Below are 111,983 nucleotides of genomic sequence, written 5' to 3' on the forward strand. Positions count from 1 at the left end.
GCCGCCGCGACCGGCGAGGAGCCCACGATGGAGGTCACGGTGGCGCAGACGCTCGCCGACCTGCAGGCCTCCACCAGCGGCTCCGTCACCGCGTCGATGCTCAAGCGCACGATGGTCCGCAAGGACCCCACGTTCAGCGAGTCCGACTACGGGTTCCGCACCTTCGGCGAGTTCCTGCGCTTCCTCGCCGACCGCGGCTTCGTGGTGCTGTCGCCCGGCCCGTCGACCGGCGACCCGGAGGTGGAGCTGCCCGCGCAGCAGGACACCGAGGGCGCGTTCGGCCTGCTGCGCCAGGTGGTGCAGGACGCGGGCGGGTCCGCGCCGCTGTCCGGGCTGAAGAACGAGGTGCGCAAGCGCCGCCCCGACTTCTCGGAGAAGGCGCTCGGCTACCGCGGCTTCCTGCAGTTCGCGAAGGGCGCGGCGGCCGCCGGCGCCGTCGCCCTCGCGTGGGACGACGACGCCGACGACTACCTGCTGACCACCAGCTGAGCGCTCAGCGCCCGACGAACGCGAGCAGCGCCGCGTTGACCTCGGCGGCGTGCGTCCACAGCAGGCCGTGGGGCGCGCCCTCGACCTCGACGTACTCCGCGTCGGGCACGGCCGCGTGGAAGCGGCGGCCGGAGGCGTCGATCGGCAGGATGTTGTCCTTCGTGCCGTGCAGGATCAGCGTCGGCTTGCCCGCCGCGCGGACCGCTTCGACGTCGGGCCGGAAGTCCTCGATCCACGTGGGGACGACGGCGTACGCGGCGACGGGGGCCGAGCCCACGGCGGTGCTCCAGTTGGCGCGCACGACCTCCTCGGAGATCCGCGTGCCGAGGTTCTCGTCGAGGTTGTAGAAGTCCTTGTAGAACTGCGTGAACCAGGCGTACCGGTCGCTCCGGGCGGCGTCGACGATCCCGTCGAAGACCGCCTGGGGCACGCCCTCGGGGTTGTCGTCGCGCTGCACGAGGAACGGCTCCAGCGAGGCGAGGAACGCCAGCTTGGCGACGCGCTCGTGGCCGTGGTTGCGCACGTACCGCGCGAGCTCGCCAGTGCCCATGGAGAAGCCGACGAGGATCACGTCGCGCAGGTCGAGCGTCGTCAGGACGGTGTCGAGGTCGCGGGCGAACGTGTCGTAGTCGTACCCGGACCCGACCTTGCTGGAGGCGCCGAAGCCGCGGCGGTCGTACGTGACGACGCGGTACCCGGCGGCGAGCAGCTCGCGGGTCTGGAGCTCCCAGCTGTGCCCGTCGAGCGGGTACCCGTGGACGAGGACGACCGGCTGCCCGGAGCCCTGGTCCTCGTAGTAGAGCTCGACGTCCGTGCTGTTCTCCTGACCGACGGTGATGTAACCCATGGTCGTGCTCCTTCTCGCCAAGGGGAGAACGATCGTTCTCCCGCTGGTCGCTACACTAGAGAACGATGGTTCTCCACGCAAGGGGAGCCGGCCGACGAAAGGGTGAACGATGCTCGACGACGAAGCGGCACGCGACGCCGTGGTCGCGGCCGCGGACCGGCTGTTCTACGCCCGCGGCGTCCAAGCCGTGGGGATGGACGCCGTGCGCGCCGAGGCGGGCGTCTCGCTCAAGCGGATCTACGGGCTCTTCCAGTCCAAGGAGGACCTCGTCGTCGCCGTGCTCGCGCTGCGCACCACGCAGTGGACCGACGGGGTGGAGCGCGCCGCCGCGACGGCCACCACGCCCCGCGACCGCATCCTCAGCGTCTTCGACTTCCTCGACGCATGGTTCCGCGAGGACGGCTTCCGCGGCTGCGCGTTCATCAACTCCTTCGGCGAGCTCGGCGCGACGTCGCCCCGCATCGCCGACGCCGTGCGCGGCCACAAAGACGCGTTCCGGCAGCACGTGCTCGGGCTCGTGCGCGAGGCCGGCCTGCCCGACGCCGTCGCCCTGCAGGTGGTGCTGCTGGCCGAGGGCGCGCAGACCACCGCCGCGATCACGCACGACGCCGACGTCGCCCTCGAGGCGCGACGTGCCGCCGAGTCGCTCCTGGCCGCCGCCACGGTACGAACCGCCTGATCCCGCGCATGCGGGACCGGCCTCGCCGGACCCGCGCGGAGCAGGGGGCACAATGGTGCGGTGACCTATCGGTTCCTGCGCCTCGTCCTGTCGCTCCTGGTGTTCGTGCTCCTGCGACCCCAGGTGACGGGACTCCACAACATCCCGCGGCGCGGACCGGTGATCCTGGCGAGCAACCACCTGTCGTTCATCGACTCGATCATCATCCCGCTCGTCGTACCCCGGCACGTCACCTTCATCGCGAAGGCGGAGTACTGGACCGGCCGCGGCCTCAAGGGCCGCGTCTCCCGCTGGTTCTTCACCACCATGGGTCACATCCCCGTCGACCGCGAGGACCCGCGCGCCGGCCAGCGGTCGCTCGACGACGCGCTCGTCGTCCTCAAGCGTGGCGGCGCCTTCGGCATCTACCCCGAGGGGACCCGTTCCCGCGACGGCAAGCTCCACCAGGGGCACACCGGCGTCGCCTGGCTGGCGCTCGCGGGCTCGGCGCCCGTCGTGCCCGTCGCGCTGCGCGGCACCGACAAGGTGCAGCCCGTGGGCAAGCGGCTGCCCCGCCCGGTGCGCGGCATCCAGGTGAACTTCGGCGCCCCCATCGACCCGTCGCGGCAGCTCACCGCCGGCCGCCCGGCCCAGGTGCGTCGTGAGCTGACCGACCACGTCATGGACTCGATCCACAAGATGAGCGGTCAGGAGCTCGCCGCGTGACCGTCCCCTCGCCCCACGGCGAGGAGGTCCAGCGCCTCTTCGACACGGTCCCCGGCTACTACGACCGGATGAACCGCCTGATGACGCTGGGTCGCCACGCGGCCTGGTGCCGTGACGTCGCACGACGCGCGCAGGTCCCGGCCGGCGGGTCGCTGCTCGACATCGCCACCGGCACCGGCGTCATCGCCCTCGAGGCCGCGCGCCAGTACCCCGGCGCCACGATCCACGGCGTCGACTTCTCCGAGGGGATGCTCGACGGCGCCCGCGCCAAGCCCGGCGCCGACGCCGTCACCTGGGGCTTCGCCGACGCCAACGCGCTCCCCTTCGACGACGCGTCCTTCGACGCCGTCACGCACGGCTACCTGCTGCGCAACGTCGAGGACGCCGAGCGCGTGCTCGCCGAGCAGCTGCGGGTGCTCAGGCCCGGCGGCCGCCTCGCGCTGCTCGAGACCTGCCCGCCGCGCGGCCTGCTGCGCGTGCCCGTCACGCTCGGCGTGAAGGTCGTGATCCCGCTGCTCGGCCAGCTCGTCGCGCGCGACAAGACGTCGTACACCTACCTCGAGGAGACCACCCTCGGGTTCATGTCTCCCGAGCAGGTCGCCTCCATCCTCTGGCGGCTCGGGTTCGACGACGTCACCTGGCGGCGCCGCTTCCTCGGCACCCACATGATCGTGAGCGCCCGCAAGCCGACCTGACGATGGTGACGTAGCACCCGGCGACGGGTCCTCCCGCGGAAGCGTCACCAGGTGCTACGTCGCAGGGTCCTCGGCCGGGGAGGGTGGCGTCACCCCCGGGCCGCGAGCCTGCGCATTGCCGTTCCCGCGTGCGCCGATACGCTGCCGCCGTGGGATCCACGACGAAGGGTGCCTGGCCATGAAGCGCCGTCGCGTCCTCGTCGTCGGGCTGGTCTCGGGCGTCCTTTCGCTGAGCGCCTGCGCGAACGATCCGTACGCCGCCTTCCGAGACCGCGGCGATGCGGTGCAGGTGGCATCGGTGCGCGCCGACGTGCTGGGGCTGCCCGAAGCGGAGAACGAGGCCGGGCGGCTCGTCCTCGCCGCTGACGGTTCCCTGGGGTCGGAGAACAACGCCTCAGCCTCCGCGACCGAGCGGCGCCGTGCCGAGCTGGGTCGCGTCGCCGTTCAGAGGCGGGCCGAGGACGAGCTCGGGATCATCGATGCGAGCATCGCCGAGCTCGTCGCCGCTCCTCACGACGCCGAGCTCCTCGGCTACACCCACGCCCAGCTGGACCTCGAGGAGTTCCGAGGCGTCGCCGTCGACGGCGACGCTGCGACGGTCCTTTTCCGAGGAACCGAGTGCTACATCTCGCTCGACGGTGCACGGTCCTGCGGTCCGCCCTCCGACTTTCGTCTCACCCTCGTCATGCAGCAGGGGCGTTGGCTGATCAGTGAGAAGACGTCCCAGCACCTTCCCGGCGAAGGCCCCTGAGTTCTCTTTGGCATAGCGATCCCAGGGAGGTCCCCCGGCCGGGGGAGGCGCGCCGCGGGACCGGCGGGAAGACTGGTCGGCATGACCAGGCGGACGGCGACGGGTGAGGGGCGGCGCACCCTGCGGTGGGCGCTGTCGCCGCTGACCAGCGCGTCCACGGTGCGCGCGGGCGTGTACCTCGTCGTCGGGGGAGTCGTCGCGGGTGCGTACGCGCTGCTCGCCGCCGGCTTCGTGCAGATGTTCGCCGACCCGGCCACGCCCCGCGCCGCCGTCGCCGTCCTCGCCGCGGTGACTGCCGTCATCGTCGGCGCGCCGCCGTTCCTCGCGCCCGTGCGCGCGCTGGAGATCGCGGCCGCGCGGACCTTCCTCGACGTCGACGCGCGCGAGCTGCCCGACCCCTCCGGCCCGACGACGGTCGCGACACGGTGGCGCGGGGCGGCCTGGTTCGCGCTGCACCTCGCCCTGGGCGCGGTGATCACCGTCGGCCTGCTGGTCGCGGTGCCGCTCGCGACGCAGCTGGTGCTGTCGGCGTTCGGCATCGACGAGTCGTTCCTGGTGCGGATGGCGCCCACGTTCACCCGCCACGCCGCCGGGTGGGTGGCGCTCGCGGTCCTGGCGCTGCTCGCCCTCCCGTACGGCACGGCGCTGGCGCGCCGGCTGCTGCGGCAGTCGGCGGAGCCGCTGCTCGGCCCCGACCAGACGGCGCGCATCGCCGAGCTCGAGGCGCAGGCGGACCGGCTGGCCGAGCGCGGCCGCCTCGCGCGCGAGCTCCACGACTCCGTGGGCCACGCCCTGACCGTCACGACCCTCCAGGCGGCGGCCGCGTCGCGGCTCGTCGGCTCCGACCCGGACGGGGCGCGGCGCTCCCTCGCGGCGATCGAGGAGTCCGGCCGGGCCGCGATGGCCGACCTCGACCACGTGCTCGGTCTGCTGCGCGCCCCCGACCGGGCCGGTGACGTCGCGGAGGCGCGCCGCGCGCCCGCCCGGTCGCTCGCCGACCTGCCCGCCCTCGTCGACGACGCCCGGCACGCCGGCGCGGACGTGCGGCTCGACGTCGACGACGGCGTGGCGGACGCGCTGCCCCGCGCGACGTCGCACGAGGCCTACCGCGTCGCGCAGGAGGCGCTCACCAACGCCGTCCGGCACGCCCCCGGACGCCCGGTCACGGTGCGCGTGACCGTCGACGGCGCGGCGCGACGGCTCGACGTCGAGGTCGCGAATCCGCTCCACGCGGCGGCCGCCCCCGGTGGCGGTGGCGGTGGCCGAGGCCTGCGCGGCATGGCCGAGCGCGTCCGGCTGCTGCGCGGCGACCTCGACGCGGGGCCGGACGACGGCCGCTGGGTGGTGCGGGCCCGGTTCCTGCTCCCGTGAGCTGAGGCGCGACGCGACCGCGACCGCCGCGCGTACGCCGTCCGAGGAACGCCACCCCACGGGTTGACCTCAACAACGGTCGAGGTCTGAGGCTGGTCGTGTCGCCCCGGCCGGGGCGACGACCCGCGACAGATCGGCAGACGAGCATGGACGAGAACCCGACGGTCCTGGTGACCGGCGCGACGGGCAACGTCGGCGGACAGGTGGTCGCGCAGCTGCGGGAGCGCGGCGGTGTCCGCGTGCGCGCGCTGACCCGACGTCCGGAGAGCGCCGGCCTCCCGGACGACGTCGAGGTGGTCGGTGGCGACCTCTTCGACCCCGAGAGCCTGGACGCAGCCCTGGACGGGGTCGACGCCGTCTTCCTCGTGGTCCCCGCCCTGCGCCCCGACGGACGGGAGCCGGGGCTCGTCGCGCGGATCGCACGTCGGGCGCGTCGCGTGGTCTACGTGTCCGCCGACGGTGTCCCCGACGACCGCGACGCCCTGACCGGCGGCATCATCGCCGCGCACGCGACGATCGAGCACCTCCTCGAGGACGCGGGCGTCGAGTGGACGTTCCTGCGTGCCGGCGGGATGGCGACGAACACGCTCGGGTGGGCGGCGGACGTCCGGGCCACGGGCGAGGTGCGCGGGCCGTACGCCGGGTTGAGCCGGTCGCTCGTGCACGAGGCCGACGTCGCGGCGGTGGGCGTGCTGGCCCTCACGGGGCCCATGCTGGTCGGCGCACGGCCCGTGCTCACCGGCCCGGAGATCCTCACGCACGTCGAGCAGGCCGCTGCCATCGGCGACGCGATCGGGCGGACGGTCACCTACCGCGAGGTCCCGCGGGACGAGATGCGGGTCCGCATCGTCGACGAGTGGGGGTGGCCGGCCGACGCCGCGGACGCGGCCCTCGATGCCTGGGCCGCGATGGTCGGCAACCGGGAGGGTGTCACGGCCACGGTGGAGGAGCTCACGGGACGCCCGGCGCGCTCCTTCCGTGTGTGGGCCGCCGACCACGCGCCGGACTTCCGCTGACCACGGTTGCGGGCGCGGTATGCCCTCGGTGGGCGCTGGACGCAGGGTGCGGCAGGATCGACGGCGTGACCGTGCCTGCCGAGACCGACACCCGCGCCGCCGCCGTCCGCGTCGTCCTCGTCGACGACGAGCCGCTGGTGCGCGCGGGGCTGCGCGTCATCCTCGACGCGGAGCCGGACCTGGAGGTGGTCGGCGAGGCGGGCGACGGGTCCGAGGTGCCGCAGGTGGTGGCGCAGGCACGTCCGGACGTGGTGCTCATGGACGTGCGGATGCCGCGCGTGGACGGGATCGCGGCGACGCGGGCCGTCGTCGGGGCGGACCGCCCGGGCGTGCCGGCGCCGCGTGTCCTCGTGCTCACGACGTTCGAGAACGACGACCACGTGCTCGACGCCCTGCACGCCGGGGCGCAGGGCTTCCTGCTGAAGCGGGCGCGCCCGGAGGAGGTGGCGGACGCCGTGCGGCTGGTGGCGCGCGGCGACTCGCTGCTGTTCCCCGACGCGGTGCGGCGGCTCGTGGCGGCCCGGGGGAGCGACGACGCGGGCGACGCGCTGCGGGACGCGCGGCTCACCGAGCGGGAGGGTGAGGTGCTGCGGCTGATGGCGACGGGCCTGTCGAACGCGGAGATCGCCGGCGAGCTGTACCTGGGCGTCGAGACCGTGCGCACGCACGTGGGCAACGTGCTCGCCAAGCTCGGCGTGCGCGACCGCACCCAGGCGGTGGTGCGTGCCTACGAGTCCGGCTTCGTCCCGGTCCACGGCGGGCCGACCGCCACGAGGTAGAGCCTCCGGCCGCGAGGTCGTGCTCGGCGGGCGCGACCTCGCGGCCGGAGGCTCTACCTCGGCGCGAGCGGCACCCGGTAGCGCACGACGCCCGCGTGCGGGTGGTCGACCACCCGGCCGCCGAGCTTCTCGATCAGCCCCGCCGACGCGGTGTTGCCCTCCTCGCACACGAGGTCGGCGTGGTCCATCCCGTGCTGGGTCGCGGCCACCTCCAGGACCCGCGCGAGCGCCCACGCCGCGTGCCCCCGCCCGCGGGCCCCGGGACGGACGCCGTAACCGATGTGGCCGTGGCGGGCGCCGTCGGGGTGGTCGGGGTGGCGCAGAGCGATGCCGCCGACGATGTCGGGCGCGCCGTCGTCGCCCACGACGACGATCCACCAGAGCGTCGCCGCCGGGGCGGAGCGCACCCGGCCCACCCAGTCCGCGAAGCCCGTCACGGACTCGACGTCGTCGTCGGGGCCGAGCCCGAACCCGTCCTCGTGGAGGCCGGGCCCCCAGTCGTCGTGGCCGGCGTGCCACTGCCGGGCGAGGCCGGTCGTGGGCGGCACGAGGCGGCGCTCCGGCTCGGGGGGCGGCGGGCGCGCGGTCACGTCGCGTCGCCCCAGCGCCCCGCCAGCCGGTCGGCGAGCTGCGCGCCGTCGGCGCCGTGCACCAGCGGCGCTCCCGCCTCCGGCCGCCCCCGCGACGGCCGCACGCGGGCCCGGGCGACCTGTCGGACGGCGATCGCCACCACCCGCCCCGGCCAGCGCGCCGACGCCCGCACGTACACGTCCTCGTCGAGCTGGCCGGCGTCGCCCACCAGCAGCCACCGCACGTCGGGGAAGGTGGTCATGAGGCGGTCCAGGCTGTCGCCCTTGTGCTGCGGCCCGCTGCGGAACCAGCCCGTCTGCGTGGGGCCCCAGTCCGTGAGGAGCAGCGGGCCGGGCGGGAAGCCGTGCCGGTCGAGGAACCGGGACAGCGTCCCGGCGGTGTTCCAGGCGCCGTTGGAGAGGTAGACGAACGGCGCGTCGGGGCGGTCCGCGGCGATGCGCCGGTACAGCTGCGCCATCCCCGGCACGGGGCGGCGCGCGCCCGCACGGCTGAAGAACGTGTTCCACGCCGCGACCAGCGGGCGCGGGACGGCCGTGATCATCGCCGTGTCGTCGATGTCGCTCACCACCCCGAACGACGCCGTGTCCGCCACGACCACGACGGGCGCGGCCGCCGCGACCCCGGTGCGCACGGCGGTGAGCGTCGCGTCGTGGCGCCCGGGGGCCAGGGGCTCGTCGTCGGGCAGCGGCACCTCGGCGTCCACGTAGCCCGCCCGGTCCGTCTCGACGACGACGTCCGCCCCTCCCACCACGACGCGCACCGGCTCGCCCGGCGCGGGCATCGTCAGGTAGCTGCGCAGGGGGCGTCGGGCGGCGTGGTCCACCGGGGACAGCGGGCCCGACGCCCGCGACGGCGGCACCAGCAGCACGCGCGCCAGCACGCGCACGTCGCGCGGCGTGCCGAGCCCGGTGTACGTGAGCAGGCGGGGAACCCACCCGCGGCGGCGCAGGAACGCCCCCGCCACCGCGCACCACCGGTCCTCGAGCACGGCGGCCAGGTGGGGCCGCTGCGTGGGTCGGGGGGTGGCGTGCTGGGTGGCGGGGGCGGACATGCTCCCGAGTCTCGCGGCCCGGGGGTGCCTGCGCGCGGCGTGGCTCAGGACTGCTTCACCGTGTCCTGCACGTAGGCGAACCACTGGTCCACGAACTGGTCCTCGGTGAGCTTGCCGTACTGGACCTCCTCGGACAGGCGCGCCATCTCGGCCTCGATCTCCCCGTAGCCCTCGACGGGCACCGGAGCCGGCTCCGTGACGTCGTCCTTCGCCGCGTCCTCGTAGGCGATGAGGCGGGAGTCGGGCGACCCGTCCTCGAGCGCCATCGCGTCCTTCTGCGCCTGCGTCGCGGGGACGCCCTTGCTGGTGCCGAAGATCTCGCCGACCCGCGGGTCGTTCGTCATGAAGTCGATGAGCGCGGCCGCCGCGTCCGGGTGCGACGAGCTGGCGGACGCCGAGAGCATGACGCCGGAGTGCCAGTACATCTTCTTGCCGTCGTCCCCGGTCGGGATGGGCAGCAGCTGCAGGTCGTCGCTGCCGAGCTCGGCCACGTAGTTGGGCATCAGGGTGTCCCAGTTCGCCTCGGCGACCACCTCGCGCGAGTTCAGGCCGGTCTTCGGCTCGAGCTGCGCCGCGCGCTTCGCCGGGAAGAAGACCTGGGCGTCGCGCAGCGGCGCCCACAGGTCGGCCCAGGCCTGCACGTCGTCCTTCGTGAAGGCGATCTGCCCGTCGTCGGTGAACGGCGCCCTGCCCTGCTGCACCAGCCACTGCAGGAACCAGGGGCTGTTCCCCGTCATGTCGCCGATCGGGTACACCTGCGGGTCGTGCTTCGCACCCGCCTCGGCGACGTCGGCGAACCAGGAGATCAGGTCGTCCCAGCCGTAGCCCTCGGCCGGGGGCTCCACGCCGAGCTCCTCGAGGAGCTTCGCGTTGTAGATGATCGACTGGGTGTTGAGGCTGACCGGGACGGCGTACGTCGTGCCCTCGATCTGGCCCGAGGCGAGGGCGGTGTCGTCCACGCCGTCGACGTCGAGGTTGACCCCGACCTGGCCGTCGAGCTCGGCGAGCTGGCCCGTCGCGCCGTACTGGCGCACGTAGCCTGCGTCCATCTGCACGACGTCCGGCAGCGCGCTGCCCGCCGCCTCCGTCGACCGGGCCGTCCAGTAGTCGTCCCAGGCCTGGAACTGGGTCTGGACGGTGATGTTCGGGTGGTCCTCCTCGAAGAGGTCGATCGCCTTCTCGTACTTCTCGGCGCGGTCGTCGTTGCCCCACCAGGCGAACGAGAGCGTGATGTCCTCGTCGGTGGAGACCGGCGCCGCCGGTCCGGCGTCGGCGCCCCCGTTGCCGCAGGCGGCGGTGAGACCGATCGTCAGGGCCACGGCGGCGACGGCGCCGCTGAGTCGTGCGAGCTTCATGGGTTCCTTCCGTCCCGCGGCGGTGCGGGATGTGGCTGGTCCGGTCGTCGTGCGGTGGGCCGGTGCTACTGGCCGCCCATGCCGGTCGTGGCGACGCCCTGCACGATGCGCCGCTGGAAGAGCATGAACACCACGAGCAGCGGCAGGGCGGCGATCATCGCCGACGCCATGTTCTGCGCGTACTGCACGCCGTAGGCGTTCTTCACGGTCGACAGGCCCACGGGCAGGGTCATGAACTGCGGGTCGGTCGTGACGATGAACGGCCACAGGAAGTTGTTCCACGCGCCGATGAACACGAAGATCGCGACCGCCACGAGGATCGACTTCGACAGCGGCAGCACGATCGTCCAGAAGAGCCGCCACGTGCCGGCGCCGTCGATGCGGGCGGCGTCGAGGAGCTCCGTGGGGATGGCGTCGAAGAACCGCTTGAGGATGAACACCATCACCGGGGCCACGACCTGCGGCAGCACGATGCCGGCGAACGTGTCGACCAGGCCCATCGCCTGCATCTGCTTGAACAGCGGCACGATGAGGATCTGGCCGGGCATCATGATCGACGCGACGGTGAGGAACTGCAGCAGGCCCCGGCCCTTGAACACGGTCTGCGAGAACGCGAACGCGGCCATCGCGGAGATCAGCACGGTCAGCGCTGTCACGAGGACGGCGACGACGAGGCTGTTCCACATCCAGCCCAGCAGCTCGCTGTTGCCGAGCACCTGGCGGTAGGCGTCGAGGGTCCAGCCCTGGCTGGGCCACCACGACGCGGGCAGCGCGGCCTCGGCCTCGTGCTTGAAGCTGGTGACGGCGCCCCACGCGAGGGGCAGCAGCCACAGCACGGCCATGACGACGAGGGCGGCGAGCGCGGCGGCCCGCACCCACGGGGACGGCCCGATCGTCAGCTTGGTGAGGGTGCGGTTCTCGGCCCGGGTCTGCTGCGCCGCCGACCGGCGCGCGGCGACCAGCGTGGAGACGGAACCCTGGGCGGACTCGGCGATGGCCACGTCAGGCCTCCTTCTTCGACGGCAGCAGCCGGACCAGCGTGAACACGAGGATCAGGGCGAAGAACACGTACGAGATGGCCGACGCGTACCCGAGGCGGTAGTTGGTGAAGCCCGTGTCGTAGACGTACTCGAGGATGGGCCGCGTGCTGCCGTTGGGGCCGCCGGCGGTGAGCAGGTAGATCTGGTCGAACACCTTGAGCGACGCGAGCAGCTGCAGCACCACGATCACGCCGGTGATGGTCTTCAGCTGCGGCAGCGTGATGGAGAACAGCCGCCGCCAGCCGCCGGCGCCGTCGATGGTCGCGGCCTCGTACTGCTGCTGCGGGATGCCCTGCAGCGCGGCCAGGTAGAGCAGGAAGTTGAACCCGACGGTCCACCACACGGTGACCAGCGCGATGGAGAACATCGCGACGTTCTCGTCGGTGAGCCAGCCGATCGGGCCCAGCCCGAGCTTGGCGATCCAGACGTCGAGCAGGCCGATCTCGGGCTGGAACAGCCAGCTCGCGAGGGACGACACGACGGCGCTGGTCAGCAGGAACGGCGCGAAGAACGACAGGCGCCACACCCACTGGCCGGGCAGGCCGGTGTGCACCAGCAGGGCCATGAGGAGCGCGACCAGGATGAGCGGCACGGTGCTGAGCACCGTGAACCACACGGTGTGCAGCAGCGTCTGCCACACCTGGGGGTCGCTGAAGGCCTCGATGTAGTTGTCGAAGCCGATGAACGAGCTGTCCGTGGCCGTGAGGCTCTGGTCGGTGAAGCTCATCCACAGGCCGTAGATCGTCGGCCACAGCAGGAAGAGCCCGGTCGCCGCCGCGAACGGGGCGATGAACAGGTACCCGGACCGGTCGCGTTCGCGCAGCGAGCTGCGGACGGTGCCGGCGGAGCCGCGGGTGCGGGTGCTCGACGGGCGCCGGGAGGGGCGCGCGACGGGGGCGCTCAGTGACGTGCTCGAGGCGGTCATCGTCGTCCTCTCTCTCAGGCGGGGCTGGGCTGCGAGAGGAAGCGGTTCATCTCGCTGAGCATGCGGTCGACGGCGGTCTTGGGGGACGCCTTGCCGGACAGGGTGTCGGTCATGGAGTCGCCCATGCGCGTCTGGAAGTCGCTGCCGCCGCCGGTGAACCAGGCGTCGGGGTCGAAGACCGCGATCTCGGCGGCGGGCGCGTAGTCGCGCTGCGGCGTGAGGTCCTGGTACTCGGGCGTCTGCACGACGGGCTGGTACGCCGGGATGTGGCCGGCGCCCGCCCAGGTGAGGCCCTCCTTGAGGAGGCCGGCGAGGACGCGGTACGTGGCCGCGCGCTTCTCCGGGTTCGCGTGGGCCTGCTTCGGCAGCACGAACGAGTGCGAGTCGGCGTAGTTGGCCGGCGTGTCGAAGATCGTCGGGAAGGGCGTGCCGCCGACGTCGGGGATCGCGTCCCGGAACATCGGCAGGTCCCACTCGCCGGAGAACATCAGCCCGGTGCGCTTCGACATGAACCGGCCGGAGGCGGCGCCGCCGTCCTGGTTCGTGGCCGCGACCTTGCCGTCCACCATCGCCTGGAGGAACTCGAACACCTCGGCGGCGGCCTGCTCGTCGATCTCGGCGGCCTTGCCCGGGGTGAGGTCGTAGCCGCCGCCGTTCTGGTTGTACAGGCCCCAGAACATCCGCCAGCAGCCGGCGGGGTCGCGCAGGTAGCCCCACGAGACGCCCGTCTCGCCCGTGACCTCCGCCATCGCGCGGCCGGCGTCCAGGAACGAGTCGGCGCCGGGCGCGATGTCGAGCTTGCCGTCGGCGTCGAGCAGGCCGGCCTTCCCGGTGATCTCCGGGTTGTTGAAGGCGATGTACGGGTGCGTGTCGAGCGGCAGCGCGTAGAGCTGGCCGTCGAACTGCGCCTTCTCCCACACCGCGGGCGCGAAGTCCTCCTGCGTGATGCCGAGGTCGGCGAGCGCGCCCAGGTCGAACGGCTCCAGCAGCCCGCCGGGCGCGTACCCGGCGAGACGCGACATGTGCATCACCGCGGCCTCGGGCGGGCGGCCGCCCGACGACGCCATCGCGAGCTTCGTGTAGTACGGCGCGCCCCAGGCGAGGGTCGTGGAGTCCACGGAGATGTCCGGGTTCTCGTTCGCGACCGCGCCGACCATCTTCTGCATGAGGGCGCCGTCGCCGCCGGAGAACAGGTCCCAGATCATCACGGACGTGCGGCCCGAGCCCGACGCCGTCGGCGTCGCGCACCCGGAGAGCGCGCCGCCCAGCGCGATCCCGCCGGCCCCGACGAGCGCGGCCTGGAGCAGGCCGCGGCGGCTCCATCGCGGGACGTCGTCCGCGGGACCACCCGTGCCGGACCGGGTACGTCGCCCGGGTGCGTGGCCCGGCCACGCTCCTCCCGGCGACGCTGAACTGCGCTGCATGGTCTTCATCGACCCTCCTTGGTGCAACGTTGCGCTCCAACGTGGGACCACGATGGACTAGGGCGGGCGACCCGTCAAGAGATCCAGCAAGGTTCATCGCGGGCCGCCGGAGGGAGACGTGGATGTCGGGACTCGAGGACGGCAAGGAGCGCGCGGGCACCGTTGCCCGGGGCCGCGGGTCGGGCCGGGTGGGGATCAAGGACGTCGCCGCGGAGGCGGGCGTCTCGTGGAAGACGGTGTCGAACGTCGTCAACGGGACGGGGCGCGTCGGGGACGACACGCGGGCGCGCGTCGAGGAGGTCATCGCGACCCTCGGCTACCGCCCGAACCTCGCCGGGCGGCAGCTGCGCCGGGGGCGCACCAACACCCTCGCCCTCGCGGTGCCGTGGGTGCACTCGCCGTACTTCTCGCTGCTGGCGCACATCGTCATCGACGTCGCGGGGCGGCGCGGCTACCGGGTCCTCATCGAGGAGACGCGCACCGAGCGCGACGCGGAGCTGCAGGTGGCACGCGGTTTCCAGGTGCACTCGATCGACGGGATCATCTTCTCGCCCCTCGCGCTCGGCCCCGCCGAGATCGCCGAGGTGCGCGGCGAGACGCCCATGGTGCTGCTCGGCGAGCGGGACGACCCGGGGCACGACCGGCGCTGGCGCACCGACCACGTGAGCATCGACAACGTCCGCGCGGCCCGGGAGGTGACGGAGCACCTGCTCGCCACCGGCCGCCGGCTGGCGTTCGTCGGCGCGGAGTCGGTGGCGGACCGCTCGGGCACCCCGCGGCTCCAGGGCTTCCGCGAGGCGCACGCGGCGCGGGGCCTGGACGTGGACCCGCGCTGGATCCTCCCCGTGCCGCAGTTCTCCCGCCCCGCGGGCGTGGCGGCGGTGGAGTCGGTGCTGCCCCGCATCAGCGAGGTCGGCGGCCTCGTCTGTGCCAACGACGAGCTCGCCCTGGGCGTCCTGCACGCGCTGCGCCTCAACGGGGTGCGGGTGCCCGAGGACGTCGCGGTCACCGGGTGGGACAACATCGAGGACGGGCGGTTCTCCCACCCCACCCTGACCACCGTGGCGCCGGACCTCGAGTCCATCGCGGAGGCGGCCGTGGAGCGCGTGATCGCGCAGGTCGAGCGCCGTTCGGAGGGCGCGGGGAGCGGGGACGTGGACGTCGTCGTCCCGCACCGGCTCCTGGTGCGCGAGAGCAGCCGGGTGGTGCCCGTCGACGACTGAGACGCACCAAATCCTGATTCAACGTTGCATCTTTTCGCGTTCCCCTGTTGAATCGGCGGCGCACTGTCATCCACGCGCAACGGAGCTCAACGATGTCCGTCCTCGATCGACTCGATCCTCCCTCCGCCCCCACCGGCGGCGAGATCCCCCGCCCCGAGTACCCGCGCCCGCAGGTGGTGCGCGACCGCTGGCTCAACCTCAACGGCTCGTGGGGGTTCGAGATCGACCCCGGTGACTCGGGCCTCGAGCGCGGCCTGCGCGAGCGCGCGCTCGACGGCACCATCACCGTGCCGTTCGCCCCCGAGTCCGAGCTCTCGGGGGTGGAGAACACCGACTTCCTCGAGGCGGTCTGGTACCGCCGCGAGGTGACCGTCCCCGCCGACTGGGAGGACGTCGCCGGGGCCGACACCCACGTGCTGCTGCACTTCGGCGCCGTCGACCACGACGCGACCGTGTGGGTGGACGGCACCGAGGTGGTGCGCCACCGCGGCGGGTTCACGCCGTTCACGGCCGACCTGTTCGGCGTGGCGGCGCCGGGCGACACGGTGACCGTCGTCGTGCGGGCCCGCGACCACCGCGGCATCCCGCAGGCGCGCGGCAAGCAGTCCGGCCTGTACGCCAACAAGGACTGCCACTACACGCGCACCACCGGCATCTGGCAGACCGTGTGGATGGAGCCGGTGCCGGGCGCCAGCCTGCGCCGCCCCCGCATCACGCCCGACCTCGCCGCCCGTGCCCTCGACGTGCGCGTGCCGCTCACGCAGAACCGCCGCGGCCACCACGTGGTCGTGACGGTGACCGACGCGGACGGCGTCGTCGCCACCGAGACCACGCGCGCGGACCTGGACCTGGCGCCCTCGCTGCGCGTCGTGATCCCCGTGGACCGGGTGCGCCCGTGGTCCACGCAGGACCCGCACCTGTACGGCGTCGAGGTGGAGCTGCACGACAGCGCGGGCGACGTCGTCGACTCCGTGCGCTCGTACGCCGGCCTGCGGTCCGTGGCGATCGAGGGCAAGGCGATCCGCATCAACGGGGAGCCCGTCTTCCAGCGCCTCGTGCTCGACCAGGGCTACTGGCCCGAGTCGCTCATGACGGCGCCGAGCGACGCCGCCCTGCTGCGCGACGTCGAGCTGGGCCTCGAGGCCGGCTTCAACGGCGCCCGCCTGCACCAGAAGGTGTTCGAGGAGCGCTACCTGTACCACGCGGACCGCCTCGGCTACCTCGTGTGGGGCGAGTTCGGCGACTGGGGCTCCGGCGACTTCGGCCGCAAGGACGACCACCAGAAGCCGACGACGTCCTACGTCGCCGAGTGGCTGGAGGCCCTGGAGCGCGACTTCTCCCACCCGTCGATCATCGGCTGGTGCCCGCTGAACGAGACGCACCAGCTGCTGCACGACCGGATCACGCAGCTCGACGACGTCACGCGCGCCATGTTCCTGGCGACGAAGCTCGCGGACCCCTCGCGCCCCGTGCTCGACGCCAGCGGCTACTCGCACCGGGTGCTCGAGACGGACGTGTGGGACTCCCACCACTACGAGCAGGAGCCCGAGGCGTTCGCCCGCGACATGGCCGGCCTGAAGACCGACCAGCCGTACGCGAACGTCTACGACGAGGGCCCGATCTCGCTGCCCTACAAGGGCCAGCCGTACTTCTGCAGCGAGTACGGCGGCATCTGGTGGAACCCGGAGGAGGCCGCGAAGGCCGCCGGCGACGACCGCAGCGAGTCGTGGGGGTACGGCCAGCGCGTGGCCGACGAGGAGGAGTTCCACACCCGGTTCGCCGGCCTCACCGACGCCCTGCTCGACGACCCGCTGATGTTCGGCTACTGCTACACGCAGCTCACCGACGTCTTCCAGGAGCAGAACGGCGTCTACCGCTTCGACCGCTCCGAGAAGCTCGACGTCGACAGGGTGCGCGCGGTGCAGGTGCGCCCCGCCGCCTTCGAGAAGGACGCCGACTGACACCAGGCACCTCGACGTAGCGATTCGGTCGTCTCCCGCCCCGGGAGGCGACCGAATCGCTGCGTCGGCACCCTGACGACAGCCCCACCGAGGAGACCCGATGACGCACCCCACCTCGTTCGCGACGTCCTTCGAGCCCGGCGACCCCGCGCCCCTGCCGACCCCGCGGCACGCGCCGCTGGTCGTGCGCGTGGGGGACGGCCCCGCGGCCGGCGCCACCCACAAGCACCGGGCGGGCTTCACCGGCCTGCACGCGCTCGGCTTCGCGGGCCTCCGGGAGGAGGCCGGTCCGGTCACGCACGTGCTGTTCCGCGGGCTCGGGGTCGAGGTGGGGCCGCGCACGCGGCTGAGCTACGTGGTGCTGCCGGACCTGCGCGGCGACCTGCGGTACCCGTCCACGTACGTCGCGCTCGACCTGGCGTTCACCGACGGCACGTTCCTCTCCGACCTGCCCGCCACCGACACCCACGGCACCGGGGCCACCGCCCGCGCCCAGGGCGAGGGCAAGATCCTCTACGCCGACCAGTGGAACTCCGTGCGGGTGGACGTCGGCGCGGTCGCCGCCGGCCGCACCGTGGACGCCGTCCTGCTGCGCTGCGACCCGCCCGAGGGCATGACCGACGCCGCCTTCTCCGGCTGGGTGGACGACGTCGCCCTCGTCGCGGAGCCCGCCGTCGCCGGCGGCACGGGTCTCGTCGCCCTCGTCGACACCCGCCGCGGCACGATGTCGAGCGGCCAGTTCTCGCGCGGCAACAACGCGCCCGCCACGGCCGTGCCGAACGGGTTCACGCTCTGGGTTCCCATGACCGACGCCGCCTCCCAGCGCTGGCTGTACGAGTACCACCGGGCCAACGACCACCGGAACCGGCCCGTGCTGCAGGGCTTCGGCGTCTCGCACCAGCCCAGCCCGTGGATGGGGGACCGCAACCAGCTCGTCGTGCAGCCGGCCGCCGGGCCGGGGGTCCCGACGGCCGCGCTGGGCGCCCGCGGCCTGCCGTTCGACCACGCCGACGAGACGGCCCGCCCCGACCTGTACGCCGTGACCTTCGCGGACGGCCTGACCCTCGCCGCCGCGCCCACCGACCACGGCGGCGTGCTGCGCTTCGGGTTCCCCGCCGGCACCCCGGGCGCCGCCGGGCACGTGCTGCTCGACACCGTCACGACGGCCGCCGGCGCGGCGCGCCTCGACGCGCACCCCGACGGCACGGTGACCGGCTGGGTCGACGACGGCAGCCCGCTGTCCGTGGGCCGCTCGCGCATGTTCGTGGCCGGCGTCTTCGACCGGACGCCGGTCGCCGTGGGCGCCGCAGCGGGCGACCGGCAGCACGCGCGGTACGCGAGCTTCGACACCTCGGGCCACGACGGGGAGGGCCTCGTCGTCGAGCTGCGCCTCGCGACGTCGTACCTGAGCCTCGACCAGGCGCGCCGCGCCCTCGACCAGGAGCTCGCCGGCCGGTCGTTCCCCGAGGTCCAGGACGCCGCGCGGGCGCTGTGGGAGGAGCGGCTCGGCGTCGTCGAGGTCGCCGGCGCCACCGACGACCAGCGCGTCACCCTGTACTCCAACCTCTACCGCCTGCACCTCTACCCGACCTCGCACACCGAGAACGCGGGCACGGTCGACGCCCCCGTGCGCCGGCACGCCAGCCCGGTCGCCCCGCCCGTCGGGCCGAGCACCGACACGGCCACCGGGGCGGCCGTCGTGGACGGCCCGATGATGGTCAACCACGGGTTCTGGGACACCTACCGCACCGCCTGGCCGGCGCTCGCGCTGCTGGACCCCCGGCGCACGGCCGAGCTCGCCGACGGGTTCGTGCAGCAGTACCGCGACGGCGGCTGGGTCTCCCGCTGGTCGTCACCGGGCTACGCCGACCTCATGACCGGCACCAGCTCCGACGTCGCGTTCGCGGACGCGTACCTCAAGGGTGCGCTGCCCACCGCCCTCGCCCTCGACGCCTACGACGCCGCGCTGAAGAACGCGACCGTCGCGCCCCCGCACGACGCCGTCGGCCGCAAGGGCCTGGAGACGTCCGCCTTCCTCGGCTTCACCCCCGCGACCACGCACGAGTCGGTCTCGTGGGGCCTCGAGGGCTGCCTCAACGACTTCGGCATCGGCACGATGGCGGCGGCGCTCGCGGAGGACCCGGCGACGCCGGACCACCGGCGCGCGGACCTGCGCGAGGAGTCCGCCTACCTGCTGGACCGCGCCGGCCAGTACGGGGCGCTGTTCGACCCGGAGGTCGCCTTCTTCCGCGCGCGCGGGGCCGACGGCGCGTTCACGCCCGCGGCGCGGCACTTCGACCCCGACGACTGGGGCGGGCCCTTCACCGAGACGAACGCCTGGAACTTCGCCTTCCACGCGCCGCACGACCCGCGCGGCCTGGCGAACCTCTACGGCGGCCCCGCGGGCCTGGAGGCGCGGCTCGACGAGTTCTTCTCCCGGCCCGAGGACGGCACCCACGTGGGCGGGTACGGGCAGGTCATCCACGAGATGACCGAGGCGCGAGACGTGCGGCTGGGGATGTGGGGCGTGAGCAACCAGCCCTCGCACCACGTGCCCTGGCTCTACACCGCGGTGGGCGCGCCGGCCAAGGCCCACCGGATCCTGCGCGAGGCCCTGCGCCGCCTCTTCGTCGGCAGCGAGATCGGCCAGGGCTACCCCGGCGACGAGGACAACGGCGAGATGTCCGCGTGGTGGCTGCTCGCCGCGATCGGCCTCTACCCGCTGCAGGTCGGCTCCCCGCGGTACGCGGTGGGGTCGCCGCTGTTCGACGAGGTCACGATCCACCGCCCCGACGGCGACCTGGTGGTCCGGACCGTGGGGAACTCGCTGGAGAACGTCCACGTGCAGTCCCTCACCGTGGACGGCGTGCCCCGCAGCGCGGCCTGGCTGGACCACGCCGACCTCGCCGGGGGCACCACCGTCGAGCTCGCCATGGGTCCCGAGCCGTCCGCCTGGGGCACGGGCCCCGACGACGCGCCGCCGTCGCTCACCGGCGGCGACGCGCCGCCCGCCCCGCTGGCCGACGTCACGCGGGCCGGCACCCTGCGGGTGGACGACGACGCGCAGGCCGACGGCGCGGGGAGGGTCGCCGAGCTCCTCGTCGACGACACGTCGGCCACCGCGGCCGTGTTCGCCTCCCGCACGCCGGTCGTCACGTGGTCGGCGCCGGCGGGGGAGCGGCCCGAGGTGCTGCGCTACACCCTCACCTCGGGCCCGGGCGGCGCCGCCCCGGCGGCCTGGCGGCTGGAGGGCTCCGACGACGAGGGCCCGGACGGCACGTGGACCGTGCTCGATGAGCGGTCGGGCGAGGTGTTCCGCTGGGCGCGGCAGACGCGCCCGTTCACCGTCGCGCGGCCGGGTCGGTACGGCGCGCTGCGGCTGGTGGTGACCGAGACCGACGGCCAGGGGCCGCTCACGCTCGCGCAGGTGGAGCTGCTCGCCGGAGGGCGGTAGGCCGCCGCAGGCCCGGCTACTTGTCCCAGGCGGCGGTCGGGGGGAGGCCGCGCGCCGCGCGCTCCTCGTTGAGCAGCGTCTCGACGAGGTCGCGCTTGGCCGCCGTGTACTCCCGGCCGTCGGTGAGCGTGGCGGCGAGGCGCGTCTTCAGCTCGCCGTACCGGCGGCGCGCGTCCGCGTCGTGCCGCAGCCTGTCGCGGAACAGCCGCTGCGGGCAGGTGTCCCACCCGTCGAAGGCGAAGACGTGCAGGATGTGGGTGCGCGCGCCGTCCGGCGACATCCGGACGTAGACCCCGTGGTTCGCGGGCCCGGACCGGAGCTGCCCGTACTCCAGCGGGGCGACCGCCTCCGCGAGGCCGCACGGGTCGGCGCCGGGCGCCGCGCGGGCGCCGAGGTCGAGGATCGGCTTCGCCACGAGGCCCGGCACGGCCGTGCTGCCGATGTGCTCCAGGTCGACGACGCGATCGCCCAGGTGCGCGCGCAGCCGGACGGCCTCCGCGCGGAACTCCTCCGCCCACTCGGGGCGGTGCTCCACCAGCCGGATCATCGGGCCGACCCTAGCGGCCGGGCGCCGTCCCCCGGAACCCGCGTGCCGCCTATCCCAGGGCCGACAGTCCGAACGCGGTGGCGAACCCGAGCACGGTGACCAGCCCCGTCACCGGCCCGCCGAACTCCGTGGCCTCGGGGATCATCGTGTCCACGAGCATGGTGAGCAGCGCGCCCGCGGCGAAGGACTGCACGATGGCGATGGTCGCCGGGTCGGCGGTGCCGAGCGCCGCGTACCCGACGCCCGCGGCGAGCGCGGAGACCAGGGTGGTGCCGCCCCACAGCAGGGCGAGGCGGGCGGTCGACGTGCCGGCCTGGCGCAGCCCCACGGTGGCGGCCATCGCCTCCGGCAGGTTGGAGACGAACACGGCCGCGAGCACCGCGATGCTCACGCCGCCGCCGCCGACCAGCGTGGAGCCCAGCACCACCGACTCCGGGATGCCGTCCAGCACCGTGCCCAGCGCGATCGCGCCGCCCGACCCCTCCGACTGGGCGCCGGTGGACCGCTTGCGGTCGACCCCGCCGCGCCGGTCGATGAGCAGGTCGCCCACGAAGAACGTCAGCGCGCCGGCTGCGAGACCCGCGAGCAGCACCCACCCGCTCGCGGCGCGCGACGCGTCCTCCACCAGGTCGTACGCGACCGCGCTGATGAGGACGCCGGCGCCGAACGCCATGATCAGGCCCGTGAGCCGCCGGCTCGGCGTGCGCCACAGCACCAGGGCGGCACCGATCAGCAGCGACGAGCTGCCCAGCAGGCCCCACCAGAACCCCAGCACCCGACCATTCGACCAGGTCAGGCGGCGGCATGCCCGTCGACGACCGGGCACGTGGCGAGATGGTCGTCCACCAGCCCGCACGCCTGCATGGCCGCGTACGCCGTCGTCGGCCCGAAGAAGCGGAAGCCCTCCTTCTTGAGCGCCTTCGCCAGCGCGACGGACTCGGGCGTGCTCGCGGGCACCACGTCCCACGCGCCGAGCCGGTGCTCGCGGGCCGGGGGAGCGAACGACCAGAACAGCTCGTCGAGCGTGCGCCCGTCGTCGTGCAGCGCGAGCACCGCCCGCGCGTTGCCGATCGTGGCCTCGATCTTCTGGCGGTTGCGGATGATGCGCGCGTCGCCGAGGAGCCGCTCCACGTCGTCGGGGCCGAGCGCCGCCACGCGCTCGGGCTCGAAGTCGAGGAACACCTCCCGGAACGCGGGCCGCTTGCGCAGCACGGTGATCCAGGACAGGCCGGACTGGAACCCCTCCAGCGCGATCCGTTCCAGCAGCGCGGCCTCGCCGTGCACGGGCACGCCCCACTCGGTGTCGTGGTACGCCTCGTACAGGGGGTCGCCGTCGCCGAAGCACCGGGCGGCGGGGGTGGTCGTCGTCATGCCCCCAGCGTGCACGCAGGGCCCGACACCCGCGGAGATCATCCACGGGTGCCGGGCCCTGTGCGCAGCCTCGGGGGCTACGACCGGCGCGGTGCCGTCCTCAGTCCGCCGCGGGCAGGACCCGCAGGGCGGTGAGCCCGGGGTCGCCCGTGCCCCACGAGGTGGTCAGCGCGACGTACCGGGCCGTCCGGGCGACGTCGAGCGTGCCCTCGGGCCGCCCGCCCCGGATCGTGCCGACGTCCGTGAACGTCAGCCCGTCGTCGCTCACGGAGACCACCGCGGACGGCGCCCCGCCGCGCTCCCACGACGCGACGACGCGCCCGACGGCGTGCGCGGCACCGAGGTCGGTGACCATCCGGCCGCCCGGGCCGGGCACCCAGGCCGTCGTGCCGTCGCCGTCGACCGCCGCCGAGGGCGACGTCATCCCCTCCGGCAGCACCGACGCGGGGAACGTGAGGGTGCTCAGCGCCAGGTCCGCCACCGGGAACGCGGTCGCCGCGCCGAACCGCAGCGGGGTGCCGGACGGCGTCGCGCCGACCGTGCGGGCGGTGCCGGTCTCGGCGTTCGTCACCGTCACGGGCACGCCCCGCCCGACGAGGGCGAACGTCCGCGCGTCGGCGGTGCGCACGGTGACCCCGGCCGGGGTGCCGCCGTCCCGCCGGGAGACGGTGGCCCGGGGTGCCCGCACCACGGCCTCGCCGGCGCCGACCTCGACGGTCAGCGCCGACGACGTCGCGCCGACCTCCTGCGTGCCCTGGTAGACCGCGACCGTCCCGCCGGCGTGCGGCACCGTGACGGAGCTCGTGACGTCGGCGTCGGTGAGGTTGAAGGCGACGAGGTAGCCGTCGACGACGCTGACGAGCAGGCCGGGGTCGTCGGCCGTCGGGACGGCGCGGTCGGCCTGCGCGGCCGTGGCGGCCGCGTCGCCGGGCACCATCTCCACGAGCCGCGGCCCGGTCGCACCGTCGGCGAGCCGCACCACGTGGCGGGTGTCGCTCGCCCGCGACACCGTGATCGGCGCGTCCGTGCCGCGCACGACGAACCCGGCCTCGCCCTCCACGTCGATCCAGGAGCCGTCGCTCGTGAGCACCTGGTCGCCCGTGTACCGGAAGGACGCGGCGTCGTGCCAGGTCCGGCCGTCGAGCGACGTCTGCACGCGGTACTCCTGGCCGGCGGCGGCCTCCCAGCCGAGCTGCACCTGGCCGACCTCGGTCGGGGCGCCGAGGTCCACCTGGACCCACGAGTCGGGGCGGGCCCGGTCGCCGACCGCCACCGCCCAGCGGGTCGTGGCCGACCCGTCCGTGACGGCGCTCGCGGGGTTCCCGCCGGCGGCGCTCGACGCCGTCGCCGGGCGCCCGGCGGCGACGTCCGTGCCGGCGGGGGAGAACGCCCGCAGGTGGTAGAGCGAGTAGCCGTACGCCGCGTCGCCGCGCACGCCCTGCATGCGCACGTAGCGGGCGGTGACCGGCGCGGGGTGGGCGGCGCCCTCGGGCGTGAGGTCCACCGTGTCGAGGCGGGCGACGTTCACGTCCGCCGGGGCCTTGCCGTAGGCGGTCGCCGTGGTCCACGTCTCGCCGTCGGCCGACGTCTGGACCAGGTAGCGCGCGCCGGCGCCGGCCTCCCACGCGAGGCGCACGGCACCGACGGTGCGCTCCTCGCCGAGGTCGACCTGCACCCACGAGTCGGGCCGGCTGCGCTCGGGCACCGAGACGGCCCAGCGCGTGGCCGGGGAGCCGTCGGTGACGCGCGCCGCGGTGCGGCCGTTCGCGGCGTCCTCGCTGGACGCCGTCGCGGTCCTGCCGGCCGCGAGGTCGGCGCCCGAGCCGTCGGCGCCGTACGCGTGGAACGCGTACATCGAGTAGCCGTACTGCGGGTGGCCCTGCTGGCCGAGCACGCGCACGTACCGCGCGGTCACGGGCGAGAACGCGAGGTCGTCGACCCGCGCGGCCCTCTCGTCGGCCGGGTCGGCGGGCCGGGTGACCGGCAGGCTCGCCGTCGTCTCGCCCTCCGCCGTCGTGTAGGTGCGCGAGCCGTCGAGGCCCGCGTACCCGTCCATGTCGAGGTTGCGCACGGACAGGCTCGCGTCGTCCGGCCCGGCCCCGGTCGAGGCGTAGAGCGCCGCCCCGGTCGGGAGGGTGGCCTGGCCGGCGTACCCGTCGCCGACCCGGAACACCGACGTGGTGCCCTCGAAGCCGTCCCGCGGCGCGGTGTAGGTGCGCACGCGGCGCTCGCCGACCGTCGCGCCGGTGGTGGGGTAGAGGTACGGCGTGGAGCCGGAGACGTGGAAGAGCCACGAGTCGTGCTGCGGCACCCAGGGGAACTTCACGAAGCCCTTGCGGCTCGACGCGGCCGCCCAGGCGTCGGCGGACTGCTGGACCGTCAGGCCCGGCCCGGCGCCGAAGTCGCGGACCCCGGCGAGGCGGTCGAAGAACTCGTCCTGCGGTGTCGGCTCCACGGGCCCGGCGGCGGACTCGGCCGCCTCGACGTGCAGCAGGTAGGAGATGGCGATCTCGGCGCGGGCCTCCGGCTCGTACTTGGGCTCGCCCGAGAACTTCGTCAGCCGGTTCACGGGGGCGTACGCCTGGTAGTCCTCGAGCGCGGCGGCGAGGTTCGCCTCCGCGCGCGCCGCGTCGGGGTCGCGCAGCACCTGGCCGAGGAACGCCATCGGGATGGCGTCGCGGCCGTAGAGGAACTCCCGGTCGGCGACCATCGGCATGAACGGCTCGCCGGCGTCCGCCATGACGAGCTTGATCGACTCCCACAGCTCCGCCGAGTTGGGCTGCCGGGTGAGGATCTCCGGCAGCGGCTCGTCGCGCAGCAGGAAGTGGATCGCGTTGCGCCCGCCCGACCGCCAGATGTCCGACTGGTAGTGCGGGCCGAAGGAGCCGTGGTTCTCCACGAGGTACGTGTCGTGGATCGTGTGCATCGTGTTGGTCGACACGGCCTTGCCCGCGACGACGGCGGGGTTGTTCCGGTCGGCGGTCGGCTGACCGGCGGCGTTGCGGCCCCAGTCGCCGAGCTGGTCGGCCCAGGTGGCGGCGTCCGGGTCGTCCGGCGCCCACGCGAGGCCCGGCGCGAGGGCCTGCGTGTAGACGCCGACCTCCTCCTGCGCGGTGTCGCCCTCGAACTTGCCGGTCGGCCAGTCGGCGTTCCACGAGCCCGACAGGGGGTCGTGCCCGAAGTCGAGGCCCGCGGTGTAGTCGGACTGGCCCGTCGCGATCGTCGTGAGGTTCGCCCGCGTCGTCGCGTCCAGCTCGTCCCAGAGCAACGTGCCGGCCGTGAGGAAGTACGACTGGAACGTGGAGTCCCAGAAGAGCTGCTTGCCCCAGGTGCCCGCCGGGTCGACGAGCCGGTTGGTCGCGGCGTAGTGCTCGATGGTGGCGACCGTGTGCTCGCGGAGCACGTCCTTCGAGACCCCCGCGAGCCGGGCGTCGTACTCGCCCCGGGTGAGCAGGACGGCGTTGCCCAGCACGACCGCGAAGTTCATGTCCTTCGCCTGGTAGACGCCCGCGGCGGGGTCCCAGACGGTCTCCGCCCAGCGGGTGTGCCGCAGCAGCGCGCCGTAGTAGTCGGCCGCGGTGGCGTCCGGCGCCCCGTAGGCCGGCGTCGCGTCCGGGGCGGAGGCGGTCGCACCGGCGAGGGGCGTGCCGGCGGCGGCCGGTCCCACGGCCAGGGAGGTGAGGAGGGCGCCGGCCGTGGCGGCGGCGGCCCACGCGGTCGCGCGCCGGCGTCGGGGGCCGCGAGCGGGGGCAGGTCTGGTGGTCATGGGAAACTCCCGGAGGTGGAAGACAGCGCTGTCGGCAACCGGGTGGAGAATAGCGCAGCCATGCCCTCGCGTGGCCGGGACCGTGCAGGTTCTCGATAAGGTCGTCGGCACGATCGTCCGCTGCTGTCGGGAGAACAGATGACGCAGGACACCCCCACGCTCGAGCCCGGCCACCGCCGCGGCCGCCGCCCCACCCTCGCGGCGGTCGCCGAGCGGGCCGGGGTGAGCCTCAAGACGGCCTCGCGCGTGCTCAACGCGGAACCCAACGTGGCCGCGAGCACCCGGGAGCGTGTCCGGGCCGCCGCCCACGACCTCGGGTTCCGACGCAACGCCGCCGCGGCGGACCTCGCCCGGGGCGGCGCGGCCCGCCTGGTCGGGTTCGTCACCGGCGACCTCGCCAACCCGTTCTACTCCGCGCTCGCGAGCGGCATCGAGCGCGAGCTGCGGGGGCGGGGGCTGCAGCTCCTCACCGCGAGCACCGACGAGGACCCGGACCGCGAGCGGCAGCTCACCGACGAGCTGGTCGAGCGGCGGGTGGGCGCGCTGCTGCTGACCCCCACGTCGGGCGACCACGCCGCCCTGCGCGAGGAGCAGGCGGAGGGGCTGCCCGTGGTCCTGGTGGACCGCCCGGCGCCCGACGTCGAGGCCGACACGGTGGTCATCGACAACGGGGGCGGGGTGCGCGCGGCCGTGCGGCACCTGCTGGCGCACGGGCACCGCCGGATCGGCCTGGTCGGCGACGAGTCGCGGCTGTGGACGTTCCGCGAGCGTCGCGACGCGTTCGTCGCGGCCCTGGAGGCCGGCGACGTCGCCGACCCGGAGCGGTACGTGCGGGACGGCGCGCACGACGCGGCCGTCGCCGGCGCGCTCGTCGCCGAGCTGTTGTCGCTCGACGAGCCGCCCACCGCCCTCGTGACCGCGAACAACAAGATCACCGTGGGAGCGCTGCACGCCCTCCGCGCACGGTCGCGCGCGGGCGGCGCGCCGGTCGCCCTCGTCGGCTTCGACGACTTCGAGCTCGCCGACCTGCTGGGCGTGACGGTGGTCGGCTACGACGCGGTCGAGATGGGGCGGCAGGCGGCGTCCCTCGCGCTGGCGCGGGCCGCGGACCCCACGCGCGCCGCGCAGCTCGTCGTCGTGCCGACGCACCTCGTGCCGCGGGGTAGCGGCGAGGTGCCCCCGGCCTCCTGACGGCGGCCGGGGCGCGCCTCAGCCCTTCACCGACCCCGACATGAGCCCGCCCATGAAGTAGCGGCCCAGCAGCACGTAGACGAGCAGCGTGGGCAGGGACGCGAACAGGGCGCCCGCCATCGAGACGCCGTAGTCCTGCAGCAGCGCGCCGTTGGCGAGGTTGTTGAGGGCCAGCGTGACCGGGCCGTTCTGGCTGGAGGAGAAGAACACGGCGAAGAGGAAGTCGTTCCACGCCGACGTGAACTGCCAGATGAGCACGACCACGAAGCTCGGGATCGAGATCGGCAGCACGATCCACGCGTACGTGCGGAGCATCCCCGCCCCGTCCACGCGCGCCGCCTCGACCAGCTCGTGGGGCACGGTCATGTAGTAGTTGCGGAAGATCAGCGTCGTGATCGGGATGCCGTAGACGACGTGCAGCAGGATCAGCGACGGGATGCCGCTCGGCACGCCGAGCCCGAGCACCAGCTGGTTCAGCGGGATCATCACCGCCTGGTACGGGATGAACATGCCGAACAGGATCAGCGTGAACACCAGGTCCGCACCGGGGAAGCGCCAGCGGGACAGCACGAACCCGTTGAGCGACCCGAGGAAGGCGGAGATGAGCGCCGCCGGCACCACCATCTGCACGGTGCGGCCGATGGCGGGCGCGAGGGTGGACCACGCCGTCTCCCAGTTCGCGGTGGTCCACACCTGCGGCAGGTTCCACGCGCGGGTGGGCGCCGCGTCGCCGGGGCCCTTGAAGCTCGTCACCAGCAGCACGTACACGGGCACCAGCACCACGAGCACGAAGAACAGCAGCACCAGGTAGCGCAGCGTGCGGCCCACGGTGAACCGGCCCCGCGGTGCGGCGTGCCGGCCGAGGTCGACGGGGCGCCCGGCCTCCTCCTCGATGACGGCGGTCATCGCTTGCCCTGCCGGTGCGTGTGGACGAGGTACGGCACGATGACGATCGCGACGATGACCAGCAGGATCGTGCCGACGGCGGCCGCGTTGGCGTAGTCGAACGCGGACTTGAACACGTACATGTCCACGGCGGGCACCTTGGTCTGGTAGTTCGCGGGCTTCGAGATCGACATGATGAGGTCGAAGGCCTTGAGCGACATGTGGCCGATGATGATCAGCGCGGACAGGGCGATCGGCGACAGCTGCGGGAACAGCACGTGCCGGTACAGCTTCCACTCGCTGGCGCCGTCCACGCGGGCGGCCTCGCGCAGCTCCTCCGGGATGCCGCGGAAGCCGGCGAGGAACAGCGCCATCACGTACCCGGAGAGCTGCCAGATCGCGGGGATCGCGATGGCGACGATGCCCACCGAGACGTTGTTCCACCAGTTGTTCTGCAGGGCGCCCAGCCCGATCATCTGGAACAGCCGGTTGAGTCCGGACGCCTGCTCGCCCTGGTTGGAGTTGAGCAGCCAGCGCCACACCACGCCCGACGCGATGAACGAGACCGCCATCGGGAACAGGTAGATCGACCGGAAGAAGCCCTCCCCGCGCAGCGGCTTGTCGAGCAGCCAGGCCCACATGAAACCGATCAGCATCGTGCCGACGAGGAACACCACCGTGTACAGCACGAGGTTGGTCAGCGAGTGCTGGAACTCCTCGCTGCCCAGCAGGTCCACGTAGTTGCGGAACCACACGACGACCGTCGGGGCCTGGCCGGTCGCCTGGGCTGCCGTGTGGTTGTCCGTGGCGGAGGTGCGGGCGTTCGCCACGATCAGGCCGTAGACGAACACCCCCACGAGGATCAGCGAGGGCAGCAGGAGGAGCAGGGGCGCGCCGGCGCGGCGGACCGCGCGGCGCACCCCCGACCGCCTCGTGCGCACGGGCGACGGCATCCCGGGGCTCAGCCGGCGTTCGCGGCGGCGAGCTCCGACTGGAAGCCGGCCAGGTCGGACGCCCCCGAGGTGAACTTGCTGGTGGCGTCGGTGATGGCCGTCAGCGTGGCCACCGGGACGGCGGCGCCGTGCGCCAGCGAGGACACGATGGTGTCGCTCTTGAACGACTCCGCGGCGTCCTGCTGGTACTGCCCGAAGCTGGACATGTCGATGTCGGTGCGGGCCGGGATGGATCCCTTGGCCTTGTTGAACGCCTCCTGGCCCTCGGCGGAGCCGACGGTCTCGAGCCACGCCTTCGCCCCGTCGGGGTGCGGCGCGCCCACGGGGAGCGTGAACGAGTCGGCGAGGAAGTCGAAGACGCCGTCGGTGCCCGGCACCGGGAACGCCGAGTAGTCGGTGCCCAGCTCCTTCTTCTGCTCCTCGTAGGAGGCCTCGGCCCAGTCGCCCATCACGGTGAACCCGGCCTTGCCGTCGATCACGAGCTGCTGCGACTCCGGCCAGTCCAGGCCGTCACGGTCGGTGTTGGTGTAGCTCATGAGCTTCTGGAAGTCCTGCAGCGCCGAGGTCACCTCGGGGCTCTTCCAGTCGGTGGAGCCGTCCCACAGCCCGGAGTACCCGTCGGCGCCCAGGTCGGCCAGCAGCACGGTCTCGAGCAGCTGGACCTGCGTCCAGGCCTGCGCGACGGCGAGCGGCGTGACGCCCGCCTTCTTCAGCGTCTCCAGGTCGTCCATCCACGACGAGAGGTCGCTGTACTGGGCGTCCGGGTCGAGGCCGGCGTCGGTGAGCACCTGCCGGTTGGACCAGACGACGTTGGCGCGGTGGATGTTCGACGGGATCGAGTAGATCTTGCCGTCCGAGGCCTTCAGGCGGTCCATGAGGTCGGCCGGGAAGACGTCGGTGAGCCCGAACTCGTCGTACAGGCCCGTGACGTCCTCGATCTGAGCCGCGTCGATGTAGTCCTGCAGCTCGGCGCCCGCGTGGGCCTGGAAGGTGTCCGGCGGGTCCTGCGCCTGGAGCCGGGTCTGCAGCAGGTCCTTCGCCTGCGACCCCGCGCCGCCGGCCACGGCACCGTTGACGAACTTCACGTCCGGGTGCTGCTCGTCGAACACCTTCACCAGTGCGTCGAGGCCCGCCTTCTCGGAGCCGGCGGCCCACCAGGTGAAGACCTCCACCTCGTCGCCGCCGCTGCCCCCGCTGCCTCCGCTGTTCGGTTCGTTCCCGCCACCGCCGCACGCGGCCACGGTCAGCGCCACCGCGGCCGCGACCGCGGCGACCACAGAAGTCCTGGGAGCTCCTCGCATGTGTCTCACCTCTACGCCCTCGTGCCGGCGCGCGTCGTTGCACGTCGGCTCCACTCATCGCACGGCTGCGGTGGCAGCGGTGTCAAGGCGTCGGCGCGAGTTTCGCCCAATCGTGACCTGGCTCGATGCCCGGGGCGATGCCCCAGCCGGCCCGGGCGGCGTGCCAGCCGAGCTGCACGCGGGTCCGGACGCCGGCGCGGTCCATCAGCTCGCGCACGCGCCGCTGCACCGTGCGCAGCGAGACGCCGAGCTGGTGCGCGGCCGCCTCGTCGGTCTGGCCGGCGAGCAGCAGGGAGAGCAGCCGGGCGTCGACGTCGTCCTCCGCGCCGCTGCCCGGTGCGGCGGCCGCGCCGTGCAGGACGACGGGGGCCGCCGTCGCCCACAGGGCCTCGAAGAGCGCGACGAGCCCGGTGAGCAGCGCGCTCGGGCGCACGAGGATCGCGGCGGCGGAGGCGCGCTCGGGGTCCGCGAGCACCGGCAGGAACGCGAGCTCGCGGTCGACGACGATCATGCGCAGCGGCACGGACTCGGAGACCCGCGCCTCCTCGCCCGCGGCGAGCGACTCGGCGAAGACGTCGAGGCCGCCGGGGAAGGTCTCGAGCATGGGCCGCTCGAGCAGCGCCCGGTAGCGGATGCCGCGCGCCACCAGCTCGCCCTCCACGTGGTTCTGGTCCGCGCTGGTCACGGCCACGGGGTGCTGCACGAGCGCCAGGACCTCGCGCCGCGCCCCGGCCTGCACGCGGCCGAACCACCGCGCGACGGCGTCCGCGCCGCGCACGACCTGCACGACGTCGCCGGCGCCGTCCCCGCCGACGCCCGCCAGCCGGTACATCTCCTCCAGGACGTCCAGCTCCGCCTGGGCGCGGCGCACCGCCTCCTCGCGGGCGGCGACGGCGGCGCCCAGGGTGACCGACGGCGGCGCGGCGGCGAAGCGCCGGCCCGGGCCCCCGCGGGGCGCGACGAGCGGGGTGGCGAAGCCGCGGGAGACGAGGTCCTCGAGGCGTGCCTCGGCCTCGTCGACGGCGACGTCGAGGGTGGCCGCGACGGCCGCCGCGTCCGACGTCGGCGTCGCCACGAGCACCCGGTACGCGGCCAGCAGCCCCGCAGGGAGCCCGGCGACGTCGCCCAGCAGGTCGGCCCCGTCGCCCGTCGTGGTCCGCGCCATCGGTCCCCCTGTCCTCCGGGCCCGGGTGGGCCCTCGTGGGGGCCATCGTCGTGGCTGCTCGGGGGCCGGGCGGACCGCCACGCCGGGATGCGGCTTCCTGTCATGGCGTAGATCCGCCACCCGTGGTCGTTGTGCCCGGTCAACGGTGATGACAGCGTCGCTGCACACCGACAGTGCCGTCACCGTTGCCGCCACCCAGGTCGGCTCAACCCCAAGGGGCCCCACCATGCGACCACCCGTCCGTGCCGGTCTTGCGGCCACCGCTGTCAGCGCCCTGCTGGCCGCCGGCGCCGCCCCGGCCCTCGCCGGTCCGACCACCGATCCCGACGCCGCCACCCCGGCCGCCTCCGCCGCGCCCGACGGCGCGACGTCCACGCTCACGCTCGTCACCGGCGACGTCGTGCACGTGGCCACGACCGGGGACGGCAAGCCGGCCGTCACGGTCGAGCCCGCCGCCGGGACGACCCGGCCCGCGCAGACCTTCGAGGTGGGCGACGACCTGTACGTGGTGCCCGCGGCCGCGCAGCCCTACCTCGCGTCGGGCGCGCTGGACCGCGAGCTGTTCAACGTCACCGGCCTCGTCGCCGACGGCTACGACGACGAGGCCGCCATCCCCGTCATCGCGCAGTACGACCGGAAGGCGCGCAAGGCCGCCGCCGCGGCCCCGCGGGGCAGCGAGAAGGTGCTCGAGCTGACGTCGATCGGCGGCGCGGCGCTGCGCGCCGACACCGACGACGCGGCCACCTTCTGGGGCGCGATCACGGCCGCCCCGGCCGCGTCCGCCCGCACGGCGGCCGCGCCGGGCACGTTCGCCGGCGGCATCGCCAAGCTCTGGCTGGACGGCCGGGCCGAGGCGACCCTCGACGTCAGCGTGCCGCTGGTCGGCGCGCCCGAGGCGTGGGCCGCCGGGCACGACGGCGAGGGCGCCACCGTGGCCGTGCTGGACACCGGCGTCGACGCCGCGCACCCCGACCTCGCCGACGTCGTCACGACCACCGAGTCGTTCGTCCCCGGCGAGACGGTGAAGGACGTGCACGGCCACGGCACGCACGTCGCGTCCACGGTCGCCGGCTCGGGCGCCGCGGACGGCGGCGTGCACCGCGGCGTCGCGCCCGGCGCCGACGTCGCCGTCGGCAAGGTGCTCAGCGACGAGGGCTACGGGCTGGACTCGTGGATCATCGCCGGCATGGAGTGGGCGTCGCGCGACGTCGACGCCGACGTCGTGAGCATGAGCCTCGGCGACGACTCGCGGCACGACCAGACCGACCCGGTCGCGCAGGCCGTCAACAACCTCACCGAGGAGACCGACGCGCTGTTCGTCATCGCGGCGGGCAACGCCGGCGGCGAGGGCACCGTGAGCAGCCCGGGCACCGCCGACGCCGCGCTCACCGTCGCGGCGACGGACGACCAGGACGAGCTCGCGTACTTCTCGTCCCGCGGCCCGCGCGGCCTGGACGACGGCCTCAAGCCGGACCTCGCCGCACCGGGCGTGGACATCACCGCCGCGCGCTCGCAGTACGCCGCGGGCGAGGGCCCGTACCAGACCATGAGCGGCACCTCGATGGCGACGCCGCACGTCGCCGGCGCGGCCGCCATCCTCGCGGCGGCGTACCCCGACTGGGACGCGGCGCGGATCAAGGACGCGCTCATGTCGTCGGCCGTGGGGCTCGACGGGTACACCCCGTACGAGGTCGGCACCGGCCGCCTCGACGTGCCCGCCGCGCTGGACGGCGTCGACGCCACCGGCTCGGTGCACTTCGGCCGCGTGGCCTGGGGCGACGGCGACCCCGCGCCGCAGACCCGCACGATCACCTACGCGAACGACACCGACGCGGACGTCGCGCTCGACCTGGCGTCCACCACCACCGGGCCCGACGGCGACGTCGCGCTCGTGCGGCTCTCCGAGGCGCACGTCGTCGTGCCGGCGCACGGCACCGCCTCCGTCGAGGCGACGGCGTCGTTCGGCGACGCGACCGCCGCCGGGAAGTACACCGGCCAGGTCGTGGCCACCACCGCCGACGGCTCCGTCGCGGCGCGCACGGCCACCGGCCTCACCCGCGAGACGGAGCACTACGACCTCGACGTCACGGTGCTCGGCCCCGACGGCGAGCCCGTCGCGGCGGAGGTCTCGCTGTACCGGTACGGGACGCAGTGGATCACCCCGCTCGTCACCGACCCGGGCACGGGCGCGGCGCCCACCCAGCGCGTCGAGCCCGGCGAGTTCACCGCCCTCACGAGCATCCGGTACGCCGACACCGACGGCACCGACCGGCTGTACTGGCTGGCGGACCCGCAGGTCACCGTCTCCGACGGCGACGTCCGCGTGGTGCTCGACGCGCGCGACGCACACCCGGTGGAGCTCGACACGCCGCGGCCCAGCGCCGACTACGACGGCCGCGTCCAGTGGTTCCACGACTCCGGGATCGGCGGCCAGTACGCCACGTTCTCCGCGTCCGTGGGGATGGTCCCCGGCGCGGAGGTCTGGGTGAACGAGACCGGCGACGTCGCGGGCGGGGACTTCGCCCTCACCAGCCGCTGGTCGAGCACCGCGCCGCTGCTGTCCCTGCAGGCCAGGACGCCGAGGCCGGCCGGCCTGGAGCCCGTCTACCAGGCGGGCAGCGCACGCCTCGACGGCAAGGTCGACCTCAAGGTCGTGACGGCCGGGACGGGCACGCCCGACGAGATCGCCGCGGTCGCCGCGAAGGGCAAGGCCCTGCTCGTGACGAACGACCCCGACGTCTCGCCCTGGGACCGTGCCGCGGCCGCCGACGCGGCGGGAGCAGCGCTCCTCGTCGTCGTGAACGACGGGCCGGGCGTGCTGTACGACCCGGCCGGCGCCACCGACGTGCCGGTCGTGTCGCTCACCGCCGACGAGGGCGGGCGGCTGCTCGCCGGGGCCGCCGGGAAGGGCGCCCGCCTGACCGGCCGGGGCGTCGAGTTCCCCGACTACTCCTACGACGTCGTGCGCACCTGGCAGGGCTCCGTGCCCGCGGACCTGAGCGTCGCGCCGCGGGAGAAGGACCTCGCGCAGGTCACCGACCGGCTGGCCGACCCCGACCCGCGCCTGACGTTCGTCAGCCGCTACGACTGCCCCGAGTACAGCCTGGGCTGCCTCGGCGTCACGCAGCCGCGCATGTCCGGCGACGAGCAGCTCGTGTACGTCTCGCCGGTCGGGGAGGAGCAGGGCTGGTACGCCACGGCCACGTCGACGAACGGGTGGGAGGTGCGCGACGACCGGCGCCGGTACCCGGCCGGGTCCCGCACCACGATCGACTGGTTCGGCGTCACCGCGCCGCACCAAGGCCCCGGCTACTGGAAGTCGAGGGCCGACGGGGACTGGTTCCAGCTCAACGTGCCCCCGGCGTCGAGCACCGGCGAGCTGACCGGCGGGTTCGGCGACGACCAGCCGGTGACGTCCCGGCTGTTCCAGGACGACACCCTGGTGCGCGAGATGTCCGGCCAGGCCATCCAGCGCGCCGTGCCCGCCGTCGACGGGACGCACACCTACCGGTTCGAGCAGGACACGGCGCTCGACCCGGCGGTGTGGGGCTACTCCAGCCGCACCTCGACGGTCTGGACCTTCCAGGCCGACCAGGCCGAGCTGGACGGCTCGCCCCTGCCGATCGTGTCGCTCGGCTACGACGTGGCCGGTCGTGACCTGTCCGGCGCCGTCCGGCGGAACACGCCGGTGCGGCTGGACGTCACCGCGGCCCTGCCGCCGGAGGGCGCCGTCGGGGCGGGCACCGTCACCGGTGTCGCCGTCGAGGTGTCGTTCGACGCCGGCGCCACGTGGCGGTCCGTCGCGGCGAAGCCGTCGGGCGAGGGCCGCTGGACGGTCAGGTTCGACGCGCCGAAGCGCGCCACGTCGGTCTCGCTGCGGACGACGGCGCAGGACGACGCGGGCAGCTCCGTCACCCAGGAGGTCGTGAAGGCGTTCGGCCTGCGCTGACCTCCTCCTCGACCCGCGTGACGTAGCGATTCGTCGTCGTCCTGGTGCAGGACGACGACGAATCGCTACGTCGTCACGTCGTGCCGCTACCGTGCACCGGGACGAGAGGGAGGTCGACGATGACGCTGGCAGGCCGCGGGTGGTACGGCGGGAGCCGCGGTGGGCACCTGTCGGCGACGACGGTCGCCTGGGTGCTGGGAGTCCTGCTCCTCGTCGTCGGGGTCTTCATGGTCGTCGCGGTGGTCCGCAACGCCCGGGGGCGGGGTGTCTACCGGACGCGACGCGGGGTCGACGACTACGCGCGGACGAGTCACTACGGCGACGTCGACCGGGCGGCCGCCGCCGTGCGGGCCGCGTTCCCCGTGTCGCTGACGGTGCTCTCCGCTGGTGCGGACCTCGTCCTGTTCGCCCTGATCGGGGAGGAGGACGCGCTGGGCCGGCCGTTCTGGCCCGTCCCGCTCGGCGTCACGCTGGTGTGCGCGGTGTGGATCGTCGTCGAGCGCGAGGTCGCCTTCCCGGGGGTGCTCGTGCCCCCCGGCGCGCGCGGCACGACGGGCCTCCTGCGCGCGCGCCGTCGGGCCCGGTCCCGGGCGTGAGCCGCGCGTCGCCCGTGCGGTCGATGTCCCGGCGCGGTTCTATGGGGCGTCGGCTGTCCCGCGCAACGAGGCGAGGGGGCCGCGAGGACGATCCTCGAGGATCCAGGAGGTCGCGATGAGCCAGACGATCGACGAGACCGGGCCGGGCGGAGCCGGCGGCACCGCCGAACCGGGCCTCAAGCGGGTGATGGGGCGCAAGCTCCTGCTGCTGTTCATCGTCGGGGACATCCTCGGCACCGGCGTGTACGCCCTCACCGGTCAGGTGGCGGGAGAGGTCGGCGGCGCGGCGTGGGCGCCGTTCCTCATCGCGTTCCTGGTGGCCACGATCACCGCGTTCTCGTACCTGGAGCTCGTCACGAAGTACCCGCAGGCCGCGGGGGCCGCGCTGTACACGCACAAGGCGTTCGGCATCCACTTCGTCACGTTCATCATCGCGTTCATGGTGATGTGCTCCGGCATCACGTCGGCGTCGACCGCGTCGAACGCGTTCGCGGGGTTCCTCGACGACGGCTTCGGCCTGGGCCTGGGGACCACCGGGCTGCTGTGGATCGCGCTCGGCTTCATGACGCTCGTGGCGCTGGTGAACTTCCGCGGCGTCGGCGAGAGCGTCAAGGCGAACGTGGTGCTGACCCTCGTGGAGCTCTCGGGCCTGCTGCTCGTCATCTTCGTCGGCATGTGGGGGATGACGCAGGGGCGTGCGGACTTCTCGCGCGTCGTCGTCTTCGAGAGCGCGGACGACAAGAGCGTCTTCCTCGCGGTCACGGCCGCCACCACCCTCGCGTTCTTCGCCATGGTGGGCTTCGAGGACTCCGTGAACATGGCGGAGGAGTGCCAGGACCCGGTGCGGGACTTCCCGCGCACGATGCTCACCGGCCTGTCGATCACCGGGCTCATCTACGTGCTGGTCGCGATCACCGCCGTCGCCCTCGTGCCCGTCGGCGACCTCACCGACGCCGAGAAGGGGTCGGCGCTGACGCAGGTCGTGGCGGCCGGCGCCCCGGGCCTGCCGTTCGACACGATCTTCCCCTTCATCGGGATGTTCGCGGTGGCGAACTCGGCCCTCATCAACATGCTCATGGCGTCCCGCCTGCTCTACGGCCTGGCCAAGCAGGGGGTGCTGCCGCGCAGCTTCGGCAGGGTGCACCGGACGCGGCAGACGCCGTGGGTGTCGATCATCGTGACCACGCTGATCTCGTTCGGGCTGATCACGTACGTGGTCAACGCCAACGCCACCGAGGAGGGGTCCAACGCCATCGCCCTGCTCGGCGGCACCACGTCGCTGCTGCTCCTGGTCGTGTTCGCCGTGGTCAACGTCGCGCTGCTGGTCCTGCGCAAGCAGCCCGTGAAGCACCCCCACTTCCGGACGAAGACGTGGCTCGCCGTGCTCGGCGCGATCACGTGCGCGTACCTCGCCGGGCCGTGGGCGCGCAGCGCCGAGCAGCAGGAGCAGTACCTCATCGCGGGCGGCCTGCTGGCCGTCGGCGTCGTGCTGTCGTTCGTGACCTGGCTCTACAACCGCGCGGTGCGCCACCAGCAGATCCACTTCGAGGACGTCGAGGAGCTCGACGAGGACAAGCCGCAGGCCGGCTACCCGAAGCGCTGACCGGCCGCGGCGGAGGTCAGGCGGTCGCGACCGTCCGCCCGCCGTCGACGCCGTGCCCGGCCAGCAGGTCGAGCAGCGCCGCGTGCCCGTCGTCGACCGTCCAGCACACGGCGGCGAGGCCCGCGGCGCGGGCACCTGCGACGTTGTCCTGCCGGTCGTCGACGAACAGGATCGCGGAGGGGTCCGCGCCGATGCGGCGCGCGGCCTCGACGAAGAACGCCGGGTCGGGCTTGGCCGCGCCGAGGTCGTGGGAGTAGCAGCTGACGTCGAACAGGGCGTCGTAGCCGAGCCCGTCGCGCATGTACGCGGCCCGGTGCCGGTCCTGGTTGGTCCCCAGGTGCACGCCGTACCCGTTCCTGCGCAGGGCGTCGACGACGGCGAAGGACGCGGCGACGGGGTCGATGCGGCAGCAGACGGCCTCGAACACCTCCTCGACCGGCGCGGGCACGCCGAACTCGGCGAGGACCGCTGCCAGCAGCGGGAGGAAGTCGCCGTCGCCGGCCAGCGTCGGCCGCTCCACCGCGACCGCCCGGGTCCAGAGCTCCGGCGCGCGGTCGCCGGCGAACGGCTCCACCAGCGCCTCCCAGCCGCCGGGCACGACCTGCAGGACGTCGTCCGCGTCGAACATCACGTGCCGGATCGGCGACGCGGCGACGGACCGCTTGGAGCCCGCGGTGGTGGGCGCCAGCACGACGCCCTCGGGCAGCGGCGTCGGCTCGTGCCGCACGTGGGGCACGACGCCCACCTGGAACGCGTCCTCGTAGACGCGCGTCCCCGGGTCGGTGCTCCGCACGACGTCGTGCGCGACGCCGTGGGCGGCGAGGATCGCGCACATCCGGTCCACCCGCTCCTGCATGGCGGCGGGCACCGGGGTGCGGAACCAGGTCACCGCGCCGACGGTGTTGCCGTCGGCGTAGAAGCCGGGGTTCGGCAGGTGCGCGGTGAACCAGTCGTCGACGTCGAGGTACTCGGCCTCCTGGTCGGGGGAGAGCACGCCGGCCCGGCGGAGGTGGTCGACGGCGACGAAGACGCCGACCTCGACGCCCAGCCGGCCGCGGTAGGTCGCCTGGACACGGACGTAGGTCTCCTCGGTGCGCACGCGCCGAGCCTGGCAGGCCGGGCGCGCGGCGCGCGCGGGATTTTCGGGGCCGACCGGTCGGCCCCGGCCCCCGCGGCGCGCGTCAGGCGAGCGCCAGCGCCTGCTCGAAGGCGGCGAGGACCGGCGCGTTGAAGAGCACGAACCGCACCTCGTCGAGGGCGGCCGGGTTGGCGTCGTCCCAGGTCCGGACGGCGTGGGTGGCGGCCTGCGCCACGTCGTCGGCGGCCCAGCCGTAGACGCCGGCGCCGACGGCGGGGAAGGCGACGGTCCGGGCGCGCAGGTCGGCCGCGACGTCGAGCGACCGGGTGAAGCACGACGCGAGCAGGTCGGGGTCGGTCTCGCCCGCGTGCCGGTTCGGGCCGACCGTGTGGATGACCCACTCGGCGGGCAGGCCGAAGCCGGGGGTGGCGACGGCCTCGCCCACGGGCAGACCGGCGGGCAGGGTGGTGGCGCGCAGCTCGCGGCACGCCGCGAGGAGTCGCGGCCCGGCGGCCGCGTGGATGGCGCCGTCGACCCCGCCGCCGCCCAGCAGCGACGAGTTCGCGGCGTTCACGATCGCGTCCACGGCGACGGTGGTGATGTCGCCGTGCTCCACGGTGACGTGCACGGTTCCTCCTGGGGGTCGGGACCGGGGCGGCGCGCTCAGGCGGCGCGCAGCGCCTTGTCCTCGTCGGGCATGAGGATCCACAGCACGATGTAGGCGAGCACCTGCGGGCCGGGGATGAGGATCGACGCGACGGCGAGGACGCGGACGAGGCCGCGGCTCCAGCCGAGGTAGTCGGCGAGGCCCGCGCAGACGCCGCCGAGCACGCGGCCGAACTTCGGCCGGTACAGCTTGCGGCGGGGGGCGGGGGCGGGCTGGACGTACGGGGTCGTGGTCGGAGTGGTCATGGTTCGACGGTACGAGCGGCCCCGCGCGCTCGGTATCGGGTTCTCCCCCCGTTCGACCCTGAGGAACCCTGACCCCCCGACCGCGCGCGGGTCAGGCGACGGCGGCCGCGATCCGCCGCTGCGAGGCGCGCGCGAACCCGGGCCAGCGGTCCCAGTAGTACGGCAGGGCGATCACGCCCTGCACCAGCACCCAGCCACGCCCGCGCTCCCAGGCGCCGTCGTCCAGGTCTCCGCCCGGGCCGGCCCCGGCGGCCTCGCGGAACGCGTCGCGGTCGCGGCCGGAGAAGAGCCACCAGGCGGGCGGGAGGTCGGCCGCCGGGTCGCCGACGCCGAGGGCGCCCCAGTCGATGACGGCGGTGAGCCGGCCGCCCTCGCCGGACCTGGTCGCGATGAGGTTGCCGGGCATGAGGTCGCCGTGCAGCCACGTGCCGGGCACCGGGTCGGCCGCGGCCTCCAGCGCGCGGTCCCAGGCCTTGAGGACGGCGGGGCCGTCGACGCGGTCCCCGGCCTCGGCGGTGGCGCGGCGGACGTCGTCGTCCAGCCGGGCCAGCGGCACCCCCCGGCCGGTGCCGTCCTTGACCGGCCCGTCCGTCGCGTCGACGGCGCGGAGCGCGCTGACGAACGCGCCCAGGTCGGCGGCCGCGGCGGCGGGGTCCAGGTTCGGGACCGTGTCCGGGTCGAGCGGGTCGACCGTCGCGGCACCGGGGACCCACGGCACCACGGACCAGTGGAACGGGTACGCGTCGTCCGGCACGCCGAGCGCGAGCGGCGCGGGCACGGCCAGCGGGACGTGCGGGGCCAGGAACGGCAGCCAGCGGGCGTCCGAGAGCGCGTGCTTCCCCGCCCACGCGGCCTTCGGCATCCGTGCCACGAGCTCGTCGCCGAGGCGGAACAGCAGGTGGTCGGTGCCGGACTCGCTGACGGGCGTCACGGCCAGGGACGCCCACCGCGGGTGCTGGGCCGCGACCAGGCGGCGGACGTCGTCGGCGGTGACGGGGACCTCGTCGTCGTGCAGCGGCATGGTCCCGACCGTAGACGTGCCCGCGACGCCGCGGCCAGGCGATACTCGTGCGGTGCGGGGGACGACGGCGGTGCTCAGGTCCGTGCTGGCGACGGCGGTGGCGCTCGCGGCGTCGTCCTGCGCCCCCGAGCCGGCGGCATCGCCCACGGCGCCGTCCACCGCGTCGTCCACAGGGCCTTCCACAGGCTCGGCGGCGGGCTCGGGGGTCGACCTGCCGCCCACGGCGGGCGTGCTCGACTACCAGCTCGGCGGCGCCTACGGCGCGGGGGACGACGGCGGTCCGGCCGCGATCGACGTCGTGGTCCGCGACGCCACGGCGGACCCGCTGCCCGGCGCGTACGGCGTCTGCTACGTCAACGGCTTCCAGACCCAGCCCGGTGAGGAGGACCGCTGGGCCGGGCACGACGACCTGCTGCTGCGCGACGCGGACGGCGGGCCCGTCGTCGACCCGGACTGGCCCGACGAGCGCGTGCTCGACCCGTCCACCGCGGAGCAGCGCGAGGGGATCCTCGCGGTGCTGGGCCCGGTGGTCGAGGGGTGCGCGGCGGCGGGGTTCGACGCCGTGGAGCTGGACAACCTCGACACCTGGACCCGGTTCGACGCCATCGACGAGGCGGGCGCGCACGCCCTGGCGCGCGCGTACGTGGACCTGGCGCACCGGTCGGGGCTGGCCGTGGCGCAGAAGAACGCCGCCGAGATCACCCGCCTCGCCCACGACGACCTGGGCTTCGACCTCGCCGTCACCGAGGAGTGCGCGGTGTGGTCCGAGTGCGCCGCCTACACCGACGTCTACGGGGACCACGTGCTGCAGGTCGAGTACCCGGACGCCCTCGATGAGGCGGGCCTGGCCTTCGCCGACGTGTGCGCCCTCGAGGACCGCGCGCCGCTCACCGTGCTGCGCGACCGGGACCTCGTCGCGGCCGGCGACGAGGGGTACGTGTACGACGCCTGCTGACGCTCGTCGGGGGCCGCTCAGCCCTCGGCGAGGTGCGCGATCAGCTTGCGCGTCACGCGGTCCAGGTCGGCGCGGTCCCTGCTGCTGAGCGCGGACACGGCCTCCTGCTGGCCGGCGGTGTGGGTCGTGACGGCCTCGTCCACGAGGCGCTTCCCCTCGGGGGTGAGCTCGACGTCGAGGCTGCGGCGGTCGTGCGCGCTCGGCACGCGGACGATGAGCCCGCGCTTCTCCAGCCGGTCGAGCCGGCCCGTCATCGTGCCCGTCGTCATGAGCAGCGCGCGGGCCAGGGCGGTGGGGGAGAGCCGGAAGGGTTCGCCGGCGCGGCGCAGGGCGAACATGACGTCGCCGTCGCCGCGGTTGACGCCGTAGTCGCCGGCGAGCCGGTCCGTCCGGGCGTTGACGAGCTCGGCCGCGCGGGTCAGCCGCGCGAGGAGCGCCATCGTGTCGCGGTCGATGTCGGGGCGCTGGTCCGCCCACTGCTGGACCAGGGCGTCGATGCGGTCGTTGTCGTCCACCTCGCCAGTTTAGCTTGCGCGCGAGTTACTTGGGGTCTACCTTCATCTCAAGTAACTCGCACACAAGTAACTTGAGGAGGAGCAATGACTGCCACGCTGACGCTCAACGGGTCCGAGTCCCTGGTGGTGCGGGAGAGCACCCCCGACCGCTTCGAGGTCGAGGCGACGTACCAGCCGCACGGGGAGCGCCCGCCGCAGCACGTGCACCCGCACCACGACGAGGAGTTCACCGTGCTGGCGGGCACGATCCGGGTCGGGTTCGCGGACCGCCGGCAGGACTTCGCCGCCGGCGAGTCGTTCGTCGTCCCGCGCGGCACCGCGCACCACATGTGGAACCCGGGCGCGGAGCCGGCCGTGCTCCGCTGGGTCAGCACCCCGGCCGGCCGCGTCGAGGAGTTCTTCACCGCGATGGACCGGCTGCAGCGCGAGGGGCGGGCCGGGCTCGTCGCCCTCGCGGGCGTGCTGCACCACTACCGCGACGTCATGCGGCCCACCTCGCCCGTGACCCGAGCCGCCGTCCGCGTCCTCGGCCCGCTCGGCGCCCGCGCGCGCCGCTGACCGCCCGGCCGTCCGCCCTGCCCCGTTCCGGACCGCCACGCGCAGACCGTCCACCCGCAGACCGCCGAAGGAGTACCACCATGTTCCGCAAGCACCTCGCGACGACCCTGACCGTCCTGCTCGCCGTCGGCATCGGCTACGTCGGCGTCAGCTACCTGTTCTTCCCCGCGGCGACCGCGCCGCAGTTCGGCATGGCGGTGTGGCCCGAGGGCGACGCGGCGACCTTCCTCGTCACGAAGGGCGCCCGCGACCTCGCGTCCGGGCTGGTGCCTCTCGCGCTGCTGCTCACGGGTCAGCGCCGCGCGCTCGGGTGGGTGCTGACGATCTGGACGCTCGTGCCCCTCAGCGACGCCGCGCTCATCCTGTCCACCGGCGGGTCCACCGTGACCGCGCTGGCCGTGCACGGCGTGACGGCCCTCGCGCTGCTCGTCACCGGCGTCCTGCTGCTCACCGAGACGAGGGGGGTGCCGGCGCCCGTCGCCGCCGGTCGCCCCGAGCTCGCCGGGCGCCGGGGCTGACGGCTGCCGGGCAAGGGGCCACGGCTGGTGCGTGCGTCCCCCGGCCGCGAGGATGAGGGCACCGACGGCGGCCGAGGAGGGCGCGACCCGTGAGCTGGTTCGGGATGGTGATGGGGGCGCTGGGCGCGTGCGCGCTGGCCGGGGCGATCACGGCCGTGCCGGTGCTGGTGTCGCCGTGGATGCGGTGGCACTCGGGCTGGCTGCGGGCCGCCGTCCTGTTCGTCGTGGTGCTCCCCGCGCTCGTGCTCGCCCGCGACGCCGCTCTGGTCGGGTACGCGCTGCCCGCGTTCGTCGGGATGACGCTGGGCGAGTGCCTCGCCTGGGCGCACGTCGCCCGCGGGCACCCGCTGTTCACGCGCGAGGGGTACTGGGGCCGCGTCCTGACCCTGCTCGCACGGCTCGACGGCGCGGGCCGCGTGACGGCCGACTACCGGGCGGCGGCCCGTGCCGTCGGAGCGGGCCCGGTCACCAGCCGCCGGGGCTGAGGATCTTGCGGACGCGCTTCTCGCTGACGGCGCCGTCGGTGCCGAGCTGCTGCGCGAACAGGGAGACGCGCAGCTCCTCGATCAGCCAGCGCACCTCGGCGAGCTCCGCCGCGCGGGCCGGGTCGGCCGGCCCGGCGGCGTACGCGGCGCGGGCCTTGTCGTAGGCCTCGGTCACGTCGTGCACGCGCCACGCGAGCTCGGCGTCGCGGGCGGGGTTGGTCTGCGCCTTCTCCAGCCGGTACGAGGCGGCACGCAGGTAGCGCACCAGGTGCGGCACGCGCCGCGGCGGCGTCTGCGCGACGAAGCCGTCGTGGACCAGCCCGGCGACGTGGTCGCGGATGTCCTGCAGCGTGTTGAGCAGCGCGAGGGAGGACGACGAGCGCACCTCGCCCTCGACGGTCCGCCACGCGGTCAGCGCGGCGACGACGTGCCCGACGATCCGGTGCACCTCGTCCTCCAGGTGGCGGCGCACGAACGTGCGGGCCTCGGCGTAAGCCTCCGCGTCGCGGACCTGCTCGGCCACCGGGCCGCCGGCCGGGGTGCCGGGCGCCTTCGCGGCGTCGGGGCTGGTCAGCGCCGTGACGGCCGCGAGTTGCAGGTCGGCCACGAGCGCCTCGGTGTTCCGGTACGGCGCCGCGGCCAGCGTCAGCGACTGCGACGACGACCAGCGTGACGTCACGCGCCCCGTCTGGAGCGCCGTCTCCGCGAGCAGCAGCCGCCGCACCCCGCGGGCGTGCGCGGCGTCCCGGCCCGAGGCGTCGGCGAGCACGCGCAGCGCCACCGTGGGCTTCCGCTTCGCGTCCTCCTCCTCGACCAGCGCCGGATACCCGCGCACCACGACGCCGCCCCCGAGGTCGGTCGAGACCGAGTCGGGCAGCCGCCCGTCGGGCAGGCCCTCCGGCCACGTCGTCAGGCCGGCCTGCTCGGGCACGACGGAGCTCGCCCCGGGGGCGGGGTCGGGCGTCGTCGAGCGCGGCGCGGGGCGGCCCGGCGCGGTGGCGGCCGGGGCGGGCGTGCCCGCCGAGCGGCGGGCCTCCTCGAGCGCGAGGCCGACGGCGCCCTTCACGGCCGCGCGGACGGCCGCCTCGGCCTGCGCCGCGAGGCGCTTCTGCAGGGACAGCAGGTCCTTGGACTCGTCGAGCGGCGTGGCGGCCGGGCGGCCGGCGCCGCCCTTGCCACGGCCCTTGCCCTTCGCCGCGCCCTTTGCCGGAGCCGGCGCGGCGTCCTCGACCCGGAACGTCATGCGCAGGTGTGCGGGCAGGCGCTCGACGCGCTCGGCGTCCCACACGTCGTCGGGGATCACGACGTCGCGCAGGGCCCGGACGGCGCGCGTGAACGCGACGTGGAACGGCTCGGCCATGTCGCCCGCGCGGGTCATGTCCTCCCACGCCGGGGTGTGCTCGCGCAGCCAGCCGGCGACGGCGCGTCCGACGTCGGGCGCGGGCACGAGCTGCACGCGTACGGCCTTGGGCAGCGACTTGATGGTCGCGACGCACAGCTCGTCGAGCAGGCCGGGCACCATCCAGTCGAAGCCCTCGGGGGCCACCCGGTTGAGGATCGACAGCGGGACGTGCACGGTGACGCCGTCGGCGGCCGCGCCGGGCTGGAACTGGTAGGTCAGCGGCAGCGTGACCTCGCCCTGCGTCCAGGTCTCCGGGAACTCGGACGTGTCCACGGCGCCGGCGTCGACGAGCTGGTCGAGCGTGAAGGTCAGCAGGTCCGGCGTCTCGCGCTGCGCCGACTTCCACCAGCGGTCGAAGTGCGCGGCGCTCACGACGGAGTCGGGCACCCGCTCGTCGTAGAACGCGAACAGGTCGTCCTCCGACGCGACGAGCCCGCGCTGGCGCGAGCGCGCCTCGAGCTCCTCCGCCTCGGCGAGGAGGCGACGGTTCTCGGCGAAGAACCGGTGGTGGGTGGTCCACTGGCCCTCGACGAGCGCGTGCCGCACGAACATCTCGCGCGCGGCCTCCGGGTCCACCTTCGCGAAGAGCACGGGGCGGTCGGCGACGATCGGCACGCCGTACAGCAGCACCTTCTCCGTGGCCATCGCCGCGCCCTGCTTGGTGGACCAGTGCGGGTCGGAGTACGTGTGCTTGGCGAGCGGCCCGGCGAGCTCCTCCGCCCACTCGGGCCGGATGCGGGCGACGTCGCGGGCCCAGAGGCGGGACGTCTCGACGAGCTCGCTGGCCATGATCCACTCCGGCGGCTTCTTGCTCAGCGGCGAGCCGGGGAAGATCGCGAACCGGGCGCCGCGGGCGCCGACGTACTCGTTGCGGGCGCGCTTGGCGGCCTGCCGCAGCGCGCGGGCGCGGGCCTCGCCGCGCAGGTGCGCCACCGACGACGCCTTGATCTCGCCCGTGTCCTGCATGCCGATCTGGCTGAGCAGCCCGGCCAGCAGCGACCGGTGGATGGTGTCGTCGTCCCAGGTGAGGCGGTGGTCCACCTCGACCGCCTCGCCCTCGACCGAGGACGCCTCGCGGGGCTTGAACGACATGTCGATGCCGAGCGGCTTGGCCATCTCGCGCAGCTGCGCCACGACGTCCTGCCACTCGCGGATGCGCAGGAAGTTGAGGTACTCCGCCTTGCACAGGCGGCGGAACGCGGAGGAGCCCATCTCGTGCTGCTGCCCGCGCACGTACTCCCAGAGGTTCAGGGCCGTGAGGAAGTCCGACTTCTGGTCGGTGAAGCGGGCGTGCAGCTGGTCGGCCTGCGCGCGGCTCTCGGCGGGGCGCTCGCGCGGGTCCTGGATCGACAGCAGGGCCGCGATGATCGCGACCTCGCGCGCGACGCCCTGCTTCGCGCCCTCGATGATCATGCGCGCCAGGCGCGGGTCCATCGGGAGCTGCGCCAGCGTGCGGCCGACGTCGGTGAGCCGCGTCGCGCCGTCGGTCGTCTCCAGCGCGCCCAGCTCGGACAGCAGCTGCACGCCGTCGCGCACGGCCCGGGTGTCCGGGGGCTCGACGAACGGGAAGCGGGCCACGTCGTCGGGCGTGGACACGACGCCCACCGAGATCATCTGCAGCAGCACGGACGCGAGCGACGTGCGCAGGATCTCCGGCTCGGTGAACTCGGGCCGCCCGAGGAAGTCCTCCTCGGAGTAGAGCCGGATCGCGACGCCGTCGGCCACGCGGCCGGACCGGCCGGACCGCTGGTTGGCCGACGCCTGGCTGATCGGCTCGATCGGCAGCCGCTGCACCTTGGTGGCCTTGGAGTAGCGCGAGATGCGGGCCGTGCCCGGGTCGACGACGTAGTGGATGCCCGGCACGGTCAGCGACGTCTCCGCGACGTTCGTCGACAGCACGATGCGGCGGCCCGGGTGCGACTGGAACACCCGGTGCTGCTCCGCGGCGGACAGCCGCGAGTAGAGCGGCAGGATCTCGACGTGGTCGGGGCGCTTGGCGTCCCGCACGCGGTCCTTGAGGTGCCCCTCGAGCGCGTCCGCGGCGTCGTGGATCTCCCGCTCGCCGGACAGGAACACGAGGATGTCGCCGGAGCCCTCGCGCATCAGCTCGTCGCAGGCCTCGACGATGCCCGTGACCAGGTCCTTCTCCTCGCCCTTCTTCTTGGCGGGGGAGTCGGGGTCGGTGTCCGGGGACAGGGGCCGCCAGCGGATCTCGACCGGGAACGTACGCCCGGTGACCTCGACGACGGGCGCGTGGTCGGGCAGCACGTCGACGACGGCCTCGGGCGCGCCGCCCACCTCGGCGAGGTGCGACGGCGAGAAGTGCGCGGCGAAGCGCTCGGAGTCGATCGTCGCGGACGTGATGACGACCTTGAGGTCCGGCCGGCGCGGCAGCAGCCGGGACAGGTAGCCCAGCAGGAAGTCGATGTTCAGCGACCGCTCGTGCGCCTCGTCGATGACGATCGTGTCGTAGGCGAGCAGGTCCGGGTCCCGCTGGATCTGGGCGAGCAGGATGCCGTCCGTCATCACCTTGACGAGGGTCTCCTCGCTCGAGGTGTCGGTGAACCGCACCTGGTAGCCGACGACGCCGCCCAGCGGGGTGCCCAGCTCCTCCGCGACGCGCTCGGCGACGCTGCGCGCCGCGATCCGGCGCGGCTGCGTGTGCCCGATCTGCCCCGCCCGGCCGCGGCCGAGCTCCAGCAGGATCTTCGGCAGCTGGGTCGTCTTGCCGGAGCCCGTCTCGCCCGCGACCACGACGACCTGGTGGTCGCGGATCGCGGCGGCGATGTCCTCCCGGCGGGCCGAGACCGGCAGCTGCTCGGGGTAGACGATGGGCGGCACCTCGACGGCGGCGCGGATCGCGGCCGCCCTCGCGAGCTGCTCGCGGCTCACCCGGCGCGGGCCGGACCGCTGCCCCGAATGCTGCGCGTCGCCCCGGTTCCGGGCGCCGTTCCCGCGGCCGTGTCCTCCGCCCTGCCCACCGCCCTGACCGCGACCACGACCCCGGCGGCGGGAACGACGCGCACCGCCGTCGTCCGACGACGACTGCGGTGCGGGGCTGGGCTCGGTGCTCACGACGTCCCATTCTCTCAACCTCGGCAAGGTGATTCGTTCCCGGCCGCCGAACCGTCGCCGCAGCCGACCACGACATCGCCCGGAGGGGGCCCGGTCAGGCGCACGGGCGAGGCGGCGAAGAGCCCCGCCGCGAGCAGGGCGAGCGCCGTCCCGGCTGCGCACCACCGGGTCACGACCCCCGCCGTCCGGGCCCGGAGCGCGCGGCGGGCGAGCGCGACGACGCCGAGCCCGGCCAGGCCGCCCGCGGTGTTGACGACGACGTCGGTGACGTCCGAGCTCCCGACGGCCAGCACGTACTGCGCGACCTCGAGGAGCGCGCTCGCGCCCGCGAGGGCACCAGCGACCTTCCACCACGGCCACGCCGGGACGAGGAGCCCGAGGTAGACGCCGAAGGGCAGGAAGATCAGGAGGTTCAGCACGATCTCGACGGGATCGCTGGCGCCCGCATGGGCGGTGGCCGCGAACGGCACGAGCTTGACGACCCGCTGCCCCGCCTCGCCGGTGAACGGCACGTCGAGCTTCCACAGCACGGTCCAGGTGACCAGGGCGAGGTACGCCGCGAACAGCAGGATCAGGAGGGGCCGCGGCCGTGGCGCGGGGGCGGTGACGGTCATCGCCCCAGCCCACACGCCGCCATGTTGCGGGAGCGTATGCGGAAAAGGGCCGCGGCCGGCGTCGGGACGTCCGGTGCCGGTCCGGGCTACTCGTCGTCCGTCTGCCGCCGGTCGTGCTGGTCGCGATGCGTGAGGACCTCGTCCATGTGCCCCTCCGCCCACGCCTTGATGTCCCGCATGACGCCCTGCAGGGAGGCGCCGAGATCCGTCAGCTCGTAGGTGACAGTCACGGGAACGGTCGCGGCGACCGTCCTGGTCAGCATCCCGTCGCGCTCCAGGGACCGCAGGGTCTGGGTGAGCATCTTCTGGCTCACGCCGGAGATCTGCCGGGCCAGCTCGGAGTAGCGCATCGGCCGGGGTCCGGGCGTGGGCCCAGAGCCGGGCCCGTCACCGCCCAGCGCGGCGAGCACCAGCGCGACCCACTTGTCGGAGATCCGCGCCAGGAGCTGGCGGCTCGGGCAGACGGCGAGGAAGGCGTCGTACTCCCGCCTTGCCACGGCTCGGTGCTGGGCCGCGGTCATGGTCGGCATGGGCTCTCTCCCGTGGTCCGGTGGCTAACGCACCTCAAGGTGCCTACTTCCCGATCGGAAGCGGCTTCTCCATGGTGGTGGTGATCCACCACCCGAGCAACACCCGAGCACCGACAGAGACGACACGAGGAGCAGAGCCATGAACCAGCAGACATCGCGGCGAGCGGTGGTCCGCACGCCGCACGGACCGGAGTCGATCGAGATCGTCGACGTGCCCGTCCCGGAGCCCGGGCAGGGCCAGGTGCTGGTCAAGGTCGCCGCCGCGGCGATCAACCCGGTCGACCTCGAGGTCACGGGCGGCGGGCTCCACCGCCTCGGCCTGGTGACCCAGCCCGAGCACACCGGGCTCGGCGCGGACTTCTCGGGGGTCGTGGAGGCCATCGGCGACGACGTCGACCTGGCCGTCGGCACGCGGGTGGCCGGCTTCGTCGGCGGCTTCGACCGCGACCACGGCTCGCACGCCGAGCAAGTCGTGGTCGACGCGGCCGACGTCGCCGTGCTGCCCGACGGGATGTGCCCCAACGTCGCGGCGAGCCTGCCCCTGACCGTCACGACGGCCGCCCAGCTGCTGGAGGTCCTCGGCGCCGTACCGGCGGAGGGACGCCGGCTCCTGGTCACGGGGGCGGCCGGCGGGGTGGGGGCGGCGGTCGCGGCGCTCGCCGCGGCGCGGGGCTGGGCGGTGACCGGTCTCGCGCGTGCCGGTGACGAGGCGTTCGTCCGCGGCCTCGGCGTCGACTTCACCGCCGCGCCCCAGGGCCGGTGGGACGTGGTCGCCGACACCGCGGCGATGCAGGACGAGGCGGTGTCGCTCGTCCGCGACGGCGGGAGGTTCGTCGGTGTGAAGCCGGGACTGGAACCCGACGCGGAGCGCGGCATCGCGGTCGACGTGGTGGTCAGCCGTCCCGACGGACCGCTGCTCGCGGGGCTGCTCGACCGCGTGGCCGACGGGACCCTCCCCGCCAGGATCCACGCGGCCCTCCCGCTCGCGGAGGTCGTGGGCGCCTACCAGCTGCTGGCCAAGGGCGGCGTCCGCGGCCGGGTCGTGGTGCTCCCGTGATCGCCACCGTCGCCACCGTGGTCGCCGGGCTGATCGCCGCGGCCGTCGTCGTCATGGGCACGAGCTTCTTCTGGGCGCCAGCGGTCGCCGCCGGGTTCGGCATCCCCGGCACGCCGGTCGACGACCGCGCCTTCCGGGCCTGGGCGCAGGTCAAGGGCAACCGCGACATCGGCACCGGGCTCCTGCTGCTCGTGGTGCTGGTCGGCGGCACGCCCCAGCTGCTCGGCGCAGCCATGGTCACGGCCGCCGTGATGCCCGTCGCCGACGCGGTGACCGTGGCCCGCGCCGGCGGGCCACGGGCGACGGTCTACGGCGTGCACGCCGCGACCGCCGCCGTCATGGTCCTGGTCGGTCTCGTGCTGCTCCTCGCGTGACGGACGGCCCGCCGTCAGGGCACGCGGTACCCCGCCGCGCGGAACAGTTCGTACCACTCGGCCCGCGTGAGCGGGAGGTCCGAGCCCTGCGCGGCGCCCGCGACGCGCTCCGGCGTCGTCGTGCCGAGCACCACCTGCATCCCCGCGGGGTGGCGCGTGATCCACGCGACGGCGACGGCGATCGGCGGCACGTCGTACTTCGCCGCGAGGCGGTCGATCACCGCGTTGAGCTCGGGGTAGTCGTCCGAGCCGAGGAACACGCCGGTGAAGAACCCGGCCTGGAAGGGCGACCAGGCCTGCACGGTGATGTCGTGCAGGCGGCAGTAGTCGAGGATGCCGCCGCCGTCGAGGGTGAGCGACTGGTCCTCGCCGGCCATGTTGGCCGCGACGCCCTGCGCGACGATCGGCGCGTGCGTGATCGACAGCTGGAGCTGGTTCGCGACGATCGGCTGCCGCACCGAGCGCTTCAGCAGCTCGATCTGGCCCGGCGTGTGGTTGGAGACGCCGAAGGCGCGCACCTTGCCGGACGACTCGAGCTCGTCGAACGCGCGCGCGACCTCGTCCGGCTCCACGAGCGCGTCCGGGCGGTGCAGCAGCAGCACGTCGAGGTAGTCCGTGCCCAGCGCGCGCAGCGAGCCCTCGACGGACTCGACCAGGTGCTCGTAGGAGAAGTCGAAGTACGGCCCCTCGCGCACGATGCCGGCCTTGGACTGGATGGTGAGCTGCTCGCGCTCCGACGGCGTCAGCTGCATCGCCTCGGCGAAGCGGCGCTCGCAGCCGTGCAGGTCGTCGCCGTACACGTCGGCGTGGTCGACGAAGTCGATGCCGGCGTCACGGCCGGTGCGGACCAGCTCACGGACGGCGTCGTCGTCCATCTGCTGGATGCGCATGAGGCCGAGCACGACGTTCGGAACCTGGCGGCCCGTGGGGCCCAGGGGGACGGTTCTCATGGATCCTCCTCGATCGGGGGAGAGGTGGGTCGGTGGGTGGTGCCGCGGGCTCAGGTGGCCGACAGCGCAGCGAGCTCGTCGGCGGTGAGGACGAGGTCCACGGCGCGCGCGGAGTCCTCGATGCTCGCCGGCCGCGACGCCCCCGGGATGGGGACGACGACGGGCGCGAGCGCGAGCTCCCACGCGAGCGTGACCTGCTGCGGGCTCACGCCGCGGGCCTCGGCGACGCGGCCGAACGCGGCGTGCGCCGTGCCGACCTCGCCCGCCCGGCGGATCCCGCCGAGCGGCGACCAGGGCAGGAACGCGACGCCGAGCGACGCGCAGTGCTCCAGCTCGGCGAGGCTGGAGCGGAACGCCGGCGAGAACTGGTTCTGCACCGACGCGAGCCGGCCGCCCAGCACCTCGTTCGCCTCGTCGATCTGGGCGACGCTCGCGTTCGAGATGCCGGCCTGGACGATGACGCCCTCGTCGAGGAGCTCGACGAGCGCGCCGACCGACTCGGCGTAGGGCACGGCGGGGTCCGGGCGGTGGAACTGGTAGAGCCCGATCGCCTCGACGCCGAGGCGGCGGGCGGACTCCCGGGCGGCCTTCTTGAGGTGCTCGGGGCGCCCGTCCTGGGTCCACGACCCGTCGCCGGGGCGCAGGTGGCCGCCCTTGGTGGCGACCAGGACGGCGGACGTGTCGCCGCCCCAGGAGCGCAGCGCGCGGGCGACGAGCTCCTCGTTGTGGCCGACCTCGTCGGCGTGCAGGTGGTAGGCGTCGGCGGTGTCGACGAGGGTGACCCCCGCGTCGAGCGCCGCGTGGATCGTGGCGACCGAGCGTGCCTCGTCGGGGCGGCCCTCGATGGACATCGGCATGCCGCCGAGCCCGATCGCGCTGACGGTCCTGGTTCCGATCGTGCGAGCTTCCACGGCTCTCCTTGTGTCGTCGGTGCCTCCGACGATAGGAAGATCACCGTTGATGAGTCCAACAACTGGACGTCATGGGTTCCAGCACCGGGAGCGATCAATGGAGCTGCGGCAGATGGAGTACCTCGTCGCGGTGGCGGAGGAGGGCCACTTCACGCGCGCGGCGGCGCTGTGCGGCGTCACGCAGTCCGGGCTGTCCGCCGCGATCCGCAACCTGGAGCGCGAGCTCGGCGCCGACCTGTTCCTGCGCACCACGCGACAGGTGGCGCTGACGGACGCCGGCCGGGCCCTGCTGCCGTTCGCGCGGCGCATGCTCGCCCAGGCGGCCGCGGGGCGCGACGCCGTCGTCCGCGCGAGCCACCAGATCTCGGGCCGGCTGCGCCTCGGGGCCGAGCAATGCCTCGGCGTGGTCGACGTCGCGCCCCTGCTCGAGCGCTTCCGCCTGCGCTACCCGCTCGTGGACGTCCAGTTCACCCAGGCGGGCTCGCGCGAGCTCACCGCGCAGGTGCGCGCGGGCGACCTCGACGTCGCCTTCGTCGCCGCCACCGAGCACCTCGGCGCCCTGCGCCGGCTCGAGCTCGGGCGCCGCCCGATCGTCCTGCTGACCCACGCGACCGACCCGCTCGCCGCCGCGCCCGCGGTCGCCTGGGAGGACCTCGTCGACCGCGACTTCGTCGACTTCCGCGAGCAGTGGGCGATCCGGCGGCTCGCCGACGCCGCCTTCGCCGACCGGCACCTCGAGCGTCGCGTGCGGATGAGCGTCGACGACGTCCACACGCTGCTGGACTTCGTGCAGCGCGGCCTCGGCATCGCCGTCGTGCCGCAGCACGTCGCCGCCAAGCCGCAGGCCGCCGGGCTGGCCGTGCTGGACCTCCCGGAGCGCGGCACGCCCGAGTGGGTGGTCGCCGCGATCGCCGCGCCGACGGCCGAGCCGACCGCGGCCCGCCTGCTGGAGCTCGTGGCGGAGGCCAACCTGGCGGTCGCGCAGCCGGCGTGACCGGGTTCGTGCCCGGCCCGGCCCCCGGCCGCGCGGGGAGTAGCGTCGGCACGGCCCGACCGCCGGGCCCCCGAGGAGGTCTTCGATGCGCGTCGCCGTCCTGGACGACTACCAGCGGGTCGCCCACCGCTTCGCCGACTGGGCCGGGCTGGGGGCCGAGGTCGCGTTCGTCGACCGCCCGCTGCCCGACGACGACGCGGTGGTCGCCGCGCTCGACGGCTACGACGTCGTGGTGGCGATGCGGGAGCGCACGCCGTTCACGGCCGCGCGGCTGGCGCGGCTGCCCGACCTGCGGCTGCTGGTGACGACCGGGCGCCAGAACGCGGCCATCGACCTCGACGCGGCCCGCGCGCGCGGCGTCGTCGTGTGCGGCACGGACTCGCCGACGAACGCCACGCCGGAGCTCACGTGGGCGCTGATCCTGGCGGTGCTGCGGCACGTGCCCGCGGAGGACCGGGCGGTGCGCGACGGCGGGTGGCAGCACACCGTCGGCGGGGACCTGGAGGGCCGCCGGCTGGGCGTCGTGGGCCTCGGACGCCTCGGGTCGCGGGTGGCGCGCGTCGGCCTCGCGTTCGGCATGGACGTCGTCGCGTGGAGCCGGCACCTGGACCCGGCGCACGCGGAGGGGCTCGGCGTGCGCCCCGTCGCGAAGGACGAGCTGTTCGCGACGTCGGACGTCGTCACCGTGCACTACAAGCTGAGCGACCGCAGCCGCGGCATCGTCGGCGACGACGACCTCGCGCGCATGAAGCGCACCGCGATCCTCGTCAACACCTCGCGGGGCCCGCTCGTCGACACCGGCGCGCTGCTCGCCGCGCTGCACGAGGGCCGCATCGGCGGGGCCGGCCTCGACGTGCACGACGCCGAGCCCTTGCCCGCCGACCACCCGCTGCGGTCCGCGCCGCGCACCGTGCTCACCCCGCACCTGGGCTACGTCACCGAGGGCACCTACCGCACGTTCTACGGGCAGGCGGTGGAGGACGTCGCCGCATGGGCGGCCGGCGCGCCCGTGCGCGTCCTGACCTGAGCGGGGCGGCTCAGACCGTCAGCGCGGACGAGTAGTCGCCGTACGTGGCAGCGCCGAACAGGCCGAAGCCGAGCAGCACCACGAAGAAGAGCACGTAGAGCACCGAGACCGCGGTGAACACGATCGACAGCCACAGCCCCCACGTGGCGAGCGGGTTCGGGAAGCCGGCGCGGCGCGACTGCGACCGCCCGATGGCGGACAGCACGATGCCGGCGGGCGCGAACAGGAAGGCCATGACGAACCCGACGATGCCCATCGCCTTGCCGGGGTCCTCCGGCGGGTAGCCGTACGCGTAGCCGCCCTGCGGGTACGCACCCTGCGGATATGCCCCCTGCGGGTACCCGGCCTGGGGATGGCCGGCCTGGGCATAGCCGGGCTGCGGGTATCCCGGGGCCTCGTCGGCCGGGGCGTGGCCGGGCTGCGCGTAGCCCTGCGGGTGCGGCCCCCCGGCCTGGGGCGCGGCCTGCTGGCCGGGCTGCGAGTACGGCTGGTACGGCTGGTACGGATCGCTCACCGGCACAGTGTCGCGGAGCACCGGCCGGTCGCGCCAGCACCCGCCCGCCGGGAGCCCGGCGGGCGCGGTCAGTCGGGGACCGCGCGGGCGTACCGCGCGGCCAGCGCGCGCAGGTGCTCCACCAGCTCGGGCGGCTCGGTGACGTGGAAGTCGAGGCCGAGCAGGCCGATCCAGACGGCGACGACCTCCGCGCTGTCGCCGCCGGTGACGAGCACGCAGCGGCCGTCGGGCAGCGGCTGCACCGTGCCGACGGCCGGGTTGATCCGGTCCAGCACCTCCTGCGCGGGCGCGTCGACCACGACGCGAGCGTGGAACGCCCATCCGGTGCGCGCGACCTCCTGCACGACGAACGTCGTCAGGTCGCCGGGGAACTCGACCGGGGTGAACCGCCGCCCGCCGGGGGTCCGCAGCCGCAGCCAGTCGACGCGGTAGGGCGCCCAGGTGCCGTCCGCCGGGTCGCGGGCCACGAGGAACCACCGGTGCTGCCACGCGACCAGGTGGTGCGGCTCGAGCTCCAGCGGCTCGTCCTGGTAGTCGCATCGCACCCGCTGGCGGTCCCGGATCGCGGCGGCCAGCGCCGTGAGCTCCTCCGGGTCGACCTCGGGCTCCTCGGTGTAGGGCCCGGTGTTCGCCGGCCCGGCCGTCGACGCCGTCCGCAGGGCCGAGACCTGGCGCCGCAGGCGGTCGGGCAGCACCTGCTCCAGCTTGGTGAGCGCCGACTGGCCCGACTCCTCGAACCCCGCGGTGCCGGTCGCGGCGCGCAGGCCGACGGCGACCGCGACGGCCTCGGCGTCGTCGAGCAGCAGCGGGGGCAGCCGGGCGCCCGCACCCAGCCGGTAGCGCCCGCCCGGGCCGCGCACGGCGTGCACGGGATAGCCGAGCTCGCGCAGACGCGCGACGTCGTTGCGCACCGTGCGGCCGGTGACGCCGAGCCGGTCGGCGAGCTCGGCACCGGACCAGTCGGGCCGCGACTGGAGCAGCCCGAGCAGCGCCAGCAGCCGTGCCGAGGTGGAGCTCATGGTGCCCTCCCCGAGGACGGTCCGTGCCCGCGGAGAACTCGTCGGAACCCGTCCAGAATAACGGAACGAACCGTTCCTGAACCCTTCCTAGTGTGGGTGTCAGGAGCTGGGGCGAGGGCCCGGCTCACGACCTCGGGAGAACGCCATGAACGCCACGACGCCCGCCGCGACCACCCTGGAGCTCCGCCCCTTCTCCGTGCACGTGCCGCAGGCCGACCTGGACGACCTGCGCGAGCGCCTCGAGCGCACCCGCTTCGCCCCGGCCGCCCCCGGCGACTCGTGGGACTACGGCACCCCCGAGTCCTACCTGCGCGGCATGGTCGAGCGCTGGAAGGACTTCGACTGGCACGCCGTCGAGAACCGGCTGAACGCGTACCCGGCCTTCATGACCGAGATCGACGGCCAGCCGCTGCACTTCCTGCACGTGCGGTCGCCCCACCCGGACGCGACGCCGCTGCTGCTCGCGCACACCTACCCCGGCTCGGTGCTCGACTTCCTCGACATGATCGACCCGCTCGTCGACCCGGTGGCCCACGGCGGCCGGGCGGAGGACGCCTTCGACGTCGTCGTCCCGTCCATGCCCGGCTTCGGGTTCTCGACGCCGGTCGCCGCCGGCGACTGGACGATGGCGCGCGTCGCCCGCACCTACGACGCGCTCATGCGCGGACTCGGCTACGCGTCCTACGGCATCCACGGCAGCGACGGCGGCGCGATGGTCTCCCGCGAGCTCGCGGTCCTCGACCCCGAGGGCTTCCTCGGCGCGCACGTGCTGCAGCTCTTCTCGTTCCCGTCCGGCGCCGAGGGGGAGATGGACGGGTTCGGCGAGAAGGAGTACGCCGCGCTCGGCCACCTGCAGTGGTTCCAGTCCGTCGGCGCCTACAACGTCATGAACGCGTCGCGACCCCAGACGATGGCGGCCGGTCTGGCGGACTCGCCCGTCGCGACGCTGGCCTACCACGAGCTGTTCGAGAGCTTCGGCAACGGCACCGCCCTCGTCGCCCCGGAGCAGGTGCTGGCGCAGGCCACGCTCTACTGGCTCACCAACACCTACGCCACCGCCGCGCGCTACCACTACGCGGAGCAGCGCTCCGGCGCCGAGCCGGTCGTCAGCACCGGGCGGATCGGGGTGGCGGTCTTCAAGGACGACTTCCAGACGATCCGCGCCTTCGCCGAGCGCGACAACGCGCGCATCGAGCACTGGTCGGAGTTCGCGCGCGGCGGTCACTACGCGGCGCTGGAGGTGCCCGACGACGTGGTCGCCGACCTGCGGGTCTTCTTCGGCTGACGGCGTCAGCGGACGGGCACGGGCACCCGGCGGTCGATGCCCGTGCCCAGGGCGGGATGGCGCCCGCGCACGAGCGCCTCCCCCCGGTCGACCTCCAGGACGTACAGCCGGAGGTCGGCGTCGCCCGACAGCTCGTCGGGCGCGAAGGCCACGCCGTCCCGGGTGTCGGCATAGGCGGCAGCGCAGCGCGCCGCCAGCTCGGCGTCGGGAACGCGCCGCGCCCGCCCCGTGAGGTACACGGCCTCCGCCCCGCCGACGCGGACCGTGGAGTCGAAGACGACGCCCTCGACGCGCGCCTCCCGCTCCAGGTTCCGCGAGTGGTGGGCCTGCGGCGAGGACACCCAGTAGACGTCCGCGCCGTCGCGGGTGAAGAACACCGGGGAGACGCGCGGGGCGCCGTCCGGGTCGATCGTCGCGAGCGCGACGTACCGCACGGTGGCGAGGACGCGCTCGGCGTCGGCGGCGAGCTCGGTCATGGCATCGGTCATGGCATCGGTCGGGGCGGGGTCGGTCATGGCGGGCAGACCCGCGCCGCGCCGCGAAGTCATCGGTGGCGGTGCCGGGCGGGCACGCCGGCCGGAGGGCCGAGGCCGCGGGCCCGGGGGCCGTGGTGGAATCGGGGGGTGTTCACCCGCCCCCGCACCCGCCTCGACCTCGTCCCCCGCCGCGTGCGCGTGCACGCCGTCCGCGAGCTGAGCGACACGCTGCGCCGCACGACGTTCCGCGACGTCGCCGGCGCGGACCCCGCCGCCGTGACGTCCCTGGCGGCACTGCGGGCGACGGGCCCGGAGGACCACGTGAAGGTCTTCCTGCCCGACCCGGCCACCGGCGAGCTGCACGCCCCCGCGCTGGCCGCGGACGGCGGCCTGCAGCGCCCGACCGGCGTCGTCTCGATCTCGCGCGACCTCACCGTCCGCGCCGCGCGGGTGGTGGACGGGGCCGCGGAGGTCGACGTCGACTGGGTGCTGCACGGCGACCAGGGCCCGGCGTCGGCGTGGGCGGCCCGCGCGGCGGAGGGCGACGAGGTGGTGCTCGCGGGGCCGAACGGCAGCGCGGGGCTGCCGGAGGGGATCGGGCGGCTCACGCTGGTCGGCGACGAGACCGGACTGCCCGCCCTCGCGCGCTGGGCCGAGGCCGTCGGCCCCGACGTCCCCGTGACGGCGATCGTCGAGATCGGCGACGACGTCGACGAGGCCCACGTCGAGGACGAGCTCGACGGCGCGACCGTCGAGATCCTCTACCGCACCGACGGGCCCGGGCAGCTCGCCGACGCCGTCCGGTCCCTGGGCGGGCTGGAGCCCGACGAGCTGTTCGTCGGGCTCGGCGAGGCCGGCGACCTCGTGCCCGTGCGCCGCTACCTGCGCCGCGAGCTGGGGCTGCCCGCCGAGCAGGTGCTGGTCTCCGGCTACTGGCGGCGCGGGGTGGTCAACCTCGACCACCACCTGCCGATCGACCCGACCGACCCGGACTGACGGGACGGGTCAGGCGACCGCGCTCTGCGTCTCGCCGCGCAGGGCGTCGATCTGCTCCTGGAGCTTGGAGAGCTGGTCGGCGACCTGGCTCGCGCCCTTCTCCCGGGCGGCGTCGGTGACGTACCGGACCTCGGCGGACGCGGCCTCGAGCGCGACCTGCGCGTCCTCCAGGGCGACCACCGCGCCGTCGGCGGCGGTGGCGGCCCGGGCGAGCGCGTCGCGCGCCTCGTCGGTCGCGGCCTGGGCGGAGCCGATCGCGTCGGCGACCTGGCCGCGCAGCGCGGCGGGGACCTTGGTGACCTGCTGCAGCTGCTGGAGGTCGACGTCGAGCGCCTCGGCCTGGCTCTTCGCGTCCGCGATGAACGACTGGACGTCCTCGGTGGGGGCGGAACACGCGCCCAGCATCATGGTCACGGCGAGCAGGCTCACCGCGGCCAGACGGGTCGTCGTCTTGCCCTTCGAAGTCGTCGTCGACGTCATGGGCACGATTCTGCACTGCTGACCTGAATAAATGCTTACGACCGCGTGGAGATCTTGCACACAGCCCTCCTCCCCGTCATCGGGCGCTCACCGGATGTCGAAGCCCGCGACCGAGGGCACGATGACGTCCATGAGCGCGCTGACCACGTCCGAGCTGACGGCGATCTACACCGACCTCCACGCCCACCCCGAGCTCGGGTTCGCCGAGCACCGCACCGCCGGGATCGTCGCCGACCGCCTGCGCGGCTGGGGCTACGACGTGCACGAGGGGATCGGCGGCACCGGCGTGGCGGGCGTCCTCGCGAACGGCCCCGGGCCGCGCGTACTGCTGCGGGCGGACATGGACGGGCTTCCCGTGACCGAGCGCACGGGCCTGCCGTACGCGTCGACGCAGGTCGCCACCGGCCCCGACGGCCAGGAGACGGGCGTCATGCACGCCTGCGGCCACGACGTGCACGTCACGTGCCTGCTCGGCGCGGCCGCCGTGCTCGCCGAGCGGCGCGACGCCTGGTCGGGCACGCTCCTGCTCGTCTTCCAGCCCGCGGAGGAGCTCGGCAACGGGGCGCGGGCGATGCTCGACGACGGCCTGTACGCGACCGTCGGCGGCGCGCCGGACGTCGTCCTCGGCCAGCACGTCATGCCCACGCCCGCCGGCGTGGTGAGCGTGACCCCGGGCGTCGCGATGTCGGCCACCGACTCGCTGCGGATCACGCTGCACGGGCGCGGCGGGCACGGGTCGATGCCGGAGACCACGGTGGACCCGGTCCTCATGGCCGCGGCCACCGTGCAGCGGCTGCAGGGCGTCGTGTCGCGCGAGATCGCCGCGGGCGACTCGGCGGTCGTGACGGTCGGCGCGATCAGCGCCGGGACGCAGGCCAACATCATCCCGGACCGTGCCGAGCTGCTGGTCAACGTGCGCACCTTCACGGAGCCCGTGCGCGAGCGCGTGCTCGGTGCGATCCGGCGCATCTCCGAGGCCGAGGCCGCCGCGTCGGGCGCCACCGAGCCGCCCGAGATCGAGACCACCAACGCCTTCCCGGCCCTGGTGAACGACCCGGCGGCCACCGCGCGCACGAGTGCGGTGCTCGCCGGCGCCCTGGAGGAGCAGCGGGCGCTGATCGAGGCCGCCGGCAGCCGGCCCGCGGTCCTGACCCTGCCGCCCATGGCCGCGTCGGAGGACGTCGGCGAGCTCGCCACCGACGCCGGGGTGCCCCTCGTGTACTGGTTCCTCGGCGGCTTCGACCCGAGCCTCTTCGCCGGCGTCGACCTGTCGGCCGGCCGCCTCCCCGCCGGCGTCGCGTCGAACCACTCGCCGTTCTTCGCGCCCGCGCCCGAGCCGACCCTCGACCTCGGCGTCGCGACCCTCGTCGCCGCCGCCCAGGAGTGGCTCGACTGACCCGGGAACGCATCGAGCGTGCTGACTTGCTCCTCAACCGGCCCGTTCGAGGAGCAATCCAGCACGCTCGATTCCCCGCGGGGGTCAGCGCGCGCCCAGCCGGCGGCTGATCTCCGCGGCGGCGCGGCCCGCGGCGGCGGCGAGCTCCGCGCGGCGGCCGTCGTCGACGTCCTCGGACCAGAACGTCAGCGCGACCCCCGCCACCGGGTGGCCGGTGTGGTCCAGGGCGGCGTGCGCGACCGACGCGAGGCCGGTCGTGACCTCGCCGTCCTCCGTCGCGTGGCCGCGGCGGCGGGTGTCGCGCAGCACCTCGCGCAGGTCGCGCAGGGTGCGGGGCCCGACGCCCGTGCGGTCGGCGAGCGCCGCTGCCGACGGGAACAGCGCCCGCACCTGCGCGGCGGGCAGCAGCGCCAGCACGGCGCGGCCGCTGGCGGTGAGGTGGCTGGGCAGGCGGACGTCGACGTCGGTCACCAGGCTGGGCCGGTGCGGCGCGCGCTGCTCCACGAGGTACAGCACCTCCCTGCCGTGCAGGACGGCGAGGTGCGCGCTCTCCCCGGTGGTCTCCACGAGCCGCGCGACGACGGGGCGGGCCAGCCGCGCGAGCGGCGCCTGCCGCGCGTACGCCGACCCGAGCGACAGCGACGCCGTCCCCAGCCCGTAGCGGTGCTCCTCCGGCAGGTGGGTCACGAACCCCTCGTCCACGAGCACCGTGAGCAGGTGGTAGACGGTGGAGCGCGGCAGGCCCAGGTGCTGCGCCACCGCCGCCGCCGGGACCGGGCCCGCCTGCGCCGCGAGGTACGTGAGCACCCGCAGCGCGCTCCGCGCCGCCGGGACGTCCGCCATCGTGCCTCCTCGTCCCGGTGTCTGGGATCCCAGACTGAACCTCGCCGGACCCCGTGTCCAGCGGCCCCGCGACGGTGTGTGCTGGGCCCATGTCCGCAACGCTGCAGCAGGCCGGCGACCCCGCCGGCCGCACGACGACCCACCCGGTCGCGTCCCGGTCCGACGTCGTCGTCGAGGTCACGGGAGACCCCCTGACCGTCGACGACGTCGTGGCGGTCGCCCGGCACGGCGCGCGCGTGCGCCTCACCGACGGCGCGCTGGCGGGGATGGCCGCGAGCCGCGCCGTCGTCGAGTCGCTGGCCGACGACGACCGCCCCCACTACGGCGTCTCCACCGGCTTCGGCGCCCTCGCCCGTCGCCACATCCCCACCGAGAAGCGGGCCCAGCTGCAGCTCGGGCTGGTGCGCTCGCACGCCGCGGGCAGCGGCCCCGAGGTGGAGCGGGAGGTGGTGCGCGCGCTGCAGCTGCTGCGCCTGGCCACCCTCGCGACCGGCCGCACGGGCGCCCGCCCCGTCGTCGCCGAGACGTACGCCGCGATGCTCAACGCGGGCGTCACGCCCGTCGTGCACGAGTACGGCTCGCTCGGCTGCTCGGGCGACCTCGCGCCCCTGGCGCACGTGGCGCTGGCCGCGCTCGGCGAGGGCCGGGTGCGCGACGCCGGCGGCGAGCTGCGGGACGGGGGAGAGGCGCTCGCGGTGGCCGGCATCGCGCCGCTGGAGCTGCGCGAGAAGGAGGGCCTGGCCCTCATCAACGGCACCGACGGCATGCTCGGCATGCTCTGCCTGGCCCTCGACGACCTGCACCGCCTGCTCGCGACGGCCGACGTCGCGGCGGCGTCCAGCGTGGAGGCGCTGCTCGGCTCGGACGCGCCGTTCGCGGCGGACCTCGTCGGGATGCGCCCGCACCCGGGCCAGGCGGCGTCGGCCGCGAACCTGCGCGCCCTGCTCGCGGGGTCGCCGGTCGTGGCGAGCCACCGGACGTTCGACGCCGACGGCCGCCCGGAGTGCACCCGCGTGCAGGACGCGTACTCGCTGCGCTGCGCGCCGCAGGTGCACGGTGCCGCGCGGGACACCGTCGACCACGCGGAGGCGGTCGCCGGGCGCGAGCTCGCGTCGGCCATCGACAACCCCGTCGTCACCGTGGACGGCCGGGTCGAGTCGAACGGCAACTTCCACGGCGCGCCCGTGGCGTACGTGCTCGACTTCCTCGCCGTCGCCGTGGCGGACGTGGCCAGCATGAGCGAGCGCCGCACGGACCGGTTCCTCGACGTCGCGCGCAACGAGGGCCTGCCGGCGTTCCTCGCCGACGACCCGGGCGTCGACTCGGGCCTGATGATCGCCCAGTACACGGCCGCCGGGATCGTCTCCGAGCTCAAGCGCCTGGCCGCGCCGGCGAGCGTCGACTCCATCCCCTCGTCGGCGATGCAGGAGGACCACGTGTCCATGGGCTGGGCCGGGGCGCGCAAGCTGCGCCGCGCCGTCGACGGCCTCGGCCGCGTGCTCGCGATCGAGCTCATGACGGCCGCCCGCGCCCTCGACCTGCGCTGCACCCCGGACACGGGGCTCGTGCCCGCCGCGGGCACCGGCGCCGTCCACGCGCTGCTGCGCACCGCCGTCCCCGGCCCCGGGCCGGACCGGTTCCTCGCCCCCGAGATCGAGGCCGTGACGAGGCTCGTCGCCGGCGGCGAGGTCGCCGCCGCCGCGGGCGCCGCCGTCGGCCCGCTCGCCTGACCCGCCGCCCCCCAAGAGCTCCAAGGAGACGCCGATGTCCCACGCCACGTACGACCGCGGCACCCCGGTGCCCGTCCGCGCCCCGCGCGGCACGACACTCACCGCCCGCAGCTGGCAGACCGAGGCCCCGCTGCGGATGCTCATGAACAACCTCGACCCGGAGGTGGCGGAGCGCCCCGACGACCTCGTCGTCTACGGCGGCACCGGCCGCGCGGCCCGCGACTGGCCGAGCTACCACGCCATCGTCCGCACCCTCACGACGCTGGGCGAGGACGAGACGCTGCTGGTGCAGTCGGGCAAGCCGGTGGGCGTGCTGCGCACGCACGAGTGGGCGCCGCGCGTGCTCATCGCCAACAGCAACCTCGTGGGCGACTGGGCGACGTGGCCCGAGTTCCGCCGCCTGGAGGCGCAGGGCCTGACGATGTACGGCCAGATGACGGCCGGGTCGTGGATCTACATCGGCGCGCAGGGCATCCTCCAGGGCACGTACGAGACGCTCGCCGCGGTGGCCGCCAAGCGGTTCGGCGGCACGCTCGCCGGGACCCTCACGCTCACCGGCGGGTGCGGCGGCATGGGCGGCGCGCAGCCGCTCGCCGTCACGCTCAACGGCGGCGCGTGCCTCGTCGTCGACGTCGACCGGTCGCGCCTGGAGCGGCGCGTGCGCGAGCGCTACCTCGACGAGGTCGCGGACGACCTGGACGACGCCGTCCGTCGCGTCGAGGCGGCCCGCGCCGAGAGGCGCGCGCTGTCGGTCGGCGTGGTGGGCAACAGCGCCCACGTCGTGCCGGAGCTGCTGCGCCGCGGCGTCGCGGTGGACGTGGTCACCGACCAGACGTCGGCGCACGACCCGCTGTCGTACCTGCCCCTCGGGGTGTCGGTCGAGGAGTGGGCCGACTACGCCGCCGCCAAGCCGGAGGAGTTCACCGACCGGGCGCGCGAGTCGATGGCCCGGCACGTGGAGGGCATGGTGGGCTTCCTCGACGCGGGCACCGAGGTGTTCGACTACGGCAACTCGATCCGCGACGAGGCGCGCCGCGGCGGCTTCGACCGCGCCTTCGACTTCCCGGGCTTCGTCCCCGCGTACATCCGGCCGCTGTTCGCGCAGGGCAAGGGCCCGTTCCGGTGGGCCGCGCTGTCCGGCGACCCGCGCGACATCGCCGCCACCGACAAGGCCGTCCTCGACCTCTTCCCCGACGACGACCACCTGCACCGCTGGATCCGCGCCGCCCAGGAGCGCGTCGCGTTCCAGGGGCTGCCCGCCCGCATCTGCTGGCTCGGGCACGGCGAGCGCGACCGCGCGGGGCTGGCGTTCAACGACCTCGTCGCGTCCGGGGAGGTGAGCGCGCCGGTCGTCATCGGGCGCGACCACCTCGACTCCGGGTCCGTCGCCTCCCCGTACCGGGAGACGGAGGGCATGGCGGACGGCTCGGACGCCATCGCCGACTGGCCGCTGCTCAACGCGCTCACCGCCGCGTCGTCGGGCGCCACCTGGGTGTCGCTGCACCACGGGGGCGGCGTCGGCATGGGGCGGTCCATCCACGCCGGGCAGGTGTCCGTCGCGGACGGCACCGACCTCGCGGCGCAGAAGCTCGCGCGCGTCCTGTCCAACGACCCGGGCCTGGGCGTGCTGCGGCACGTCGACGCCGGGTACGACGACGCCGCGGCCGCCGCCGCGCGGGGCGGGCTGCGCGTGCCCATGCTGGAGACGGACCGGCCCGACGCGGAGGTGTGACGTGCGCGAGGTGGAGCACCCGGGCGGGTCGCACCCGGCGACCCTGATCCTCGGGATCGGCGAGCTCACGACCAACGCCCCGTCGCCGGCGCACGGCGGGGGTGACGACGACCCGACCGGCCTCGTCCGGGACGCCGCGCTGCTGCTCGACGGCGGGCGCGTGGTCTGGGCCGGCCCCGAGCGTGACGTCGCGGCCGGCGTCGAGGAGGCGCTGGGCCGCGCGCCGGACCGTGTCGTCGGCGTGGAGGGCCGCGCCGTCGTGCCCGGCTTCGTCGACTCGCACTCCCATCTCGTGTTCGCCGGCGACCGGTCGGGCGAGTTCGAGGCCCGCATGGCCGGCCGCCCGTACGCCGCGGGCGGCATCCGCACCACGGTCGCGGCGACGCGCGCGGCGTCGGACGACGCGCTGCGGGCCGGGCTGCGCCGGCACGTCGACCAGGCGCTCGCGCAGGGCACCACCACGCTCGAGACCAAGAGCGGCTACGGGCTGTCCGTCGCCGACGAGGAACGGTCCGTGCGGCTCGCGTCGGAGGTCACCGAGGAGGTGACGTTCCTCGGCGCGCACGTCGTGCCGCCGGAGTTCGCGGGCGACGCCGGGGGCGCCGACGCCTACGTCGACCTGGTGGTCGGCGAGATGCTCGACGCCTGCGCGCCGCACGCGCGCTGGGTGGACGCGTTCTGCGAGACGGGCGCGTTCACGCCCGCGCAGTCGCGCCGGGTGCTGGAGGCGGGCGCGGCCGCCGGGCTCGGCGTGCGGGTGCACGCCAACCAGCTCGGCCCGGGGGAGGGCGTGCGGCTCGCCGTCGAGCTCGGCGCCGCCGCCGTGGACCACTGCACCTTCCTCTCCGACGACGACGTCGCCGCGCTCGCGGGCTCCTGGTCGGTCTCCCGGCCCGGCCCCGGCGAGGCGCAGGGGACCGTCGCGACGCTGCTGCCGGGGGTCGAGTTCTCCACCCGCCAGCCCTACCCCGACGCGCGGCGGCTGCTCGACGCGGGCGCCGTCGTCGCGCTGGCCAGCGACTGCAACCCCGGCTCGTCGTACACGAGCTCCATGCCGCTGATGGTGGCGCTGGCCGTCCGCGAGATGGGGATGACCGTCCCCGAGGCCGTCCTGGCCGCGACCGCCGGCGGGGCCCGCGCCCTGCGCCGCGACGACGTCGGGCACCTCGCGCCCGGCGCCCGCGCCGACGTCGTCGTCCTCGACGCCCCGAGCCGCACCCACCTCGCCTACCGCCCGGGCGTCCCGCTGGTGCACGCCGTGTGGAAGGACGGCCGCCACCTCGCCGGGTGAGCGCGTCGCCCCGTCCCGGCGGCCGTCGCGTCCCGGCCGGTGCCCGCGCGCCGTCGGCGGCGTGCCGCTAGGTTCGTGGTGCGCCGTCGGTGGGACGTCAGGGGGTCGGTGGTGGAGGGTTCTTCGAGTCTCGTCGCGGTGCCGGTCGAGCACCGCGTGCTCGGGCTCGACCGGCGGACGTTCCCCTTCGGGGTGTTCGTGGTCGCGGTCTTCCTGCTCTTCGCGGTCGTGGTCCCCCGGGTCGACGCGGCGATCACGTGGGACGACCCGGTCGCGGCCGGGGACGAGCTGGCCCTGGCGAGCACGGTCGTCGTCGCTCCGCCGACCGGGTGGAACATCGAGGCGGGCTACCGGACCGACGGCAGCGGCGCCGCGTCGCAGAGCGGCGAGGCCACGGTGACCGGCGCCGGCGTCGTCGCGGACCTCGTGCCCGACTCCTTCGACGGCACGCCGGCGCAGCTGCTGGCACAGATCGAGAAGGTCACCACCGCGACCGACGACCCGACGTTCCGCGTCGACGGCGCCCCGACGACCACGACCACGGACTCCGGCGAGGTCGGGGTGCTGCAGCCCTACAGCAGCGTGCGTGGCGACGGGGTGATCGCCGCCTTCGTGATCGACGGCACGGGGGTGGAGGTCACCGCGTCCGGCCCGCAGGCGCAGATGCGGGCCGCCGCGCCCCAGATCGACGAGATGATCGCGAGCATCCGTGCCACGGACTCCCGGGGCGACTCGTGAACACGCCGACGACGGGGACCGACGACCCGCAGGTGATGGCCGAGGCGCGCCGCCGCCAGGCCCGTGCGCTGGACGTCTCCGGCTGGGGCGAGCGCTTCACCTTCGTCCAGCCGCGGAACCTGTGCTTCTGGGTCTACCTCGTCCTGACCGGCGTGGGCGCCCTGCACGTGTGGTCCTACTTCGGTCCCAAGCTCACCTTCTACGCGGACGCGTTCGCCGTCGCCGCGGTGCTGTGCCTGCTGTGCGGTGCCGCGTGGGCGTGGTGGTTCCACCACATCGACCGCTGGGAGCACGAGCCGGCAGGCCTGGTGGCGGCGGCCCTGGTCTGGGGCGCGATCCCCGCGACGTTCGCGTTCGCGCTGCCGGTCAACAGCGCGATGCTGAACATCTACGCCAAGCTGCTCGGCCAGGAGTGGAGCGCCGACTGGGCCGCCGGCCTCACGGCGCCGTTCACCGAGGAGACCGCCAAGCTGTGCGGCTTCCTCCTGCTCTGGGGCCTGGCGCCGAGGCTCGTCCGCACGGCCAACGACGGCCTCGTGATCGGCGCGTTCGTCGGACTCGGGTTCGCCGTCTTCGAGGACTTCCTCTACGCCGCCAACGGCACGGCCGCGGCGTTCGGCACCGACCCGGTGAGCCACGCCGTGTCGATCTCGTTCACCCGCATCGCCACCAGCGCGGTGTCCCATCCGCTGTTCAGCGCCCTGGTGTGCAGCGGAGCCGTCTACCTGATCGGGACCCGGGCGCAGCCCCGACGGGTCGGTCGCGGCGTCGCGTTCGTCCTGGCCGGCATGTTCCTGCACTTCACCTGGGACGACGCCGCCGGGCTCGGCGGGAACAGCGGGTTGCGGACCATCGCCGTGATGGCCGCGTCCATCGCTCTCGCGATGGTGCTCCTCGCGGTCGCCTTCCGCGCCGCCGCCCCCCGCGAGCACCAGTTCGTGCGCGACATCCTGGCCCCCGAGGTCGCGGCCGGGACGCTCGGGGCGGGCTCCGTCGAGGCCGTCGTGGACAGGAAGGCCCGCAAGGCGTTCCGCAGGGCCGCTCCCCACCGCCGCGCCCGCCGTGCGCGCACGCACTGGCGCCGCGCCGTCCTCGACCTCACGCACACCATCGCCGAGGCCCGGGGCAGCGAGTCCGACGCGGTCGTCCACGCCCGCGCCGAGACCGTGCGGCTGCGACGCCTCGCCGAGGTCGGCGAGGATCCGTCCTGACCCTCCGGGGCGGGCGCTAGCTCGGGCGCAGGGCGACGCCGGCCAGGACCTCCAGCACGCAGAGGGCGGCGAGGCGGACGGTGCGGCCGTCGGGGGCGTCGGCGGTGGCGTCCACCTCGGCGAGGTCGACGGAGCGGACGCGCGGGTCGGCCGCCGCGGCGCGGACGAGGGCGCGCAGCTCCCAGGCGGCGAGACCGCCGGGCACGCTGGCCGGGCAGCCGGGGGCGACGGCGCGGTCGCAGACGTCCACGTCGACGTCCAGGTGGACCGGCCCGCCGCCGGAGCCGGCGACGGCCAGGGCGTCACGGACGACGTCGTCGAGACCGCCGGGGCCGCGTCCGTGGAGCTGCCGCCGGACCTCGTCGAGCGTCACGACCGTGATGCCCAGGTCGCGCGCCCGGCGGGCGTAGGCGGCGGAGTTGGCGAAGTCCGCGATGCCGATCTGCACGACGCGCGCCGGGTCCAGGCCCGCCTCGACGAGCCGGCGCACGGGCGAGCCGTTGGAGACGCCGTCGCGCAGGTCGTGGTGGGCGTCGAGGGTGACGAGGCCGGCGGTGGCCAGGTCGTCGCCCCACGCCCCCAGGGCGACCGGGACGGTGAGGGCGTTGTCCCCGCCCAGCGCGACGAGGGCGCGCGCCCGCGTCCCGTCCGCACCCAGCGCGGCGGCCACCGCGGCGCGGGCGCGGGCCTCGCCGTCCGGGCCGTCGGGCTCGGTCACGTCGCCGTGGTCGACGACGGTGAGCTGCCCGAGGTCGACGGGCGCGCCGCCCGGCCCCTCGATCAGGGCGGGGCCGTAGCGGCGCAGCGCGTCGCGCACGGCCGCGGGCGTCGCGTGCGCCCCCGTCGTCGACAGGGACGTGCGCCAGGTGGGGACGCCGATCAGGGCGAGGTCGGCGGGAGCGTCCTCGGGCGACGGCGCAGGCCACGCGCCCGCGCGCGGCCAGAGGGGGTCGTGGGGCAGGGCGGCGGAGGTCACCCGCCGACCGTACGGCCACCATGACGTCACTCACACACCCTGGGCGCCGCGACACCCCGCTGTTAGGGTGCTGCATTCGTGGGTTCGATACCCACCATCGATCGCGTCGATCATTCGGTCGCCCGATCCCCGTCGATCCCGACCCTGCTTGGAGCACCTGTGGCTGTCAGCGTCCCCGTGAGGACCGACCTCACCGCGCGCATCGACGTCGACTTCCGTCGCGTCTCGAGCGCGCTGTGTCGTCGACCCGGGTGTCGCTGACCCCTCGCTGACCGTCGTCGACGCCGACGACGCGGCACCCGACGCCACCACGAGCGCCCCGGCCCCACGCGCCGCCGCCCGTTCCCGCGTCCCCGCACCGTGCGTCCTCGCACCCGTGCACCCCTGACCTCCCGGACGGCCGCGCCCCGCCGCCGTCCCCACCCCGGCGCCCCGTGCGCCCGAGGCGAAAGGCTCCTTCGTGTCCCGCTCCTCCACGGCGAAGATCCCCGGTACGGAACCCCGTGCCCGCAAGGGTCTGCGCCTCCCGTCCTTCTCGGTCCAGATCCTGCTGGGCCTGGGCCTCGGCGTGCTGCTCGGCTGGCTCGCGCTCTCCCTCGGCACGCAGGCCGACGGCGAGACGCCCAACGGCCTGACGACGACGCTCGCCACCATCGGCTCGTCGTTCGTCACCCTGCTCAAGGCGATCGTGCCGCCGCTGATCTTCACGGCGATCGTCGCGTCGATCGCCAACCTGCGCACCGTCACCAACGCGGCCCGCCTGGCCGGGCAGACGCTGCTCTGGTTCGCGATCACCGCCGCGATCGCGGTGGCGATCGGCATCGGCCTGGGCCTGGTGTTCCAGCCCGGCCACAACACGACGCTGTCCGTGGCGGACGGCGCCGCGCCGTCCTCCACCGGCACGTGGCTCGACTTCCTCAACGGCCTCATCCCGACCAACGTGCTGGGCCTCGGCGCCTCGACGTCGGTCGAGGCGGGCGCGGACGGCGCGTTCACGGCGGAGACCGGCATCAGCTTCAACGTGCTGCAGATCCTCGTGGTCGCCCTGGTCATCGGCATCGCCGCGCTGAAGTCCGGCGCCAAGGCCGACCCGTTCCTCGCGTTCAACAAGTCGGCGCTCGCCATCGTGCAGAAGGTGCTGTGGTGGATCATCCGCCTGGCCCCGCTGGGCACGATGGGCCTCATCGGCAACGCCGTCGCCACCTACGGCTGGGAGTCGCTGCGCTCGCTCGCCTCGTTCTCCGTGGCGATCTACGTGGGCCTCGCCCTCGTCCTGTTCGTCGTCTACCCGGTGCTGCTGAAGGCCAACGGCCTCGGCGTCGTCGCCTGGTTCAAGGGCGCGTGGCCCGCGATCCAGCTCGCGTTCGTGTCCCGCTCGTCGGTGGGCACGATGCCGGTCACGCAGCGCGTCACGGAGCGCAACCTCGGCGTGCCGAGCGAGTACGCGTCGTTCGCGGTGCCGCTGGGCTCGACGACGAAGATGGACGGTTGCGCCTCGATCTACCCGGCCATCTCCGCGATCTTCGTGGCGCAGATCTTCGGCATCGACCTGTCGCTGACCGACTACCTGCTCATCGCGTTCGTGTCCGTGGTGGGCTCCGCCGCGACCGCCGGCCTCACCGGCGCGATGGTCATGCTGACCCTCACGCTGTCCACCCTCGGGCTGCCGCTCGCGGGCGTGGGCCTGTTGCTCGCCGTCGACCCGATCCTCGACATGGGCCGCACCGCGGTGAACGTCGCCGGCCAGACGCTGGTCCCGACGATCGTCGCCAAGCGCGAGGGCATCCTCGACCTCGAGCAGTACCGTGCCGCGTCGTCGGAGCACCTGTTCGACGAGGACGAGGCGGCGGAGGACCGGGCCGCGCAGGACGACGCGACGCAGGACGAGGTCGCGCCGGCCGAGCGGGAGCCGGTGCCCGCGAACGCCTGACACGGTCGGCGTCGGACCGGAGTCAGACCGCCAGGCCGCGGTCGTCGACCGGGGTGGCCAGCACGAGCGTGGAGCTCAGGCGGGCCACCCCGGGCAGCGCTCGCAGGCACCCGTCGTGGAGCCGGTGAAAGGCGCCGAGGTCGGCCACGACCACCCGCAGCAGGTAGTCCGGGTCGCCCAGCAGCCGCTGGGCGGCCCGGACCTCGCCGACCCGGTCCACCGCGGCCTCGAACCTCCCGACGGTGCCGGGGTCGGTGGCGGCCATCGTCACGAAGACGACCGCCTCGACCTCCAGGCCCAGGGCGCGGGGGTCGAGCCGGGCGCGGTAGCCGCGGATCGCCCCGGACCGCTCCAGCGCCCGCAGGCGGCGGTGGCACGTCGAGACCGTGAGCTCGGTGCGCGTGGACAGCTCGTACAGCGTCAGGCGCCCGTCCGCCTGGATCTCGGTCAGGATCCGCCGGTCGGCGGGGTCGACGCCCGCGGCCGCGCGCGTCACCGCTGCACGTCCGACGGCTGGACGAGACCCGTGCACGGGACCGCGAGGACGTCGCCCCGGCGCAGGTCGCGCGGCAGCCAGACGGCGGGACCGCCGCGGCCCGGCGCGGGGTGCACGGTGAACCGGCGCGGCGGCTCCTGCGACGCGCGACCCACGAGCCGCGCCCGCTCGACCAGGGCCGTGCACCGGTCGAGGTCGGCGTCGAGCCAGGCCTGCCGCGCCTCCTCCCCGAGGCGCGGGACGGCGTCCTCCACGCGCGCGAGGACGACGCAGCGCACGGGCGACTCGCCCCAGAAGCGGTCGACCCGGGTGACGTCCGCCCCGACCGGGACGTAGACGCGCGGGGTCGCGTAGTGCTCGGCGAGCCGGGCCAGGCTGGTGCGGTCGACGAGCACGTCGTCCGGGGTGAGCTCCGAGCCCTCCGGCCACGCCTGGAGCTCCGCCCGGCGGGCGGCCCGGCGTGCGGACAGCGCGGTGTGCAGCAGGCTCATCGCGTGCCTCGCAGGGTGCGGGCCCGGGGGCCGAGGACGTCGCGCCGCGCGGTGGGGGCGGCGCACGGGACGGCGAGCAGGTCGCCGGCGCGGAGGTCACCGGGCAGCACGACCGGCCCGTCGGCGTCGTCGCCGCACCAGACGGGGACGACGGCCGCCGTCGACGCCCGCCCGAGGAGCCGCAGCTCCGACCAGACCGGGTGCACCGCGGCCGCCGGTCGCGCGTCCAGCGCGACCCGCAGCCCGCCGTCCGCGCTCCGCGCCACGGCCGTCACCGTCGTCACGACGACCGCCGCGAGCCCGGGCGCCACGGTGCGGCGGGTGCGCACCGTCCAGGCGGCGGCGCTGTGCACGCACGGGGTGCCGCACAGCCGCGCGAGCTGGTGCATGGACACCCCGCCGACGAGCACGTCGGTCGTCGTCGCGGCGGTGCAGGTGGGCCACAGGTGCCGGGCCAGCGGGTCGGGCAGGCTGCGCCGGAGCGTCGGCAGCAGGGTCGTGAGGGTCATGTCTCCGGTCTACTGCCCGGCCGGCCGCCGGGAACCGCCCCTCACGGAACGCATGCGGGGGCGGCCCGGATCCTCACGCCGGGCACGCGGACGCCGCGCCCGGACGTCCCTACGGTGCAGACATGCCTCCCGAGACCCCCGCCCCGGACCCCGCCCCGGACCCCGCTCAGGACCCCGCTCAGGACCCTGCGCCGGCGCCGCTGGGCCGCCTGCTCGTCGCGGCCGTCACCCCGTTCCGCGCGGACGGCACGGTCGACGTCGCGGGCTTCGAACGACACCTCGACGCCCTGGCGCGCGACGGCGCGGACGGCGTCGTCGTGGGCGGCACGACGGGGGAGGGGACGACGCTCACCGACGACGAGCGCACCGACCTCGTCGTGTGCGCGGTGGACGTGCTCGGCGGCCGGGCCACCGTCGTCGCCGCCTCCGGCAGCGCGGACACCGCGCACTCCGTGGTGCTGTCGCAGGCCGCGGAGGAGGCGGGCGCCGAGGCGCTGATGGTGGTGACGCCGTACTACTGCCGCCCCTCGCAGGCGGGGCTGCTGGCGCACCTGTGGACGGTGGCGGACGCCACCGACCTCCCCGTCATGCTGTACGACGTCCCGCGACGCACCGGCTCGCGCCTCGCGGAGCCCACCCTGGCCCGCGCGGCGCAGCACCCGAACGTCGTCGCGCTGAAGGAGTCGGGCGGCGACCTCGCCCGCGTCGCGCGGGTCGCCGGCGACACCGGGCTCGCCTGCTACGGCGGTGACGACGCCACCGCGCTGCCCGCCCTCGCCGCGGGCGCCGCCGGGCTGGTGGGCGTCGCCGCGAACGTGGCGCCGGCGTCCTACCGCCGGCTGATCGACGCCGCGGCGGCGGGCGACCTGGCCGCCGCGGCGGCGGCCCACCGCGACCTGCTGCCGCTGGCCCGCGCGCTGAACGACCACGTGCCGCCGGCGGTCGCGACCAAGGCCGTGCTGCACGCGCTGGGCCGGGTCGACGGCCCGCGGGTGCGGCTGCCGCTCGTCGGGCCCGAGCCCGAGGAGGCGGACGCGGTGGTCGCGGACCTCGCGGCCGTCCCCGCGTCGGTCGACCCGGCGCTGGCCCGGGTCGCGCTCGCCGCCGACGCGCTGGCCGGGGGCGCGCTGCAGGCGCACCGCCCGACGTGAGCGCTCGCGCCGGGCGGCCGCTACGCCTCGGCCGCGGCCTCGGCCTGCCCGCCGTCCGGGTCGAAGCGGTAGCCCATGCCCGCCTCGGTGATGAGGTAGCGCGGCACCGCGGGGTCGGGCTCCAGCTTGCGGCGCAGCTGCGCGACGTACAGCCGCAGGTACCCGGTGTCGCTCACGTGCTCGGACCCCCAGATCTCCGTGAGGAGCGTCTGGCGGGTGACGAGCTTGCCCGGGTTGCGGACCAGACGCTCGAGCATCTGCCACTCCGTGGGCGTGAGGCGCACGTGCTCGGTCGCGCCGCCGCGGGTGCGGGTGACGCTGTGCGCGGAGAGGTCGACGGTGACGTCGCCCAGCTGCACCACGGGGTCGGAGTCCTCGTGCGTCACGCGCCGGGTGAGGGCGCGGATGCGGGCCAGCAGCTCCTCGATGGAGAAGGGCTTGGTGACGTAGTCGTCGGCGCCCGCGTCGAGCGCCTCGACCTTGTCCGCGGCGCCGCTGCGCCCCGACACGACGAGGATCGGGGCGTCGGACCAGCCCCGGATGGCGTGGATGACGTCGATGCCCTCCAGCTCGGGCATGCCCAGGTCGATCATGAAGACGTCGGGGCGGTGGTCGACGGCCCGCGCGATCGCCTGGGTGCCCGTGACGGCCGTGACGATCTCGTACCCCTGCGCCGTCAGGGTGATCCGCAGGGCGCGCAGGATCTGCGGGTCGTCGTCGGCGATGAGGATCTTCATGGCGCGGTGGTCTCCGGTCGGTCGGGCTGGTCGGGTGCGGTCGACGGCGCGGCGGCGGGCAGCGCGACGACCATGGTGAGGCCGCCGCCCGGGGTGTCCTCGGGGACGAGCGTCCCACCCATCCCCTCGACGAACCCCTTCGACAGCGCCAGCCCGAGCCCGAGCCCCGTCGTGTTGTCGGTGTCGCCGAGGCGCTGGAACGGGACGAACACGTCCTCGCGCCGGTCGGCGGGGATCCCCGGGCCGTGGTCGACCACCCGGATCTCGACCGTGCCGGCGAACGTGCTGGTGGTGAGGCGGACCCGGCGCCCCGCGGGCGAGTGCCGGGTCGCGTTGGCGAGCAGGTTCACCACGACCCGCTGCAGCAGCACCGGGTCGGCCAGCACGAGCGGGACGGTGAGGTCGAGGTCCAGCTCCACCTGCCCGGGCCCGAGGTGCAGCTCGTCGAGCGCGGGCAGGATGACGTCGGCCGCGTCGACCGGGGACCGGGACACCCCGAGCACCCCGGCCTCGAGGCGGCTCACGTCCAGCAGGTCGGTGATGAGGGTGGACAGGGACGTGAGGCTCTCGTCCGCCGTCTCCAGGAGCTCGGCGCGGTCGGCGTCGGAGAGGGTGCCGGGGTCGGTCCGCAGGCCGCTGACGGAGGCCGCGGCGGCCGAGAGCGGGCGGCGCAGGTCGTGGCTGAGGGCGGAGAGGAGCGCGCTCCGCACGCGGTCCGACTCGGCGAGCTGGTCGACCTCGCTGGCGACCTCCGCGAGGTCGTTGTGCTCCAGGGCCGCCTGGAGCTGGGCCGCGATGACGCGCAGGAGGCGGCGCTCGGAGGCCTCGAGGTCGGCGCCGTAGAGCTCCAGGGCCGCCCGGCCGTCGACGTCGATCGTCGTGCGGGCCGCGCCCTCGGGCACCTCTCCGTCGGAGGCCAGCACCGCCCCGTCGGAGACGAGGCGCGCCCCGGCGAGGCCGAACGCCTCGCGCGCCCGGTGCACCAGCGCCTGCACCGCGTCCTGGCCGCGCAGCACGCTGCCCGCGACCGTGGCGAGGACCTCGGACTCCGCCGCCGCCCGCCGCGCGGCGCGGGTGGTCCGCGCCGCCTGGTCGACCACGACGCTCACGAGGATCGCGATCACCACGTAGAGGACGAGGGCGACGATGTGGAGCGGCTCGCCCACGGTGATGGTGTGGTACGGCGCGATGAAGAAGTAGTCGAGGGTGACCCCGGAGAGCACCGCGGCGTAGACGGCGGGCCACGCGCCGCCCACCAGCGCCACCACGACCACCAGCAGCTGGTAGGCGAGGACGTCGGAGATGATCGACTCCTCGGTGCGGAACGTCACGAGGCCCCACGTCAGCAGCGGGCCGCCGACCAGCGCGAGGACGAACCCGATGACGCGGCGTTTCATCGTCAGGGCGCCGCCGTGGCGCGGCAGGCGGGAGCGGCCCCCGGCGGCGGCGTGGTTGACGATGTGGACGTCGATGTTGCCGGCCTCGCGGGTCACGGTCGCGCCGATCCCCGGGCCGCTCAGCGCTGCCGACAGGCGGCTGCGCCGCGAGACGCCGATGACCAGCTGGGTCGCGTTGACCCCCTTGGCGAACTCGACCAGCGCCGTCGGGATGTCGTCGCCCACCACCTGGTGGTAGGTGCCGCCGAGCTGCTCGACGAGCAGCCGCTGCTGCGCCAGGGCGCCCGGGGTGGCGCCGCGCAGGCCGTCCTGGCTCGTGACGTGCACGGCGAGGAGGTCGCCGCCGGCGGACCGCGCCGCGATCCGCGCCCCGCGCCGGAGCAGCGTCTCGCCCTCGGGGCCGCCGGTGAGCGTGACGACGACCCGCTCGCGGGCCTCCCACGTCGAGTCGATCCCGTGCTCGGTGCGGTAGTGCTGCAGGGCGGCGTCGACCTCGTCGGCCAGCCACAGCAGCGCGAGCTCGCGCAGCGCCGTGAGGTTGCCGAGGCGGAAGTAGTTCGACAGGGCCGCGTCCACGCGCTCGGCCGGGTAGACGACGCCGGAGGAGAGCCGGTCGCGCAGCGCCTGCGGTGCCAGGTCCACGACCTCGATCTGGTCGGCGGCGCGCAGGACGGCGTCGGGGATCGTCTCCCGCTGGGCGACGCCCGTGATCTTCTCGACCACGTCGTTGAGCGACTCGATGTGCTGGATGTTCACCGTCGAGAGGACGTCGATCCCGGCGTCCAGCAGCCGGTCGACGTCCTCCCACCGCTTCTCGTGGGAGAGGCCGGGCGCGTTGGTGTGCGCCAGCTCGTCGACGAGCGCGACGTCCGGCCGGCGGGCCAGCACCGCGTCGAGGTCGAGGTCGTCGAGCTCCACGCCCCGGTGCGTCACCGCGACCCGTGGCACCACCTCCAGCCCGCGCGCCATGGCGGCGGTCGCGGCGCGGCCGTGGGTCTCCACGACCGCGACCACGACGTCCTTGCCGGCGTCGCGCAGGTGCTTGCCCTCCTCGAGCATGGCGTAGGTCTTGCCCACGCCGGGCGCCGCCCCGAGGAGGACACGCAGCCGTCCACGACCCATGCTCACCTCCCGAGCTCGTCCAGGGCGACGTTGAGCTCCAGCACGTTGACGACGGGCTCGCCGAGGTACCCCAGGGTCCGACCCTCAGTGTGCCTCGCGACCAGGCCCTCGACCTCGTCCACAGGGAGGCCGCGGGCTTCCGCGACCCGCGCGACCTGGATCTGCGCGTACTCGGGGCTGATGTGCGGGTCCAGGCCGGAGCCCGACGCCGTGACGGCGTCCGCCGGGACGTCCTCGGGCGCGACGCCGTCCAGCTCGGCCACCTGCGCCCTGCGCTCCTCGATGGCGGCGACGAGGTCGGGGTTCTCGGGCCCGAGGTTCGACCCGGACGACGCGCCCGCGTCCCACCCGTCGCCGGCGGCCGAGGGCCGCGACTGGAAGTACTGCGGCAGCGGGGCGCCGTCGGCGTCGGTGAAGCCCTGGCCGATCAGCGACGACCCGACGACCTGGCCGGCGCCGTCGCGCACGAGGGAGCCGTCGGCCTGCGCCGGCAGGACGAGCCGGCCGATGCCGGTGATCACGAGCGTGTAGCCGACGCCCAGGACCAGGGTGAGCGCGATCATCGCCCGGACGGCGACCCAGAAGGTGCGGCCGGTGGCGCGTGTCGTGGCGTTCATGTGCGGTGTCTCCTTGACGTTCCGTGTCGTTCCGAGTCGTTCCGTGCGTCGGTCCGGTCAGTACCCGGGGACGAGGCGCACGACCAGGTCGATGAGCCAGATCCCGACGAACGGCGCGACGATGCCGCCGAGCCCGTAGACGAGGAGGTTCCGCCCGAGGATCTTCGAGGCGTGGAGCGGCCGGTACCGCACGCCGCGCAGGGCGAGCGGGATGAGCACGACGATGATGATCGCGTTGAAGACGATCGCCGAGACGACGGCCGACGACGGCGAGCTCAGGCCCATGATGTTGAGGGCGCCGAGGCCGGGGAACACGCCCATGAACATCGCCGGGATGATCGCGAAGTACTTGGCGACGTCGTTCGCGATCGAGAACGTCGTCAGCGCGCCGCGGGTGATGAGGAGCTGCTTGCCGATGCGCACCACGTCGATGAGCTTGGTGGGGTCGGAGTCGAGGTCGACCATGTTGCCGGCCTCCTTCGCCGCCGACGTGCCCGAGTTCATCGCGACGCCCACGTCCGCCTGCGCGAGCGCGGGGGCGTCGTTGGTGCCGTCGCCGGTCATCGCGACGAGGTTGCCGCCCTCCTGCTCGCGCCGGATGAGCACGAGCTTGTCCTCGGGGGTCGCCTCGGCGAGGTAGTCGTCGACGCCCGCCTCGGCCGCGATCGCCTTCGCCGTCAGCGGGTTGTCGCCCGTGATCATCACGGTGCGGATGCCCATGGCCCGCAGCTCGTCGAAGCGCTCGGCGATGCCCTCCTTGACGACGTCCTTGAGGTGTACGAGGCCGAGCACGCGGCCCTCCCCGTCGGGGGTCCTGCGGGCCACGACGAGCGGGGTCCCACCCGACTGCGCGATCCGCTCGACGGCCCCCTCGACCTCCGCGACGACGGCGGCGGCCGGTCGTGCCCCGCCCTCCTGGAGCCAGGCCATGACGGCGGAGCCGGCCCCCTTGCGGATCTGCGTCCCGTCGGGAGCGTCCAGGCCTGACATCCGGGTCTGGGCCGTGAACGGCACGATCTCGCCGGGCGCGCCGGCGCCCACCTCGACCCCCGCCACGCGGGCGAGGGCGACGATCGACGCACCCTCCGGCGTGGGGTCGGCGAGGGAGGAGACGGCGGCGGCGCGCACCAGCTCGCGGACGTCGACCCCGGCGACCGGCACGAACTCCGTGGCCTGCCGGTTGCCGTAGGTGATGGTGCCCGTCTTGTCGAGGAGCAGGGTCGTGACGTCGCCGGCGGCCTCGACGGCGCGGCCGGACATCGCCAGCACGTTGCGCTGCACCAGCCGGTCCATCCCGGCGATGCCGATGGCCGACAGCAGCGCGCCGATCGTCGTGGGGATCAGGCACACGAGGAGGGCGACCAGCACCGCCACGCTCACCGGGCTCGCCGCGTAGGACGCGATGGGGTTGAGGGTGAGCGCCACGACGACGAACACGATCGACAGCGCGGCCAGCAGGATGCTGAGCGCGATCTCGTTGGGTGTCTTCTGCCGGCTCGCGCCCTCGACGAGGGCGATCATCCGGTCCACGAACGTCTCGCCCGGCTTCGAGGTGATCCGCACGACGATCCGGTCGGACAGCACCCGCGTGCCGCCGGTCACGGCGGACCGGTCGCCGCCGGACTCGCGGATCACGGGGGCCGACTCGCCGGTGATGGCGGACTCGTCGACCGAGGCGATCCCCCAGACGATCTCGCCGTCGCCGGGCACGGGGTCGCCGGCCTCGACCACGACCACGTCGCCGAGGCGCAGGTCGGCGGACGAGACCTCGTCCGTGCGTGCGTCGAGGGCCCCCGGGTCGGCCGCGTCGTCGTAGCCCGCGACGCGGTGCGCGACGGTGGCCGTGCGGGTCCGGCGCAGGGTGTCCGCCTGGGCCTTGCCGCGGCCCTCCGCCACCGACTCGGCGAGGTTGGCGAAGACGACCGTGAGCCAGAGGAACAGCGCGATCACGGTGGTGAAGGAGCCCGGCACGACGGTGCCGCCGGACTCCGCCGGGCCGCCGAGGAACGGCTCGGCGACCGCCAGCACGGTGGTCAGCGCGGCCCCGACCCACACGATGAACATCACGGGGTTGTGCCACATCTGGCGGGGGTCGAGCTTGCGGAACGCGCCCGGCAGGGCGGACCGCACCTGGGACCAGGTGAAGATCCCTCCTGGCGTCCGGGCCGACGTGGCGAAGGAGTGGGACGGGGTGTCGATCACGGTGGTCATGAGTTACAGGAGCCCTTCCGCCAGGGGACCCAGCGCGAGAACGGGGAAGTAGGTGAGCGCGGTGAGGATGAGGACGACCCCCACGAGGAGCCCGACGAACTGCGGGCGGTGCGTCGGCAGGGTCCCGGAGGTGGCGGGGACCTTGTCCTGGCGGGCCAGCGACCCGGCCAGCGCGAGGACGAGCACGATGGGGACGAACCGCCCGAGCAGGATCGCGACGCCGAGCGCGGTGTTCATCCAGGGGGTGTTCGCCGTCAGGCCGGCGAACGCGGAGCCGTTGTTGTTGGCGGCCGACGTGAAGGCGTAGAGGACCTCGGACATGCCGTGCACGCCCGGGTTCCAGATCGACGTCGAGGTGACGCTCTCGCGGACCGCGGGGACCGCGAAGCTCAGCGCCGTCCCGGCGAGCACCAGCGTGGGCGTCACCAGGATGTAGAGGCTCGCGAGCTTGATCTCGCGCGGGCCGATCTTCTTGCCCAGGTACTCGGGCGTGCGGCCCACGAGCAGGCCGGCGACGAAGACCGCGATGACCGCCAGCACGAGCATGCCGTAGAGCCCGGACCCGACGCCGCCCGGCGCCACCTCGCCGAGCATCATGTTGAGCATCGGCACCATGCCGCCCAGCGCGGTGTACGAGTCGTGCATCGAGTTGACGGCGCCGGTCGACGTCGTCGTGCTGGTGGTCGCGAACAGCGTGGACCCGATGATCCCGAACCGCGCCTCCTTGCCCTCCATCGCCCCGCCGGCGAGCTGCGGGGCGGTGCCCTGGCCGACCGACTCGAGCGCGGTGAGGGCCGCGAACGAGGCCACGAAGATCACGCCCATCGCCGCGAGGATCGCGTACCCCTGACGGAGGTCGCCGACCATCCGGCCGAACGTGCGGGGCAGCGAGAACGGGATGACGAGCATCAGGAGGACCTCGAGGACGTTCGTCCACGCGGTCGGGTTCTCGAACGGGTGGGCCGAGTTCGCGTTGAAGAACCCGCCGCCGTTGGTCCCGAGGAGCTTGATCACCTCCTGCGAGGCCACGGGGCCGCCCGGGACGCTCTGCGTGGCGCCGGCCACGGTCGTCACGTCGGTGAAGCCGGCGAAGTTCTGCACGACGCCGCCGAGGAGGAGCACCACGGCGCCCACCACGGAGATCGGCAGCAGCACGCGCAGGCAGCCGCGGACCAGGTCCACCCAGAAGTTCCCGATCGTGCCGGTCCGGCGGAAGGCGAACCCGCGGACCAGCGCGACGGCCACGGCCATGCCGACGGCCGCGGAGACGAAGTTCTGCACCACGAGCCCGGCGAGCTGGACGGTGTACCCGAGGGTCGTCTCCGGCGAGTACGACTGCCAGTTCGTGTTCCCCACGAACGACGCGGCCGTGTTGAACGACAGGTCCGGCGACGGCGCGGGCAGCCCCAGGGAGTACGGCAGCCACTGCTGCGTGCGCTGCAGGGCGTAGAGGAGCAGGAGTCCGACGACCGAGAAGGTCAGCACGCCGCGCAGGTAGGCCTGCCACGTCTGCCCGGACCGCGGGTCGACACCCAGGACGCGGTAGAGGCCCCGCTCGACGCGCCAGTCGCGGGGCGTCGTGTAGACCGTCGCCATGTAGTCGCCGAACGACCGGTGCACGGCGGCGAGGACGAGCGCGACGGTCCCGAGCGCGAGGACCGCCCAGACCCAGCCCATCAGAACCGCTCCGGCTTCACGAGGGCCACCACGAGGTAGGCCAGCGCGGCCACGCCGAGCGCGGCGGCGAGGAGCTCGATGACGATCACAGCTTCTCCACCGCCTTCGCGACACCGGCGACCAGCGCGAACAGGGCGATCACGCCCAGCACGTAGACGACGTCAAGCACCAGCACGTCCCCACTTCGAGTTCGACGGCCGCCCCGGGGAGGGTCGGGCCGGGCACCCCTTCTCAGGTGCCGACGTCGATGCAACACCCGCCGTGAGGCCCCGGAGCCCGTCCTTACGGGACCCATACGGGCCCGGGGCGCACCCTGACGGAAGCCATACGGGCGTGCCCCCCGCGGCCGTTGACACCCGCCCGGGCGCGGGCGGTTCATGGAGGTGTGAGGACGACGACGCGGGGCTCGGTCCTGGTGATGTGGGCGGCGCTGGTGGTGCCGCTGGTGGCGTGCGCGGTGCTCGCCGTGTTCCGCGAGAGCGTCGCCAACACGAACGCGGCGCTGGGGCTGGTGCTCGTCGTCGTCGCGATCGCCGCGACCGGTCGCCGGCTGGCCGGCGTGGTCGCCGCGCTCTCGTGCGGCGTCTGGTTCGACTTCTTCCTCACGGAGCCCTACCAGCGGCTGACCATCGACGACCCGGCGGACGTCGAGACGGCCGTGCTCCTCCTCGTGGTGGGGATCGTCGTCACCGAGATCGCCCTGTGGGGACGGCGTCAGCAGGCGACGGCGAGCGAGCGCGCGGGGTACCTCGACGGCATCGTCACCGCCGCTCGCACGGTCGCGGACGGGGCGTCCACGGACGGTCTCGTCGGCGCCGTGGAACGGCAGATCGTCGACGTGCTGGGGATCGACGAGTGCCGGTTCGACCGCGGCACGGGCTCGAACCTGCCGCGCCTGCACCGCGACGGCAGCGTCACCCGGCACGGGCACCCGGTCGACGTGGAGCGCGACGGGCTCCCGGTCGACGACCGGACCGAGCTCCTGGTCGAGTACGGCGGCGTGGTGCACGGCCGGTTCCTGCTCACGGCCTCGACCGGGGTGAGCCGGCCGGACCTGGACCGTCGCCTGGTGGCCGTGACCCTCGCCGGGCAGGTCGCCGCGGCCCTCACCGGCCCCCGGCCGGCCGCCTGACGGGAATCCTGGTGCGCCGGGGCGCGCGGTCGTGCCAGGGTGCCCGCATGGACGTCGCCGACGACGAGACGCGCGCCGCATGGGCCATCGCCTCGCGCAAGTACACGGACGAGTACGACGAGCACGTCGAGCAGGCCCGCACCGCCCGGCTGCTGCCCGCCGAGGTCCGGGCGCTGCGCACCATCGTCCCGGGCGCGGACGTCGTGCACCCGATGAGCGGCCACGGCCTGGACGACGTCGCCCTGGCGCGCCTCGGCGCGCGGTCCGTGCACGGCCTGGACTACAGCGCGGCGCCGGTGGCGAGCGCGCAGCGCCGGGCCGACGAGCTCGGGGTGCCCTGCCGGTACACGCGCGCGACGCTCCCCGACAGCGGCCTCGACGACGCGTGCGCCGACCTCGTCTACACGGGCAAGGGGGCGCTCATCTGGGTCGCGGACCTCGCCGCGTTCCTCGCCGAGGTGCGCCGGCTGCTGCGGCCGGGCGGGTGGTTCTACGTCTACGAGGCGCACCCGATGGTGCCGCTGTGGGCGTGGGACGCCGACGAGATCCGGGTGCGCCCGGACCGCGGGTACTTCGAGCGGTCGCACGTCAACGACACGTTCCCCGGCCACGGGGCGGTGGAGCACCAGCGCACGCTCGCCGAGACGGTCATGGCGTGCCTGCGGGCGGGGTTCGAGGTGGAGCACCTCGAGGAGCACCCCGACCCGTTCTGGCTCCCGGACGGCTTCCGCGCCGCCGCCTGGGACGGCCGGGTCCCGAACGCGTTCAGCCTGCTGGCCCGCCGGGCCTGAGGGCGGCCGTCACCGCAGGTCGTAGGCCGGGATGCTGTCGTCGGTGGCGAACGTGTCGGTCATCCACCGCATCGCGGCGTACGACCACCGGTTCGCGAAGCTCCAGTCCCGCAGCCGGATGCGGGCGGCCGTCGGCGGCGCGAGGAACGGCCCGGCGTTGCCGGTCCGCGCGACCCTGGTGGGCCTGCGCATCCGCCGGTCGTACGCCGCGAGGGCGGCCTCGTGGTCGCCGGCCGCCGCGACCAGCTCACCCGCGAGGACGTAGGCGCCGACGAGGGACAGGCCGGTCCCGAACCCGCCGAGGGTGTTCGCGTACCCCGCGTCGCCGACCAGGGCGAACCGCCCGCGGGTGAACGACGTCATCCGCGTGCGCGCCAGCGCGTCCAGGTAGAGGTCGTCGGCCCGGCGGGCGGCGTCGAGCGCGGCGGGCACGCGCCAGCCGGCGCCCGCGAACGCCGCCTCGAGGAAGGCTCGCTGCGACGCGACGTCGTGCCGGTCGTAGTCCGGACGGGGAGCGCGGAAGACGAACAGGCTCGGCGCCTTCTGGCCGCCGAGCAGCGCGAGCCGGCCGGGCTCGGTGAACCCGTACGCCACGCCCCGGCCGTCGGGGAGGCGGGTCTCCAGCCCGTCGAGCGGCGCGGCGGCGTCGGCCACGGCGTAGCAGTACCCGAGGTGCTCCACGAGCTGCTCCTCCGGGCCGAACGCGAGCCGCCGCACGGTGGAGTGGACGCCGTCGGCGCCGACCACGAGGCCGAAGCGCTCGCTCGGCCGCCGCGCGAAGGAGACCTGGACGCCGTCGGTCGTCTCGGTGGCGCCCACGATCTCGTCGCCGAACACGTACTCGGCGTCGCGGGCGCCGTGCTCGTGCAGGATCGCGGCGAGGTGGCCGCGCAGGATCTCGACGTCGCCGCCGATGAACTCGCCGGGGACCACCGCGCGGACCCGGTCGTGCTCGTCGACCAGGCGCCAGTCCGTCTTCGGGGTCTGGTGGGCGACGACGTCGTCGAGCACGCCCATGCGCGTGAGGACGTCGCGGTGGGTGCGGCCCTTGAAGTCGACGGCCTGGCCGCCGGGCCGGAGGGCGGGCGCCCTCTCGACGACGGTGACGTCGAAGCCGTTGCGGCCGAGCCAGCGGGCGAGCGCGGGCCCGGCGATGCTCGCGCCGGAGATCAGGATCTTCGAGGTGGTCATGGTCTGCTCCCGGGTGCCCATAGAACTGTGTCTGATGGACACAGTAAGCATCCGCGTACGATGGACGCAATACCTTTCGGACGGATCCCGGCACCGGCCGGAGGCGGGGGAGCGAGATGCGCGCGGAGAAGCGGGACGCCGTGACGGGCGCGCCGGGCACCGACGGCGTCCTCGACCTGCTGTGGCGGCGCGAGGCGCCACCGCGCCGCGGGCCCAAGCCGCGCTTCACGATCGACGGCGTCGTCGCGGCCGCGACCGAGATCGCCGACGCCGGCGGGCTCGACGCCGTGTCCATGCAGAGCGTCGCCGAGCGGCTCGGCACCACCAAGATGGCGCTCTACCGGTACGTGCCCGGGCGGGTCGAGCTGGACGCCCTCATGCTCGACGCGGCCCTCGGCGACCCGCCTCCCGCGGCGGGGCGGGACTGGCGCGCCGCGCTGACGGGCTGGGCCGGCAGCGTGCACGCGCGGGCCCTCGACCGTCCGTGGTCCGTGGAGCTCGCGCAGCGCCCGCACCTGCCCGGCCCGGTGGAGCTGGCCTGGTTCGAGGTCGGCCTCGCGGCCTTCGGCGACCTGCCCCTCACCGGCGCGGAGAAGCTCGACACGCTCGCGCTCCTCGCCGGCCACGCGATGTCCCTCGTGCGCCAGCAGCCGCGCGGCGCGACGCCGGAGGCCGACCTCGCCGCCGGGCTCGCGCCCGTCCTCGCCGAGCGCGCCGACGGCTACCCGCTCACCGTGGCGGCGTTCGCCGCGACCGACCCCGCCGGCCGCGACGACGCCCTGCGGTTCGGCGTCGAGCGCGTCGTCGCGGGCGTCGCCGCGCTGGTCGACGAGCGGCGCTGACGGGCCCGGACGACGACGCGGCGCCGGCCCTCGGAGGGGGCGGGCGCCGCGGCGGGGGGCTCGGGTGCGGTCAGGACGCGGCCGGCTCCTCGTGGTCGGTCGGGGTGTGGACGATGTCGACGTACACCGCGGTGTCCTCCGGGTCCGGGAACACCCGGTAGGTGAACTCCTCGCCGGTCAGCGTGACGATGTCGGAGTCGCGCTCGAACTGCACCTCGCCGGCGTCGTCCTTCGCGACGATGTGGCGGGTCGTGCCGTCCTCGTCGACCGTCCAGTCGCCCTGCATCTTCGGGGTGTCGTCCAGGTCGTACATCGCGAACGTGCCGTCCTCGTCGAAGTACGCCCAGCCCACGAAGGCGCTGACGTCCTCGTCGTCGAGGGCGACGTCCTCCCCGTCGGCGTCCGTCGCGCCGGTGGTCTCCCACGCGGTCGACGCGAGGACGTCCGACGGCGTCTGCGCCTCGTCCGCCGCGGGGGCCTCCTCCGCCGCGACGGAGCTCGAGCCCGCCGCGGCGTCGGCCCCGCCCGTGCTGCAGGCGGTGAGCGCCCCCAGCGCGACGAGCGCCGAGACGGCGATCGTGACGGGCTTCTTCGTCGTCGTGAGCTTCATGTGCAAGTCCTTCTCTCGTGGCCGGGGCGCCCGGGGGGCTGCGTTCCCGCAGCGTCGGTGCGTCCCGTCCATCGTCCGGTCGGCCGTCGCCCCGGGACATCGCCTGGGGGTCTCGGCGGATCTCAGCCGAACGGATGATGCGGGCCTAGCGGCGGATGTCCGCGGTACGCCCGGCGTGCCCGAGCTTGTCGGGGTTCCGGACGGCGTACAGGCCGGCCACGCGCCCGCCGGCGACCCGCACCGCGAGGACCGTGTCGACCGCGCCGTCGCGCCGCAGCACCAGGGCCGGCTGGCCGTTCACCTCGGTGGTCTCCACGTCGCCCGCGTCGATCCGGGCGAGCACGGCGGCGACGGCACGGGCGCCGACCACCGGCTCCAGCGCTGCCTGCACGACGCCGCCGCCGTCGGTGAGCAGCACGACGTCGGGCGCGATGACGTCGAGCAGGCCCTGCAGGTCCCCGGTCGTGACGGCGCGCCGGAACGCGGCGAACGCCTCGCGCGACTCCGCCGCGGACACCGTGCCCCGCGGCCTGCGGGCCGCGACGTGCGAGCGCGCCCGGTGCGCGATCTGCCGCACCGCGGCCGGGCTCTTCTCCACCGCCTCGGCGATCTCCCCGTACTCGAGCGCGAACACCTCCCGCAGCACGAACACGGCGCGCTCCGTGGGCGCGAGGGTCTCCAGCACCAGCAGCACCGCCATCGACACGCCGTCCGCGAGCACCACGTCGTCGGCGACGTCCGGCGCGGTGACGAGCGGCTCGGGCAGCCAGGGGCCGGCGTACGACTCGCGTCGCCGCCGCACGGTGCGCAGGCGGGTGAGGGCCCGCCGCGTGGTCATCCGGACCAGGTAGGCGCGGTGGTCGAGCACGGTGGCCACGTCGACGTCCGCCCAGCGCAACCAGGTGTCCTGCAGCACGTCCTCGGCGTCCGAGGCGGAGCCGAGCACCTCGTAGGCCACCGTGAACAGCAGGTTCCGGTGGGCGACGAAGGAGGTGGTGGCCGCGTCGGCGGCCGGCGTCGTGCCCGGCGTCCGTCCGTCCGTCGTCTGCTGCTGCGTCATCGTCCGCTCCCCGCTGCTCGTGGTGCCGTCGGACAGATGACGCCGCCGGGGGCCCGCGTGTGACATCCGGCGGTCCGCGGGCGCCTGTCACAGCCGCGGCGCGGGCGGCGTCCTGTGGTCGTAGCACGCCGCCCGGGACGTCCGGGCGGTCGGTCCCGACCAGTGAGGACGATGTGATGGAACGCTTCGACATGATGGCCGACGAGCTCGGCGCACGGATCGCCCGGAGAGTGGCCAACGTCGCCCTGGCGATCCAGGGCTCCACCCTGCCCCGCGACCTCCAGGACCTCGTCCAGCTGCGGGTCAGCCAGATCAACGGCTGCGGGTTCTGCGTCGACTTCCACACGAAGGACGCCGCGGCCGCGGGCGCGTCGGCCGTGCGGCTCCACCTGGTGGCCGCGTGGCGCGAGGCGACGGTGTTCACCGACGCCGAGCGGGCCGCCCTGGCGCTCGCGGAGGAGGGGACGCGGGTCGCCGACGCGCACCCCGGCGTGTCCGACGAGACGTGGGCGCGGGTGCGCGAGCACTTCGACGACGAGCAGGTCGCCGCGCTGGTCTCGCTGGTCGCGATGATCAACGCGTCGAACCGCCTCAACGTGATCGTGCGCAAGCCCGGCGGGTCGTACCAGCCGGGGATGTTCGACGCGCTGACGCGCTGACGCCCGACCAGCAGCAGCACGGCCCGGCCGGGGTGGTCCCGGTCGGGCCGGGCCGCGCGAGGTCACCGTGCCGTCGGCACGAACCGCAGCCGGGCCCCCGGCGGCAGCTGGCCCAGCAGCCACGTGTGCGTGGACGCGACCGCGGCGACCACCGGGTAGCCGCCGGTGAGCGGGTGGTCCACGCCGAACAGCACCGGCAGCCCGTCGGGCGGCACCTGCAGCGCCCCGGTCACGCAGCCCTCGCTGGGCAGCTCCCGGCCCCGGGCGCCGTCCGCCCGGGCCAGCGGGTCGCCGGCCAGCCTCAGGCCGACCCGGTCGGACCGCTCCGTCACCGTCCACACCTGTCCGGTGAGCGCGCCGACGGCGTCCGCGGTGAACCAGTCGTCGTGCGGGCCGAGCACGACGGGGAGCGTCGTGAGCCCGCCCGGCGCGGGCAGCGTCGCCGGGTCGGGCGCCCCGACGTCGTCGGCCGCCACCGCCCCGCCCGCGCGCCCGCGCCGCAGCAGGACGCCCGGGGCGAGGAGCGCGGGGCCGAGGTGGGCGAGGACGTCCGTCGACCGCGAGCCGAGGACGGGCGGCACGCCGACGCCGCCGTGCAGGGCGAGGTAGGTGCGATGGCCGCGCTCGGGGGCGGCCAGCTCGAGCTCGTCGCCGTCCCGCAGCCGGAACGCCCGCGCGCGCGGGACGAGGTGCGTGGCGCCGTCGTCGCGGCGGAGGACGGCGCGGGGGTCCGCGCCGGCGAGGGCGACGACGGCCTCCCCGCGGGCGCGCAGCCGCAGCCCGCCGCCGACGGCCTCGACGGCGGCCGCCCCGACCGGGTTGCCGGCCGCGCGGTTCGCGGCGCGCAGGCTGCGCGGGTCGGCGGCTCCCGACGCGGAGACGCCGAGGTGGGCGAGGCCGGGACGCCCGAGGTCCTGCACCAGCGCCTGCGGTCCCGGTGCGAGGACCTCCAGCCCTCCCTGCGCGGCGTCCGGCGCGGCGGCCCCGCTCCCCGTCGGCGGCCCGAGCCGCCGACCTGCCCCGGAGCCGCCGCCGGGAGCCGGGGCGCCGGTCCGGACGCCCTCCCGCACGGCCGTGAAGCGCACGCGGTCGCCGGGGGACCAGGGGGTGGGCGGGTCGCGGTCGGGGTCCCACGTGACGGCGTCGGTGCGCCCGACGAGCTGCCAGCCGCCCGGGCTGGCGCGCGGGTACACCCCGGAGTACGGGCCGGCGAGGGCCACGGAACCCTGGGGCACGCGGGTGCGGGGCGTCTCCCGCCGCGGCACGACGAGCCCCGCGTCGTCGCCCGTCAGGTACGCGAACCCGGGCGCGAAGCCGACGAACCCCACCACCCACGACGCCGCCGTGTGGCGCCGCACCACCTCGGCCTCGCTCCACCCGAGGAGCTGCGCGACCTCCGCCAGGTCCTCGCCGTCGTACACGACGGGGATCTCGACGAGCCGCCCGCCGTCCCCGTCCCCGGTCACCTGCCGGGCGGCGGAGGCCCGCTCGCGCAGCACCTCCGCGAGGCGTGCCGCGGGCAGCCGCCACGGGTCGAACGGGACCAGCAGGGTCCGCGCGCCCGGCACCGTCTGCGCGACGCCGGGCACGGGGTCATCGCGCAGCGCGGCGTGCAGGGCGAGCGCCTGGCGCAGGTCGTCCACCTCGACGAGCAGCGCGTCGTCGCGGGCGGGCAGGACGCGCACGGTCAGCGACCGGCGCGCGTCGGGGCGAACGGGGCGAGCGCGACCCCCGCGGCGTCGAACGCCTCGCGCACGCGCCGCGCCATCGTGACGGCGCCGGGGGTGTCCCCGTGCACGCACACGGAGTCGGCGCGCACCGCGACGTCGGTGCCGTCCACGGCCTCGATCACTCCCTCGGTGACGAGCCGCAGCATGCGGCGCGCCACGACCTCCGGGTCGTGCAGGACGGCGCCCGGCGCGGAGCGGGGCACGAGGGTGCCGGCGGGGGAGTAGGCGCGGTCCGCGAACGCCTCGGCGGCGGTGGGCAGGCCCGCCGCCTCCCCGGCGGCGAGGGCGGCCGTGCCGGGCAGGCCGAGGAGCACGAGCGACGGGTCGACGGCGGCCACCGCGGCGGCGACGTCGGCCGCGACCCGCTCGTCCACCGCGGCGGTGGTGTACAGGGCGCCGTGCGGCTTCACGTAGGTGACGCGCACGCCCTCGGCGGCGGCCAGCGCCTGCAGCGCGCCGATCTGGTAGACGACGTCGGCCTGGAGCTCGGCGGACGGGACGTCGATGTCGCGCCGCCCGAAGCCGGCCAGGTCGCGGTACCCGACGTGCGCGCCGACGGCCACGCCGCGGGCGGCCGCGAGGCGCACGGTACGGCGGATGGTCGCCGGGTCGCCGGCGTGGAACCCGCACGCCACGTTGGCCGACGAGACGACGTCGAGCATCGCTTCGTCGTCGCCCAGCGTCCAGCGCCCGAAGCCCTCGCCGAGGTCGCTGTTGAGGTCGACGGTGGTCATGCCGTCCAGTCTGCCGCGCGGCCGGCCGGCCGGCCGCGGGGTATCACGACGTCGCCGGGGTGCTCCCCCGATGATGTGCGGGTGAGCGTCGTACGAACTCTTGTCGCAGGGGTGGCAGGAGCGGGACGGCTGACGCACAGTTGAGGGACGGTCCTGTCGCCCGTGTCACACGACGACACCGAGGTGTGACAGGATCCGAGCGCCTGAGCAGTGCCGATGGGGGAGGTTCGTCGTCGTGAGGTCTCCGAGGGACACCGACGAGGGGGCGCGCGCGGACACGGTGGGGACGCCGGTCCGTCGGCGCCTCCGGGTCGGTCGCCTGCTTGCCACGTCCACGACGACCTGCGTGCTCGCCGCCGCGTTCCTCGCGGCGCCCGTGGCCGGGCTGCCGTGGAACCCCGTCGCCGCCGACCAGGACGTGCCGACCGTCGACGCGGCGGGCGAGGGCGTCTCGGTGGGCGTGGTCGGCGCGTCGTCGGCCGACGGCCCGGCGACGGTCGAGGAGGTCCTCGGCGTCCTCGAGCGCGCGGAGCTCGCGTCGAAGGACGCCGGCCGGAGCGTGTCCCCGGAGGTCGAGCAGGCTGCCGCCGAGCTCGGCATGCTCCTCAGCACCTATCTGGCGCAGCAGCCGGCCGACGCGTCCGCCGCCACGCCCTTCGCCTCGCCCGGCGCCGAGACCCCGGCGCCCCTCGTGAGCGGCCCGCCCGCCGACCTGCCGGCCTCGGTGCCCGACGCCGCGGACACGATGACCGTCGCGAACCAGGTCTCGGGCGCACCCACCCGGGAGAAGGCCGACACCGACCCGGCGTCCGACCCGGCGTCCGCGTCCGACCCCGCGTCCGAGGCCGGGGGCGCCCCGGCGAAGGCCGGCGTCCTGCCCGGCCCGGGTGCCCCCGTGCAGGGCACCGCACCCGACGACGGGTCCGACGCCGCCGCCCCGCCCGCGGACGGCACGGCACCGGCGGACGGCGCGGAGGACGTGCCGTCGACGGAGCCGCAGCACGACGCGGAGGCGGTGACGTTCGACGACGTGGTCGTCGCGGCGACGCGGCTGGCGACGCTCCTCGACCCGTCGATGACGACCCTCACGGCCGGCATCCTGCCGGCGGGCGCGGCCGGCGCGGCCGGGACGGACGCCGCGCGGGCCACGCTGACGGCCAGCCTGCGCGAGATCGTGGATCGGTACGGCAAGAGCACGGCGGGCTACGCCAACGGGCGCATCCCGACGTCGGCGCTGTGCCCCCTCGACTTCGCCCCCGGGCACATGCTGCGCTGCGACGCGGCCGAGCAGCTCACGGCGCTCAGCGCCGAGTACGAGAAGGAGTTCGGGGTGCCCATCCCGATGACCGACTCGTACCGCACCTACGACTCGCAGGTGCGCCTCAAGGCGACCAAGGGGTACCTCGCGGCCACCCCGGGCTGGTCGAACCACGGCTGGGGCCTCGCCGTCGACCTGTCGACCCCGATCTCCTCCGGCACCACCGCGCAGTACGTGTGGATGCGGGTGCACGGGCCGGACTACGGCTGGGACAACCCGTCGTGGGCGCGGCTGGACGGCTCCAAGCCGGAACCGTGGCACTTCGAGTTCTTCGCCGCCGGGCCGATCCCGAACCGGGCCTGGAAGGCCGACGACGTCGGCGCGACCGGCGCCGCGCAGGACAAGGCCGCCCAGCACGGGCCGGGCAGCACCTCCGGCAAGGGCGACGACCGGGGCACGACGTCGAAGGGCGGCACGTCCGACGGGAAGAAGGCCGACGGGACGAAGGCCGACGGGACGAAGGCCGACGGGACGAAGGGCGGCGGCTCGAAGGACGGCGGCTCGAAGGACGGCGGCTCGTCGTCGAAGCCCGGGTCGACGCCGACGGACTCCGCGGAGGCGCCGATCAAGAAGCCGGGCGGCGGCACGCCGGACAAGGGCGACGGCGCGACCGCGCCGGCGAAGGTCACCGTGCCGGACGTCACCGGCCTGGACGTCGACGCCGCGAAGGCGAGGCTCCAGGGGCTCGGCCTGAAGGTCGGCACGACGACGAAGGCGAGCGACGCGCCCGCCGGCCAGGTCCTGCGGACCACGGGCGCGGGCACCAAGGTGACGAAGGGCTCGACCGTCGCCCTCGTGGTGTCGAGCGGCCCGGAGAAGGTCGCGGTGCCGGACGTCACCGGGAAGACGCTCGAGGACGCGACGGCCGAGCTCGAGGGGCTCGGGTTCACCGTGACGTCCACGACGAAGGCGGACCCCGAAGCCCCCGAGGGCCAGGTGCTCTCGACCGAGGGCGCGGGCACGAAGGTGGCGAAGGGCTCGGCCGTCGCGCTCGTGGTGTCGAGCGGGCCCGAGAAGACGCCGGAGTGCGGCGCCGACCTGGTCGCCGCGGGCGAGGCCGCCCTCGCCACGGAGACCACGGACGACGACACCGCGCTGGCGGACCTCCTCGGCTGCGAGCTCCCGGAGGACCAGCAGGGCGGCGCGCTCGCCCAGGCCCTCGCGGCGATCCGGGACGAGGAGTGACCGCTCCCGCGACGCCGCCCGACGCCCCGCGGGAGTCGTCCGGCGAGCGGCGCACGCGGGAGGCGCTGGAGGCGTCGGGGATCGAGTTCGAGATCGTGCGCCACGGCCCGGTGGGGTCGCTCGCGGAGGCGGCGGCCGCGCGGGGCATGGCCCCGTCGCAGGTGCTCAAGACCCTCGTGGTGCGGCGGGGCGACGACGACTTCCTGTTCGTCCTCGTGCCCGGCGACCGCACGATCGCGTGGCCCCGGCTGCGCGCGCTGCTCGGCGTGTCCCGGCTGTCCATGCCGGACCGCGAGGTGGCGCGCGAGGTCACCGGGTACGAGCGCGGCACGATCACGCCGTTCGGCTCGCTCACCGCGTGGCCCGTCGTCGCGGACTCGCGCGTCCCCGGGGCGGGCCGCGTGTCCGTCGGGGGCGGCGGGCACGGGGTGTCGGCCACGGTGGACGGCGCGGAGCTGGTGCGCGCCCTCGACGCCCGGGTCGCGGACGTGACGGACCTGGACGACGCTTGACCGGCGGGCCCCGCTCACGCGGGGCGGACCCGCCGAATTGAACGGACGCTGGACGAATCCGCCCGACCGGGGAACACTCGACGCGGGCCGTTCGCTGGACGAAGGGGACGCGGACGGCGTCCACAGCCGGTACGGCCCCACGCACGGGAGCATCACGACCACATGGACATCGACACCAGCAGCGACCCCGGACCGAGTTCGGGGATCACGTCCCGGACCACCGACGCCGCGACCGTCCTCACCCTGTGGGGCGAGGTCGACGCCGCGCTGCGCGAGTCGGCGAGCGACGCGATGGCGTCGCTGGCGGCCCGGGGCACCACGCAGCCCATCGTCCTGGACACCCGGGACGTCACGTTCATCGACTCCTCCGGGGTGGCCTTCATCCTGCAGGTGTACATGCTGGGCCAGGAGACGGGCACGCCCGTGAGCCTGTACCAGCCGTCGGAAGCCGTCGCCGAGGTGCTCGACATGGTCGGCATGGGCGGCCGCATCCCCCTGGCCGAGGCCGAGCCCGCCGGGCGGCCCGCCTGAGCGGGCCGGCGCCCGACTCCGGCGTCGTCCGGGCCGCGCGGCTCACCGCCACGGGCCTGCGCGGGCAGCACCTGCCCGACGCGCCCGCCGTCGTCGGCGCGCTCCTGGCCGTGCAGGGCCAGGAGCTGCAGCCGGCCCTATGGGGCGTGTCGCGGCGGGTCTCGCCGGACGCCCGCCCGGGGCGCGCGGCGACCAACGCGGCGCTCGCGGCGGGCGACCTGCTGCGCACCCACCTCCTGCGGCCCACGTGGCACCTGGTGCGGCCCGACGACGCGCGCTGGCTGCTGGAGCTCACGGCCCCGCGCATCGCGCGGCTCATGGCGTCGACGGAGCGGGCGTGGAAGCTCGGCGACCTCGGCCCCGGGATCGACGCCGTCGCGGCGGCCGTCGCCGACGGCCCGCGCACCCGCCCGCAGATCAGGGCGGAGCTCGTGGACCGCGGGGTGCTGGACCCGGGGGCGCCCGGCATCGCGTTCACGCAGATGCTCATGCACGCGGAGCTGCGGCGGCTCGTGATCAGCGGCCCGCCGCCGGAGGGGACGCCGCTGCAGCACCAGTCGTACGCGGCGTTCGACGACCGCGTCCCCGCCGGCTACGGGCCGCTGGGCGAGCGGTTCGACGCCGAGGCCGCCGTCGTCGAGCTGTGGCGCCGGTACCTGCCGGGGCGTGCGTTCGCGACCCTCGGCGACGTGCGGCACTGGAGCGGCCTCACGGCCGGAGACCTCAAGCCCGCCCTCGCCGCGCTCACCGACGCGGGCGAGGTGGTGCAGCTGCCCGGCGGCGGCGACCTCGAGGGGCTGACCCTGGCCGCCACGCCCGCCGCGGCCGAGGCCGGGCCCGCCGCCGCCGCGGACGGACCGCCGCCGGTCGACCTGCTGCAGGCCTACGACGAGCTGCTCATCTCCTACCGCGAGACCCGGCCCGTGGTGTTCGACCCGGCGCTGCAGCTCCCGGACCGCGCGGGCGCGTACGTGCACTGCGTGGCCGTGGACGGCGTCGTCGCCGCGCGGTGGCGCTGGCCCGCGCCGTCCGCCCGGGGTGGGAACAGGGGCGCGGACGTGGACGTGCAGTGGCTCCGCGACGCGGCACCGCGCGAGGTCGCGGCGCTGGACGTCGCCGTCGCCGACCTGGCCGCCTACCTGGACTGAGCACCGGGCCGGTCCCTGGACCGAGCCGCAGGTCAGCGCCGCGGGTGGCAGGGTGGACCCGTGCATAGCAACTGGGCCGGGAACCTCACCTACTCCGCGCGCTCCGTCGCGCGCCCCACGTCGCTGGAGGAGCTCGCCGACGTCCTTCTCGCCGGCGGGCCGGTGCGCGCGCTCGGGTCGCGGCACTCGTTCAACGACGTCGCGGACACCGACGGTGTCCACGTCCAGGTCGACGCGCTGGACGACGGCCGCCCGGCCGTGGAGCCGGTGACGCCCGACGACGGCGGCGCGGAGGGCGAGGTGGTGTCCGTGAACGCGGGCCTGCGCTACGGCGAGGTGTCGCGGGCGCTGCAGGCGACCGGCCGCGCGCTGGGCAACCTGGCCTCCCTGCCGCACATCTCCGTGGCGGGCGCGGTGGCCACCGCCACCCACGGGTCGGGCGACACGAACCAGTCGCTGGCGAGCGCCGTCGAGGGCCTCGAGATCATGACGCCGGGCGGCGAGCTGCGGCGCATCACGCGCGCCGACGACCCGGACGTCTTCCCCGGCACGGTGGTGTCGCTGGGGGCGCTGGGCGTCGTGACGCGGGTGGAGCTGCGCACGGTCCCGGCGTACGTCGTGCGGCAGGACGTCGCGGCCGACGTCCCGTGGGACACGTTCCTCGCGAGCCTCGACGCCCTCACCTCCGCCGCCTACTCGGTGAGCGCCTTCACGAGCTGGGACGAGCCGGCCGTGCGGCACGTGTGGTTCAAGTCCGTGGTCCGTGCGGACGCCCCGGAGGACGCCGCCGGCCGCCCGGTGGTGCGCGGCCTGGCGCCGGGCTTCCTGCGCTGGGAGGACCGGCCGGTGCACCCGCTGCCGGGCGTGGACCCCGCCGCGTGCACCCAGCAGCTCGGGGTGGCGGGCCCGTGGAACGAGAGGCTGAGCCACTTCCGGCTGGAGTTCACGCCGTCGGCGGGCGACGAGGTGCAGTCCGAGTACCTGCTGCCGCGCCGCAACGCGACCGCCGCGATCGAGGCCGTGCGGGCTCTCGGGCCGCGGATCGCGCCGCTGCTGCAGACCAGCGAGATCCGCACCGTGGCGGCCGACGACCTGTGGCTCAGCCCGTTCGACGAGCCCTCCGTGGGGCTGCACTTCACGTGGCTCCCGCGCGAGGACGAGGTGCGCGCCGTCCTGCCCGACGTCGAGGCCGCCCTCGTGCCGCTCGGGGCCCGGCCGCACTGGGGCAAGGTCAGTGCCCTCGACCCGCGGGACGTCGTGGCGCAGTTCCCCCGCTTCGACGACTTCCGCGCGCTCGCGCACCGCTTCGACCCCGAGGGTCGGCTGCACGGCGGCCTCGTGGGCCGCCTGCTCGCGGCCTGACCGGCCCGGCGCCCGCCCGGGCGCAGGTCCCGGTGCCTAGACTCGCGCGATGAGCCTTCTTGCTGCGGAGCGCGCGCTCCAGGCCGCCCAGCGTGCCGGCGACGTCGACGCGCTGGAGGCGCTGCTGCATCCCCGGTGCGTCGGCGCGGGCCCGGACGGGTCGGTGTTCTCCCGGGAGGACGACCTCGAGAGCTACCGCTCAGGCTTCCTGACGATCACCCGCCTGGCGGAGGAGTCGCTCGACGTCCAGGAGGACGCCGCGAGCGGGGTCACCCGGCTGGTCGCCGCCGTGGACGCGGTCCAGGGCGGCACCGCGGTGTCCGCGCGGCTGGTCTACACGCGCCTCTGGGTGCGGGCGGGCGAGGGGTGGCGGGTGCTGGCCGCCACGCTCGCACCAGCCGCCGACGCCGCCTAGTCCTCGTTGTTCTCGCGCACCTTCTCCACGCCCTCCTTGAGGAGGAAGAGCGGCAGGACGAAGGCCGCGAGCATGCCCGCCAGCCACACGATGACCGGGCCGACGATCCAGCCGGCGACGCCGCCGACGTCGAGCCCGTCGGTGAAGACCACCGCCACGATGAGCGCGACGAACGTCGAGAGCAGCCCGACGCCGCCGACGAGCGCGGGGGCGTTGTTGCGCGCCGCCTTCGTGAGGAACGGGGAGATGATCGCCTGCGCCACGGCGAAGATCACGATGGCGAGGATGAAGCCGAGCGGCTCCGACCAGTTGATGGAGAACGTCTTCAGGTCGAAGGCCGCGAAGATCCACGCGGCGACGAGGACACCCACCGTCGCCGCCAGCAGAAAGACGGCCGTGCGGAGCAGGAACCTGATCATCTTCGGAGCATATGGAGACGCTGGCCACACGGCACCTCGGGGGTTTGCCGGGGGGTATACCGAACGTGTAAGAGAGGAGAGAACTCCAGAGAGGTGATTGATGCAGCTGTTGCCGTCCGACACGGAAAAGCTCCTGCTGAGCGTCGCGGGCATGGTGGCCCGTGACCGCCGAGAGCGAGGGGTCCTCCTCAACCATCCGGAGGCCGTGTCGTTGTTGTCCTGCTGGGTGATCGAGCGCGCGCGGGAGGGCGCACGGGTCGCCGACCTGATGAACGACGGCCGCAGCGTGCTCGGCCGCGACGAGGTGATGGACGGGGTGCCCGAGATGATCCCCAACCTCCAGGTCGAGGCCACCTTCCCCGACGGCCGCAAGCTCGTCACGATCACGGAGCCGATCCAGTGATCCCCGGCGAGATCCGCACCCGCCCCGAGCCGCTCGAGCTGAACGCCGGCCGCGAGCGCCAGACCGTCGTGATCCTCAACGGCGGCGACCGGCCCATCCAGATCGGCTCCCACCTGCACCTGCCCGACGCGAACCCGGCGCTGCGCTTCGACCGCGAGGCCACCCGCGGGTTCCGCCTCGACGTCCCGGCCGGCACGTCGGTCCGCCTCGAGCCGGGCGTGAGCCGCACCGTGCAGCTCGTCGCGCTCGGCGGCCGCCGCTTCGTGCCCGGCCTGCAGATCCGCGACCTGTCGCGCGAGCCGGAGTCGGTGGAGCGCGAGCCGCGCCCCGTGGTGCCGTTCGGCACGCCCGGCGTGGACGTGCCCGAGCCGCAGAACGCGTCGGCCACGCCGATGCGCGTCGGCGAGGTCGACGCCCACGACGGCGACCCGTCCGACGTCGAGGCCGAGACCCGTGCGAAGGAGGGTGACCGGTGACCCAGATCGACCGGCGCGCGTACGCGCAGCTCTACGGCCCGACGACGGGCGACCAGGTGCGCCTCGCGGACACGGACCTGTGGATCGAGGTCGAGCAGGACCTCACCGCGGGCGGCGACGAGGCGACGTTCGGCGGCGGCAAGACCATCCGCGAGTCCATGGGCCAGGGCGTCACCCTGCGCTCCGAGGGCGCGCCGGACCTGGTGATCACCAACGTCGTGATCCTCGACCACTGGGGCATCGTGCGCGCCGACGTGGGCGTGCGGGACGGCCGCATCGCGGCGATCGGCAAGGCGGGCAACCCCGACGTCATGGACGGCGTGCACCCGGACCTGCGGATCGGCCCCGGCACGGACGTCGTCGCGGGGGAGGGCAAGATCCTCACCGCCGGCGCCGTGGACACCCACGTGCACTTCCTCAGCGAGATCGAGATGCGCGAGGCGCTCGTCACCGGCACGACGACGGTGGTGGGCGGCGGCACCGGCCCCACCGAGGGGTCCAAGGCCACCACGGTGACGCCGGGCGCCCGCTCGCTCGCGATGATGCACCGGGCCCTCGACGACCTCCCCCTCAACGTGCTGCTGTTCGGCAAGGGCAGCACCGTGTCGCAGGACGCGCTGGCGGAGGAGGCGCTCGCGGGCGCCGGCGGCTACAAGGTGCACGAGGACTGGGGCGCCACCCCGGCGGCGATCGACGCGGCGCTGCGCGCGGCCGACGAGTTCGGGCTCCAGGTGGCGCTGCACGCCGACAGCCTCAACGAGACCGGGTACGTGCAGCACACGCTCGAGGCGATCGGCGGGCGCGGCATCCACGTCTTCCACGCCGAGGGCGCGGGCGGCGGGCACGCCCCCGACATCATCGTCACGGCGGGGGAGCGCAACATCCTGCCGGCGTCGACCAACCCGACGCTCCCGTTCACCGTGAACACGGTGGACGAGCACCTCGACATGCTGCTGGTGGTGCACCACCTCAACCCGCGCGTGCCCGAGGACCTGGCCTTCGCCGAGTCCCGGATCCGCGCGTCGACGATGGCGGCCGAGGACATCCTGCAGGACATGGGCGCCCTGTCGATCACGTCGACCGACGCGCAGGCGATGGGCCGCATCGGCGAGCTGATCTGCCGTACCTGGCAGGTGGCGCACGTGATGAAGAACCGGTTCGGCCCGCTCGGCTCCAGCCTGCCGGCGGACAACGAGCGTGCCCGCCGGTACGTCGCGAAGTACACGATCTGCCCGGCCGTCGCGCACGGCATCGACCACGAGGTCGGCTCCGTCGAGGCCGGCAAGCTGGCCGACCTGGTGCTGTGGGACCCGGCGTTCTTCGGCATCCGCCCCGCCGCCGTCATCAAGGGCGGCGCGGTCGTCGCGGCCCCGCTCGGGGACCCGAACGGCGCCGTGCCCGCGCCCCAGCCGGTGTTCATGCGACCGGCCCTCGCGGCGCAGGCGTCGTCGGCGCCCGGCCTCGCGGTGACGTTCGTCGCCCAGGCGGCGCTCGACGACGGCCTCGAGGAGCGGCTGGGGCTGCGGCGCCGGCTGGAGGCGATCCGGCCCACCCGGCACGTCACCAAGGACGACATGCCGAACAACACGGCGCTGCCGCGCATCGACGTCGACCCGGAGACGTTCGCGATCAGCATCGACGGGGAGCCCGTGCGGGCCCAGCCCGTGGACGTGGTGCCGCTGGCCCAGCGGTACTCGATGTTCTAGATGACGAGCGCCGCCGCCCCCGCCGGGGCGGCCGGCCTCGGCGCGCTCCTGCTCGCCGACGGCCGGCTCCCGGTGGGCGGCCTCGTGTACTCGGCGGGCCTCGAGCCCGGCCTCGCGGACGGTATGACGCAGGCCGACGTGCCCCGGTACCTGCGCGCCCGGCTGCGCACGGTCGGGCTCGTGGACGCCGCCGCCTCGGTGCTCGCGCACCGCGCCGCGTCGGGACCCGCCGGGTTCGGGCTCGGCGACGTGCAGGAGGCGCTCGCGGCCCGGACCCCGAGCGCGCCCCTGCGCGACGTGCAGGGCGTGCTGGGCCGCGGACTGGCGCGCCTCGCCGACCGGCTGCGGCCCGACCACCCGGCGACGCTCGCGCTGCGCGTGCTGGGCCGGGCGCCGCTGCGGCCGGTCGCGCTCGGGTGCGTGGCCGCCGCCCTCGGCGTCGACGAGGAGGCGACCGCGCGGGCGAGTCTCTACGACGACGCGCAGGCCGTGGCGTCCGCGGCGCTCAAGCTCTCCCCGGGCGACCCGGCGGACGCGGCGGCCTGGGTGCTCGCCGCGGAGGCCGACGTCGCCGCCCTCGTGCGCGCCGCCGTCGCCGTCCCGCACCCCGACGACCTCCCGGCGACCACCGCCCCCCAGGCGGAGGGCTGGTCGCTGGCCCACCACCACCGAACCAGGAGAATCTTCGTTGCCTGAGAACCACAGCCACACCCGGCCTCGCGCCCTGCGCCTCGGCGTCGCCGGCCCCGTCGGCGTCGGCAAGTCCACGATCCTCGCCACGCTGTGCCGCGAGCTCGCGGACGAGCTGAGCATGGCCGTCGTCACCAACGACATCTACACGGACGAGGACGCGCGCTACCTGCGCTCCGCCGGCGTGCTGCCCGTCGAGCGCATCCACGCGGTCGAGACGGGCGCCTGCCCGCACACCGCCATCCGCGACGACGTCACGCCGAACCTGCTGGCCGTCGAGGACCTCGAGGAGCGGTTCGCGCCGCTGGACCTCGTCGTCGTCGAGAGCGGCGGCGACAACCTCACCGCCACCTTCAGCCCCGCGCTGGTGGACGCGCAGATCTTCGTGCTCGACGTCGCCGGCGGCGGCGACGTGGCCCGCAAGGGCGGCCCCGGCATCGAGCGCGCCGACCTGCTGGTCGTCAACAAGACCGACCTCGCCCCGTACGTCGGCGTCGACGCCGAGCAGATGGTCGCCGACGCGACCGCGGCCCGCGACGGCCGCCCCGTGCTGGCCCTCAGCCAGCGGGACCAGGACACCGTGACCCGCCTGGGCGACTGGGCGCGCGAGGTGCTGCGCAGCTTCCGCGCGGGCGACCACGTGGCGCAGGACCCGGGCCCGATGGCGCCGCACACGCACGCGGACGGCACCACGCACGCGCACGCGTGAGCACGTCGACCGGTGCCGCGCGGGTCACCGTCGAGCTCGTCGGCGGGCGGGCGCGCCTCGTCGAGCTCGTCGGCAGCGTGCACCTGCGCCCGCGGCCGGTGCTGGTCGACGGCCCGCTCGCCCGCGTGGCGCTGGTCGGCACGTTCGCCCTGCTCCTCGCGGGGGACGACGTGCGGGTCGAGCTGCGCGTGGGCGCGGGTGTCGTGCTCGAGCTCATCGAGCCGTCCGGCGTCGTCGCGTACGACGTGCGCGGCGGCGACGGCGCGTCCTGGGCCGTGCACGCCACGGTCGCCGAGGGCGGGGCGCTCGTGTGGAAGGGCGCGCCGTTCGTCGTGACCGCGGGCGCCGACGTCGAGCGCGGCACCGCCGTCGAGCTCGCCGCCGGCGCCCGGGCGATCATCAGCGAGACGCTGGTGCTCGGCCGGGCGGACGAGCCCGGCGGCGGCCCCCTGCGGTCCCGGTTCCGGGCCCGGCTCGACGGCCGACCGCTGCTCGTGGAGGACCTCGACCTGCGCGACCGGTGGCTCGCCTCCTCGCCCGGCGTCGTCGGCGCGCACCGCGTCGTGGCGTCCGTGCTGCTGCTCGGCGTGCGGCCCGACGCCGCCGACGGCGAGGGCGAGACCCTCCTCGCCGGCCGCGGCGCGCTCGGCCGCGTGCTCGCCCGGCACGCGCACGAGGCGGACGCCGTCGCCGACGCCACGTGGGCGCGGTGGCGGCCGCTCGTCACGGCCTAGGGTCCACGGGATCCGGCGGGCCCGCGGGTCCGCCCTCGACCGGTCAGCGGCCGCCCTTGTCCAGGTACTCCTGCCCGTCGTACAGCAGCCGGAGGGCGGCGATGCGGCCCTCCGCGATCGTGAAGAACTCCGCGAACGTGACCCGGCCGCCGGGCATGGTCGCCGCGTAGAGCACCGCGGACCCGGTGTCGTCGTGGACGTCGCGGGTCACCTCGATGTCCTGCACGGTCGCGACGAAGCCCGACACGCCGTGCAGGAAGCCCTCGGTCGAGTCGGGCCGGTGGCCCGCCAGAGGTCCGGTGAAGTCGAGGTGCGGCGAGAGCAGGTCGCGCAGCCGGGCCCCGCCCTCGTAGGCGCCGGGCCCGCCCTCGAGGATGCCGTAGTAGTCGCGGAGGACGGCGGGGGCGTGGGGGGAGAGCGTGACGGGCATCGGGTCATCACCTCGGAGCGCGACGGATGGTCCTTCATTACTCCCTGCAGGGCGCCGCGGCTGTCAAGGGAGGCGGGGATGAAGTCCTCGTGCCCGTGCGCGTCCGGCGGCTACAGGGCGAGCAGCGCGATGCCGGCGACGACGACGAGCGACCCGACGATCTTCACCGCCGGCCGGGGCTCCTTGAACAGCCACCACGCGAGCAGCGTGCCCACGACGATGCTCGACTCGCGGGCCGGCGCCACCAGCGCCACCGGGGACGTCTGCATCGCGACGAGCACGAGGATGTAGCCCAGCGGCGACAGCACCGCGACCAGCAGGATCTCGCGCAGGTGCCGGCGACCCATCCGTGCGGCCTCGGCGCGGCGGCCGCGGTCGCGCAGGATCGGCGCCAGCGTGAGCGACTGCCACACGGCGTTGCAGGCGAAGTAGGCCACCGGGTCGAGGGCGAGCGTCGTGACCGCGTGCCCGTCCCAGAGCGTGTACGCCGCGATCGCGGCGCCGGTGGCGACGCCCCAGCGCACGCCGGCGAGGCCCCGCGAGGCGTCCACCCCGGAGGCGCCCGAGCTCGCCACCACCGCCACGCCGGCGACGACCACCAGGCCGCCGACCACGTTGACCGCGTCCACGTGCTCGCCCAGCACGACCAGCGCCACGAACATCGTCAGCAGCGGACCCGTGCCGCGCGCCGTCGGGTAGACGACCCCCAGGTCGGCGCGCGCGTAGCCGGTGTTGAGGGCCACGCCGTAGAGGTTGTGCAGCACCCCGGAGACCGCGCCGGCGAGGACCAGCGCGCCCAGGTCGGGCCAGCCGTCGCGGGCCAGGACCACCAGGCCCACCGGCAGCCACAGCACCGCCGACGCCGTGCCGTACAGCCACACGAACACGCGCGAGTCGCCGTCCACCCGCTTCGCGGCCACGTTCCACACCGCGTGCAGCACCGCCGCTGCGAGGACGAGCGCCGTCGTGGTGGGGGTCACCGGCCCGACCGTACTCGCCGGGTGCCGCGGTGACGTAGCGATGCGTCGCCGTCCGCGTTCGGGACGACGACCTATCGCGACGTCGACGCTCCTGAGTCTCCGAGAGAGCTCTCTCGAGAGCGCCCTTTGGAGCGGCGCCGGCGGCGCTCCTAGCCTCACCGCATGTCCTCGCACCCCGACCGGCACCCCGACCAGCACACCGCCGACGCGCAGACCCTCCGCGCGCTCGGACACCCGGTCCGGCTCAAGCTCGTCGACGCGCTCCTGCCCGGCCCGCTCTCCGCGACGGAGGCGGGCGAGGCGATCGGCGAGACCGCCACCACCTGCTCGTTCCACCTGCGGCAGCTCGCGCGGTGCGGGCTGGTGGAGGAGCACGAGACCGGCCCGGGGCGGTGACGTCGCGATTCGTCGCCGTCAGCGCCTGGGACGACGACGGATCGCTACGTCACCGGGGCAGCTGCACCCGCTCGTCGGCGAGCGCGTCGACGAGCGGGTGGTCGTGGGAGACCAGCAGCACGCCGGCGCCGGCCGCCGTGAGGTCGCGCAGCACCTGCGCGACGGCGGCGGTGGTGGCGGCGTCGAGCATGGCCGTGGGCTCGTCGGCCACCAGGTAGCGCGGGGCGGCGAGCAGGGCGCGGGCGAGGCAGGCCCGCTGGAGCTGGCCGTCGGAGACCTGCGCCGGCAGCCGGGTCAGGAGGTCGGGGGTGAGGCCCACCCGCAGGGCAACCGCGACGACCCGCGCGCGCCCGTCGGGGGTGCCACGGTCGCGGCGCGGCAGCGGCTCGGCGACGATCGCGCCGAGGGTCAGCCGCGGGCTGGTGGCCGCACGGGGCGACTGGTGCAGCAGCCCCACCGCGCCGGTCATCCGGCCCCGCCGGGTGGGCACGGGCTCGCCGTCGACGACGACGGCGCCCTCCTGCGCCGGCTGCAGCCCGCACAGGATGCGCCCCAGCGACGACTTCCCCGCGCCCGACGGCCCGGTCAGCCCGACGATGCGCCCCGGCTCGACGGCGATGCTCACCCGGTCCAGCACCCGGCGGGCGTGCACGGGCGGCGCGGCGCCGGGGTACCAGCAGCTCACGCCGTCAGCGACGAGCGCCATCGGGCACCTCCGGAGTCAGGGCGGCGAGGGTCGACGGGGTCCGGGCGCGGAGCCGGTCGGCGAACGACGTGGCGGGGTCGAGGTCGGTCAGCTCCGGCGGGGTGCCGGGGATCGGCACCAGTCCGCGCGACGGCAGCGCCCCGAGCAGGGCGGCGGTGTAGTCGTGGCGCGGCGCGCGCAGCACGTCGTCGGCGGCGCCCTCCTCCACGACCCGGCCGGCGTACATGACGGCGAGCCGGTCGGCGACGGCCGTCGTCTCCAGCGCCTGCAGGTCGTGGGTGACCAGCAGGACGGCGGTGCCGGCGTCGGCCACGGCCCGCAGCAGGCGCAGTACCCGCGCCGTGAGCGCGGGGTCGAGGCCGGCGGTGGGCTCGTCGGCGAGGAGCACGTCAGGGTCGCCGGCGAGGGCCCCGGCGAGGCCGGCGCGCTGCGCCATCCCGCCGGAGAGCTCGTGCGGGTACAGGGCGGCGTCGGCCGGGTCGAGCCCGACGCGCGCCAGCAGCTCCGGCACGCCCGACGCCGCACCTCCCGCCCTCGGCGCGACCGCCGCGAGCGTCTCGGCGAGCTGCGCGCCGAGCGTCCGCACGGGGGTGAACGACGACGCCCCGGACTGCAGCGACAGCCCCACCACCCGGCCGCGCACGCGTCGCCAGCGTCGCTCGGGGGCGCCGAGCAGCTCGGCGCCCAGGACGCGGACCGAGCCGGTGGCGCGCGCGCCCGCCGGCAGCAGCCCGCACAGGCACGCGGCGAGCACGGACTTGCCGCAGCCGGCCTCGCCCACCAGCGCGGTGATCTCGCCCGCGCGCAGGTCGAGGTCGACGTCGGTCGCCGCGTGCACCCACCGGTCGCCGGCGGGCAGCCGGAGGGTCAGCCCGCGCACCCGGACGGCCGGAACGGCCGCCGTCGTCGCGCCGTCCCCTCGCTCACGCGCCATGGCCGGCCCCCTGCCACGCGCGGCCCAGCCCGGACACGGCGACGGTGGCGAGCACCAGGACGGCGGCGGGGAAGGCGAGGGTCCACCACGCGCCGGTGAGCACGTCGCCGCGCGCCACCTCCAGGAGGGTGCCGAGGCTCGCGCGGTCGGGCGGCAGGCCGAGGCCGAGGAAGCTCAGCGTGGCCTCGTGCCAGACGGCGTGCGGCACCAGCATCACCAGCGCGACGAGCGCCTGCGGGGTCGCGGCGGGCACCAGGTGCTCGCGGGCCACCTGGAGCCGCCCGGCGCCCGCGAGGTAGGCGGCGTCGACGTACGCCGACGACCGCACGGCGAGCATCTCGGCCCGCACGACGCGGGCCACCTGCGGCCAGTGCGTCACGGCGATCGACGCCATGACCGCCACGAGCGAGCCGGGGAAGAAGGCGACGACGACGATGCCGAGCAGCAGGTGCGGCAGCGCGTTGACGCCGTCGGTCACGCGCATCACGACGGCGTCGACCAGGCCGCCGCGGGAGGCGGCGAGCGCGCCCACGGCCACGCCCACGGCGACGGCGACGACGGCGCACCCGAGCGCGATCACCAGCGACACGCGCAGCCCGCGGGCCACCCAGGCGAACAGGTCGTGCCCGGAGTGGTCCGTGCCGAACGGGTGCGCGGGGCTCGGTGGCCGGAGCGTCGCGGCGAAGTCCACGGTCGTCGGGCCCGCGAGCAGCGGCACGACGACGGCATAGGCGACGAGGACGCCGAGCAGCACGGCGGGCGGCAGGAACCGACGGGCGTCACGCATCGACGGCCACCCGCGGGTCGAGCAGCAGCTGCGCGACGTCGGCCAGGTACGAGCCGACCAGGACGGCGGCCGTCGTCACGACCGTCAGCGCCGCGAGCAGCGCGAGGTCCAGGGCCCGCGCGGACGACACGACGGCCCCGGCGATCCCCGGCCAGCCGAAGACCTCCTCCACCAGCACCGCCCCGACGACCAGCTCGGGCACGCGCGCGCCCACGACCATCACCAGCGGGCCGAGCGAGACCGGCAGCACGTGCCGCGTCACGACCACGGACGGCGGCAGGCCGCGGGCGCGGGCGCCGCGGACGGCGTCGGAGGTGACGGCGCGGGCGGCGGCCGTCCGCACGCCGAGCAGCATCCAGGGCAGCATCGTGGCGGCCAGCACCGACGCGGGCAGCGCGAGGTGCGCGGCCACCCCCGCGACGGTGGGGAACGCGCCGGGCTCGGCGACCCCGGCCGCCGGCGCCACCGGCAGCATGACCGCGAGGACCAGCACCGCGCCGAGCGCGAGGACGAACGGCGGCACCGACTGCAGCAGGACGGCGAGGCCGGTCAGCGCGGCGTCGAGCCTCCCGCCCGGGCGCGTGCCGGCCAGCACGCCGAGCCCGACACCGAGCGCGAGGGCGACCACCAGGGCGGTCCCGGACAGCAGCAGCGTCCACCCGACCCGCTGGGCGAGCACCTCGGTGACGGGCATCGTGTCGACGCGCGACCAGCCCAGGTCGCCGTGCAGCAGGTCGCCCGCCCACCCCAGCCAGCCCTGCCACCACGGCGCGTCGAGGCCGAGGGTGGCGCTCAGCGCGGCCCGGTCGGCGGCCGACGTGTCCTGGTAGCGGGCGCCGAGGTACGCGGCGAGCGGGTCGAGCGGGGAGTGCTCGGCCAGCACGAACACCAGCGCGGAGACCACCAGCAGCACCGGCACGCCGAACGCCACGGCGCGCAGCGTCACGCGGCGCAGGTCGCGCGACCGCCGGGCGAGGACTCCGGCCCTCACTCGACGCTCACCGCCGCCAGCCGGCGACGTCCCACCACGGCCCCCAGGAGACGCCGTGGGCGTGCGGCTCCAGCACCAGCGGGCCGCGGTCCCAGCCGGGACCGTCGGCGCCGTCGTCGCGCGCCACGTACGTGTGCTCGACGAACGCGAGGAACACGTGCGTCGGGTGCTGCACGTACGCCTCCTGGACGGCCCGGTAGGCGGCGGTGCGCTCGTCGGCGTCGAGGTTGGCGCGGGCGCGGTCGAGCTGCGCGTCGACGCCGGGGATCTCGAGGTCGCCCGGGTTGTCGTACGGGGAGGTGTCCTTCGCGCGCGTGTGGAGGACGTCGAACAGCTGCGTGTCGAGGTCGTACGGGCGCTCGCCGCCGCCCAGCAGCACCGCGCCGTCGGTGAGGTGCTCGTCCGTCTCGGGCCAGTCGGCGCCGCGCAGCGTCACGTCGATCCCGACCGCGGCCATGTCCGCCGCGAACGCGGCCGCCATGTCGCGGCGCAGGCTGTCCGACGCGAGGTAGTAGAGCGGGAACGCGGCCCGCTCGCCGTCCTTGGCGCGGACGCCGTCCGCACCGGTGCGCCAGCCGGCGTCGTCGAGCAGGCGCTCGGCCCGGGCGCGGTCGAAGGGGAAGGTGGCGCCGGCGTCGAAGGCGTCGCCGTAGACGGCGCTGACCGGCGTCGCGGCGGGGCTGCCGTGCCCGGCGAGCACGCCGTCGACGATCGTGTCCCGGTCGACGGCGAGGTTCATGGCCTCGCGCGCGGCCGGGTCGCTCGTGAAGGGGTTGTCGGTGGGCAGCGAGACGCCGCGCCAGTCCGCCGTCCGCACCGACTGCACCCGCAGGCCCGGCCGGCCCTCGAACGACGCCGCCAGCACCGGCGGCAGCACCGTGCCGTCGACGTCGCCCGCCCGCACGCGCTGGGCGCGCGCGTTGTCGTCCGGCAGGTACAGGGTGACCAGCTCGGTGACCTGCGGGGCGCCGTCCCAGTAGTCCGGGTCGGCGGTGAACACCGCCTGGCCGGCGTCGAGCCGCGTCAGCCGGTACGGGCCGGTGCCCACGGGCTCGGTGTTGAGCGTCGAGTCGCGGGCGGGGCCGCCGTCGAGCCGCTCCGACGGCGCGATCCCCAGCGTGAGCCGCGACGGGAACGACGAGTACGGGTGCGTGAGCGTGAACCGCACGTGCCGGTCGTCGGTGGCCGTGACGTCCGCGATCATGCGGAACGCGCCCGCGACCTCCGACGCCGACGCCGGGTCGAGCACCGCCCGGTACGTCGCGACGACGTCGGCCGCGTCGAACGCGGTGCCGTCGGAGAACGTCACGCCCTCGCGCAGCGTCACGTCCCACACCGTGCTGCCCTGGGACGCGACGGGAGCCTCCGCCGCCAGCGCAGGCTCCAGCGCGGGCAGGCTGTCGTCGCCGTCCGACCGCGGGCGCAGCAGCCCGTCGTACAGCGGCGAGACGCCCAGCTCCCCGTACCCGTTCACCGGGTTGTAGCCGCCCAGCGGCTGCGCGTCGGCGAGCACCACCCGCGTCCCGTCGTCCACGTCCGCCGCCCCGCCCGTGCCCGCCGACGTCGCACAGCCCGACACGCAGACGGCGACGGCGAGGCCCACCACGGCGAACCGGGCGGGCGTGGCGAAGGACGACGGACGGGTGCGCGGCATGCATCACTCCTCGGCAGGCGGGACTGCGGCCGCGGACACCGCAGCCGAAAGGGGGGATGCACCCGCTCGACCTGCGACGTTGCGGTCCGGACCGCGCAGGAGGCGGGAGCCGGGGTGCGTTCCGAGTGTAAGGGCGCCCGACCGCGCCACCGGACGACGGGTGAAAGTTCCGCGGAACGGATGATCCGGGCCGACGAGGAAGTCGTCGCGGCCGTCGAGGGGGCTACCGTGTGGCCGCCGCGCAGGGCGCGCGACGTCGGTGGTCCGGAGGGCGCGGCACATGCTGGGAGTGATCGTCGAGGCGGTCGGTGAGCTGATCGGCGACGCCGTCGGCAGCGCGATCGCTGAGCCGTGGAACCGGCGCCGGAGGCGGCGGCTGCAGGCGCGCGGGCGGATCCATGCCGGGCTGCGGGTGGTCGAGGGGAGCCTGCCCGGCCTGTCGTCCCGCTGGACGCACGGCCGCTGGGAGGTCGATGCCGGCCGTCTCGCGCGGCACTCGACGCTCGTGCACGTCGTCCGGCTCGACGGCGCGCCGCGCACGCCGTCGTTCCGGGAGTCGTTCGCCGTCGACCCGGACTGCGCCGTCTTCCGCGGGGTGACGGGTCAGGGCGAGGTCGAGATCGCCGTCCTGCGCGACCAGGTCGACTGGTTCCTCGACCGGTTGGACATGGCGCGGGGCGAGCGGGCGACCGTCCGGTGAACCTGACCGAGATCGAGGCGTACCTGCGGTCGGCGACGGACGACCTCCCGGGTCTGGAGCGCCAGGTGACGACCCGCGACCACGAGGCCGTCGCCCGGCTCTGGCGGGTGGACGAGCCGGAGCGGTGGGCGCGGGTCAGGACGTCGGGCGACCACCTGTTCAGGCTGGACGTGGACGGCCGCTTCCTCCTGGTCATCCCGACCATGCAACCCGACGACGACGAGATCGCGGAGTCGCTGGACGAGCTCCTCGCGGTGGCGCACGCGTACCTGGACGGCAGGGTCGAGCGGCGCGGCCGGTGGTTCCCCACGCAGACGGTCACGACGCCCGCCGGGACGGAGCTTCTGCAGCGGGCGCTCACGACGAACCTACGAGCCCTGTTCCGCGGGGGCGGGCGGCGAACGCGCTGAGGCGGGGTGACCCTGGTCGAGAGGGCCGTACGACGCCTGGTCGCGCACTGATCACCAGGCGGTTTGGAGGATCATGCATAGGGCTGCATACTCATGCATAGACCCCCGCACGACCTTCGGAGCCCCACCATGCGCACCCGTCCCACCCTCGTGGCGACCGTCGTCACCTCGGCCGTCGCCGCCCTCGCCCTCACCGGCTGCACCACGGCCTCGCAGGACACCGGCGGTGCCGCCCCCTCGTCGGGCGCGTCGGCCTCGCCGGAGGCCTTCGACCTCTCCGGCATCGCGAAGGACGACGCGCTGGCGTCGTCCGTGCCGGAGGCCGTCGCCAAGGACGGCAAGCTCACGATCGGCTCCGAGCTGACGTACGCGCCGGTGGAGTTCGTGGCCGCGGACAACAAGACGCCGATCGGCATCGACATCGACATCGCGGGCGCGGTCGCCAAGACCCTGGGCCTGACGGCGGACGTCCAGTCCTCCACGTTCGACGCGATCATCCCGGCGATCGGCACCAAGTACGAGGCCGGCTTCTCCGCGTTCACGATCACGCCCGAGCGCCTCAAGACCGTCAACATGGTCAGCTACTTCAGCGCCGGCTCGCAGTACGCCGTCGCGAAGGGCAACCCGGAGAACGTCGACCCGGCCGACCTGTGCGGCCTGTCCGTCGGCGTCCAGACCGGCACCGTCCAGCAGGACGAGCTCGACGCCGCGTCGAAGGCGTGCACGGACGCCGGCAAGGACGCCATCGACGTCCTGCCCTACGACTCGCAGGCCGCCGTCGCGACCAACCTCGCGGGCGGCAAGCTGCAGGCCATGTACGCCGACTCGCCCATCACGGCGTACGCCGTGCAGCAGTCCGGCGGCGCGATCGAGGCACTGGGCGACGTGACCGACGCCGCGCCGTACGGCGTCGTCGTGGCCAAGGACGACACCCAGCTCGCCGAGGCGATCCAGGGCGCGCTGCAGAAGCTCATGGACGACGGCACGATCAAGGCGATCGCCGACTCGTGGGGCAGCGGCGACGCCGCCCTCGACAAGGCGGAGCTGAACCCGGCAGGCTGACGTCGTTTCTCGCTGGTCGGGCCTGGCGAGGCCATGATGGTCTCGCCAGGCTCGATCGCTGTCCCGGAGGTTTCCCATGAGCTCGCTGCCTGAGCCGATCCACGCCCGGCCGGTGCCACGCCCCGGTCGCTGGGTCTCCGCGGTGGTCGTCCTCGTCCTCGCCGCGATGGCGGTCAACGCCCTCGTCACCAACCCGAACTTCCGCTGGGACACCGTCTGGCTGTACCTGCGCGACGTCGTGGTCGTGCGCGGGGTGGGCTGGACGCTGGTCCTGACGTTCGGCTCGATGGCGATCGCGATCGTGCTCGCCGTCCTGCTCGCCATCATGCGGCGCAGCGACAACCCGGTCATGAAGTGGGTGGCCTGGTTCTGGATCTGGTTCTTCCGCGGCACCCCGATCTACACGCAGCTGGTGTTCTGGGGCCTCATCTCGGTGCTGTACCCGCGGCTCAGCCTCGGCATCCCGTTCGGCCCCGAGTTCTGGACGTTCACCACCAACGACGTCATCACCGCGTTCTGGGCCGCCCTCATCGGCCTGGCGCTCAACGAGTCGGCGTACCTCGCGGAGATCGTGCGCGCGGGCCTGTCGTCCGTCGACCCGGGGCAGGCCGAGGCGGCCCGCGCCCTGGGGATGAAGGACGGCAAGATCATGCGCCGCGTCGTGCTGCCGCAGGCGATGCGCGTCATCGTGCCGCCCACCGGCAACGAGACGATCTCCATGCTGAAGACGACGTCGCTCGTCATCGCGGTGCCGTTCACCCTCGAGCTCACGTACGCCACGAGCGCCATCGGCGCCCGCATCTACCAGCCCATCCCGCTGCTCATCGTGGCCGCGCTCTGGTACCTGCTGATCACGTCGGTCCTCATGGTCGGCCAGCACTACCTGGAGCGG

107 protein-coding genes (2 of these 107 only partly in view) are annotated in these 111,983 nt (G+C 74.9%); 54 read left to right on the plus strand and 53 right to left on the minus strand.

The genetic code is table 11. The features are described 5' to 3' along the window. Nucleotides 1-489, plus strand: the end of a protein-coding gene (locus ACFU9A_RS02665) for an NYN domain-containing protein (protein ID WP_430573710.1). 783 nt of this gene lie to the left of the window's left edge; only the last 489 of its 1,272 coding nucleotides appear in the window; the start codon falls outside the window, past its left edge; its stop codon occupies nt 487-489. 4 nt (nt 490-493) lie between these two features. Here the strand turns inward: ACFU9A_RS02665 and ACFU9A_RS02670 are convergent, their stop codons facing one another. Then, nucleotides 494-1,336 carry an alpha/beta fold hydrolase gene (locus ACFU9A_RS02670; protein ID WP_430573711.1) on the minus strand — a complete coding sequence of 281 codons (843 nt, stop codon included), beginning with the start codon at nt 1,334-1,336 and terminating at the stop codon, nt 494-496. A gap of 109 nt (nt 1,337-1,445) precedes the next feature. Here ACFU9A_RS02670 and ACFU9A_RS02675 point away from each other — a divergent pair, with 109 nt between their 5' ends. From ACFU9A_RS02675 to ACFU9A_RS02705, 7 genes are all read left to right on the plus strand, one after another. Continuing rightward, entirely contained in the window at nt 1,446-2,015 is a 570-nt protein-coding gene (locus ACFU9A_RS02675) for a TetR/AcrR family transcriptional regulator (protein WP_430573712.1), read from the plus strand. Between the two features lie 60 nt (nt 2,016-2,075). Next, the gene (locus ACFU9A_RS02680; protein WP_430573713.1) at nt 2,076-2,720 is read left to right on the plus strand and encodes a lysophospholipid acyltransferase family protein; all 645 of its coding nucleotides are present in this window, start codon (nt 2,076-2,078) and stop codon (nt 2,718-2,720) included. Further along, nucleotides 2,717-3,415, plus strand: a complete 699-nt coding sequence (locus tag ACFU9A_RS02685) for a ubiquinone/menaquinone biosynthesis methyltransferase (protein ID WP_430573714.1) — start codon at nt 2,717-2,719, stop codon at nt 3,413-3,415. Before ACFU9A_RS02680 ends, ACFU9A_RS02685 begins: the two co-directional genes overlap by 4 nt. Nucleotides 3,416-3,593: 178 nt before the next feature. Beyond that, nucleotides 3,594-4,166 carry a hypothetical protein gene (locus ACFU9A_RS02690; RefSeq protein ID WP_430573715.1) on the plus strand — a complete coding sequence of 191 codons (573 nt, stop codon included), beginning with the start codon at nt 3,594-3,596 and terminating at the stop codon, nt 4,164-4,166. 81 nt (nt 4,167-4,247) lie between these two features. Further along, nucleotides 4,248-5,537, plus strand: a complete 1,290-nt coding sequence (locus ACFU9A_RS02695; protein WP_430573716.1) for a sensor histidine kinase — start codon at nt 4,248-4,250, stop codon at nt 5,535-5,537. 146 nt (nt 5,538-5,683) lie between these two features. After that, nucleotides 5,684-6,553 carry an SDR family oxidoreductase gene (locus ACFU9A_RS02700; protein ID WP_430573717.1) on the plus strand — a complete coding sequence of 290 codons (870 nt, stop codon included), beginning with the start codon at nt 5,684-5,686 and terminating at the stop codon, nt 6,551-6,553. 65 nt (nt 6,554-6,618) lie between these two features. Beyond that, a complete protein-coding gene (locus tag ACFU9A_RS02705; protein WP_430573718.1) occupies nt 6,619-7,332 on the plus strand; it encodes a response regulator in 714 nt (237 codons plus the stop codon). A 53-nt stretch (nt 7,333-7,385) separates the two neighbouring features. Here ACFU9A_RS02705 and ACFU9A_RS02710 read toward each other — a convergent pair whose 3' ends face one another. From ACFU9A_RS02710 to ACFU9A_RS02735, 6 genes are all read right to left on the minus strand, one after another. Next, nucleotides 7,386-7,922, minus strand: a complete 537-nt coding sequence (locus ACFU9A_RS02710; RefSeq protein WP_430573719.1) for a GNAT family N-acetyltransferase — start codon at nt 7,920-7,922, stop codon at nt 7,386-7,388. Next, nucleotides 7,919-8,974, minus strand: coding sequence for an App1 family protein (locus ACFU9A_RS02715; protein ID WP_430573720.1), 1,056 nt, complete (start codon nt 8,972-8,974; stop codon nt 7,919-7,921). Before ACFU9A_RS02715 ends, ACFU9A_RS02710 begins: the two co-directional genes overlap by 4 nt. A gap of 44 nt (nt 8,975-9,018) precedes the next feature. Further along, nucleotides 9,019-10,329 (minus strand): ABC transporter substrate-binding protein, encoded by a 1,311-nt coding sequence (locus ACFU9A_RS02720; RefSeq protein ID WP_430573721.1) that lies wholly within the window; start codon nt 10,327-10,329, stop codon nt 9,019-9,021. A 65-nt stretch (nt 10,330-10,394) separates the two neighbouring features. Next, on the minus strand, nt 10,395-11,324 hold the full coding sequence (locus ACFU9A_RS02725; RefSeq protein WP_430575329.1) for a carbohydrate ABC transporter permease: 930 nt from the start codon (nt 11,322-11,324) through the stop codon (nt 10,395-10,397). Between the two features lie 7 nt (nt 11,325-11,331). Next, a complete protein-coding gene (locus ACFU9A_RS02730; protein ID WP_430573722.1) occupies nt 11,332-12,294 on the minus strand; it encodes a carbohydrate ABC transporter permease in 963 nt (320 codons plus the stop codon). A gap of 14 nt (nt 12,295-12,308) precedes the next feature. Next, nucleotides 12,309-13,727: an extracellular solute-binding protein gene (locus tag ACFU9A_RS02735; RefSeq protein WP_430573723.1), complete on the minus strand. Its 1,419-nt coding sequence runs from the start codon at nt 13,725-13,727 to the stop codon at nt 12,309-12,311. 113 nt (nt 13,728-13,840) lie between these two features. Between ACFU9A_RS02735 and ACFU9A_RS02740 the strand changes: the two genes are divergently transcribed. The 3 genes from ACFU9A_RS02740 (at nt 13,841) to ACFU9A_RS02750 (ending at nt 20,356) form a co-directional block, all read left to right on the plus strand. After that, the gene (locus tag ACFU9A_RS02740) at nt 13,841-14,941 is read left to right on the plus strand and encodes a LacI family DNA-binding transcriptional regulator (RefSeq protein ID WP_430573724.1); all 1,101 of its coding nucleotides are present in this window, start codon (nt 13,841-13,843) and stop codon (nt 14,939-14,941) included. A 92-nt stretch (nt 14,942-15,033) separates the two neighbouring features. Then, a complete protein-coding gene (locus ACFU9A_RS02745; RefSeq protein WP_430573725.1) occupies nt 15,034-16,902 on the plus strand; it encodes a glycoside hydrolase family 2 protein in 1,869 nt (622 codons plus the stop codon). Nucleotides 16,903-17,002: 100 nt separating this feature from the next. Next, nucleotides 17,003-20,356 (plus strand): GH92 family glycosyl hydrolase, encoded by a 3,354-nt coding sequence (locus ACFU9A_RS02750; RefSeq protein WP_430573726.1) that lies wholly within the window; start codon nt 17,003-17,005, stop codon nt 20,354-20,356. 16 nt (nt 20,357-20,372) lie between these two features. On the opposite strand, the gene ACFU9A_RS02755 is transcribed toward ACFU9A_RS02750, so the two are convergent. From ACFU9A_RS02755 to ACFU9A_RS02770, 4 genes are all read right to left on the minus strand, one after another. After that, nucleotides 20,373-20,903, minus strand: coding sequence for a GrpB family protein (locus ACFU9A_RS02755; RefSeq protein WP_430573727.1), 531 nt, complete (start codon nt 20,901-20,903; stop codon nt 20,373-20,375). Between the two features lie 49 nt (nt 20,904-20,952). Beyond that, nucleotides 20,953-21,678 carry a ZIP family metal transporter gene (locus ACFU9A_RS02760; RefSeq protein WP_430573728.1) on the minus strand — a complete coding sequence of 242 codons (726 nt, stop codon included), beginning with the start codon at nt 21,676-21,678 and terminating at the stop codon, nt 20,953-20,955. Nucleotides 21,679-21,695: 17 nt separating this feature from the next. Next, a complete protein-coding gene (locus tag ACFU9A_RS02765; protein ID WP_430573729.1) occupies nt 21,696-22,274 on the minus strand; it encodes a DNA-3-methyladenine glycosylase I in 579 nt (192 codons plus the stop codon). A 100-nt stretch (nt 22,275-22,374) separates the two neighbouring features. Further along, nucleotides 22,375-26,040 carry a discoidin domain-containing protein gene (locus ACFU9A_RS02770; RefSeq protein WP_430573730.1) on the minus strand — a complete coding sequence of 1,222 codons (3,666 nt, stop codon included), beginning with the start codon at nt 26,038-26,040 and terminating at the stop codon, nt 22,375-22,377. 138 nt (nt 26,041-26,178) lie between these two features. Here ACFU9A_RS02770 and ACFU9A_RS02775 point away from each other — a divergent pair, with 138 nt between their 5' ends. Next, nucleotides 26,179-27,231 (plus strand): LacI family DNA-binding transcriptional regulator, encoded by a 1,053-nt coding sequence (locus ACFU9A_RS02775; protein ID WP_430573731.1) that lies wholly within the window; start codon nt 26,179-26,181, stop codon nt 27,229-27,231. An 18-nt stretch (nt 27,232-27,249) separates the two neighbouring features. Here the strand turns inward: ACFU9A_RS02775 and ACFU9A_RS02780 are convergent, their stop codons facing one another. The 4 genes from ACFU9A_RS02780 to ACFU9A_RS02795 all read right to left on the minus strand — a co-directional run bounded on the left by ACFU9A_RS02780 (nt 27,250) and on the right by ACFU9A_RS02795 (nt 31,535). Next, nucleotides 27,250-28,137 carry a carbohydrate ABC transporter permease gene (locus ACFU9A_RS02780; protein WP_430573732.1) on the minus strand — a complete coding sequence of 296 codons (888 nt, stop codon included), beginning with the start codon at nt 28,135-28,137 and terminating at the stop codon, nt 27,250-27,252. Beyond that, nucleotides 28,134-29,057, minus strand: coding sequence for a carbohydrate ABC transporter permease (locus ACFU9A_RS02785; RefSeq protein WP_430573733.1), 924 nt, complete (start codon nt 29,055-29,057; stop codon nt 28,134-28,136). The genes ACFU9A_RS02780 and ACFU9A_RS02785 overlap by 4 nt, the downstream gene beginning before the upstream one ends. A gap of 20 nt (nt 29,058-29,077) precedes the next feature. After that, on the minus strand, nt 29,078-30,370 hold the full coding sequence (locus tag ACFU9A_RS02790) for an ABC transporter substrate-binding protein (protein ID WP_430573734.1): 1,293 nt from the start codon (nt 30,368-30,370) through the stop codon (nt 29,078-29,080). An 82-nt stretch (nt 30,371-30,452) separates the two neighbouring features. After that, complete coding sequence (locus ACFU9A_RS02795; protein ID WP_430573735.1) at nt 30,453-31,535, minus strand: hypothetical protein; 1,083 nt, start codon at nt 31,533-31,535, stop codon at nt 30,453-30,455. Nucleotides 31,536-31,761: 226 nt separating this feature from the next. Between ACFU9A_RS02795 and ACFU9A_RS02800 the strand changes: the two genes are divergently transcribed. From ACFU9A_RS02800 to ACFU9A_RS02810, 3 genes are all read left to right on the plus strand, one after another. Beyond that, nucleotides 31,762-35,484, plus strand: a complete 3,723-nt coding sequence (locus ACFU9A_RS02800) for a S8 family serine peptidase (protein ID WP_430573736.1) — start codon at nt 31,762-31,764, stop codon at nt 35,482-35,484. 119 nt (nt 35,485-35,603) lie between these two features. Then, nucleotides 35,604-36,080 carry a hypothetical protein gene (locus tag ACFU9A_RS02805; protein WP_430573737.1) on the plus strand — a complete coding sequence of 159 codons (477 nt, stop codon included), beginning with the start codon at nt 35,604-35,606 and terminating at the stop codon, nt 36,078-36,080. A 115-nt stretch (nt 36,081-36,195) separates the two neighbouring features. After that, nucleotides 36,196-37,683, plus strand: a complete 1,488-nt coding sequence (locus tag ACFU9A_RS02810) for an APC family permease (RefSeq protein ID WP_430573738.1) — start codon at nt 36,196-36,198, stop codon at nt 37,681-37,683. A gap of 16 nt (nt 37,684-37,699) precedes the next feature. Here the strand turns inward: ACFU9A_RS02810 and ACFU9A_RS02815 are convergent, their stop codons facing one another. The 4 genes from ACFU9A_RS02815 to ACFU9A_RS02830 form a co-directional block, all read right to left on the minus strand. Beyond that, nucleotides 37,700-38,782 (minus strand): HAD family hydrolase, encoded by a 1,083-nt coding sequence (locus tag ACFU9A_RS02815; protein WP_430573739.1) that lies wholly within the window; start codon nt 38,780-38,782, stop codon nt 37,700-37,702. Between the two features lie 82 nt (nt 38,783-38,864). Beyond that, complete coding sequence (locus ACFU9A_RS02820) at nt 38,865-39,389, minus strand: O-acetyl-ADP-ribose deacetylase (protein ID WP_430573740.1); 525 nt, start codon at nt 39,387-39,389, stop codon at nt 38,865-38,867. A gap of 35 nt (nt 39,390-39,424) precedes the next feature. Further along, nucleotides 39,425-39,673 (minus strand): PspC domain-containing protein, encoded by a 249-nt coding sequence (locus ACFU9A_RS02825; protein WP_430573741.1) that lies wholly within the window; start codon nt 39,671-39,673, stop codon nt 39,425-39,427. 91 nt (nt 39,674-39,764) lie between these two features. Then, entirely contained in the window at nt 39,765-40,694 is a 930-nt protein-coding gene (locus ACFU9A_RS02830) for an aminoglycoside phosphotransferase family protein (protein ID WP_430573742.1), read from the minus strand. A 52-nt stretch (nt 40,695-40,746) separates the two neighbouring features. Between ACFU9A_RS02830 and ACFU9A_RS02835 the strand changes: the two genes are divergently transcribed. After that, nucleotides 40,747-41,649 carry an endo alpha-1,4 polygalactosaminidase gene (locus ACFU9A_RS02835; protein ID WP_430573743.1) on the plus strand — a complete coding sequence of 301 codons (903 nt, stop codon included), beginning with the start codon at nt 40,747-40,749 and terminating at the stop codon, nt 41,647-41,649. Between the two features lie 17 nt (nt 41,650-41,666). Here the strand turns inward: ACFU9A_RS02835 and ACFU9A_RS02840 are convergent, their stop codons facing one another. Continuing rightward, nucleotides 41,667-42,164, minus strand: coding sequence for a MarR family winged helix-turn-helix transcriptional regulator (locus ACFU9A_RS02840; protein ID WP_430573744.1), 498 nt, complete (start codon nt 42,162-42,164; stop codon nt 41,667-41,669). 84 nt (nt 42,165-42,248) lie between these two features. On the opposite strand from ACFU9A_RS02840, the gene ACFU9A_RS02845 reads away from it, so the two are divergent. The 3 genes from ACFU9A_RS02845 (at nt 42,249) to ACFU9A_RS02855 (ending at nt 43,725) form a co-directional block, all read left to right on the plus strand. After that, complete coding sequence (locus ACFU9A_RS02845) at nt 42,249-42,722, plus strand: cupin domain-containing protein (RefSeq protein WP_430573745.1); 474 nt, start codon at nt 42,249-42,251, stop codon at nt 42,720-42,722. A gap of 80 nt (nt 42,723-42,802) precedes the next feature. Next, the gene (locus tag ACFU9A_RS02850) at nt 42,803-43,240 is read left to right on the plus strand and encodes a DUF4267 domain-containing protein (protein ID WP_430573746.1); all 438 of its coding nucleotides are present in this window, start codon (nt 42,803-42,805) and stop codon (nt 43,238-43,240) included. 89 nt (nt 43,241-43,329) lie between these two features. After that, on the plus strand, nt 43,330-43,725 hold the full coding sequence (locus tag ACFU9A_RS02855; protein ID WP_430573747.1) for a hypothetical protein: 396 nt from the start codon (nt 43,330-43,332) through the stop codon (nt 43,723-43,725). On the opposite strand, the gene hrpA is transcribed toward ACFU9A_RS02855, so the two are convergent. The 3 genes from hrpA to ACFU9A_RS02870 form a co-directional block, all read right to left on the minus strand. Then, entirely contained in the window at nt 43,706-48,019 is a 4,314-nt protein-coding gene (gene hrpA / locus ACFU9A_RS02860; protein WP_430573748.1) for an ATP-dependent RNA helicase HrpA, read from the minus strand. The two genes, ACFU9A_RS02855 and hrpA, sit on opposite strands and share 20 nt — an antisense overlap. A 197-nt stretch (nt 48,020-48,216) precedes the next feature. Next, nucleotides 48,217-48,816 carry a VanZ family protein gene (locus ACFU9A_RS02865; protein WP_430573749.1) on the minus strand — a complete coding sequence of 200 codons (600 nt, stop codon included), beginning with the start codon at nt 48,814-48,816 and terminating at the stop codon, nt 48,217-48,219. 86 nt (nt 48,817-48,902) lie between these two features. Beyond that, nucleotides 48,903-49,346: a winged helix-turn-helix transcriptional regulator gene (locus ACFU9A_RS02870; RefSeq protein WP_430573750.1), complete on the minus strand. Its 444-nt coding sequence runs from the start codon at nt 49,344-49,346 to the stop codon at nt 48,903-48,905. A gap of 139 nt (nt 49,347-49,485) precedes the next feature. Here ACFU9A_RS02870 and ACFU9A_RS02875 point away from each other — a divergent pair, with 139 nt between their 5' ends. Both ACFU9A_RS02875 and ACFU9A_RS02880 read left to right on the plus strand, forming a co-directional pair. Continuing rightward, a complete protein-coding gene (locus ACFU9A_RS02875; protein ID WP_430573751.1) occupies nt 49,486-50,403 on the plus strand; it encodes an alcohol dehydrogenase catalytic domain-containing protein in 918 nt (305 codons plus the stop codon). After that, complete coding sequence (locus ACFU9A_RS02880) at nt 50,400-50,777, plus strand: DUF4267 domain-containing protein (protein ID WP_430573752.1); 378 nt, start codon at nt 50,400-50,402, stop codon at nt 50,775-50,777. The genes ACFU9A_RS02875 and ACFU9A_RS02880 overlap by 4 nt, the downstream gene beginning before the upstream one ends. A gap of 14 nt (nt 50,778-50,791) precedes the next feature. Here ACFU9A_RS02880 and ACFU9A_RS02885 read toward each other — a convergent pair whose 3' ends face one another. Both ACFU9A_RS02885 and ACFU9A_RS02890 read right to left on the minus strand, forming a co-directional pair. Continuing rightward, on the minus strand, nt 50,792-51,727 hold the full coding sequence (locus ACFU9A_RS02885; protein ID WP_430573753.1) for an aldo/keto reductase family oxidoreductase: 936 nt from the start codon (nt 51,725-51,727) through the stop codon (nt 50,792-50,794). Between the two features lie 50 nt (nt 51,728-51,777). Continuing rightward, nucleotides 51,778-52,638 carry an aldo/keto reductase gene (locus ACFU9A_RS02890; protein WP_430573754.1) on the minus strand — a complete coding sequence of 287 codons (861 nt, stop codon included), beginning with the start codon at nt 52,636-52,638 and terminating at the stop codon, nt 51,778-51,780. A 97-nt stretch (nt 52,639-52,735) separates the two neighbouring features. On the opposite strand from ACFU9A_RS02890, the gene ACFU9A_RS02895 reads away from it, so the two are divergent. Together ACFU9A_RS02895 and ACFU9A_RS02900 are read left to right on the plus strand one after the other, a co-directional pair. After that, a complete protein-coding gene (locus ACFU9A_RS02895) occupies nt 52,736-53,632 on the plus strand; it encodes a LysR family transcriptional regulator (protein ID WP_430573755.1) in 897 nt (298 codons plus the stop codon). Between the two features lie 85 nt (nt 53,633-53,717). Then, the gene (locus tag ACFU9A_RS02900; protein ID WP_430573756.1) at nt 53,718-54,659 is read left to right on the plus strand and encodes a D-2-hydroxyacid dehydrogenase family protein; all 942 of its coding nucleotides are present in this window, start codon (nt 53,718-53,720) and stop codon (nt 54,657-54,659) included. Nucleotides 54,660-54,669: 10 nt separating this feature from the next. On the opposite strand, the gene ACFU9A_RS02905 is transcribed toward ACFU9A_RS02900, so the two are convergent. Continuing rightward, complete coding sequence (locus tag ACFU9A_RS02905) at nt 54,670-55,173, minus strand: hypothetical protein (protein ID WP_430573757.1); 504 nt, start codon at nt 55,171-55,173, stop codon at nt 54,670-54,672. Between the two features lie 68 nt (nt 55,174-55,241). Next, on the minus strand, nt 55,242-56,192 hold the full coding sequence (locus ACFU9A_RS02910; RefSeq protein ID WP_430573758.1) for a helix-turn-helix transcriptional regulator: 951 nt from the start codon (nt 56,190-56,192) through the stop codon (nt 55,242-55,244). Nucleotides 56,193-56,337: 145 nt separating this feature from the next. Between ACFU9A_RS02910 and ACFU9A_RS02915 the strand changes: the two genes are divergently transcribed. Continuing rightward, nucleotides 56,338-57,477 (plus strand): epoxide hydrolase family protein, encoded by a 1,140-nt coding sequence (locus ACFU9A_RS02915; protein ID WP_430573759.1) that lies wholly within the window; start codon nt 56,338-56,340, stop codon nt 57,475-57,477. 5 nt (nt 57,478-57,482) lie between these two features. Here the strand turns inward: ACFU9A_RS02915 and ACFU9A_RS02920 are convergent, their stop codons facing one another. Beyond that, a complete protein-coding gene (locus ACFU9A_RS02920; protein ID WP_430573760.1) occupies nt 57,483-57,953 on the minus strand; it encodes a pyridoxamine 5'-phosphate oxidase family protein in 471 nt (156 codons plus the stop codon). Nucleotides 57,954-58,100: 147 nt separating this feature from the next. Between ACFU9A_RS02920 and ACFU9A_RS02925 the strand changes: the two genes are divergently transcribed. Beyond that, on the plus strand, nt 58,101-58,949 hold the full coding sequence (locus ACFU9A_RS02925) for a siderophore-interacting protein (protein WP_430573761.1): 849 nt from the start codon (nt 58,101-58,103) through the stop codon (nt 58,947-58,949). Nucleotides 58,950-58,958: 9 nt separating this feature from the next. On the opposite strand, the gene ACFU9A_RS02930 is transcribed toward ACFU9A_RS02925, so the two are convergent. Then, the gene (locus ACFU9A_RS02930; protein WP_430573762.1) at nt 58,959-59,429 is read right to left on the minus strand and encodes a hypothetical protein; all 471 of its coding nucleotides are present in this window, start codon (nt 59,427-59,429) and stop codon (nt 58,959-58,961) included. A gap of 130 nt (nt 59,430-59,559) precedes the next feature. Here ACFU9A_RS02930 and ACFU9A_RS02935 point away from each other — a divergent pair, with 130 nt between their 5' ends. Further along, nucleotides 59,560-60,825 carry an amidohydrolase gene (locus ACFU9A_RS02935; protein WP_430573763.1) on the plus strand — a complete coding sequence of 422 codons (1,266 nt, stop codon included), beginning with the start codon at nt 59,560-59,562 and terminating at the stop codon, nt 60,823-60,825. A gap of 84 nt (nt 60,826-60,909) precedes the next feature. On the opposite strand, the gene ACFU9A_RS02940 is transcribed toward ACFU9A_RS02935, so the two are convergent. After that, the gene (locus tag ACFU9A_RS02940; protein WP_430573764.1) at nt 60,910-61,668 is read right to left on the minus strand and encodes an IclR family transcriptional regulator; all 759 of its coding nucleotides are present in this window, start codon (nt 61,666-61,668) and stop codon (nt 60,910-60,912) included. A gap of 89 nt (nt 61,669-61,757) precedes the next feature. Between ACFU9A_RS02940 and hutH the strand changes: the two genes are divergently transcribed. From hutH to ACFU9A_RS02965, 5 genes are all read left to right on the plus strand, one after another. Then, on the plus strand, nt 61,758-63,398 hold the full coding sequence (hutH, locus tag ACFU9A_RS02945; protein ID WP_430573765.1) for a histidine ammonia-lyase: 1,641 nt from the start codon (nt 61,758-61,760) through the stop codon (nt 63,396-63,398). A gap of 34 nt (nt 63,399-63,432) precedes the next feature. Next, nucleotides 63,433-65,130 carry a urocanate hydratase gene (gene hutU / locus ACFU9A_RS02950; RefSeq protein ID WP_430573766.1) on the plus strand — a complete coding sequence of 566 codons (1,698 nt, stop codon included), beginning with the start codon at nt 63,433-63,435 and terminating at the stop codon, nt 65,128-65,130. A gap of 1 nt (nt 65,131) precedes the next feature. Further along, entirely contained in the window at nt 65,132-66,421 is a 1,290-nt protein-coding gene (gene hutI, locus ACFU9A_RS02955; protein WP_430573767.1) for an imidazolonepropionase, read from the plus strand. Between the two features lie 138 nt (nt 66,422-66,559). After that, complete coding sequence (locus ACFU9A_RS02960; RefSeq protein ID WP_430573768.1) at nt 66,560-67,159, plus strand: hypothetical protein; 600 nt, start codon at nt 66,560-66,562, stop codon at nt 67,157-67,159. Next, entirely contained in the window at nt 67,156-68,370 is a 1,215-nt protein-coding gene (locus ACFU9A_RS02965) for a PrsW family intramembrane metalloprotease (RefSeq protein ID WP_430573769.1), read from the plus strand. Before ACFU9A_RS02960 ends, ACFU9A_RS02965 begins: the two co-directional genes overlap by 4 nt. Nucleotides 68,371-68,386: 16 nt before the next feature. On the opposite strand, the gene ACFU9A_RS02970 is transcribed toward ACFU9A_RS02965, so the two are convergent. Continuing rightward, nucleotides 68,387-69,346 carry an arginase family protein gene (locus tag ACFU9A_RS02970; RefSeq protein ID WP_430573770.1) on the minus strand — a complete coding sequence of 320 codons (960 nt, stop codon included), beginning with the start codon at nt 69,344-69,346 and terminating at the stop codon, nt 68,387-68,389. A gap of 460 nt (nt 69,347-69,806) precedes the next feature. Here ACFU9A_RS02970 and ACFU9A_RS02975 point away from each other — a divergent pair, with 460 nt between their 5' ends. Beyond that, a complete protein-coding gene (locus ACFU9A_RS02975) occupies nt 69,807-71,276 on the plus strand; it encodes a dicarboxylate/amino acid:cation symporter (protein ID WP_430573771.1) in 1,470 nt (489 codons plus the stop codon). Between the two features lie 22 nt (nt 71,277-71,298). On the opposite strand, the gene ACFU9A_RS02980 is transcribed toward ACFU9A_RS02975, so the two are convergent. Genes ACFU9A_RS02980 through ACFU9A_RS02990 form a run of 3 tightly spaced genes read right to left on the minus strand, consistent with a single transcriptional unit; the run spans nt 71,299 to nt 72,772 of the window. Next, a complete protein-coding gene (locus ACFU9A_RS02980; RefSeq protein ID WP_430573772.1) occupies nt 71,299-71,772 on the minus strand; it encodes an Lrp/AsnC family transcriptional regulator in 474 nt (157 codons plus the stop codon). After that, complete coding sequence (locus ACFU9A_RS02985; protein ID WP_430573773.1) at nt 71,769-72,263, minus strand: hypothetical protein; 495 nt, start codon at nt 72,261-72,263, stop codon at nt 71,769-71,771. Before ACFU9A_RS02985 ends, ACFU9A_RS02980 begins: the two co-directional genes overlap by 4 nt. After that, nucleotides 72,260-72,772: a hypothetical protein gene (locus ACFU9A_RS02990; protein WP_430573774.1), complete on the minus strand. Its 513-nt coding sequence runs from the start codon at nt 72,770-72,772 to the stop codon at nt 72,260-72,262. The genes ACFU9A_RS02985 and ACFU9A_RS02990 overlap by 4 nt, the downstream gene beginning before the upstream one ends. Nucleotides 72,773-72,894: 122 nt before the next feature. Here ACFU9A_RS02990 and dapA point away from each other — a divergent pair, with 122 nt between their 5' ends. Then, nucleotides 72,895-73,923 (plus strand): 4-hydroxy-tetrahydrodipicolinate synthase, encoded by a 1,029-nt coding sequence (gene dapA, locus ACFU9A_RS02995; RefSeq protein WP_430573775.1) that lies wholly within the window; start codon nt 72,895-72,897, stop codon nt 73,921-73,923. 20 nt (nt 73,924-73,943) lie between these two features. Here the strand turns inward: dapA and ACFU9A_RS03000 are convergent, their stop codons facing one another. Genes ACFU9A_RS03000 through ACFU9A_RS03025 form a run of 6 tightly spaced genes read right to left on the minus strand, consistent with a single transcriptional unit; the run spans nt 73,944 to nt 81,773 of the window. Then, nucleotides 73,944-74,660 (minus strand): response regulator, encoded by a 717-nt coding sequence (locus tag ACFU9A_RS03000; protein ID WP_430573776.1) that lies wholly within the window; start codon nt 74,658-74,660, stop codon nt 73,944-73,946. Next, the gene (locus ACFU9A_RS03005; RefSeq protein WP_430573777.1) at nt 74,657-77,179 is read right to left on the minus strand and encodes an ATP-binding protein; all 2,523 of its coding nucleotides are present in this window, start codon (nt 77,177-77,179) and stop codon (nt 74,657-74,659) included. Before ACFU9A_RS03005 ends, ACFU9A_RS03000 begins: the two co-directional genes overlap by 4 nt. A 2-nt stretch (nt 77,180-77,181) precedes the next feature. Next, nucleotides 77,182-77,796 (minus strand): potassium-transporting ATPase subunit KdpC, encoded by a 615-nt coding sequence (gene kdpC / locus ACFU9A_RS03010; RefSeq protein WP_430573778.1) that lies wholly within the window; start codon nt 77,794-77,796, stop codon nt 77,182-77,184. A 57-nt stretch (nt 77,797-77,853) separates the two neighbouring features. Then, nucleotides 77,854-80,007 (minus strand): potassium-transporting ATPase subunit KdpB, encoded by a 2,154-nt coding sequence (kdpB, locus tag ACFU9A_RS03015; RefSeq protein WP_430573779.1) that lies wholly within the window; start codon nt 80,005-80,007, stop codon nt 77,854-77,856. A 3-nt stretch (nt 80,008-80,010) separates the two neighbouring features. Then, the gene (kdpA, locus tag ACFU9A_RS03020; RefSeq protein WP_430573780.1) at nt 80,011-81,684 is read right to left on the minus strand and encodes a potassium-transporting ATPase subunit KdpA; all 1,674 of its coding nucleotides are present in this window, start codon (nt 81,682-81,684) and stop codon (nt 80,011-80,013) included. Next, entirely contained in the window at nt 81,684-81,773 is a 90-nt protein-coding gene (locus ACFU9A_RS03025) for a potassium-transporting ATPase subunit F (RefSeq protein WP_430573781.1), read from the minus strand. Before ACFU9A_RS03025 ends, kdpA begins: the two co-directional genes overlap by 1 nt. Nucleotides 81,774-82,069: 296 nt before the next feature. On the opposite strand from ACFU9A_RS03025, the gene ACFU9A_RS03030 reads away from it, so the two are divergent. Both ACFU9A_RS03030 and ACFU9A_RS03035 read left to right on the plus strand, forming a co-directional pair. Continuing rightward, a complete protein-coding gene (locus ACFU9A_RS03030; protein ID WP_430573782.1) occupies nt 82,070-82,816 on the plus strand; it encodes a DUF4118 domain-containing protein in 747 nt (248 codons plus the stop codon). A gap of 47 nt (nt 82,817-82,863) precedes the next feature. Next, nucleotides 82,864-83,607, plus strand: coding sequence for a class I SAM-dependent methyltransferase (locus tag ACFU9A_RS03035; protein WP_430573783.1), 744 nt, complete (start codon nt 82,864-82,866; stop codon nt 83,605-83,607). Nucleotides 83,608-83,616: 9 nt separating this feature from the next. Here ACFU9A_RS03035 and ACFU9A_RS03040 read toward each other — a convergent pair whose 3' ends face one another. Further along, entirely contained in the window at nt 83,617-84,798 is a 1,182-nt protein-coding gene (locus tag ACFU9A_RS03040; RefSeq protein WP_430573784.1) for an FAD-dependent monooxygenase, read from the minus strand. Nucleotides 84,799-84,914: 116 nt separating this feature from the next. On the opposite strand from ACFU9A_RS03040, the gene ACFU9A_RS03045 reads away from it, so the two are divergent. After that, a complete protein-coding gene (locus tag ACFU9A_RS03045; protein ID WP_430573785.1) occupies nt 84,915-85,640 on the plus strand; it encodes a TetR/AcrR family transcriptional regulator in 726 nt (241 codons plus the stop codon). 70 nt (nt 85,641-85,710) lie between these two features. Here ACFU9A_RS03045 and ACFU9A_RS03050 read toward each other — a convergent pair whose 3' ends face one another. Together ACFU9A_RS03050 and ACFU9A_RS03055 are read right to left on the minus strand one after the other, a co-directional pair. Next, nucleotides 85,711-86,250, minus strand: a complete 540-nt coding sequence (locus ACFU9A_RS03050; RefSeq protein WP_430573786.1) for a DUF4822 domain-containing protein — start codon at nt 86,248-86,250, stop codon at nt 85,711-85,713. 145 nt (nt 86,251-86,395) lie between these two features. After that, the gene (locus ACFU9A_RS03055) at nt 86,396-87,310 is read right to left on the minus strand and encodes an RNA polymerase sigma-70 factor (protein ID WP_430573787.1); all 915 of its coding nucleotides are present in this window, start codon (nt 87,308-87,310) and stop codon (nt 86,396-86,398) included. Nucleotides 87,311-87,486: 176 nt separating this feature from the next. Between ACFU9A_RS03055 and ACFU9A_RS03060 the strand changes: the two genes are divergently transcribed. Then, a complete protein-coding gene (locus tag ACFU9A_RS03060; RefSeq protein WP_430573788.1) occupies nt 87,487-87,969 on the plus strand; it encodes a carboxymuconolactone decarboxylase family protein in 483 nt (160 codons plus the stop codon). 62 nt (nt 87,970-88,031) lie between these two features. On the opposite strand, the gene ACFU9A_RS03065 is transcribed toward ACFU9A_RS03060, so the two are convergent. Both ACFU9A_RS03065 and ACFU9A_RS03070 read right to left on the minus strand, forming a co-directional pair. Next, nucleotides 88,032-89,654: a carboxyltransferase domain-containing protein gene (locus ACFU9A_RS03065; RefSeq protein WP_430573789.1), complete on the minus strand. Its 1,623-nt coding sequence runs from the start codon at nt 89,652-89,654 to the stop codon at nt 88,032-88,034. A 2-nt stretch (nt 89,655-89,656) separates the two neighbouring features. After that, entirely contained in the window at nt 89,657-90,433 is a 777-nt protein-coding gene (locus ACFU9A_RS03070; protein ID WP_430573790.1) for a LamB/YcsF family protein, read from the minus strand. Nucleotides 90,434-90,668: 235 nt separating this feature from the next. Here ACFU9A_RS03070 and ACFU9A_RS03075 point away from each other — a divergent pair, with 235 nt between their 5' ends. The 6 genes from ACFU9A_RS03075 to ACFU9A_RS03100 all read left to right on the plus strand — a co-directional run bounded on the left by ACFU9A_RS03075 (nt 90,669) and on the right by ACFU9A_RS03100 (nt 96,904). Beyond that, nucleotides 90,669-92,936, plus strand: coding sequence for a PASTA domain-containing protein (locus ACFU9A_RS03075; protein WP_430573791.1), 2,268 nt, complete (start codon nt 90,669-90,671; stop codon nt 92,934-92,936). Beyond that, nucleotides 92,933-93,448, plus strand: a complete 516-nt coding sequence (locus tag ACFU9A_RS03080) for an aminoacyl-tRNA deacylase (RefSeq protein WP_430573792.1) — start codon at nt 92,933-92,935, stop codon at nt 93,446-93,448. Before ACFU9A_RS03075 ends, ACFU9A_RS03080 begins: the two co-directional genes overlap by 4 nt. A gap of 162 nt (nt 93,449-93,610) precedes the next feature. Then, the gene (locus ACFU9A_RS03085; protein WP_430573793.1) at nt 93,611-93,979 is read left to right on the plus strand and encodes an STAS domain-containing protein; all 369 of its coding nucleotides are present in this window, start codon (nt 93,611-93,613) and stop codon (nt 93,977-93,979) included. A 104-nt stretch (nt 93,980-94,083) separates the two neighbouring features. Beyond that, the gene (locus tag ACFU9A_RS03090; RefSeq protein WP_430575330.1) at nt 94,084-95,127 is read left to right on the plus strand and encodes a winged helix DNA-binding domain-containing protein; all 1,044 of its coding nucleotides are present in this window, start codon (nt 94,084-94,086) and stop codon (nt 95,125-95,127) included. 60 nt (nt 95,128-95,187) lie between these two features. Further along, nucleotides 95,188-96,489 carry an FAD-binding protein gene (locus tag ACFU9A_RS03095; RefSeq protein ID WP_430573794.1) on the plus strand — a complete coding sequence of 434 codons (1,302 nt, stop codon included), beginning with the start codon at nt 95,188-95,190 and terminating at the stop codon, nt 96,487-96,489. A 49-nt stretch (nt 96,490-96,538) separates the two neighbouring features. Beyond that, entirely contained in the window at nt 96,539-96,904 is a 366-nt protein-coding gene (locus ACFU9A_RS03100; protein ID WP_430573795.1) for a nuclear transport factor 2 family protein, read from the plus strand. On the opposite strand, the gene ACFU9A_RS03105 is transcribed toward ACFU9A_RS03100, so the two are convergent. Continuing rightward, nucleotides 96,901-97,323, minus strand: a complete 423-nt coding sequence (locus ACFU9A_RS03105; protein ID WP_430573796.1) for a hypothetical protein — start codon at nt 97,321-97,323, stop codon at nt 96,901-96,903. The genes ACFU9A_RS03100 and ACFU9A_RS03105 overlap by 4 nt on opposite strands. Nucleotides 97,324-97,423: 100 nt before the next feature. On the opposite strand from ACFU9A_RS03105, the gene ACFU9A_RS03110 reads away from it, so the two are divergent. Genes ACFU9A_RS03110 through ACFU9A_RS03135 form a run of 6 tightly spaced genes read left to right on the plus strand, consistent with a single transcriptional unit; the run spans nt 97,424 to nt 102,041 of the window. After that, on the plus strand, nt 97,424-97,726 hold the full coding sequence (locus ACFU9A_RS03110; protein ID WP_430573797.1) for an urease subunit gamma: 303 nt from the start codon (nt 97,424-97,426) through the stop codon (nt 97,724-97,726). Continuing rightward, nucleotides 97,723-98,202: an urease subunit beta gene (locus ACFU9A_RS03115; protein WP_430573798.1), complete on the plus strand. Its 480-nt coding sequence runs from the start codon at nt 97,723-97,725 to the stop codon at nt 98,200-98,202. The genes ACFU9A_RS03110 and ACFU9A_RS03115 overlap by 4 nt, the downstream gene beginning before the upstream one ends. Then, a complete protein-coding gene (locus tag ACFU9A_RS03120) occupies nt 98,199-99,908 on the plus strand; it encodes an urease subunit alpha (RefSeq protein WP_430573799.1) in 1,710 nt (569 codons plus the stop codon). Before ACFU9A_RS03115 ends, ACFU9A_RS03120 begins: the two co-directional genes overlap by 4 nt. Next, the gene (locus ACFU9A_RS03125; RefSeq protein WP_430573800.1) at nt 99,909-100,604 is read left to right on the plus strand and encodes an urease accessory protein UreF; all 696 of its coding nucleotides are present in this window, start codon (nt 99,909-99,911) and stop codon (nt 100,602-100,604) included. Then, on the plus strand, nt 100,597-101,307 hold the full coding sequence (gene ureG / locus ACFU9A_RS03130; RefSeq protein WP_430573801.1) for an urease accessory protein UreG: 711 nt from the start codon (nt 100,597-100,599) through the stop codon (nt 101,305-101,307). Before ACFU9A_RS03125 ends, ureG begins: the two co-directional genes overlap by 8 nt. Then, nucleotides 101,304-102,041 (plus strand): urease accessory protein UreD, encoded by a 738-nt coding sequence (locus ACFU9A_RS03135; RefSeq protein WP_430573802.1) that lies wholly within the window; start codon nt 101,304-101,306, stop codon nt 102,039-102,041. Before ureG ends, ACFU9A_RS03135 begins: the two co-directional genes overlap by 4 nt. Nucleotides 102,042-102,084: 43 nt before the next feature. Here the strand turns inward: ACFU9A_RS03135 and ACFU9A_RS03140 are convergent, their stop codons facing one another. Together ACFU9A_RS03140 and ACFU9A_RS03145 are read right to left on the minus strand one after the other, a co-directional pair. Continuing rightward, the gene (locus ACFU9A_RS03140; RefSeq protein WP_430573803.1) at nt 102,085-102,471 is read right to left on the minus strand and encodes a hypothetical protein; all 387 of its coding nucleotides are present in this window, start codon (nt 102,469-102,471) and stop codon (nt 102,085-102,087) included. 110 nt (nt 102,472-102,581) lie between these two features. Further along, on the minus strand, nt 102,582-103,451 hold the full coding sequence (locus tag ACFU9A_RS03145; RefSeq protein WP_430573804.1) for an EamA family transporter: 870 nt from the start codon (nt 103,449-103,451) through the stop codon (nt 102,582-102,584). Between the two features lie 162 nt (nt 103,452-103,613). On the opposite strand from ACFU9A_RS03145, the gene ACFU9A_RS03150 reads away from it, so the two are divergent. Further along, a complete protein-coding gene (locus ACFU9A_RS03150; protein ID WP_430573805.1) occupies nt 103,614-103,847 on the plus strand; it encodes a winged helix-turn-helix domain-containing protein in 234 nt (77 codons plus the stop codon). A 49-nt stretch (nt 103,848-103,896) separates the two neighbouring features. Here the strand turns inward: ACFU9A_RS03150 and ACFU9A_RS03155 are convergent, their stop codons facing one another. The 5 genes from ACFU9A_RS03155 to ACFU9A_RS03175 are packed head-to-tail and all read right to left on the minus strand — an operon-like array spanning nt 103,897 to nt 108,919. Next, nucleotides 103,897-104,553, minus strand: a complete 657-nt coding sequence (locus tag ACFU9A_RS03155; RefSeq protein WP_430573806.1) for an ATP-binding cassette domain-containing protein — start codon at nt 104,551-104,553, stop codon at nt 103,897-103,899. Continuing rightward, complete coding sequence (locus ACFU9A_RS03160) at nt 104,537-105,487, minus strand: ATP-binding cassette domain-containing protein (RefSeq protein WP_430573807.1); 951 nt, start codon at nt 105,485-105,487, stop codon at nt 104,537-104,539. Before ACFU9A_RS03160 ends, ACFU9A_RS03155 begins: the two co-directional genes overlap by 17 nt. After that, the gene (locus ACFU9A_RS03165) at nt 105,477-106,274 is read right to left on the minus strand and encodes an ABC transporter permease (RefSeq protein ID WP_430573808.1); all 798 of its coding nucleotides are present in this window, start codon (nt 106,272-106,274) and stop codon (nt 105,477-105,479) included. Before ACFU9A_RS03165 ends, ACFU9A_RS03160 begins: the two co-directional genes overlap by 11 nt. Beyond that, nucleotides 106,267-107,265, minus strand: coding sequence for an ABC transporter permease (locus ACFU9A_RS03170; RefSeq protein ID WP_430573809.1), 999 nt, complete (start codon nt 107,263-107,265; stop codon nt 106,267-106,269). The genes ACFU9A_RS03165 and ACFU9A_RS03170 overlap by 8 nt, the downstream gene beginning before the upstream one ends. A 7-nt stretch (nt 107,266-107,272) precedes the next feature. Next, nucleotides 107,273-108,919 carry an ABC transporter substrate-binding protein gene (locus ACFU9A_RS03175; RefSeq protein WP_430573810.1) on the minus strand — a complete coding sequence of 549 codons (1,647 nt, stop codon included), beginning with the start codon at nt 108,917-108,919 and terminating at the stop codon, nt 107,273-107,275. A gap of 280 nt (nt 108,920-109,199) precedes the next feature. Here ACFU9A_RS03175 and ACFU9A_RS03180 point away from each other — a divergent pair, with 280 nt between their 5' ends. From ACFU9A_RS03180 to ACFU9A_RS03195, 4 genes are all read left to right on the plus strand, one after another. Next, on the plus strand, nt 109,200-109,619 hold the full coding sequence (locus tag ACFU9A_RS03180) for a hypothetical protein (protein WP_430573811.1): 420 nt from the start codon (nt 109,200-109,202) through the stop codon (nt 109,617-109,619). Next, nucleotides 109,616-110,029, plus strand: a complete 414-nt coding sequence (locus ACFU9A_RS03185; protein WP_430573812.1) for a hypothetical protein — start codon at nt 109,616-109,618, stop codon at nt 110,027-110,029. The genes ACFU9A_RS03180 and ACFU9A_RS03185 overlap by 4 nt, the downstream gene beginning before the upstream one ends. A gap of 129 nt (nt 110,030-110,158) precedes the next feature. Further along, a complete protein-coding gene (locus ACFU9A_RS03190; protein ID WP_430573813.1) occupies nt 110,159-111,091 on the plus strand; it encodes an ABC transporter substrate-binding protein in 933 nt (310 codons plus the stop codon). Between the two features lie 76 nt (nt 111,092-111,167). Next, on the plus strand, nt 111,168-111,983 hold the 5' portion of the coding sequence (locus ACFU9A_RS03195) for an amino acid ABC transporter permease (protein ID WP_430573814.1). 144 nt of this gene lie beyond the right edge of the window; 816 of the gene's 960 nt are visible here — the first part of the coding sequence; the start codon lies at nt 111,168-111,170; its stop codon lies off the right edge, out of view.

Origin of the sequence: Isoptericola sp. NPDC057653 (assembly GCF_042799955.1) — a bacterium.
Classification (GTDB): domain Bacteria; phylum Actinomycetota; class Actinomycetes; order Actinomycetales; family Cellulomonadaceae; genus Isoptericola.

Excerpts from the sequence above, each read along its gene's own strand:
- ACFU9A_RS02670 (WP_430573711.1), bottom strand. The coding sequence starts at position 1,336 with ATGGGTTACATCACCGTCGGTCAGGAGAACAGCACGGACGTCGAGCTC.
- ACFU9A_RS02675 (WP_430573712.1), top strand. The coding sequence starts at position 1,446 with ATGCTCGACGACGAAGCGGCACGCGACGCCGTGGTCGCGGCCGCGGAC.
- ACFU9A_RS02690 (WP_430573715.1), top strand. The coding sequence starts at position 3,594 with ATGAAGCGCCGTCGCGTCCTCGTCGTCGGGCTGGTCTCGGGCGTCCTT.
- ACFU9A_RS02695 (WP_430573716.1), top strand. The coding sequence starts at position 4,248 with ATGACCAGGCGGACGGCGACGGGTGAGGGGCGGCGCACCCTGCGGTGG.
- ACFU9A_RS02700 (WP_430573717.1), top strand. The coding sequence starts at position 5,684 with ATGGACGAGAACCCGACGGTCCTGGTGACCGGCGCGACGGGCAACGTC.
- ACFU9A_RS02715 (WP_430573720.1), bottom strand. The coding sequence starts at position 8,974 with ATGTCCGCCCCCGCCACCCAGCACGCCACCCCCCGACCCACGCAGCGG.
- ACFU9A_RS02720 (WP_430573721.1), bottom strand. The coding sequence starts at position 10,329 with ATGAAGCTCGCACGACTCAGCGGCGCCGTCGCCGCCGTGGCCCTGACG.
- ACFU9A_RS02730 (WP_430573722.1), bottom strand. The coding sequence starts at position 12,294 with ATGACCGCCTCGAGCACGTCACTGAGCGCCCCCGTCGCGCGCCCCTCC.
- ACFU9A_RS02735 (WP_430573723.1), bottom strand. The coding sequence starts at position 13,727 with ATGAAGACCATGCAGCGCAGTTCAGCGTCGCCGGGAGGAGCGTGGCCG.
- ACFU9A_RS02740 (WP_430573724.1), top strand. The coding sequence starts at position 13,841 with ATGTCGGGACTCGAGGACGGCAAGGAGCGCGCGGGCACCGTTGCCCGG.
- ACFU9A_RS02745 (WP_430573725.1), top strand. The coding sequence starts at position 15,034 with ATGTCCGTCCTCGATCGACTCGATCCTCCCTCCGCCCCCACCGGCGGC.
- ACFU9A_RS02750 (WP_430573726.1), top strand. The coding sequence starts at position 17,003 with ATGACGCACCCCACCTCGTTCGCGACGTCCTTCGAGCCCGGCGACCCC.
- ACFU9A_RS02755 (WP_430573727.1), bottom strand. The coding sequence starts at position 20,903 with ATGATCCGGCTGGTGGAGCACCGCCCCGAGTGGGCGGAGGAGTTCCGC.
- ACFU9A_RS02765 (WP_430573729.1), bottom strand. The coding sequence starts at position 22,274 with ATGACGACGACCACCCCCGCCGCCCGGTGCTTCGGCGACGGCGACCCC.
- ACFU9A_RS02770 (WP_430573730.1), bottom strand. The coding sequence starts at position 26,040 with ATGACCACCAGACCTGCCCCCGCTCGCGGCCCCCGACGCCGGCGCGCG.
- ACFU9A_RS02775 (WP_430573731.1), top strand. The coding sequence starts at position 26,179 with ATGACGCAGGACACCCCCACGCTCGAGCCCGGCCACCGCCGCGGCCGC.
- ACFU9A_RS02780 (WP_430573732.1), bottom strand. The coding sequence starts at position 28,137 with ATGACCGCCGTCATCGAGGAGGAGGCCGGGCGCCCCGTCGACCTCGGC.
- ACFU9A_RS02790 (WP_430573734.1), bottom strand. The coding sequence starts at position 30,370 with ATGCGAGGAGCTCCCAGGACTTCTGTGGTCGCCGCGGTCGCGGCCGCG.
- ACFU9A_RS02795 (WP_430573735.1), bottom strand. The coding sequence starts at position 31,535 with ATGGCGCGGACCACGACGGGCGACGGGGCCGACCTGCTGGGCGACGTC.
- ACFU9A_RS02800 (WP_430573736.1), top strand. The coding sequence starts at position 31,762 with ATGCGACCACCCGTCCGTGCCGGTCTTGCGGCCACCGCTGTCAGCGCC.
- ACFU9A_RS02805 (WP_430573737.1), top strand. The coding sequence starts at position 35,604 with ATGACGCTGGCAGGCCGCGGGTGGTACGGCGGGAGCCGCGGTGGGCAC.
- ACFU9A_RS02810 (WP_430573738.1), top strand. The coding sequence starts at position 36,196 with ATGAGCCAGACGATCGACGAGACCGGGCCGGGCGGAGCCGGCGGCACC.
- ACFU9A_RS02825 (WP_430573741.1), bottom strand. The coding sequence starts at position 39,673 with ATGACCACTCCGACCACGACCCCGTACGTCCAGCCCGCCCCCGCCCCC.
- ACFU9A_RS02830 (WP_430573742.1), bottom strand. The coding sequence starts at position 40,694 with ATGCCGCTGCACGACGACGAGGTCCCCGTCACCGCCGACGACGTCCGC.
- ACFU9A_RS02845 (WP_430573745.1), top strand. The coding sequence starts at position 42,249 with ATGACTGCCACGCTGACGCTCAACGGGTCCGAGTCCCTGGTGGTGCGG.
- ACFU9A_RS02850 (WP_430573746.1), top strand. The coding sequence starts at position 42,803 with ATGTTCCGCAAGCACCTCGCGACGACCCTGACCGTCCTGCTCGCCGTC.
- ACFU9A_RS02865 (WP_430573749.1), bottom strand. The coding sequence starts at position 48,816 with ATGACCGTCACCGCCCCCGCGCCACGGCCGCGGCCCCTCCTGATCCTG.
- ACFU9A_RS02870 (WP_430573750.1), bottom strand. The coding sequence starts at position 49,346 with ATGCCGACCATGACCGCGGCCCAGCACCGAGCCGTGGCAAGGCGGGAG.
- ACFU9A_RS02875 (WP_430573751.1), top strand. The coding sequence starts at position 49,486 with ATGAACCAGCAGACATCGCGGCGAGCGGTGGTCCGCACGCCGCACGGA.
- ACFU9A_RS02885 (WP_430573753.1), bottom strand. The coding sequence starts at position 51,727 with ATGAGAACCGTCCCCCTGGGCCCCACGGGCCGCCAGGTTCCGAACGTC.
- ACFU9A_RS02895 (WP_430573755.1), top strand. The coding sequence starts at position 52,736 with ATGGAGCTGCGGCAGATGGAGTACCTCGTCGCGGTGGCGGAGGAGGGC.
- ACFU9A_RS02900 (WP_430573756.1), top strand. The coding sequence starts at position 53,718 with ATGCGCGTCGCCGTCCTGGACGACTACCAGCGGGTCGCCCACCGCTTC.
- ACFU9A_RS02910 (WP_430573758.1), bottom strand. The coding sequence starts at position 56,192 with ATGAGCTCCACCTCGGCACGGCTGCTGGCGCTGCTCGGGCTGCTCCAG.
- ACFU9A_RS02915 (WP_430573759.1), top strand. The coding sequence starts at position 56,338 with ATGAACGCCACGACGCCCGCCGCGACCACCCTGGAGCTCCGCCCCTTC.
- ACFU9A_RS02920 (WP_430573760.1), bottom strand. The coding sequence starts at position 57,953 with ATGACCGAGCTCGCCGCCGACGCCGAGCGCGTCCTCGCCACCGTGCGG.
- ACFU9A_RS02930 (WP_430573762.1), bottom strand. The coding sequence starts at position 59,429 with ATGACGTCGACGACGACTTCGAAGGGCAAGACGACGACCCGTCTGGCC.
- ACFU9A_RS02935 (WP_430573763.1), top strand. The coding sequence starts at position 59,560 with ATGAGCGCGCTGACCACGTCCGAGCTGACGGCGATCTACACCGACCTC.
- ACFU9A_RS02940 (WP_430573764.1), bottom strand. The coding sequence starts at position 61,668 with ATGGCGGACGTCCCGGCGGCGCGGAGCGCGCTGCGGGTGCTCACGTAC.
- hutH (WP_430573765.1), top strand. The coding sequence starts at position 61,758 with ATGTCCGCAACGCTGCAGCAGGCCGGCGACCCCGCCGGCCGCACGACG.
- hutU (WP_430573766.1), top strand. The coding sequence starts at position 63,433 with ATGTCCCACGCCACGTACGACCGCGGCACCCCGGTGCCCGTCCGCGCC.
- ACFU9A_RS02985 (WP_430573773.1), bottom strand. The coding sequence starts at position 72,263 with ATGAGCCTGCTGCACACCGCGCTGTCCGCACGCCGGGCCGCCCGCCGG.
- ACFU9A_RS02990 (WP_430573774.1), bottom strand. The coding sequence starts at position 72,772 with ATGACCCTCACGACCCTGCTGCCGACGCTCCGGCGCAGCCTGCCCGAC.
- dapA (WP_430573775.1), top strand. The coding sequence starts at position 72,895 with ATGCCTCCCGAGACCCCCGCCCCGGACCCCGCCCCGGACCCCGCTCAG.
- ACFU9A_RS03000 (WP_430573776.1), bottom strand. The coding sequence starts at position 74,660 with ATGAAGATCCTCATCGCCGACGACGACCCGCAGATCCTGCGCGCCCTG.
- ACFU9A_RS03005 (WP_430573777.1), bottom strand. The coding sequence starts at position 77,179 with ATGGGTCGTGGACGGCTGCGTGTCCTCCTCGGGGCGGCGCCCGGCGTG.
- kdpC (WP_430573778.1), bottom strand. The coding sequence starts at position 77,796 with ATGAACGCCACGACACGCGCCACCGGCCGCACCTTCTGGGTCGCCGTC.
- kdpB (WP_430573779.1), bottom strand. The coding sequence starts at position 80,007 with ATGACCACCGTGATCGACACCCCGTCCCACTCCTTCGCCACGTCGGCC.
- kdpA (WP_430573780.1), bottom strand. The coding sequence starts at position 81,684 with ATGGGCTGGGTCTGGGCGGTCCTCGCGCTCGGGACCGTCGCGCTCGTC.
- ACFU9A_RS03035 (WP_430573783.1), top strand. The coding sequence starts at position 82,864 with ATGGACGTCGCCGACGACGAGACGCGCGCCGCATGGGCCATCGCCTCG.
- ACFU9A_RS03040 (WP_430573784.1), bottom strand. The coding sequence starts at position 84,798 with ATGACCACCTCGAAGATCCTGATCTCCGGCGCGAGCATCGCCGGGCCC.
- ACFU9A_RS03045 (WP_430573785.1), top strand. The coding sequence starts at position 84,915 with ATGCGCGCGGAGAAGCGGGACGCCGTGACGGGCGCGCCGGGCACCGAC.
- ACFU9A_RS03050 (WP_430573786.1), bottom strand. The coding sequence starts at position 86,250 with ATGAAGCTCACGACGACGAAGAAGCCCGTCACGATCGCCGTCTCGGCG.
- ACFU9A_RS03055 (WP_430573787.1), bottom strand. The coding sequence starts at position 87,310 with ATGACGCAGCAGCAGACGACGGACGGACGGACGCCGGGCACGACGCCG.
- ACFU9A_RS03060 (WP_430573788.1), top strand. The coding sequence starts at position 87,487 with ATGGAACGCTTCGACATGATGGCCGACGAGCTCGGCGCACGGATCGCC.
- ACFU9A_RS03070 (WP_430573790.1), bottom strand. The coding sequence starts at position 90,433 with ATGACCACCGTCGACCTCAACAGCGACCTCGGCGAGGGCTTCGGGCGC.
- ACFU9A_RS03085 (WP_430573793.1), top strand. The coding sequence starts at position 93,611 with ATGGACATCGACACCAGCAGCGACCCCGGACCGAGTTCGGGGATCACG.
- ACFU9A_RS03100 (WP_430573795.1), top strand. The coding sequence starts at position 96,539 with ATGAGCCTTCTTGCTGCGGAGCGCGCGCTCCAGGCCGCCCAGCGTGCC.
- ACFU9A_RS03105 (WP_430573796.1), bottom strand. The coding sequence starts at position 97,323 with ATGATCAGGTTCCTGCTCCGCACGGCCGTCTTTCTGCTGGCGGCGACG.
- ACFU9A_RS03110 (WP_430573797.1), top strand. The coding sequence starts at position 97,424 with ATGCAGCTGTTGCCGTCCGACACGGAAAAGCTCCTGCTGAGCGTCGCG.
- ACFU9A_RS03125 (WP_430573800.1), top strand. The coding sequence starts at position 99,909 with ATGACGAGCGCCGCCGCCCCCGCCGGGGCGGCCGGCCTCGGCGCGCTC.
- ACFU9A_RS03140 (WP_430573803.1), bottom strand. The coding sequence starts at position 102,471 with ATGCCCGTCACGCTCTCCCCCCACGCCCCCGCCGTCCTCCGCGACTAC.
- ACFU9A_RS03150 (WP_430573805.1), top strand. The coding sequence starts at position 103,614 with ATGTCCTCGCACCCCGACCGGCACCCCGACCAGCACACCGCCGACGCG.
- ACFU9A_RS03155 (WP_430573806.1), bottom strand. The coding sequence starts at position 104,553 with ATGGCGCTCGTCGCTGACGGCGTGAGCTGCTGGTACCCCGGCGCCGCG.
- ACFU9A_RS03160 (WP_430573807.1), bottom strand. The coding sequence starts at position 105,487 with ATGGCGCGTGAGCGAGGGGACGGCGCGACGACGGCGGCCGTTCCGGCC.
- ACFU9A_RS03165 (WP_430573808.1), bottom strand. The coding sequence starts at position 106,274 with ATGCGTGACGCCCGTCGGTTCCTGCCGCCCGCCGTGCTGCTCGGCGTC.
- ACFU9A_RS03175 (WP_430573810.1), bottom strand. The coding sequence starts at position 108,919 with ATGCCGCGCACCCGTCCGTCGTCCTTCGCCACGCCCGCCCGGTTCGCC.
- ACFU9A_RS03180 (WP_430573811.1), top strand. The coding sequence starts at position 109,200 with ATGCTGGGAGTGATCGTCGAGGCGGTCGGTGAGCTGATCGGCGACGCC.
- ACFU9A_RS03190 (WP_430573813.1), top strand. The coding sequence starts at position 110,159 with ATGCGCACCCGTCCCACCCTCGTGGCGACCGTCGTCACCTCGGCCGTC.